Here is a 113,057-nt window from a genome sequence, read left to right as displayed (position 1 = left end):
TCAGACCCCTTCGCTTGAGGGGTTAATACACATCGCGGCGGTAGCGGCCATCTTCTGCCAGCTGCTCCAGCTGCGCGCGGCCGATGATGTCGGCCAGCGCTGCATCCACCCCGCCCGCCATGCCCTGCAAGCTGCCGCAGACGAAGATCACCGCACCATCGGCGATCCACTGGCGCAGCGTATCGGCGCGCTCTTGCAGGCAATCCTGCACATAGCCGCCGCCGGTAACGTCACGTGAATACATCAGATCCAGCTCCGGCAGGAAGCCCTGCGCGCGCCAGCCTTTGATCTCGTCCGCGCAAATGGCGTCATGCGCCTGTTGACGCTCGCCGAAAATCAGCCAGTTGCGCTGCGCGCCTTCCAGCACCCGCGCGCGCAGATGCGAACGCAGGCCGGCAATGCCCGAGCCATTGCCGATGTAGATCGCCGGCGCCGGCTGCGGATACGCGTCAAACGACGGATTCGCGATCAGGCGCACACGCACTTCGTCGCCGATTGCCGCCTGGTCGGTCAGCCAGCCAGAGGCCAGGCCCAGTCCGCGCTCGCACTGCACCTGGCGCACCACCAGCTGCAAGCTGCCATCCTGGGGCACTGACGCCAGCGAGTAGCGGCGCGGCGCCGCATCCACGCCATAATGTCCCGGCCAGATATCCACCAGTGCACCGGGATGCCAGCCAGCTCCGATGTGGCCGCCCAGCGTGATCTCGTACAGCGGAAAACCGATGCTGCCCGGATTGAGCAGCACGCGCTTTTCCAGACGCCAGCTCACATATTCTCCGTCGTCGGCGGCAGCGCTCAGCGTCACCTCCGCCGCATCGGCCGCGCCCTCGCCCATCAAGCCGCGCAGCGCATTGCCCCAGCGCGCCAGCGCGCCGGCGTCGCCGTTATCCATTTCAATCATCGGATGCAGCGGCTGCGCACCCATAAAGCTCAGGCGCTGATCCAGCGTGCGGCCAAAGCCGCAGAACTGCGCGTAATTGCGGTCGCCCAGCGCCAGCACGGCGTACTGCACATGCTGGAGTTCTTCCTTGGCCGCATGCAGCAGACGGCTGAAGCGACGCGCGCTATCCGGCGCTTCGCCTTCGCCAAAGCTGCTGGCGACGAACAGCGCGCGGCGGTATTTGCCCAACTGCGGCGGCGTCAGTTTTTCCAGCGACTGCACATGCACCGCCACGCCGGCCTTTTGCAGCGCGGCCGCGCTTTGCAGCGCCAGACGCTCGGCCTGGCCGGTCTGGCTGGCATAGGCCATCAGCACCGGATCATCCTGCGCCACGCCAGCCGGCGCCAAAGCGGCAAACTGCGCGCGCTCGGCACGGGCGATGCGTTTCTGCTTGCGGCGATTCAGATACAGCATCCAGCCGGTGATGCCAAAGCCAGGCAGCGCCAGCGCGGCGATGAACACGATCAGCTGGCCGACCACGCCGAAATATGTGCCGAGGTGCAGCGGATAGATGGTCGACTGCAGACGCGCGCCTACCGGCTTGTCCGCATACAGCTCATTCTTCAGCAGCGCGCCGGTTTGCATATTGATCGACATGCTGCTGCGCGCACGCACATGCGGCGCATCCTTGGCCACCCACAGGATCTGCAGCGGCGCGTTGGCGCGCTCCGGCGGACGCAGGAAAGCCATCTGCCAGTTCGGCGCGGTCTGCTGGAAGGTGGCCCAGCTTGGCGTCAGGTCGGCCGGTTCGGCCTTCGGCGGCTTGGCCGGCTTGGGCTTGGGCGTAGCCGCTTCGCGCGGCGGACGTATGGTGCCCATCCAGCCGTCCGCCATGTCGCGGATCGGATCGAAGGCCCAGTACACGCCGGACACGGTGAACACCATGAACACCAACAGCACCCACGTGCCCACCACCGAGTGCAAGCCCCACAGGAAGGAACGGCCCTTCATGCGCGGATCGAAGGTCAGCCAGGTGCGCCAGTCCCATACGCGACGCGGCCAGCGCAGATACAGGCCGCTCAGCGCAAGCCCCATCAGGCAGAAGGCCAGCACGCCGCTGACCATCTTGCCCGGATCGCGCGGCAGCAGCAGGAAGCGGTGCAGCTGTTCGGTCCACTCGAAGAAACCGTCGTACTTCAGCTCCGGCAGCAGCGCGGCGGTGTACGGATTGAGATAAATCGTTTCGCCTTTGCGCGCGCCCGGCGCTGGCGCCAGGCCGATGCGGGCGCTGGCCCCCGGCGTGTCGTACAGGATGATGCTGGTGACACGTTCGTGCGGCTTCAACGCGCGCGCGGCCAGCGCGAACTGCTGCGGCGCCAGCACCGGCGCGCTTTGCACGGCCACCGCGCGCACGCCGGGATTGAGCGCATCCAGGATCTGCTCGCGGAAGGCGAGGACGGCGCCGCTCAGGCCGATCACCATCAGGACCGTACCGGCGCTGATGCCGACGAACCAATGCAGCTGGAACCAGAGCTTTTTCACAGGCCCACCTGCGCGTTCAGTTTAACGGCAGGCAGCACGAGGGACGGAGGCAGATGGCACATGGCATTGATCGGTAAGAAGAATGCCGTCGATTTTACACGTAATGAGAATGATTATCAATTAATGAGAATCAGAACGCTTCCCAGTCGTCGCTGGCGTGTGTCGCCTTTTTGACCGCTTTGGCGGCGACCGGACGGGCAGTGCTCAACTGACGCGGCGCCGGCGCCTTGCGTTCGAACACCGGCGCGGCCTTGGCCGGGGCGTTGATCTTGAACACGCCGACCGCTTCGGCCAGGCGGGTCGCCTGCTCCTGCAGCGAACCGGCAGCAGCGGCCGCCTCTTCCACCAGCGCGGCATTCTGCTGGGTGGCTTGGTCCATCTGGCCGATGGCGCCGTTGACCTGCTCGATGCCGCCGGTCTGCTCCTGGCTGGCACTGGTGATCTCGGCCATGATGTCGGTGACGCGACGGATGCTGCTGACCACTTGTTCCATGGTCACGCCGGCGGTGTCCACCAGCTTGGCGCCGGCATCCACATTACTTACCGAGGCGGTGATCAGTTCCTTGATTTCCTTGGCGGCGGCGGCCGAGCGCTGCGCCAGCGTGCGCACCTCGCTGGCGACCACGGCGAAGCCACGGCCCTGCTCGCCGGCGCGGGCGGCTTCCACGGCGGCGTTCAGCGCCAGGATATTGGTCTGGAAGGCGATGCCGTCGATGACCGAGATGATGTCGACGATTTTCTTCGACGATTCGTTGATCGCACTCATGGTGGTCACCACTTCGCTGACCACGGCGCCGCCCTGGGTCGCCACTTCCGATGCGGCGATGGCCAGCTGGTTGGCCTGGCGCGCGTTGTCGGCATTCTGGCGCACGGTGGTGGTCAATTCTTCCATCGAGGCGGCGGTTTCTTCCAGTGCGCTGGCCTGCTGCTCGGTGCGCGACGACAGGTCCAGGTTGCCGGCGCTGATTTCATGCGATGCGGTGGCAATCGTGTCGGTGCCGACGCGTACTTCGCTGACGATGCCCACCAGGCTGTCATTCATATTGCGCAGCGCACGCAGCAGCTTGCCGGTCTCGTCATTGGTGCGCGCGTCGATCACGTGCGTCAGGTCGCCGGCGGCCACCGTTTCGGCCACGGTAACGGCGTCCTGGATCGGCCGCACGATGCCATGCGTCAGCAGCCAGGACAGCACGGCGCCGACCGCCACCGCGATCACGCTCAGCACCACGATCAGCATGCGGCTCTCGCCAGTATTGGCGTCGATGGCGCGCGCCGTGGCGTCGATGCTGTCGCGCTGCATGGTCACCAGTTGTTGCAGCAGATCCTGGTACAGCTGCGCGGCCGGGGTGAACTTCTGGTCCAGGATGCGCGCAGCTTCCTCGGCGTTGCCTTCCCCCTTGGCCTTGACGGCGCCGTCACGCGAGGCGCTATAGGCCTTGCGCTGTTCCAGGATGCGGGCAAACAGCTCGTGCTCCGGACCGGTTTCCGCGATCAGCGGCTCGATACCTTTGAGCAGCTCAGCCGCCTTCTTGACCGACTCGGCCGCATCGGCCTTGAAATAGGCGCCCAGCGACGGATCTTCGCTCTTGACGATGGCGGCGGTGCGGCGGATCGAGGCGAAATTGAGGCTATACCAGTCGGTAATCATGCGCTCCTTGGTGAGCGGCGCGGCCATCATGGTGCGGGTCGAATCGCCGACCTCGGCCAGGCGCCACACGCCGACCACCGCGATCAGCACCGTCATCGCCAGAATGAGGAAAAAGCCCAGTCCCAGGCGCTTTCCGATATTGAAATTTGAGAGAAACCCCATGCTTATCGTCCTTTTGCATATGCTTAACTGAATATGCAAGATTTTACGCCAACCAATTCTCCAAAGAAACAATAAATTCATTTATGTAACATTTGCTTGTAAAATGTATCGCGTTCTTCCTCAACCCTGAAGCGAGTTCCCATGAAATCTCCCCGTTTGTTCCGCCGCACGCTACTGGCTGCCTGCCTGATCGCCGCCGCCGCCAGCCAGGCCGCATCGCTGCCCGCTCCGTTGGCGGCCCAGCTGACCACCGATTACCCCAAACTGGCCAGCTTCTATCAGGATCTGCACGCGCACCCCGAACTGAGCTTCAACGAACACGAAACCGCCGCCAAGCTGGCCGAGCGCGCCAAGGCACTGGGCTTTGACGTCACTACGGGCGTGGGCGGCACCGGCGTTGTCGCCATCCTGCGCAACGGCCCCGGCCCGACCGTCATGCTGCGGACCGAGATGGACGCGCTGCCGGTGCTGGAAAAAACCGGCCTGTCGTTTGCCAGCGCGGTCACCACCAAGAACGCCGCCGGCGACACCGTGCCGGTGGCCCATGCCTGCGGCCACGACCTGCACATGTCGGCCTGGTATGGCACGGCGAAACTGTTGTCGGAAAATCGCAAGGCCTGGAGCGGCACGCTGATGCTGGTCGGCCAGCCGTCGGAAGAACCGCTGAACGGCGCCGCCGCCATGCTGAAGGACGGCCTGTTCACGCGCTTCCCGAAACCGGACTACGCGCTGTCCATGCATGACGACGCCAGCATGGCGTCCGGCACCATCATGTGGCACGCCGGCGCCTTCCGCGCATCGGCCGACACCGTCACCATCACCATGTTTGGCCAGGGCGGCCACGGCGCCGTGCCGCATGAAACCCGCGATCCGGTGGTGATGGCGGCGCGCCTGGTGCTGGCGTTGCAGACGCTGGTGTCGCGCGAGAACAATCCGCTGGACCCGGTGGTCATCACGGTCGGCAGCATCCAGGGCGGCACCCAGGCCAACATCGTGCCGGACCAGGTCAAACTGGCGCTGACGGTGCGCACCTTCCGCCCGGAAGTACGCCAGCGCGTGCTGGCCAGCATCGCCCGCGAAGCGCGCGGCGAAGCCATCGCGGCCGGTGCGCCGAAGGAACCGCTGGTGGATATCAAGCCAGGCACGGATTCGGTCTACAACGACCCGGAACTGATGGCGCGCGCCATCAAGGCGGTGGAAAAAGCTGTCGGTCCGGAATTTGTGAAAGAGATGCCGCCGAAGATGACGTCGGAAGACTTCGCCATGTACGGCCAGCAGCCAGGCGTGAAAGCGCTGCTGATCCACGTCGGCGCGGTCGATGCCGACCGTCTGGCGGCCGCGAAGAAAGCCGGCCAGCCACTGCCAGGCACCCACTCGCCACAGTGGGCGCCGGACCTGCAGCCGACCTTGATGAACACCATCAAGGCCGAAACCGCGATCCTGCTCGAACTGATGCCGCCGAAGCGCTAAGCAAACCGAGGTCTGGGACCGCGCTCCGGACCTCAACTTTAGCGCGACGGCGATTGCCGTATCTGCTCATTTGGCTTAATCTGTCTGCTCAAGCGAACATCTTGAGCATGGAGGTTTAACGTGAGCAAATTCGCGGTAAAGCGGCTCTTTACGGGAACCGGAGCGGCGAAGATTCGTGATTTTCGTTCGCTTTACCTGTCCTCGCCAGAGGATCGTATCCAGATCATCCGTGCAGGTGTTGGCGCCACCGAAACCAAGGCTTTTGCTGTCGACCTTGGTATTCCACAAGACCGATTTTTCCGCATGTTCGGCATCGCCCAAGCGACGGTCACGCGGAAAGCATCGAAGCAGCAAACGCTGTCGACCGAGGAAAGCGAAAAGATCGTGGGTATGGCAAAGCTGGTTGGACAGGCCCAGACCATCCTCGAACAGTCAGGCGACCCCGAGCTGACGAAAGATTTCGATGCGCCGAAGTGGCTGGCGAAATGGATAGAGGAACCGGTTCCTGCCTTGGGCGGGAAACGCCCCGCCGACTACATGGACACCATCGAGGGCCAGGAAATGGTATCGCGCCTGCTCTCGATGATGCAGACGGGAGCTTATGCGTGATCGTCTGGCGAATCGCTACCGATACCCCTGATTACACAGCGGACGATATGTCGGGTGTCGGCGCCAAGGTTTCCGGAGGGCGCTGGAACCGCCCCGGCAATGCCATGCTCTACTGTGGAGCCAATATCGCCTTGGTGGCTCTCGAAACCTTTGTCCACCTCAAGGCTGGCGGCCTGCCGCTCAATCGCTATCTGGTTCAAATCGATGTGCCGGATGACGTCTGGAACAAGGCGCATGACATGCGCCATCCTCCAGTGGGATGGGATGCGATCCCTGCAGCAGCAGTCAGCCTCGACGCTGGAGATAGCTGGGTCAAGGCGCAGAGCAGTACGCTGATGATCGTACCCTCCGTTATCGTCCCCGAAGAGTACAACGTACTGATCAATCCACTACATTCCGACGCCTCCAAGCTCCGCGCAAAGAAGGTGCGCAAGTGGCTCTATGACTCACGCTTAGCAAAGCCTTGACCATATTGATACGCTTACTGCGCCGCCATCGCGGAGGCGAATTCGCGATAGGCGTGCAAGGGGCGGCCGAGCAGCGTGGTCAGTCGCTCCTGGTCGCCCGCTTCCGGCAGCAGGCCATCGCTGACAAAGCGTTCGGCCATCAGGCGCATCTCATACGCCATCCACTTCGGCATGAAGGTGGCCAGGTTCTGCTCGAAGCCGCTCGGGTCATCGCCGCCATAGACGACCGGGCGTCCCAGCACCTCGGTCCAGATTGCCGCTAACGCCGAACCGGTCAGCGTGTCCGGGCCGACCAGGTTGATGATCTGGTTGGGCAGTTTGCCGGGCGCCTGGTCGCGGCGGATCAGTTCGATCGCTGCCACCTCGGCGATGTCACGCACGTCGATCATCGCAATCCCCTTGCCGCCAATCGGCATCGGATACACGCCATGGTTAACGATGACATCCTTAACCATGTGGTCATTGTCGATGAAGTACGCCGGCCGCAGTATCGTCGCGCTGAAACCCATCTGTTCGATCATGCGCTCGGCGCCCAGCTTCACCGCGAAGTGCGGCACGTTGGCGAAGCGGTCGCTGTGCAGCACCGACAGGTACACCACGCGCTCGACGCCGCAAGTGCGCGCCATGTTCAGGGTAATCAGCGCCTGGGTGAACTCGTCGCCCGCAACGGCGTTGAGCAGAAACAGCGTGTTGACGCCTTCAAACGCGGCGCGCAGGGCATCGAGATCGAGCAGGTCGCCTTGCACCACCTCCATGCCGGCGGGAAGCGCAGCTTTGGACGGATCGCGCACCAGCACGCGCACTGCTGCGCCGCGCTTAACGAGTTGCGGAACGACTTGGCTGCCGACGCGACCGGTGGGGCCTGTAACGAGGATGGTCATGGTATTTCTCCTTGAGGTACGGTTGAAAGATGAATCCATGTTAGCCGTCTCGTCGTCGATCCAAAAGACGGTATATTGAGACACTTCGTCTCGCTGGCGGAACACATTCCAGCAAGCCTTCCTCTGGGCGCACCGGCAAACCGGCGGCTTGATGCATAATCCGTTAAAAAATAGTCGTGAACTAGCTCTGGGGCTTAAGCTTTCTCAAGTGATAGCCCCAGATCGGCTAATGTCGAAGACAGTTGTGTCATAGAGACATAAAAACTGCAAAATCTTTGAAAAATAGTCATGAACTAAGGTGTCTTGTATTGCCATAACGGCAATTACGCTGACACCTTCACTGCAAAATTAAATTACACGTGCATCCTCCTGACCAAGCGAAAGGTAATGAGCTAAATGCTGGTAGTGCAAGCGGTTGATTGAAAAAGGTTCGCTCGAAACCGGCGGAAGTTGACAGGTTAACGCCCCAGAACCCCGTCCCCACTGTCTCCTTGTAATGGCCGCCGGCAATCTTCCACTTCTGGCTCGTCCTATTGAAGATCGTCAGTTCCCTCTTGAACTCGGACAGGCTTTCCAGCTTCACGCTCAATTGCTTCAAGCAGGCCTCGTTGTCGATCCACAACGTAGACCTCAACCAAGGAAATCAAATTTTGAAGTTCATAAAGGCGATCGAATGGAAAGGATAATTTGTATTCAAGATGAAGCACTAACTCTTCGGTCGTGTTCTCCTCAAAAATAGAAGCAAACTCGAATTGATTCTCGTCACTGTGAGCAACGTACTTGTGCCGCAGGTCCATGATTACTTGGTGCTGCGCTATGCTCTCCTCGCTTGATCGAAAGATGGACGATGCGTCAAGCTTTACTCGACCTGCACCGGTGCTTACAAAGCATTTGGCATATGCATTGAGTGCACTCTTGAAGTGCGCAATAAAATCGAGAATCTTGGCATAGGATGTCCATAGATGTGGATGACCTAGTTCAGCACTTCGTCCAATGTAATATTAGGCTTCGTGTATCTGGTGCATTAAGAATATCCATTGCTTGTATCTTTTGAGAGCTCTCATGTAGTCGCAGGAAAATATTTAAGTAATCGTGATGAACCTAAGGTCTGCACGGCCGTTCTCATCTCCAGTGCGGGATAGTCCTTCCAGATACGCACCGAGATCGACAATGGCCGCCTCTTGAAATGCCTGCGCGACCCGCTGGGATCGACGCTCGTTTTTTGGCAGTAGGATCGCGCGGGCTTTGTGGTAAGGCCGAGGGAGGTGCGTCCACAGCCATGTCGCTTCGAAGCTGCGCATGGCCTCGTTGAAGGCTACGGAGATCGCTGGTTTATCTGAGATCATGAAAATATCAAAGTCGCGACGCAGCGATGCGATGGCGTCAGGATTGAGCGCATATGAATGCAGACGGCCTGCCAGTGGTACCGGCGCACCGATGCGCAAAGCGATGTACTTAGCAGCAGCAAAGTGGTGTGAACCACCGCTATTGATCAGAAATAGTCGTCCATCCCAACGGTGATATTTGAAGCAGTCATCCGTATTTGGCCGCATGATGCGAATCTCATTATGGGCGAGGTTTTTTGCCAAGCCTTGAGGCGAGATATCAGTGATCATCTCTCTGGAATTACACTCCACCATCTCGTCCATCGAGCTGAATTTTGTCAGTTCCGATTTGGAGGCTGAGAAGCCATGTACTTCTTGGATCTCGCACTGCCAACGTTCGATGACTATTTTGGTGACCAGTTGCTCGAACTCCGGCCGGTGAAGATAGAAGCTATTGTAGTACCCGCCTCCTTTCTTTCGCCATCCAAGCAACTTTCCTTGCTTTCGCCGGCTTAAAAGTATGTCAGTTGAAACTCCAAACTCGTGCCAACGGACCACTTTCTCGCTGGCGATGCTTTTGTCCGTCTCGACAAGTGGTACCCGAATATCGGACTGCTCGGTAAGCAATCGAAGTAGTTTTGCCGGACGCCCAAAGCTTTCGGCGAATCCGTCCATCACAAACTGTTTGAAACTCATATGCACTTCCATGTGATTGATGTGTGGCAATATTACCGCGACATCTTCCCCGCGCAAGTGTCAAACTTTACAGTGTCCGATTTGTCGAGCCATTCGCCTGAGGGGAAATGCGTTGGGGATAGCTGCGGCGTCGGATGATTGGCAGCTTATTCTCGAAGCGGTCGATCGACGTTAGGCCTTCCATTCCACCTGATCCAAATTAACCGTTGAGTTCAAGTCCCCTCATTCGCAACCGGACCGTAGTGAGACAGTATCGGTAGGACCTTCGATGGCTACTTTGCCGATTGGATCAGGGTGAAATCCAGTGGTATCTCATGAAGGTATGATCGCGCCAGCCAGCCGTTTCTGTCTTTGAACTTCTTATGTTCAAGGTAGTGGCGTAGCTCTTTGATCATCGGATTCACCTCTCGTAGCAACCACCGTAGTTGTGTAGGCTCAGCGATATCGGTTTCGCCGATAAGCTTCTCGACCTGATCAGGGAAATCGTCAATCTGGCCTTCCCAGAGCTCATTCGCTTGTCGAATAAACTCTGTGTTCCGATCGAAACGGCGTGAGTCCTCACTGGGGTCTGCAAGAGGAGTAGTTCGATCTCTAGCTTCTTGCGCTAGTACTTGATTCTGATACTGCTGAAACTTATTCAGTGCACCGAGAATAGACTGTGCCATGTCGCGCGTATTCGCCTGATGCCACGGTTCAAGCTTGCGTTGGATAGCTTCGTCGGGTTCGCCCAGTGCTACCAACAACTGTTCGAAATTTTCTACAATCTTGATCATTTCTGGCTTCGGAATTTCGGCGTCCCATCGGCCCATATTGCCAATTATCTGAAATGATGTATCGGCCATCAGACCGACCATGTTTCGCATATGCGCCAGAAGGCTATCTGCTTCAGACAGCTTATCGTTCAAAGCAACCATCTTCGCTTCGACGCCTAGCGCTTTAATCGATTCGAAACGGGAGAGGCTGGAAAAGGCAATCAGAATTAGGCCGGCGGTGAACAGCAATGTCCCAGCCTGCAGCTTGTCGGTAATCGTGGAATAGATCGCGATTCCTAAACATGTTATACCCATCGTGCCCAGCAGGAAATCGCGGAACTGTCCTGACCAGTTGACGAACTTGTACGAAGGAGTGTCGCGCATAATTGATTACTTCTTTCTAGGGCTGATCTGGTATGGCAGTTAGACCGCAAAGCCAGCGATGCTTGTGACGTCACCGGCGACTAGGAGCTGCTTCATGCCATGCTCCTGCGCGCTAAAGCTTATGAGGCATCCTAACGCGGGACTGTCCTCGTAAGCGTTTCCCCCTTCTCATAGTCGACAACGTTTTTCGGCCGCAGTTTCGGGCCTGCAGTGACGTTTTGAACTTCACCACGTTCGATCAGCCCCCTCAAGGCCAGTTGAAGCTCCGATGGGAAGCAATTGCTCTGACATATGAGGTTTGCGAATACGGGTTCCGTGACCAGTAAATTCTGATCGCCAATGCGCGCAAGCCAAAGCTGCTGGAGCTCATGGATACGTGCGTTCGATTCGTTCCAACTCGGTTCCATCTGACCGGCGTCGATTCCAAAAAGGTCGCCTGTTTTATCTGCTTGGGTTTGTTTATTGTATTTGGCGGCATTGCGCACGGCGCTTTGCACCCCAGCCAGCTTTTCCGATTGCTTCATGAATTCGATAATCCCTTTGGGATGCCGAGTCAGGTAGATGAGATGGTACTTTGTTCGGTCCACAGTAGGATCGAGTATGGTGACATATCCAGACAAAGCTTTAGCGTTTGCGGTGCTCACGCGGTCTGCCAGCGCACTACGATATCGTTCCAGTAAAAACTGCTCGCGCTGAGCTGGGTTGCTTGGTATTTTTTCCGCATCAAGTTGGCCACCAAGGAGCGCTGCGATATCGTCACGCAGAGCATTCATTGAGGCCGCGCGGTTGATGAAGTCGTACATGAAATTGATCAGGAACTCGCTGCGCGGGCGTTCTAGCAACGGTTGAAGAATGTCAGGTTTCACCGCCATCCACCCCTTCGGGTCAATGAAAAAGAATGCGAAGCTTTTGGGCGGGCAACGTGCCAGGATGTCTGGAATGCTCCGCGTGAAATCCCCGTGAATTGCTGCGGTTTTTACGTTCGCAGGCGAATGACTTGCTAAGAACTGACTTAGCCGGCCGAAGGCACCATCGTCCTTTTCTACATATACAGCTCGGAACTTCACTGACTTGTCGACCTTCTCAAGGGCGTATTGGACCATCGAGAGCAGGTTCATAGAAATTGCGATCGATGTCGATGCCAGGTCATCGCTCTCGTCCTTCCAGGGCCCTGCAAAGCAATCGACAAAGATGATCTCTTCGTGACCGAGTTTGCTGGCGCTCCAGCCGACAATGTAGAGTAGTCGTTCGAGATACCCATCCAGTAGCAGATGCTTTATGTATGCCTGCTCGCGGCCGACGTAGGGCGACGGAATAATTTCGTGTGGATCAAATTTCATCACAGGTGCCCCAAGAAGATCGATCGTTGACGGTGCGGAATCAATATGTCGGTGCCGTGGATGGAACTGCCTTTCGCACGCAACCCGCCACCCTCGATGACTGCTTGCACTTCCTTGGATGCCACGCCGACATGGAGCGATTCTTTGACGATTTTTTCCGTGGCTGTGGTCTGATTGGCGATCTGCGACATGAGGTCGTTGAACAGAAGGCCCTTTGGATTGCTATAGATCATGCGAGGAAGCAGATCCTGAAGCGTCTCCACGCTTTTCGAGCGGAGCGTGTCATCGAAAGCGCGCGTTTCCGTAAAATTCATCTCGGACTGAGACGTGACATCAATGTCTTTGTTTGCCTCGTAGCCGATTTCGAAGAAGCCACCGTCAAGGCTGTGCCCAAAGCTATTGCCATGTTCCCAGTGCACTGTCTTCATTACGTCATTCGCGCGGTACGCATTGGACAAATGTACGAGCCAATATGACCAGGGGCGGTTCCCTTTTGGCGTAACGAAGAAAAGAGTCATAAAGCGGGCACCGCTGGCCTTCCAGATACCGTGCGAGATTTGACGCTGGATCATCTGGCGCCAGTGGGAGCCGGCCTTCAGGCGCGCGATATCCTGCCAATTGATGTAATGCTCCAATCCGATTTTTTGCGTGATCGAGTGGAACTGCTTGCTATCTGTCAGGAACGTCAGCAGCGAGTCGACGTTGAACGTTAAGATGACTTCGGCACCTTTAAGGTTCTGGAAAATATTGCGCACCGTGGGCATCGCAATATCATTGTATGCGTACTGATCGAGAAGAAAAATCGCGCGCTGTCCGCCTTGGTGTGAAACGCCGGCCGCAGTGATGTCGGCGCAGACCGACTCGAATTTATTCTTGTACAGCCGGATGTCGTTATCGATGAGGTGGCCGTAATTCTCGGCCTTGAGGGTGTGCGTGAGGTACTCAAACGAACTCGGATTGGGCTCGACGAAATGGTACTGAGCTTCTACCGCACGACGGGTCTGCGTGCGTGTGGCGTTCAGATAGGCCTCAGCCTCCTTCACGGTCTGAAGCATGATCAGCGGGGATCCTGGTGCAATACCATTGCCGTCGGTGTACAGCCCTCCGCCGGCAAAACCATCGACCAGCGTGAGCTTAAGCCGCGGGATCTTCTCGTTGGCCATCAAGACGCCAATGTACTTGTAGAGATAATCCCTAACTAGCTGATGTTTTACTTTTGAGTGTGGATCAAGTGGAGGAGGTGCATCTCCAATTATCCATTGCCATTTATCGCCAGTTTTAGTCAATTATTCGTCCCGTTATCGTGCAAGCCCTCCGTCTAGCAAAGGTACTTGGTCCCACGTCGTTCCACCTAATTCCCGTCCACCCTTTGATTTACCAACCTTGACCAACCGAATAATTGCCCCATCGCGGCCCACGACGTCGATACGTTGCGCTCTGGCCGATATGCCCTCTGCAATCAGTTCTTCGGGCGCCCAATGCCCCCACTGCTTAAAGTGGAAGGGTACATTGGCTTCGTTGCACTGGTCGCGCAGGTCTTCCGGCCACGCGGGATTCATGGACCGCGAATCTGGTCCACTCTCACCGCCTGCAATCACCCAATTGATTCCCGGAACACTTGACCCTGGTGCTTGTAACCAAGGTCGCAAATTCAGAGGACCCAAAAGTGGCTCTGCTGAAACGAAGCGTACCACTACATTGTGCTGAAGCAAATGGTCTACTCTTTTTTCTAACCAATTTTGATTTTCGGTGCTGGTGCCCAGCCAAATGTTCTCGGGCCACTTTCCAGACCAAGGAGCCAGTTTTTTAACGTGGCGTATCCTTTTCGTCAGCAGCAGCCAATCGAGATTTGGCGTCGCTTCAATCAGCGCCCAAAGCCTTTCCCGAGTTTCGTTCAAATCTGCCCGATCTTCAAACACATCCGCCATCGATGCGCAAAATACTCGTCTGCGTTCGCCCGCAGCGGCGGCATCTCTGTCCCATTTAAGTGGTTCGCGCCAGTGAGCATCAGTAAAGAAACGCCTAGGCGCTTCTTTTCCCCAGAGATCATTCATACCTACACGCTTCGCCCAAGTCTCAGCGTAGCAGTGTTTGCATGCAGGCGAGATGCGTAGGCACCCCCACCAGGGATTAAATGTGTGATGGGTCCACTCAATCTTACTGTTGACGCCCATGATGCTCTCCAAAAATGTAAGACAACTGTATGTTAATACAGTTGTAAATTCGTCGCACTACGCAATAAATAGTTAGTCAAACCGCACCTCATTTTTACCTAAGGCTTTCATACATTGCATAAAAAATGCGAACGTGAAGCGGCCGCGCGTAATTTTAGTAGCGACACCCTTATAGGTGTCCTCTACGCCAATTTGGGCCAAGCGTGTGACTAACTCACCGTAGCCCACTCCCGACAGCCGCAATTCGGCCTTCAGTTTGTTGGCGGCCTTTTCAGACCATTCATCGGAATACACGTCGGCAATTGAGTTAAATTTGATTGAGACATTGTTCCTCATATACGGGGATAAATCAATGTATATGAGATATTATCCTTATATGCGAGGAGGTTTTGTTTATGAAAGCAAGTTCTCAACAAAATTGCAAAAGATGCTTAGAAACATCATTTATTCATTAAATGATGCATCTAAGCGACATTGACGATAGCGTGAGAACCATCAGTCTTAGAACTATCAATCATGCGACACGATCAAAACTTTAATTCCATTGCTGTCCAGAGTGCTGCTCAGCGTCTTGGTGAGCGTATTCGCACCTCTAGAAAAGCACAGAAGCGCTCGTTGGTCGATTTGGAAAGCGCGTGCCGCGTGCACCGGCAAACACTCGCACGCCTCGAACGCGGCGATCCAGGTGTTTCCATCGGTGTCTTTTTGAGTGTGCTTGAGGCGTTGCGAGAACTGTCCAGTGTCGAATTGCTCGTCAACCAGCCAGATACGCCTACGCATTTGCGCTCGGGCGTCGATGTGTAGAGGCTTTCACCGGGCAACCAGTCCAGCAGCAGGCCTGGTATTGGCTTCAGACGCAAGATCGGGGTGACAATTTTTTGATTTGACATGTGTTCACGACTATTTTTCATTGTTCATGACTATTTTTCGATGTTCACAACTATTTTTCGGCGGATTAGATGCATCCGATTAAAAATCGCTGTTACAAACCGATACAAATATAGCTTGCTATTAAATCGCGTGCTATGTATAGTGTGGTCATGGGCGCTGCAAACAGCGCGAGTTGTAGTAGATTAGCAAGCTGTACTCCCAGATGGTAGATAGCAAGCGATTGAATAGCCAACTAAACTTAACGGTATCACTCACTGAAAGGAAATATCATGTCGCTCGAAAAAGTCCTCTACACTGCACACGCTAAAACCACCGGCGGCCGCGAAGGCCAATCGGCTTCGTCGGATGGTCACCTGTCCGTCAAACTGAGCACCCCGAAAGAACTCGGCGGCGGCGGCGGTGAAGGTACCAATCCAGAACAACTGTTCGCTTCCGGCTACGCTGCCTGCTTCATCGGCGCCATGAAATTCGTCGGCGGCCGTGACAAGATCGCCATTCCAGCCGACCTGTCGGTGGAAACCGCCGTCGGCATCGGCCCACTGCCTACCGGCTTCGGTATTCAAGTTGAGCACAAAATTTCGCTGCCAGGCATGGACCGCGAAACCGCGCAGAAACTGGTCGACGCAGCGCACATCGTTTGCCCTTACTCGAACGCCACCCGTGGCAACATCGACGTGACCCTGACCATCGTTTAAGCGATTCAGCGCCACACGCGGCGAAGGCCGGCCCCTCTTCGGAGGCGCCGGCCTTTTTCACATACAATCAACGCTTTGACCCTGGACGAGACGCGCAATGATTGAGTGGCACTGGCTGGCTTTTGACGACATTCCCCGCAACGACTGGTATGAGGTGCTGCGCCAGCGGCAGGCTGTCTTCATCCTCGAACAAACCTGTTTGTATCCCGATATCGACGGCTGCGATCCGGTCTGCCATCACCTGATGGGCTGGCGCGAGATCGACGGCCAGCGTACGCTGGTGGCCTATCTGCGCTGCGTGCCGCCGGGCGTGAAGTTTGACGAGATGTCGCTGGGCCGCGTGCTGACCACGCAGGCCGGCCGTGGCACGGGCGTGGGCCGCGAGCTGCTGGCCAAGGCGATTCCGCTGTCCGAGAAGCTGCATCCGGGCTATCGCTTCCGCATCGGCGCGCAGGCGCACCTGGAAAAATTCTACGGCAGCTTTGGCTTCCAGACGGTGACCGCGCCGTACGATGAAGACGGCATCATGCACGTGGATATGGTGCGCTGATTCTGGTGCGTTAAAACGTCAGGATGAAGCGCGCGCCGGCGCCGACCGAACGCGCGTGGCGCACCGTGCCACCGTTTGCGTGCACCAGGTGACGCACCATCGCCAGGCCGATGCCCCTGCCCTGTTTTTTGGTCGAGAAGAATGGCGTGAAAATGTGGGCAGCCAACGCTTCCGGCACGCCGGGACCATTGTCCGCGACTTCGATGCGCAGCCGCCCACCGCGACTGAGGCGCGCGCGCACTTGCGCCTGCGTGCCGGCTTCCGCTGCGTTCTTCAGCAGATTGATCAGGGCTTGCTCCAGCTGCCCCGCATCGATCATCACCTCCAGCGACGCCGGTTCGACCGAGAACGTCAGCTTGCCCTGCCACTGCGGCTCCAGCAACGCCTTCAGCCGCTCGAACAATTCTTCCAGCAGCACGCGCTGCGCCTGCGCTTGCGGCACGGTAGACAGGCTGCGGTAGCTGCCGACAAAATCGACCAGGCTGGCGGCGCGGCGGGCGATGGCGTCCAATGCGGTGCCCAGGTCGGCGTGGATGTCGGGCGGCAGGCTGGCCTGTGCTTCGTCCAGCAGGCCGCAGGCGGTACGCGACAGCGAGGCCACCGGCGTCAGGGAGTTCATGATTTCGTGCGTGAGCACTTGCACCAGTTCGCGCCAGGCGTTGAGGGCTTCGGCTTCCAGTTCGCTTTCCACCGGCATCAGGGCCGCGAGACGTTGCGATGCGCCTTGCAGTGCCAATGCGGAGACGGCGACCAGTGCGCGCTCGGCGCCGCGTTCGGTGTCGAAGCTGACCAGCTGGCGGTGGCCGACCGCTTGTGCGGCCAGCAGTTGATGCAGGTCTTGCGGGGCGCTGGCGCGGCCTGGGGCCAGCAGCCGGCGGGCGGCGGCGTTCAGCGGTGACACCGCGCCGGCGCCCGCCGCGTGCTCGATGCGGAATAGCGCGATGGGTGCGTGTTCAAGACGGGCTTCCAGCGCAAGCATGGTGTCGGTCGGCGATGGCGGATGTGCGGCACTGCTGCGGCCAGCGTGCTGGTGTGGCTGCAATTGCGCGGGCTGCAGTGCTAACACGGTGGTGGCGATATTACCGTCGTCGCCGGTGCTGCCGCCGAGCGGCTGCGGGATGTCGTCGCCGGTCATGCGGTGGTACGCATTCTCCATGCGCGGCACGCGCGGGGCGAGGCGGCGCAGGCATTGCCACACCAGACTGGCCGGCGCCACGGCCAGCAAGCCGCACAACACGATGCGGCGTGGCTCCGGTGCTGACGACAGCAGGTCGGCGGCGATGGACAGCGCCATCAGCCCCGCCGCGCCGGCCGCCACGCCCAGCTTCAGCGCGCGTTCAGATGCCATGCTTGCCCAGCTTGCGGTACAGCGCTGCGCGGCTGATGCCAAGCGACTTCGCTGCGTGACTGATGTTACCGTTGAATTGCGCCAGCGTCGCCGCAATCGCCGCACGCTCGATCGCGTCCAGCGTGGTGTCGCCAGAGGACGCACTTGGCGGCACATCGGCCAACGCTGGCGCGACAGCAGTGTCGGCGACGGCGTGCAATGCACCGGCTGCTGCGGCCGGTGCACTGGATTGGACCAAGCTGGGAAGGCCGAAGTCGGCGACGCCGTATTCCGCGCCCTGGCCAAGAATCACGGCGCGCTCACAGGCATGCCGCAAGGCCCGCACATTACCGAGCCAGTCGTGCCGCACCAGCGTATCCAGCGCGGCAGCGGCCACATTGCGCACCGGCCGCTGGTACTGCGTCTCATACATTTTCAGGTAATGCGCTAGCAGCAGCGGCACATCCTCGCGCCGCTCGCGCAACGGCGGCACGCGGATCACGATCGTATTCAGCCTGAATAACAAGTCGGCCCGAAACACCGACGGATCGAACAGCCGCGCTTCATCCAGATTGGTGGCGCTGATGATGCGCACATCGATCGCCTCCGGCTTGTCGGCGCCGATCGGCGTCACTTCGCGCCGCTCCAGCGCCGTCAGCAGCTTGGCCTGCGCCGCCAGCGGCATGTTGCCGATTTCATCCAAAAACAGCGAACCGCCGCGCGCCGCCTGGAAGCGCCCCGCCCTGTCCGCCTTGGCATCGGTGAACGAGCCTTTGCGATGGCCAAACAGCTCACTCTCAAACGTCGATTCCGGCAACGCCCCCATATCCACCGCCAGCAGCGTGCCGCCAGCGCGGCGCGATGCCGCATGAATCGCCCGTGCCACCAACTCCTTGCCGACGCCATTCTCACCCAGCACCATCACATTCGCCTCGGTCGGCGCCACGCTGGCGATCAAGGCCTTCAACTCGCGCATGGCGCGCGACTCGCCCATCAACTCCGGCGAACCGGCCGACGCGCCACGCCCCGCCTCGCGCCGCGCCAGCGCCTGATCCACCGCCGCGATCAGGCGCGCGTTATCCCAGGGCTTGGTGATGAAATCTCCCGCGCCGCGCTTGAGCGCCTCCACGGCCAGCGGCACATCGGCATACGCCGTCATCGCGATCACCGCCGGCGGATTTGCCTGCGCGCGCAGCACGTCGAGCAGCGCCAGGCCTTCCGCACCGTTGATGCGGCCCGGCGTGAAGTTCAGGTCCAGCAACACCACGTCCGGCACGCCGCGCGCCAGCAAGGCCGGCAAGCTGGCCGGATCGCACAGCGTGGCCACTTGGCCGTAGCGCCGCCGCAGCAGCATCTGGGCGGCAGTAGCGACATCGGCATCGTCATCAAGGATCAGGATATAGGCGGACATGCAAGCATTCTAGCAGCCACCCGGATGCTGTAAACGCCCACTTCCGGCGGCTGTCCAGTTGCGAACAGCGGGCACTGTCCGGAAATGAACACTTGCGCGCCGCATTCGGCTAAAAGCGGCATTTTCGGCATGGCACAGCGTTTGCTGTATGACCGCTATGCACATCAAAAAAAAATTTGACGCCGCCCCTCACCTCCCCGCCAGCGGCGTGGCCATGGACGCCGTGGTGCCGCGCCGGCGCGGCAAGCGCATCGCCATCATCATCGCCAGCATGGTGGCGACAGCAGCAGCCGCTTACGTGTTGTGGTCGTGGATGCCGCGCGGCCTGCAAATCGACGGCGCCGACCTGCGCATCGGCCAGGCCACGCGCGGCGTCTTCATCGACGACATCATCGTGCGCGCGAATGCCGAGCCGCTCAACTCCGTGATCCTCGATGCGGTGGAATCTGGCCGGGTGGAGGAAGTGTTTGCCGTCGACGGCGCGCTGGTGAAAAAAGGCCAGCTGCTGTTCCGCATCTCCAACCCGCAGCGCAACCTGGAACTGCTGGCGCGCCAGTACGAACATTCGGTCAGCGTCTTCAATCTGTCCAACCTGCGCGTGGCGCAGGAGGCCAGCGCCAGCGACCACCAGCGCCGGCTGGACGACCTGCAGTTCGCGCTCGACCAGGCGCGCAAGCAGCATGCGCGCAATGTGAAACTGGCGGCGCAAGGCTTCATCTCCGGTGTGGTGCTGGAAGAGTCGGAAGACAAGCTCGCGCAACAGGAACGCGCGCTGAAACAGGAACAGAAAGCCAACGTGGCCGAATCGCGTGTGCGGCAAAGCGCGGACCAGCAGATGGAAAGCTCGATCCAGGGCTTGAACTCGGGCCTGAAACTGGTCTCCGCCACGGTGGATGCGCTGGCGGTGCGCGCCCCGGTCGAAGGCCGGCTGACCAACTTCCGCCTGCAAGTGGGCGAGTCCATCGCCACCGGCAAGAACATCGGCCGCATCGACGATCCGACGCGCTTCAAGCTGTCGGCCAGCGTGGACGAGTATTACCTGAACCGCATGGCGGTCGGCCGCCACGGCAACGTGCAGCAGGATGGCCGCAGCTACGCCGCCGACATCAGCACCATCTACCCGCAGATCAAGGACGGCCGCTTCACGGTGGAGATGGTGTTCACCAACGGCCAGCCGCCGGTGCTCAATCCCGGCCAGAGCCTGGACGCGCGCATCACCCTTGGCGAGCCGGCGCCGGCGCTGCTGCTGCCCAACGGCGCCTTCATCAACGATAGCGGCGGCGCCTGGGTCTATGTGCTGGACGCCACCGGCCACGGCGCCCAGCGGCGCGCAGTGCGCACCGGTCGCCGCAACAACAGCCAGATCGAAGTGCTGGAAGGCCTGAGCGTCGGTGACAAGGTGATCCTGTCCAGCTACGCCGCTTACGGAAATTCACCAAGGCTGCAAATTCCGCAGTAATCTCTCTTTACCTCACCATAAGGCACATCCAATGCTCAAACTCGTCGGCGTCAGCAAAGTTCATCAAGCGGGAGAAATCCAGACCACGGCCCTGGACCGCATCGACCTGGAAATCGAAGCCGGCGAATACGTCGCCATCACCGGGCCTTCCGGCTGCGGCAAGTCGACCATGCTCGGCATCCTCGGCCTGCTTGACGTGCCGACCCGCGGCGAATACTGGTTTGAAGGCCAGAACATCGCCGGCTGGAGCGAAGCACAGCTGAACAAGCTGCGGCGCGGCCGCATCGGCTTCATCTTCCAGAGCTTTAACCTGATCGAAGAACTGACGGTGTTCGAGAACGTGGAACTGGCGCTGGAGTACAACGGCACGCCGGCACGCGAACGACGCGAGCGCGTCACCGCGATGCTGAACAAGCTGGGCGTCGGCCACCGCGCTGGCCACCGGCCGTCGCAGCTGTCCGGCGGCCAGCAGCAGCGCGTGGCGATTGCGCGCGCGCTGGTGTCCGGACCCGCCGTCCTGCTGGCCGATGAACCTACCGGTAACCTGGACAGCGCCCACGGCGATGAAGTCATGCGCCTGCTGCGCGACATCAATGCTGAAGGCACAACGGTGGTGATGGTGACCCACTCGCCCGACCACGCGGCGCAAGCCTCGCGCACCCTGAACCTGCTGGACGGCCGCATCATGGTCGATGCGCTGCAAGCAGCATGATGCTGCGCGATTTCCGCATCGGCTGGCGGCTGTTGTTGCAGCAGCCAGCCTACTCGGTAGTGGTGATCGGCGGCCTGGCAATCGGTTTTGCCGCCTGCTTCCTGCTGTTCGGCTACGTGGCCTTCTGCCTCAACTTCAACAGCAGCATCCCGGATAATGAGCGCGTGCTGACGATCAAACAGCGCGTCAACGTGTTTCCGCGTCCCGATTGGCAGCTGCGCGCGCCCCTGCCGCTGCGCGATGTCGCCATCAACAGCGGCGCAGTCAGCGAAGCAGCTTTCGTCAAGAGCATCGACACGCCGCTGCGTGCCGGCACCGAGTTGCGCGCCTTGCAGCTGTATGCGGTGGACCCGGCATTCCGCAGCATCTTCGGCTTGCAGGCGCAGACTGGCGATGTGCAGGCCGCGCTCACCCAGCCGGATGGCCTGGCGCTGACGCAAAGCGCCGCCGCCAAGCTATTCGGCACAGAATCGGCGCTGGGCCGCACCGTGCGGCTTGAGGACACCACCTTGCAAGTGCGCGCCGTGCTGCCCGATCCACCGGCCAACAGCACCCAGCAATACGAAGCGCTGATCGGCACCGGCAGCAGCGCCTGGCCCGAGCGCAACCGCGCACCTGATACATGGGTCAATGGCATGGTCTACCTGAAGATCAAGCCCGGCGCCGCGATTGACGCCCTGACCGCGCAACTGCAGACGGCGATTGAAAAGTCACCGCTAAACCAGCGCGTACGCAACGGCGCCATGGGCAAAGGCCTGAATGGCCGTAACGTCTCGGACATCCGCCTGCAATCGCTCAGCGATGCCTACTTCGACGCCGACATGGCCGCCAGTCGCAGTGGCGACGCCTACGGCAGCACCAGCGGCGTATTCGGCCTGGCCGCCGGCGGCTTGCTGATCCTGCTGCTGGCGGCGATCAACTACGTCAACCTGGCCACCGTGCGCACACTGCGCCGCCAGCGCGAAATCGGCTTGCGCAAGCTGCTGGGCGCCAGCACCGGCCAACTGCTGCGGCAGTTCCTGAGCGAGTCGGTGCTGACCGCCATGCTGGCCGCCGTCGCCGGCATCATGCTCGCATGGCTGCTGCTGCCGACCTTCTCGGACCTGGTGAACCGCCGTCTGGAAGGCATGATGACACCGTTGGCCTGCCTGATCGCGCTGGGCTTCAGTGTCATCATCGGTCTTGCGGCCGGCGCGTACCCGGCGTGGCTGGCGCAGCATGCGCGTCCCGCCAGTGCGCTGGCAGGACGCGGCAACAGCGAAACCGTCTCCGGCCTGTGGCTGCGCCGCGTGCTCACCGTGCTGCAATTCAGCAGCGCCATGGCACTCAGCGCAGGCACGCTGGCGGTAGCCTGGCAGACCTGGTACGCCAGCCACGCGTCGCCCGGCTTCGATCCGGCGCACCTGCTGATACTGGACCTGCCCCGCGAGAGTGAAGGCAAGCCATCCGCCGACGCCATGCTCGAACAGCTACGCCGGCTACCCGGCGTGCAAGGTGTCGCCACCATTTCGGAAGCCGTAGGACGCGACGGCATGAAGTTGATGAACCTGGTGACCACGCGCGATGGCGGCGAAATCCCGCTGGAGGCAAAATTCGTCAGCCCTAACTGGTTTGAAGTGAACCGCCTGACGCCCGTCTTCGGCCAGAGCTTCAATCCGGCGCTCGATCCGCACGATGAGCGGGACAGCGGCGGCGTGATGCTGAACGCTGCCGCTGCGGCGGCGCTGGGATTCGCGACGCCGCAGGAGGCGGTGGGCGTGAGCATGCCGCAGGGCTTCCGCATCATCGGCATCGCGCCGGACTTGCGCTTCCAGGGTCTGCACGCGCCATCCAAGGCGTTGATCTACCGCGTGCGTCCAGGCAGCGTGGCGATGATACGCACCAGCGCTACGGTGGACCAGGCATACGACATGATCGAACCGCTATGGCACCGCAACTTCCCCAACGCGATCATGGCGCTGACCACGCAGGAAACGGTGCTGGCCGACCGCTACGCCGCCGATGCGCGGCTGATGCGCATCCTCGCCATCAGCAGCATTACGGCGATTGCACTGGCGGCGTTTGGCATCTATGTACTGTCGGCCTACAGCGTGCAGCGCAACCGGCGCCAGATCGTGCTACGCAAGCTGCACGGCGCCGGCAGCAAGGACATCGCGCTGATGCTGGGGCGCGAGTTCTCGGTGCTGGTGGGCGCCGGCGCCATCATCGGCCTGCCGCTGGCGGCGGTGGCCACGCAACGCTACCTGGCCGGCTACACCGAGCATGCGCCGGTTGGCGTCTGGACGCCGGCGGCAGCGCTGCTGCTGGCGATTGTGGTTGCGCTACTGGCCACTACCCGCCACACGCTGACGGCGATGCGCATGCCGCCGCTGCTGGCACTCAAGGATTAAGCGATGAAAAATTTTCGTCTCGGCTTGCGCCTGCTGCTCCGCCAGCCTTTCAATACCGCCGTCGAACTGTTCGGCCTCGCCGCCGGTTTCGCGGTATGCTTTCTGCTGACGGCTTTTGTGTACTATTCCTTCAGCTACGACCGCGATGTGCCGCAGCGCGAGCGCGTGTTCGTCATCAAGCACCGGCTGAACTTTATCCCGCAGCCGCAGTGGATGGAGTACACGCCATTCGCGCTGCGCGAGGTGGCGCTGCGCAGCGGCCTGCCGCTGCAGGCGAGCGTCTGGTGGCCCAGCAAGGCGCTGCTGAACCAGAATGGCGAGCTGCGCGAGATTGACATCACCGCTGTTGATCCGGCATTCGAGCAGATCGCCGGGCTGCATGCGCTGCAAGGCGATCTGCGGCAGGCGCTGGCCACGCCCGACGGCCTGGCGCTGACGCGGCAGGCGGCACTGCAATTGCTGGGCACCAGCCAGGCGCTCGGCCGCACCGTCGTCGTCAACCAGCAAGTGCTTCAGGTACGCGCCATCCTGCCGGACCGGCCGTCCGCCAGTACCATGCAGTTCGGCGCACTGGTCGGCATCGGCAGCACGCTCTGGTCTGAAAAGGAGCGCCAGCAGGTGTTGTCCAACTGGATGGGCATCGCCGGCCGCATTTACGTAAAAACCGACGCCAACCCGCAGGCGCTGCAAAAGGCGCTGCAGGACGTCATCGACAAGGCGCCATGGGATAACCTGGCGACACCTGAAATGAAGGCGACGCTGGCCGCGCGCAAGATGGTGGATATCGGGCTTGGACCGTTGAGCGAGGCTTATTTCGACCGCAGCGTCGCCAACACCATGGGCGCCGGCCCGCGCGGCGACATGCGCATGGTGCTGGCGCTTGGCCTGGCCGGTTTGCTGATCCTGCTGCTGGCGGTGGTCAACCACATCAATCTGGCGACGGTGCGCACCTTCGGCCGCCAGCGCGAGATCGCCATGCGCCGCGTACTTGGAGCCAGCACGCGCCAGCTGCTGGTGCAGTTCATGGCCGAGGCCATGCTGCTGTCGACCACCGCCGCCGCACTGGGCCTGCTGCTGGCGTGGCTGCTGCTGCCGCTGGCGTCGGAACTGCTGCAACGTCCTCTGGATGGCGTGTTCACGCCGTTGGCGGCCGGCGCCGGGCTACTGTTAGGCGCGATCGTAGGGGCGTTGTCGGGCTGGTATCCCGGCTGGCTGGCGCATGGCGTGGACATGCGCACTACGCTGGCGCAGCGCGGCGGCGAAACGTCCGGCGGCGCGTGGTTGCGGCGTGCACTGACCGCGCTGCAGTTTGCCGCCGCCATCGGCATGGGAAGCATTGCGCTGGCGATCCTGTGGCAAACCCAGTTTGCCACCTCCGCTTCTCCTGGCTTCGATCCGGCGCCGCTGCTGACGGCGGAACTGCCGGTCGACGTCAACGACCCCGCTGGTCGCGCCTTCCGCGATGCGCTGGCGCAGCTGCCCGGCGTCACCGGCGTGGCCGACAGCAGCGACCTGCCGGGCCGCGACGACCATACCGGTACCCGCGGCAGCATGACCGTCAAGCGCAACGACGGCAGCGACGTCGGCATCTCGGTGCATTGGATAGGCGCCTCGTTCTTCCAGGTGTACGGCCTGCAGCCGCTGGCCGGACGCTTGTTCGACCCGCGCATCGAGCAGGCGGCAAGCAAGGGCGAGGAAAGCGTGATACTCAACCAGGCGGCGGTGCGCGCATTGGGCTGGGCCTCGGCGCGCGAGGCGGTGGGGCAGCGTATCTACGGCACCCAGACGCGGATCGTCGGCGTGGCGCCAGATCTGCGCTGGGAAACCTTGCGCGACCCGGTGCAGCCGATCATGTATTCGCTGTCGACCAACAGCCGGCTGCTGACGGTGCGCGTGCAAGGCCCAACCGACGCGGTGGAGCAGGCCATGCTGAACACGTGGCAGCGCTACTTTCCCACCCGTCCGCCGGTGGTACGACATGCGGCCAGCTACTACGCGCAAGCGTATGCGGACGATGTGCGGCTGGCGCACCTGCTGGCCTGTGCGACGGCGGTGGTGCTGGTGCTGGCGGCGTTTGGCATCTATGTGCTGGCGGCGCACAGCGTGCAACGGCGCGCGCGCGAAATCGTGCTGCGCAAGCTGCATGGCGCCGGCCGCGCGGCGATTGCGGCGCTGGTGGGCCGCGAATTTGCGCTGCTGACGGCGGTGGCGGCGCTGATCGCGCTGCCGCCGGCCTGGCTGACGATTGCGCGCTATCTGGCGCCGTTTGCCGAGCACTCGCCGCTGGGTGGATGGGCGCCGCTGGTGGCGCTGGTGCTGGTGCTGCTGGTGGTGGCGGCAGCCACCGCGCGCCATACCTGGTCGGCGATGCGCATCGCGCCCGCGCAGGCGCTGCGCCAATAAAAAAAGGGCAGCCACTGGCTGCCCTTTTTTACATGTGTAATACGCTTATGGCGACGAAACCAGCGTGACGTCGAATACCAGCGCCGAATTGGCCGGAATCGCCACGCCGTAGCGTGCATTTCCGGCTTTCGCGGTAGCGCCGTAGGCCAGGTTGGCCGGGATGATGATAGTACGCGTGCCGTTCAGTTGCATGCCGATCACACCAGTGCTGAAGCCGGAGATGACGCCGGTGCCGCCGGTGACGAATTGCAGCAAGGTGTCCCCGGTAGCAGTGTTGTCGTCGAACTTGGCGCCTTTGAATGTGCTGCGGGTGCCGTCATACAGCCAGCCGGTGTAGCGCACGCTCACGGTCTGGCCGCTGACCACCGCAGTGCCGGTGCCGGTGGTGACGTCAATGGTTTTCAGGTCGGTCGCCGGCACGTTAGGAATGACGACCTGCGGGCTGACGTTGACCATCACGAAGTCGTACACCAGCGGTGCATTGGCCGTGATAGCGGCGTACTTGATGTTGTTGACCGTTTGCGCATCCCGGGTGTTGGCGCCATAGGCCAGGTTGGCCGGCATGATCGCGGTGCGCTTGCCGCCCGCCTGCATGCCGATCAGCGTCTGGTCCCAGCCGGTCAGCATCAAGCCCACGCCAACGGTGGCGGTGAAGGTGGTGCCGATATCGACCGAGCTTTCGATTTTTTCGCCCTTGAAGTCGGACTTGGTGGAGTCATACAGGTAACCGACATAGGTGAAGGTGACCAGATCACCCGCCACGGCCGCGCGGCCGGTGCCGACCGCGGTTTCAGTCATCTTGTAGGCCGGCTGGACAACCACTACCGGCTTCGGCGTCTTATCCCCACCGCCACCGCAAGCGGCCAGCACCGCTGCGCACACCGCAACGGCGAATAATTTCAACATCGCTTTCATATTTACCTTTGATCGAATTCGTATAGTCGGTAGGTCCCGGCGCAGAAGTTTATCAGACGTCGGCACTTACACTCCCGGCACTACATTCAGTTACATTATTTTGTATTCAAATTTCCACTTGCGTGCCAAGTTCAATCACGCGGTTGGGAGGAATCTGGTAGTAGTCGGCGGCGCCGCGCGCATTGCGCGACATCGCCACAAACAGGTGCTCGCGCCAGGTCGCCATGCCGGAGCCCGGCGTCGAAATCACCGTCTGGCGGGCGATGAAGAACGATGTCTCCATCATCTCGAACGGCAGGCCAAGGCATTCGCACAGCGCCAGCACCTTCGGAATATCCGGTTCGTCCTTGAAGCCGTAGTAGACGTTCAACTGGTAGCACTGGTGGCCCAGGTCCGTCACCTTGACCTGTTCATCCTCGGGCACCCACGGCTCTTCCACCACGTGCACGGTGAAGAACACCACCCGTTCATGCAGCACCTTGTTGTGCGACAGGTTGTGCAGCAGCGCGTGCGGCACGCCGTCGCTCTCGCCGCGCAGGAAGATGGCGGTGCCGTAGACGCGGGTCGGCGGCGCCACAAACAGCGAGGACAGGAAGTCTTCCAGCGGAATCGCGTGCTTCTGCAGATTCTCGAACACCAGTTCGCGGCCGCGCTTCCAGGTCAGCATCACGGTGAACAGGATGGAACCCAGCAGCAGCGGGAACCAGCCGCCGTGGAACAGCTTCAGCGTGCTGGCCGAGAACAGCGCGATGTCGATCGCGATGAAGAAGCCGGTGGCAGCGAAGCACAGCGCCAGCGGCAAATGCCAGCGGTAGCGGATCACGAAGAAGGTCAGGAAGGTGGTGGCCAGCATGGTGGCGGTGACCGCGATGCCGTAGGCGCCGGCCAGCTTGTCCGACGAGCCGAAGCCCACCACCGCCAGCAGCACCACCGCCAGTTGCAGCCAGTTGACGGCCGGGATGTAGATCTGGCCGATCTCGCTGGCCGAGGTGTGCAGGATGCGCATGCGCGGCAGCAGGCCGAGGGCGATGGCCTGCTTGGTCATCGAGAAGGTGCCGGAGATGGTGGCCTGCGAGGCGATCACCGCCGCCAGCGTCGACAGCACCACCAGCGGGTACACGCTCCACTCGCCCAGCTGGTGGAAGAAGGGATTCGATACCGCGTCGGGACGGGTCAGCAGCAGCGCGCCCTGGCCCAGGTAGTTCAGCGCCAGCGCCGGGAACACGATCAGGAACCAGGCGGCGCGGATCGGCTTCTTGCCGAAGTGGCCCATGTCCGCATACAGCGCCTCGGCGCCGGTCAGCGACAGCACCACCGCGCCCAGCGCGACGAAGGCGATCATGCGGTTTTCGTACATGAAGCGCAGCGCATGATAGGGATTGAGCGCGTACAGGATCTGCGGCGCTTCGACGATGTTGACCAGGCCCATGACGGCCAGCGCGGCAAACCACACCACCATGATCGGGCCGAAGAAGCGGCCGATGCCGGCGGTGCCGTGGCGCTGCATGGCGTACAGCGTGATCAGCACGATGATGGTCAGCGGCACGATGTACTGTTCCAGTCCGGTCGCCGCCACTTCCAGGCCCTCGATCGCGCCCAGCACCGAAATCGCCGGGGTGATCACCGAGTCGCCGTAGAACATGGTGGCGCCGAAGACGCCCAGCAGCATCAGCGGATAGTGCCAGCGCGGCGCCGCCTTGGTGACCGAATTGAGCGCCAATGCCATCAGCGCCATGATGCCGCCTTCGCCGCGGTTATCGGCGCGCAGCACCAGCGTCACGTATTTCAGCGACACGATCAGCGTCAGGCCCCAGAAAATCAGCGAAATGATGCCCAGCAGATTGCCTTCGCTCAGCGCCAGGCCGTGCTCGGGATCGAAGATGGTTTTGAGGGTGTAGAGGGGACTGGTACCGATGTCGCCATAAACGATGCCGACAGCCGCCAGCGTGAGTGCCGCGAGACTGCTTTTCTTGTGTTGCTCGGTCAAGATTGCACCTGTTGTTGTTTTGGTGCATTGCACAATAGGTCAAGACTTTGCAAAAGGCAAGGAGATTTTGGCATAAGAAATCGTTCAAAACGGTCAATACCGTGAGTGTACGCCGCCACGGACGCGAGCGCGAGTGCGGCCGCCAGCGGAGCGGACACAGATGGGAGATAATGTCAGACTGTCCACACCTTTTAGCCGATCCGCCCCATGAACTTAGGTATTCTGTACGCCACGCTCGCGTTCTTTTGCTGGGGCCTGTTCCCGTTGTATTTCCATGCCCTCGACGAGGTGCCGCCGCAGGAAATCCTCGCCCATCGCATGCTGTGGTCGCTGTTGTTCCTGGCGATCGTGCTGACCGTGCGCCAGCAATGGAAATGGCTGCCCAAGGTGTTGCGCCAGCCGCGCATCCTGGCCAGCTTTGTCGCCAGCGCGCTGCTGCTGACCGCCAACTGGTTCATCTATATCTGGTCGGTCAACAACGGCCACGTCATCGACGCCAGCCTCGGCTATTTCATCAATCCGCTGATCAACGTGCTGCTGGGGCTGGTGGTGCTGAAGGAGAAATTGCGCCGCGGCCAGTGGATCGCCATGGCGGTGGCCGCCAGCGGCGTGGCCTGGCTGACCTGGCAGGCCGGCGAACTGCCGTGGATTGCCTTGATTTTAGGCCTCACCTTCGGCGGCTACGGCCTGCTGCGCAAGACCGCCGCGCTGGCGGCGCTGGAAGGCTTGTCGCTGGAAACCATGATTCTGTTCCCGCTGGCGCTGGTGTATGTGCTGTGGCTCAGCTGGCACGGCCACAACGCCTTCCTGAATACGCCGCACGACAGCACCCGCTGGCTGCTGGCCGCCGCCGGGCCGATCACGGCGATTCCGCTGCTGCTGTTTGCCGCCGGCGCGCGCAAGATTCCGATGGCGGTGCTGGGGCTGATCCAGTATCTGTCGCCGACCATGCAGGCGCTGCTGGGCGTGTGGGTGTTCCACGAAGCCTTCCCTGCCGCCCGGCTGGCCGGCTTCCTGGTCATCTGGACAGCCTTGATCCTGTACGTGCTGGAGGGGCTGTGGGTCAGCCGGCGAAATCGCGCGCCCGCCTGACGCCAATGCAGGCTGTCTGGTCTACAATTGAACGACTTTCCACACAGTACTTAAAGGGCCTGCGGCATGCGTAATCATCTTCTCCCCCTCCTCCTCACCACGGCACTGGCCGCCAACGCGGCGCTGGCGCAGACGCCGGACGCGTCCATGATCCAGCTCGGCAGCGATATCCCGGCCAAATGGAAAGCCCCGGAGGAAGCCTACAACTACGTGCGGCGCGAGGTGATGATACCGATGCGCGACGGCGTCAAGCTGCATACCGTGATCATGGTGCCGAACGGCGCGCGCGAGCTGCCGATGCTGCTGGAACGCACCCCGTACGATGCCGAGGGCTTTGCGCAGAAAGGCCCGCTGAATTTGCGCGACGCGGTGCGCTCGGCCAACCGCGAATGGGCCGACGACGGCTATATCCTGGTGTACCAGGACATCCGCGGCAAGTACGGCTCGGAAGGCAAGTATGTGATGACGCGCCCGCCGATCGGCCCGCTCAACACCACCAAGACCGATGACACCACCGACGCCTGGGACACCATCGAGTGGCTGACGAAGAACGTCAAGGAAAGCAATCAGCGGGTCGGCATGATCGGCTCGTCCTACGACGGCTGGACCGTCACCATGGCGCTGCGCGACCCGCACCCGGCGCTGAAGGTGGCGGCGCCGGAAAGCCCGATGGTCGACGGCTGGATGGGCGACGACTGGTTCCACTACGGCGCCTTCCGTCAGGTCAACCTCGATTATTTCTCCGGCCAGACCAGCAAGACCGGCAAGGGCAGCACTGTGCCGCGTCCCGGCGCCGACGATTACCAGACCTTCCTCGACGCCGGTACCGCCGGCAACTGGGCCAGGCAGCACGGTTTCGACCAGCTGGGCTTCTGGAACCGCCTGGCGGCCCATCCGTCGTACGACGCCTTCTGGCAGTTACAGGCAGTGGACAAGATGATGACCGCCAAGCCGTCCAGCGTGCCGACCATGTGGCTGCAAGGCCTGTGGGACCAGGAAGACATGTACGGCGCCATCACCGCCTGGGAAGCGCTGAAGGCCAAGGGCAAGGCCGGCAATAACCACCTGGTGATGGGGCCGTGGTATCACAGCCAGATCAACCGCGCCGCCGAGCGCCTGGGTCCGCTCAAGTGGAATGGCGACACCGCCGCCGATTTCCGCCGCGACGTGCTGATCCCGTTCTTCAACACCTATCTGAAGGACCGCAAGCCGGCCGAACCGCTGGCGCCGGTGATGATCTTCAACGCCGCCAACAAGCAATGGGACAAGTTCGCCGACTGGCCGGGCACCACCCAGCTGACGCCGCTGTACCTGCAAGCCGACAGCGGCCTGGCGTTCCAGGCGGCGCCGGCCGGCGAGGACAGCTATGTTTCCGATCCGGCCAAGCCGGTGCCGTTCCTGGCGCCGCCGGTCAGCTTTGCCGACCACGACCGCTGGACCACCTGGCTGCTGCAGGACCAGCGCGCGGTGGCCACCCGCACCGATGTGCTGTCGTACCAGACGCCGGTGCTGACCGCGCCGGTCACGCTGCAAGGCGCGCCGATGGCCGATATCTTCGCCAAGACCACCGGCACCGACGGCGACTTCGTCGTCAAGCTGATCGACGTGTTCCCGCCGTTTGTGGCCGAGCAGCCGGAAATGGGCGGCTACCAGCTGGCGATCAGCCAGGACATCTTCCGCGGCCGCTACCGCCAGAGCTTTGAGCATCCGACGGCGATTCCGGCCGGCGTGGTGCAGGAATACAAATTCCGCCTGCCAACCGTGAATTACGTGTTCAAGCCGGGCCACCGCATCATGGTGCAGATCCAGTCGTCGCAGTTCCCGCTGTATGACCGCAATCCGCAGACTTTCGTGCCGAATATCTTCTTCGCCAAACCGCAAGATTTCCAGAAAGCGACGATCTCGGTGCAGCGCGGCGCGGCCGGCGCCAGCTCGGTCCTGCTGCCGGTGGTGCCGGCCAGCACCGCGCTGAAATAAAGCGCTGCGGCGATGGCGCACGCGTGCCGCCTGGCCGGCGGCGCGCCTATAATGCACGCCATCGCCTGTACAATCAGCATTGTTTATTTTTTTAGAAAGCCTCAGTAATGGCCAATTACGTCTACACCATGAATCGCGTGGGCAAAATCGTCCCGCCCAAACGCCAGATCCTGAAAGATATCTCGCTGTCCTTCTTCCCGGGCGCCAAGATCGGCGTACTGGGCCTGAACGGCTCGGGCAAGTCCACCCTGCTGAAAATCATGGCAGGCATCGACACCGACATTCAGGGCGAAGCGCGCCCGATGCCGGGCCTGAACATCGGCTACCTGCCGCAGGAACCGCAGCTGGACCCGGAAAAAACCGTGCGCCAGGAAGTGGAATCCGGCCTGGGCGAAGCCTTTGAAGCGCAAGCCAAGCTGGACGCCGTGTACGCCGCCTACGCCGACGAAGACGCCGACTTCGACGCGCTGGCCGCCGAGCAGGCGCGCCTGGAAGCGATCATCTCGTCGTCCGACGGCGGCAACCTGAATCTGCAGCTGGAAATGGCCGCCGACGCGCTGCGCCTGCCGCCATGGGACGCCAAGGTCGGCATCCTGTCCGGTGGTGAAAAGCGCCGCGTGGCGCTGTGCAAGCTGCTGCTGTCCAAGCCGGACATGCTGCTGCTCGACGAACCAACCAATCACCTGGATGCGGAATCGGTCGAATGGCTGGAGCAGTTCCTGCTGCGCTTCCCGGGCACCGTGGTCGGCATCACCCACGATCGCTACTTCCTCGACAACGCCGCCGAGTGGATTCTGGAACTGGACCGTGGCCATGGCATTCCATGGAAAGGCAACTACTCGTCGTGGCTGGATCAGAAGCAGGACCGCCTGAAGCAGGAAGAAGCCACCGAATCGGCGCGCCAGCGCGCGCTGCAAAAAGAACTGGAATGGTCGCGTCAGAATCCGAAGGCGCGCCAGGCCAAATCGAAAGCCCGTCTGGCCCGCTTCAACGAGCTGAGCGAGTACGAATACCAGAAGCGCAACGAGACCCAGGAGATTTTCATCCCTGTGGCCGAGCGTCTGGGCAATGAAGTGATCGAATTCAAGAACGTGTCGAAAGGCTTCGGCGACCGCCTGCTGCTGGACAATGTGTCGTTCACCATTCCGCCGGGCGCCATCGTCGGCATCATCGGCCCGAACGGCGCCGGTAAATCGACGCTGTTCAAGATGATCGCCGGCCTGGATCAGCCGGACAGCGGTGAAGTGGTGATCGGCCAGACCGCGCGCGTGTCGCTGGTCGACCAGAATCGCGACAAGCTGCAAGATGCCAAGACCGTGTTTGAAGACGTCTCCGGCGGCGCCGACATCCTCAGCGTGGGCCGCTTCGAAATGCCGTCGCGCGCCTACCTGGGCCGCTTCAACTTCAAGGGCGGCGACCAGCAGAAGATCGTTGGCAACCTGTCCGGTGGTGAGCGCGGCCGCCTGCATCTGGCCAAGACGCTGCTCAAGGGCGGCAACGTCCTGCTGCTGGATGAACCGTCAAACGATCTGGACATCGAAACCCTGCGTGCGCTGGAAGATGCGCTGCTGGAATTCGCCGGTTCCGTGATGGTGATTTCGCACGATCGCTGGTTCCTGGACCGTATCGCCACCCACATCCTGGCATTCGAAGGCAACTCGCAAGTCACCTTCTTCGACGGCAACTACCAGGAGTACGAAGCCGACAAGAAGAAACGCCTGGGTGAAGAAGGCGCCAAGCCAAAACGCATCCGCTACAAGCCGCTGACCAACTAATCAGCCTGGCTGAGGTCTGCTGCACAGCAAAAAGCCGGACCTGCGTGAGCAGGCCCGGCTTTTTTACACTGCGGTGCGCTTAGAAGTTGTAGCGCAGGCCGGCGGTAACGGCGCCGGCTTTACGGCCGGTGTCGATGTCGCTCTTGCCGTAGTTCTCATATTCCAGCGAGACTTTGACGTTCTTGTTGATGGCGTACTCGCCACCAACCGAAGCGTACAGCGCGGTTTTGTTGTCGCTGCCGTTCACCGAGGCGATGCCCGAGGTGGTCACTTCGTTGTGGTTGCGGGCCACACCCAGCTTGCCGAATACGGCGAAGTCACGGGCCACTGGCCAGGTGCCTTTACCCGCCACATAGTACGAGTGCGCGTCGGTGTTCAGGCCGCCGGCGGCGCCGTTCTGCGTGTAGTTGTAGCTGCGTTTACCGAAGTCGGTGTAACCGGCTTCCACTGCCCAGGTGTTGTCGATGTTATAGCCACCATAGATCTTGCCAGCTGCCTTGGTACCGCTGTGGTTGTCGCCACTGACGGCGCCGGCGCCGACGGAATCGCCGAAGTCATAACGGCTACCAACCACGCCTGCACCGATGTAACCGGTGCCGGCTGCATCCTGGGTATTGGATTGGGCGAAAGCTGCGGAACCACTCAAAGCGGCGGCGGAAGCGACTAAAGCAAAGATAATTTTTTTCATGATTTTGATCTTTCAGCAAAATGGTTGAAGCGGGACTTGCTTGGGATCGCAGTTGCTATTGAATTGCGATGTATCCAAGATAGCACTCCCGCCAACCAACGTCACGGCCGAATTAGTAAGAAGTGTGACGAGATGTAAGCCAAATGATCATTGGGAAATTTCAAGATGCGCCAAACTTAAGGATAGCTTAAAATTCCTCCCAATCGCTTGCCGATTCTTTAACAACAGACTTGGCGGGCGCCGGCCGGGCCAGTTTGGGCGCCGGTTTGGCCGCCACCCGCACCGGCGGACGCGGACTGAGACGCGGCGCCGCCGGCGCGGCCGTGCCTGAACGGCCTGGCGCTACGCGGAACACGCTGACCAGTTCGGCCAGCTTGCGGGCCTGATCCTGCATCGCCTCCGACGCCGCCGCCGATTCCTCGACCAGCGCGGCGTTCTGCTGCGTGACCTGGTCCATCTGTACGATGGCCTGGTTGATCTGCTCGATGCCGGTGGTCTGTTCGCCGCTGGCGGCCTGGATGTCGGCCATGATGTCGGTCACGCGCTGGATGCTGGCGACGATTTCGCGCATCGTCACGCCGGCCTCGTCCACCTGACGCGCGCCGTCACCGACCTTGCTCACCGACTCGTCGATCAGCTGCTTGATTTCCTTGGCGGCGGTGGCCGAGCGTTGCGCCAGCGTGCGCACTTCCGACGCCACCACTGCGAAGCCGCGGCCCTGTTCGCCCGCGCGGGCTGCCTCCACCGCCGCGTTCAACGCCAGGATGTTGGTCTGGAACGCGATGCCATCGATGACGCCGATGATGTCGGCGATCTTGCCGGACGACGCGTTGATCGCGCTCATGGTGCCGATCACCTCGTTGACCACGGCGCCGCCCTTCTGCGCCACGCTCGAGGCCGACCGCGCCAGTTCGTTGGCCTGGCGCGCATGGTCGGCGTTGGCGCGCACGGTGGAGGTGAGTTCCTCCATCGACGAGGCGGTCTCTTCCAGCGCGCCGGCCTGCTCCTCGGTGCGGGACGACAGGTCCTGCGTGCCGCTGGCAATCTGCGCCGAGGCGGTGGCGATGGTGTCGGTGCCGCTGCGCACCTGGCCGACGATGCCGCCCAGGCTGTCGCGCATGTGCTTCATGGCGAACAGCACACTGCTTTGGTCGTTCTGGCCGAGGGCGACGTCCACCGTCAGGTCGCCGCCGGCAATCTTGCCGGCCACTTCGGCGGCGTACGACGGTTCGCCGCCGAGCTGGCGGGTCAGGCTGCGCGTGATCAGCACACCAAGGCCGACGCCCAGCACCAGGCTGCCGATCACCAGGCAGGCCATCAGCATCTCGCTGGAGCGGAACAGCGCCTTGGTTTCAGCGGCCTTGTCGCTGGCGCGCTTCTCCTTGATCTTGGTCATGGCGGTCAGCATGTCGTCCAGCACGTTGGCCTGGCTGCGTGCGTTGGTGAGCAGTTGGGTCAGCTCCGGACTGCGTTGCTGCAAGGGCTCCGCCTCGGCGCGATCCAGCGCCGTGCCCAGCAGCTGCCGGTACTGCTGGGTTTCGCGGGCATAATCGGCCAGCAATTTCTTCGCCTCCGGCGTCACAAACAACGGCGCGGCCCGGGCCAGGTAATCGTCGATCACCTTCAGATAATTCGTGATGTCCTTGCGGTGGCCCGCACGCTCGGCTTCCGTCGTGGCCAGCAGAAAATTGCCACGCGAGCGGCCCACGTAAATCAGGTTGATGTTGGCTTCCTTGATGTATGACAGGCCCAGCAGGTCATCGGTGTACATCGTCTCGGCCATGTCATTGATGCGGCCCATACTGACGATGCCGATGCCGGCCACCAACGCGCCCAGCACTGCGACACAGATAAACCCTGCTATCAGTTTGGAACTGACTTTCATACTCTTCAACATAGATGCTCCTCGGCGATAAGCTGCAATCAGCAGGTTGGTCCAACATACCAGCTAGGACGGCGCTTGTGTCGACGCCGCGCGGCATGCCCGCCGCTTCAACCTGCGCCATGGCCGCCATCGTTCTGAACAAAGGTGCCGGGTGGCATTACCGCAGTGGTGTGTGCGCCGTTTGTTCAGAACAAACGCGGCAGGCGCCGAAACATCTTTTTTTGGGCAATTTCGATGACTGTCAGTTCGGCCCAACAAAACCATGCGCGCGCCCACTGCCCGGGGCGCGCAGTACACTGGTGCAAACAGGAGCGCGCATGACCACCTTGATGCCCATCGGCGATGTCGAACGTCACACTGGCATTCCGCAAGCCACGCTGCGCATGTGGGAGCGCCGCTACGGCTTTCCCCGCCCGCTACGCGACGAGTTCGGTCACCGCGTCTATCCCCCCCACCAGGTCGAGCGGCTGTTGAACATTCGCCGCCTGATGGCGCAGGGCCATCGCGCCGGCAAACTGCTCAGCGGCGGCGGCGCCGACCTGGCGGCGCTGACCGACCAGCAAGGCGCGCAGGAGCGCCCGCGCCATGTGGCCATCCAGCTGCTGCGCCAGTACCGCTTTGACGAATTCCGCAACCTGCTGCAGCTGCGCCTGATGTCGCTCGGCTTGCGCCGCTTCGTCATCGACATCCTGGCGCCGCTCAACGTCGAGGTCGGTGAGGCGTGGCAGCACGGCTGGCTGCCGGTGCGGTGCGAACATGCGTACAGCGTGCAGGTGGCGATGCTGATCCAGAACGCGCTGGCCACGCTGCGCACCGCCAGCGGCCGGCCATTGGTCATGCTGGCCACGCCGCATGGCGAACATCACGCCCTGGGCAACCTGATGGTGCAGGCGATATTGGCCAGCATGGCCGCGCCCTGCATCCAGCTCGGCACCGAACTGCCCATGCATGAGATCGAGGAAGGCGCGCGGGAATGCGGCGCCGACATCGTGGCGCTATCGTTCAGCTCCTTTAGCGCCCGCAAGCATGTGGCGCATACCCTGGGCAGCCTGCGCGCCGCGCTGCCGCCATCGGTGGAGGTATGGGCTGGCGGCAGCGGCGTGCCGGCCGACCTGCCGGCGCCGGCCGGCGTACGCGTATTCAACGCGCTGGAGCCGGTCGAGCAGGCGGTGGCCGACTGGCGCCGGCGGCATGGCGCGGAAGCGCCACCGCTCAGGCAATCAGCCGAAAGGTCAGGTTGATGCGCGGCCCGCGCGGCGTGCGTTCCTTGTTGATGCCGTGCAGCCAGTGTTGTTGCAGCGTTCCCGCCATCAGCAGCAGGCAGCCGTCGCCCAGCGCCAGCTTGATGGTCTTCGGCAGCGTGCGGTGCTTGAGGATGAAGGTGCGCGGCGCGCCAAAGCTGACCGAGGCGACCGCCGGATCGGGGCCCAGTTCGCGCTCGTCGTCGGCGTGGAAGCCCATGCTGTCGCGCTCGTCGCGGTAGTAGTTGAGCAGCACGCTGTTGAAGCGCCGGCCGGTGACCTGCTCGACCACCTGCTTGATGTGCAGCTGGAGCGGCGTAAACGGCAGCGGATGGAAGGTCTTGCCCGAATAGCGGTAGCTGGCCTCGCCATGCCAGGCCGACAGCCGCGGCTGCATGTGCAGCTTGCCCCACACCTGGATCTGCTCTGCGCGCCAGTCGGTTTCGGCCAACAGGCGGCGCATCACCTCGTCCGGCGCCAGGTCCAGCGCCAGGCGCTGCTGGAACCACAGTTCGCCATCGTCGATGGGGATGGGCGTGAAGGCGGAGTCGTCGGCAAATAAGTCCATGCGCGGTATGATACCGGACCACGCAATCAAGGAGTTTTCGCATGCACAAACGCCAGTTTCTGGGCACCGCCGCGCTGGCCGGCGTGTCCGCCACCCTCAGCTTGCCGGCGCGCGCCGCCGCCGACAACGGCCCCACCCTGCTGACCGTGACGGGCGCGATCAGCAAGCCCAACCGAGGCAAGCTCGATCCGGTGCGCGATCAGATGATGTACAAGCAAAAGCTCAGCTTCGAGCGCGCGCATGGCTTCGACTACGCGGCGCTGAACGCGCTGCCGGCCATCGCCATCAAGCCGACGCTGGAATACGACGCCAAACCGCACGGCCTGAGCGGCCCGCTGCTGGTGGACGTGATGAAGGCGGCCGGCGCCACTCTGCATGGCACGACCAGGCTGGTGCTGCGCGCGGTGGATGGTTTTGCGGTGACGGTAACGGTGGCCCAGGCCACGGCGCAGCGCTACATCGTCGCCACCCATCTGGATGGCGCGCCGATGGCGTTAGGCGGGCTGGGACCACTGTGGGCGGTGTACGATGCGGACAAGGTGGCCGAGATGGCCGCCAAACCGCTAGCGGAGCGGTTTGGCTTGTGCCCGTGGGGCTTGTATCACATCGATGTGCAGGCCTAAACGCAGCCTTTAGGCGTAGGCTTCGGCCAGGCTCATGACGCGTGGCGCGATGGTGATGCCGATGCCGCCGAACAGCGCGGTAATGGCGGCCATATTGGCTTCCAGTTCATCGGCCTTCCAGCCTTCGAACAGATCGGTGCCGGCTTTCTGGAAATGCAGGTCCAATACCTTGCCGCGGTCCTTGTGGGTATAGCCGCCGCTATACGTTTGCTTGAAGCCGAGCGCGGCCAACTGGGCCAGCACCTCGGCAGGAGGATTGTCCGGATCGGTGGCCAGGAACACGCCGAAGGTCTTGCCAGGCGGTTTGGCGGCAATGTCTACATCGTAGATGCCAGGCGCTTTTGTGACGGTTGTACTTTTCAGAAATAACATGTTCTTACCCCTACTATCCAAATTGGCGCCGGTTAGCTTGCAGATTGATTCTTATAGAAAACATTCTAAGAAACAAGCTTATTGCTAATCGCGGCATTTGTCGACTGATCCCGGTACTTATTTGTGAATTCGTGTCATTACAACTGCAACCAGCTTGTCCCGGACAACAAGGCTAACTAGTTGAAATATAGTTGTTAAGTAGTAATTTGCAAGAAGATACGCGAGGAAGCCCTATTTCTGCCGCTTTCTGGCGGCCAATGCTGTGGTCGGACCGACAAGAGCCTGATACAACGCTCCGGTGTCGGCGTCCCACTGGCTGACAGCCTGCTGCTGGCGGGCCACGGTCGCCAGGTCGCCACGCGCGATCGGTCCGCTCAATGCCGCCGCCGCGCCGAGCCGGAACACATTCGCCATCGATTCACTGGCCAGCGGCTGCGCCAGCTGCCGCGCCACCGGTTCCGGAATGCCGGCCGCCTGGTAGGCGCGCAGCGCCGCGTCCAGCACCGTCACCAGGTAATTACTGGCAAACACCGCCGCCGCGTGGTACACGGTTTTGGCCGACGCGTCGATCGGCACCGGCTGCGCGCCGATCGCCTGCAAGGCCGGGGTCAGCACCACCAACGCGCCGGGGTCGCCCTCGATGCCGCAGAAAGTGCCTGAAAATTGGGCAGCCACCGCCCCCGGATCGGCAAAGCTGCGGATCGGGTGCACGCTGGCCACCAGTGCGCCGGCGTCGCGCGCCGCGCCCAACTGGTCGGACGCCAGCGCGCCGCTGCAATGGAATACGATGCTGTCCTTGAGCGGCACGGCGCGCGCCAGCGCCGCACTGGCGGCGACGATCTGGTCGTCGCCGACTGCCAGCACATGCACCGCCGCCGGCTGCAGCTGCGCGTAAGCCGTCGCCACGCTGCCGGCGCCGATGAAGTCGACCGCCTGCTGCGCCGACGCCGCAGAGCGCGTCAGCACCTGCTGGATGCGAAAGCCGCCCTGTTGCGCCCACAACCGTCCGAACACGCGGCCCACATGGCCGGCGCCGATCAGATTCAATGCAGGCGCCATCAGAACCCCGATCCAGGCTGCTTGAGAAACTCCAGTTCGGACAGCGTCGATTCGCGCTGCAAAATCTCGTTACGATGCGGGAAGCGGCCAAAGCGGCGGATCACCCGCTCGTGGCGCACCGCGTAATCCAGCATGCCGGCAATGCCCTGATTGCCTGGTTGCGCCTCGGCCAGGCGCGTAAACAGCGCGACGGCCTGTTGCTGCATGGCGATATCCTCGGCATGCTCCAGCGGCAGGTAGACGAAGGCGCGCTCGAACGGCGCCAGCGCCTGGTCCTCGCCGGCGTCGATCATGTCCAGCGCCGCCTGCAACGCCTGGTGGTCGCCTGCGAACGCCAGCGGCGTGCCGCGATACACATTGCGGCAGAACTGGTCCAGCACCAGAATGCGCGCCAGCGCCGCCTGCGGTCCTTCGGCGTCCCAGTGATGCAGGCCGCCTTCCAGCGCCTGTTCGATCTCGGCGCCGAAGCGCTGGGCGATCTCGCGGTCGAAGGCGTCGTCCTTTTGAAACCACGCCTTGCGCGGCAGTTCGCCGGCAAACCAGAAATCGAATATTGCCTGTGCTTGTGCGTTCATATCAGTTGCGCGCGTGCGTCAGTTGATAGCTATGGATGCCTTCGAATTCGGCCAGCTCCGCCGACAGCACCGCCATCGGCGCGCCACTGCGCTTGCTGAAGGCGATGGCGACGAAGCGCCACTCCTGCATGCCGCCGTCATTGCCGATCATCAGCGAGCCGCCGGCGATCTCGTAGCCGCGCTGCCCGGCCATGGCCCTGAGCGCCGGCTCCTGCGGCTTGTAGCCGGCCTTGAAGCGCATGGTGATGGCGATGGCGTGACGCGACGGCAGCCACGCCTCCAGCCGCGTCAGGAAGATCATCGAACCGGCGCACAGCACGGCCAGGCCCATGGCGCCGGCATAAAAGCCCACCCCCACCATCACGCCGATCACCGACGAGGCCCAGATCGACGCCGCCGTAGTCAGGCCGCTGATGTTGAAGCCTTCGCGCATGATCACGCCGGCGCCAAGGAAGCCGATGCCGGTGACGATGCCCTGAACGATACGGGTCGGATCGGAACTGATCAGGTACTGCGACACATGGCCGCCGAACCAGTGCGCCGGATAGCCGCCGATGACGGTCAGGCCGGCCGACGCCATGCACACCAGGCCATAGGTGCGCATGCCGGCGGCGCGGCCGTGGTACGAGCGTTCGTAGCCCACCATCAGTCCCAGTGCCAACGCGCCCAGCAAATTCAGCAGAATCACCGCATTGGTGGCCAGTTCGGAATGCGACCAATAAGCGGACAGAAAATCGAATGCGGGCATGGGAAGCCTTATTTTATTTTGACGTTATTTTTTAACCAGCTGCTTTTCGAAGGCGATATCCAGTTTGCTCATGCGCTTGGGCGCTTCCGGGGCGATGGTCTTGACGAAGGCGACGAACTCGTCGAGCTCCATCGGTGGGCACAGCGGCGGATTGCCGGCGCCGTCGGACAGGAAGAAGTGGCCGCTGCCGGTCACCGACATCGAATATTTTTCATTGCCGGTGCGGCGTTTCAGGCGGTCGACCGCCGTGGTGGCGCGGGTGGCGCGTGCGCTCATAATGTCTCCGTTCGTTGTACAAGCCATGCCAGCGCGTCGCCGGACAGCAAGGGCGACAGGCGCTTGCGCACCGTCGCGTGGTAATCGTTCAGCCAGCGCTTTTCGTCATCGCGCAGCAGCGTGGGTTCAATGCAGCGGGTATCGATCGGGCACAGGGTCAGCGTCTCAAAATTGAGAAACTCGCCGAACTCGGTGTGGCCGGCGCTGCGGTTCAGCACCAGGTTCTCGATGCGGATGCCCCAGCGGCCCGGCCGGTACAAGCCCGGTTCAATCGACGTGATCATACCCGGCTCCATCGCGGTCTGGGGCTCCGGCATGGCCGATGGTGAAATCGATTGTGGCCCTTCGTGCACATTCAGGAAGTAGCCGACGCCGTGACCGGTGCCGTGGCCGTAGTCCAGGCCTTCGGCCCACAGCGGTGCGCGGGCGATGGCGTCCAGCATCGGCGACCTGGTGCCGCGCGGGAAGCGGGTGGCCGACAAGGCGATCATCGCCTTCAGCACCAGCGTGACATCGCGACGGTGCTCGTCGCCGATGCGGCCGACCGCCACCACGCGGGTGATGTCGGTGGTGCCGCCCAAATACTGGCCGCCGGAATCAATCAGCAGCAGGCCGTTGCCTTCAATGGTGGCGTGGCGGGCGGCGGTGGCGCGGTAATGCATGATCGCGCCGTTGGCGCCAAAGCCGGCGATGGTGGCAAAACTGGGGCTGACGAAGCCGGGACGGCGCGCGCGGGCGGCGGTGATCTGCTGGTCGATATCGACTTCGGTCAGCGGCGCGCGGTCCGGGTTGGCCAGCGTCTGATCCAGCCAGGTGAAGAATTCGCACAGCGCGGCGCCGTCCTGCTCCATGGCGGCGCGCACGTGGATGGCGTCCTGTTCGCTCTTGCGCGACTTGGCCAGCGTGGTCGGGTTGATCGCCTCGATCACTTTGACCTTGGCCGGAATCCACTGGCGCGTGCCGTGGGTGACGCGGCGCGGGTCGAGCAGCAGCGTGCTGTCGGCCGGCAGCGCGGCCAGGGCTGCGGCGGCCGAGTCGTATGGCGCGACGTCGATGCCTTCATCGGCCAGCGCTGCGCGCAGCTCGGGCGAGACTTTGCCGTCGGCGACGTACAGCGTGGCGCGGGTGGGCGTCACCAGCGCGTGCGACAGGAAAATCGGATTGAAGTTGACGTCGGCGCCGCGCAAGTTGAACAAATAGGCAATATCGTCCAGCGTCGAGATCAGGTGGCGGTTGGCGCCGGCCTGCTGCAGGGCGCCGCGCAAATCGGCCAATTTGCCGCTGCGGCTTTTCGACGCGTACGGCGGCAGGTGCTCGAACACCGGCGCCGTCGGCAGCGCGGGGCGGTCCTGCCACACCTGTTGCAGCAAATCGAGGTCGGTGCGCAGCGTGACGTCTTTGGCGTCCAGCGCGGTTTGCAGCAGACGGGCGATGGCCAGGCCGAGCACGGCGCCGTCGACCGCCAGCGTCTGGCCGGATTTCAGGTGGCTTGCCAGCCAGTCAACATATTGCACGCTGGCGCCGGAGGTCAGCTTCATCAGCTGGATGCCGGTTTCGGCCAGTTGCTGTTCGGCCTGGGTCCAGTAGCGGGCATCGGTCCACAGGCCGGCGAATTCCGGCGTGACGATGAGGGTGCCGACCGAGCCGGTAAATCCGGAGGCCCATTCGCGGCCCTGCCAGCGCTCGGGCAGGTATTCGGACAGGTGCGGATCGGCGGACGGGATCATCAGCGCATCGATATGCGCCTGACGCATCGCCGCCCGTAACAGCGCCAGGCGCTCGGCGACTTGGGAGGGGTCTGGAGTATTCATGGGGAAAGACCTAAATAGTTGGTCCCATGATACCGCGATTACATGATCTGTCGCTAAACGACTGGGGTAGCGGAATGTTTAAATGGCTCAGCTTGTTGTGTTAACAACGCGGGTCTATATTGATCATGATCGTCTCATTCCGCCACAAGGGATTACGCAAGTTTTATGAGACCGGCACATTGGCTGGGAAAGCCAAGCAAAACTAGCGCTCGAAAATTTGCTTCGCAATTAGGTGTGTCGCCGTCCACTATCAATCGAATTTTAAATGGTCAATCCAGAATCACGCCTGCGATGGCTGAGCGTATTTCGAAATTAGTGAATCTATCACCGGCAAGCTTACTGACCCTTCAGGAGATGCAGGACCGCTGGCAGGAGCGGCTGCGCAATGCGGCTTGACGGAGCTGTCGTGCCTGGATTTGGCGAGTACATGCCAATAATTGGCATAAGCTCGGCAAAAAAAATGCCGCTAAGCCTCATAACGCCGTAGTCCCTCCAGATCCAGAATACGGATGCCGCCATAATCCAGGCTGAGCAATCCCTGCTTCTCCAACAGCTGCAAAGCCTGATTCGCGCGCTGACGCGAGGCGCCGGATAATAATCCCAACTCCTCCTGCGATATATGTACGATCTTATCCAGGCTCGGATATAAATGCGCATGATATAAAGACGCCAGACAGCGCGCCACCCGCGTATCCGGATTCAATAACCGGTCATTTTCCACCGTGCCGATAAACTGGCCCAGCCGTTCATTTAACTGCATCAGCAAGAACCGGCTAAATGGCAGGCTATTATTCAGCAGCCACATAAACGTCGCCGCCGGCATGCGCGCAATGCGGCTATCGCGCAACGCCATCGCATCATATTTAAGCACTTCGTTTTTTAACACCGTGCCCTCGCCAAACCAGCCACCCGGCGGCACGCCGGTAAACGTCACGCTTTTACCAGTGGAAGAGAAATTATTCATCTTGACCAGGCCGTCGATAATCCCCAGCCAATTCTCGACCATTTCCCCTTTGCGGCAGACATAACCGCCTTTCGGCACAAACGTTTCAAACGTATCAGCCTCCACGCGCGCCATTTGTTCCGGCGTCAAGTCTTTAGCCCAGATCGCTGAACGCAACGCTGCCTGCAAAGTCATTTGATCTCGATCAGACATTTTTGCGATGCACCATAGAAAAGTCTGTGAATTGTCGTCGAAAAGACAACTGGCCACCCCGTGGCAAGTTAATATCATCACACAAAAAAACAAAACAGCAACAGGAGACACTGGTGCAAAAAGAACACGAGACCTTCCCTCGGCGCCTGCTCGCGCACGGCCAGGAGCGGCCGGGGAAACCCGCGTTTCGCGAAAAGCATCTGGGCATCTGGCAGAGCTGGAACTGGGCCCAGGTCAACGACGAAGTACGCGCGCTCGCCTGCGGTCTCGCCGCGCTGGGCTTCCAGCGCGGCATGAACCTGGCCATCGTCGGCGACAACCGGCCGCGCTTATATTGGGCGATGCTGGCCGCCCAATGCCTGGGCGGCGTGCCGGTGCCGCTGTACCAGGATGCGCCCGCCGCGGACATGGCCTACGTGCTGGACAACGCCGACATCCACTACGCCATCGTCGAAGACCAGGAACAGGTCGATAAATTACTGGAATTGCAATCCCTGTACCCGCACATCCGCCACATCGCCTACGACGACGAACGCGGCATGCGCCACTATCGCCAGGCCGGCCTGCTGTCCTGCGCCCGCCTGCAGGAGATGGGCCGCGCCTGGGATCTGGCCCATCCGGGCTTTTTTGACGCCCAGGTGGCCGAAGGCCGCGGCAGCGACAACGCCATCATCCTGTACACCTCCGGCACCACCGGCAAGCCGAAAGGCGTGTGTCAGACCCACGCCGCGCTGACGGCGGCCGGCACCGGCGGCGTCGGTTTCGAAAAGCTGACCGACGCCGAAGACATCCTGTCCTACCTGCCGATGGCGTGGGTGGGCGACTGTTTATTCTCGTTCGCCCAGGCGATGAGCGCCGGCTTCACCGTCAACTGCCCGGAATCCGGCGAAACCGTGATGACCGACATGCGCGAGATCGGCCCGACCTATTACTTTGCCCCGCCGCGCGTGTTCGAGAACATGCTGACCACCGTGATGATACGCATGGAGGACGCCGGCGCCGTCAAACGCCGCATGTTCCACTACTTTATGGCGGTGGCGCGGCGCTGCGGTGCTCAAATATTAGACAACAAGCCGGTACCGCTGGCCGACCGCCTGCGCTACGCCGCCGGCAAGCTGCTGGTCTACGGCCCGCTGAAAAATGTGTTGGGCATGTCGCGCATCCGCGTCGCCTACACTGCCGGCGCGGCGATCGGGCCGGATTTGTTCCGCTTCTACCGCTCCATCGGCGTCAATCTGAAGCAGTTCTACGGCTCCACCGAAACCTGCGCCTACATTTGTCTGCAGCCGGACGGCCAGATTAAATTCGACAGCGTCGGCCTGCCGGCGCCGGGTGTCGAGGTCAAGCTGGCCGACAACGGCGAAGTGCTGGTCAAGTCGCCAACCTTGATGGACTGTTACTACAAGCGCCCCGACGCCACCAGCGAAGCGATCGACGCCCAGGGCTACTTTCACACCGGCGACGCCGGCCTGTTCGACGCCGACGGCCACCTGAAGATCATCGATCGCGCCGCCGACGTAGGTCGCATGAACAGCGGCGCCATCTTCGCCCCTAACTACGTCGAGAACAAACTCAAGTTCTTCCCGTTTATCAAAGAGGCGGTGGTGTTCGGCCACCAGCGCGACGAGGTCTGCGCCTTCATCAACATCGATATCGAGGCTGTGGGTAACTGGGCGGAACGCCGCAGCATCGCCTATTCCGGCTACACCGACCTGGCCGCACATCCCGCCGTATATGGGCTGGTGCGCGACTGCATTGAGCAGGTCAACGCCGACCTGGCCGCCGAGCCGGCGATGAGCGACACGCAAATCCACCGCTACCTGGTGCTGCACAAGGAGCTCGATCCCGACGACGACGAACTGACGCGCACACGCAAGGTGCGCCGCAAGTTCATCGCCGAAAAGTACGCGGTGCTGATCGAGGCGCTCTACAGCGGCCAGACCTCGCAGTACATCGAGACGCAAGTGAAGTTTGAAGATGGCCGCACCGGCCTGGTGGCGGCGGACCTGAAGATCGAAGCGTGCAAGACCTACCCTGCCATACAGGCAGCGGCATGACGGAGGCCCAGATGCAAATGAACGAGCCAGAGGCACACTTCGGCGCAGGCGCAGTTACAGCAAGACGGGAGACCGGGCCGGTGATCCTCGACCTGAACAACATCTCGTTGTCCTTCGGCGGCGTGCGCGCGCTGACTGACATTTCCTTCGACGTGCGCCAGCACGAAATCCGCGCCATCATCGGCCCGAACGGCGCCGGCAAAAGCTCGATGCTCAACGTGATCAACGGCGTGTATCGCCCGCAGCAAGGACAGATCACCTATCGCGGCGAAGTACGCAAGAATATGGACTGCCACGCCGCCGCCAAATCCGGCATCGCCCGCACCTTCCAGAATATCGCGCTGTTCAAGGGCATGACGGTGTTGGACAACATCATGACCGGCCGTAATCTCAAGATGAAATCCAATTTTCTGATGCAGGCGCTGTACTGGGGACCGGCGCGGCGCGAAGAAATCGCCCACCGCATCAAGGCCGAAGAGATCATCGATTTTCTGGAGATTCAAGCCATCCGCAAGACGCCGGTGGGCCGCCTGCCTTACGGCCTGCAAAAGCGCGTGGAACTGGGCCGCGCACTGGCCGCCGAGCCGGAAATCCTGCTGCTGGACGAACCGATGGCCGGCATGAACGTCGAAGAAAAACAGGATATGTGCCGCTTCATCCTCGACGTCAACGACCAATTCGGCACCACCATCGTGCTGATCGAGCATGATATGGGCGTGGTGATGGATATCTCCGACCGCGTGGTGGTGCTCGACTACGGCAAGAAAATCGGCGACGGCACGCCGGACGAAGTGCGCTGCAACCAGGACGTGATCAACGCTTACCTCGGAGTGGCCTGTTCATGAATTTCTTCTTCGAGGTGCTGATTGGTGGCCTGCTATCCGGCGTGATGTACGCGCTGGTGGCGATTGGCTTTGTGCTGATCTACAAAGCTTCCGGCGTGTTCAATTTTGCGCAGGGTGCGATGGTGTACTTCGCCGCACTGACCTGCGTTGGCGTGATGGACAAGCTGGGCGTGTCGCTGTGGATCGCATTGCCGATCACGGTGGCGGTGATGATCGTGCTCGGACTGGCGATAGAACGCGTGGTGCTGCGGCCACTGGTCAACCAGCCGGAAATCACGCTGTTCATGGCGACCATCGGCCTGGCCTTCTTCATTGAAGGGCTGGCGCAGTTGATGTTCGGCGCGCAGGTGCGCAAGCTGGAGCTGCCGATCGAGGACGTGCCGTCGCAGTACCTGATGGACCACTACAACATCCTCGTCTCGCAATTCGACATCATGGCCGCTGCGGTGTGCGGCCTGCTGGTGACGACGCTGGCCCTGCTGTTCTCGAAAACCAAAGTGGGCCGCGCACTGCGCGCGGTGGCGGACGATCACCAGGCCGCGCTGGCGGTCGGCATTCCGTTGCAGCGCATCTGGGCCGTGCTGTGGGCAGTGGCCGGCATCGTGGCGCTGGTGGCGGGCCTGCTGTGGGGCGCGCGCAATGGCGTGCAGTTCGCGCTGACGTTTGTGGCGCTGAAGGCGCTGCCGGTGCTGATCCTCGGCGGCTTTACCTCCATGCCCGGGGCGATCGTCGGCGGCCTGCTGATCGGCGCTTCCGAAAAACTGGCCGAGGTGTACATCGGCCCGATGGTCGGCGGCGGCATCGAGGGCTGGTTCCCTTACGTGCTGGCCCTGTTGTTCCTGCTGGTGCGGCCGGAAGGGCTGTTCGGCGAAAAAATCATCCGGAGGATCTGAGCGATGCTTTACCGCGAAGCAGGACAGTTCAAGACCAGCTATCAGGCCGATGGCCAGATCTTCCCCATCATGCAGGACCGCATCGCGCTGCTGACACTGCTGGCTGTCGCCATCGTGTTTGTGCCGCTGCTGGCGTCACCGTATGTGCTGTCGGCGATATTGATACCGTTTCTGATTTTTGCGCTGGCCGCGATCGGCCTGAATATCCTGACCGGCTACGCGGGTCAGCTGTCGCTTGGCACGGCGGCCTTCATGGCGGTCGGCGCGTTCGCGTCGTATAACTTCATCCTGCGCATTCCCGGCTTACCGGTGCTGGTGGCGTTTGTGCTGGGTGGTTTGAGTGCGGCGCTGGTAGGCATCGCCTTCGGCCTGCCGTCGCTGCGCATCCGCGGCTTCTATCTGGCTGCCGCCACGCTGGCCACGCAGTTCTTCGTGGTCTGGTGCCTGACCAAGATTCCCTATCTGACCAACTACAGCACCTCCGGCGTGATCACTGCGCAGCCCATCGTCATCTTCGGCTACAACTTCGACACGCCGGACCGCAAATACCTGCTGGTGCTGGCGGTGGTGGCGGTGATGGCGCTGCTGGCCAAGAACATGATTCGCTCCAACGTCGGCCGCTCGTGGATGGCGGTGCGCGACATGGACGTGGCGGCCGAAGTGATAGGCTTCCGCCTGATGCGCACCAAGCTGCTGGCGTTTGCTGTCAGCTCGTTCTACTGCGGCGTGGCAGGCGCGCTGTATGCCTATGCCTACCTGGGCACGGTGGAGCCGGAAGCCTACAACCTCGATCTGTCTTTTCGCATCCTGTTCATGATCATCATCGGCGGCGTCGGTTCGGTGCTCGGTTCCTTCCTCGGCGCAGCGTTTATCGTGCTGCTGCCGGTGCTGCTGAATGTCATCGCACACAGTCTTGCGCTGCCGACCAGCGTGGCCTCAAATCTGGAGCTGATGGTGTTTGGTGCGCTGATTATTTTCTTCTTGATCGTCGAGCCGCACGGCTTGGCGCGTTTGTGGCAGATAGGTAAAGAGAAATTGCGTCTGTGGCCGTTCCCTCACTAAAAAAATACAGGAGACAAGTCTATGAAACGCTTTGCATCCATCATCGCCGTGGTTCTACTAGCCGCCAGCGGCGCGGCCATCGCGCAGCCTGCGGAACAGTACATCGCCCTGCCCTCCTACCGCGTAGGCCCCTATGCGGCGGGCGGTTCAGGATTTTATGGCGGCATTATCGACTACTTCAATCTGGTCAATCTGTCAGGCGGCGTGAATGGCGTGAAGATTTCGTGGGAAGAGTGCGAGACTGAATACAATCCGTCGCGCGGCGTGGAATGCTACGAGCGTTTGAAGACCAAGAACGGTGGCGCAACCCTGGTAGAGCCGCTATCCACCGGCGTCGCTTACGGCATACTTGACCGCCTGGCTGTGGATAAGATTCCGATGACGATGATCGGCTACGGCCGTTCGGACGCCGCCAACGGCAAAGTCTTCCCATACGTCTTCCCGCTGATTACCAGCTACTGGAACCAGGCCGCCGCCATGATCAAGTATCTCGGCGACAAGGAAGGCGGTATGGCCAGGCTGAAAGGCAAGAAGATCGTCCATCTGTACCACGACTCGGCATTCGGCAAGGAGCCCTTGCCGGTACTGGAAGCCTTGTCCAAGCAGTACGGCTTTGAGCTGATCAAGATTCCCGTCACGCCGCCTGGCAGCGAGCAGCAGTCGCAATGGCTGCAAATCCGCCAGGCCAAGCCGGACCATGTGATCCTGTGGGGCTGGGGCTCGATGAATGCAGTCGCCATCAAGACCGCGCAACGCAACGGCTTCCCACGCGAGAAAATCCTCGGCGTGTGGTGGGCCGGCTCGGAAGAAGATACCGTGCCGACAGGCGATGCGGCCAAAGGCTACAGCGCCATGACCTTCAACACGCCGGGCAATTACCCGGTGATGGACGAGATCCGCAAAAAACTCTACGACGCCGGCAAAGGCAACATGGCCGATCCCGCCCGCATCGGCAGCGTGTACCACATGCGCGGCGTCAGCGCGGCGATCCTGTGGGTGGAGGCGATGCGCACCGCGCAGGAAAAATTCGGCAAGGGCAAGCGCATCACCGGCGAGCAAATGCGCTGGGGCCTGGAGAACCTGAACGTGGACGAGGCGCGCCAGAAAGCCATCGGCGCCTTCGGCATGCTGCCGGTGGTGAAGACCAGTTGCGACGATCATGAAGGTTCGGGCGCGGTGAAAGTGCAGCAATGGGATGGCAAGAAGTGGAACGCCATCACGCCAAACTGGATCGTCGGCGACAAGGCGCTGACCCGCAAGCTGCTGGAAGAAAGCTCCGCAGCCTACGCGGCCGAGAAGAAAATCACACCAGCATGCATCAAGTAACCCCCGTCATTCCCGCGCAGGCGGGAATCCATGCTGACTAAGCAAACAACCGTTCTATGGATTCCCGCGTGCGCGGGAATGACGACTAATATGACTCCTTATCTGTCTGTGAATAACGTCGAAGTTATCTACGACCACGTCATCCTGGTGCTGAAAGGCGTATCGCTGCAAGTCCCTCAGGGGAAAATCGTCGCCCTGCTGGGCGCCAACGGCGCCGGCAAGTCCACCACGCTGAAGACCATCTCCACCCTGCTGCGCGGCGAGCGTGGTGACGTCACCAAAGGCGAAGTCCAGTTCAAGGGCGAACGCATCGACCAGCTGACGCCCAATGAACTGGTACGGCGCGGCCTGTCGCAAGTGATGGAAGGCCGCCACTGCTTCGGCCACCTGACCATCGAAGAAAACCTGCTGACCGGCGCCTACACGCGCAGTACCTCCCGTTCAGAACTGAAGGCATCGCTGGAAAAGGTCTATTACTACTTCCCACGCTTGCGCGAGCGCCGCAGCAGCCAGGCCGGCTACACCTCCGGCGGCGAACAGCAGATGTGCGCCATCGGCCGCGCGCTGATGGCCAAGCCCTCCATGATTTTGCTCGACGAGCCATCGATGGGCATCGCGCCGCAAATCGTCGAAGAGATCTTCGGCATCGTCAGGGATTTGAACAGCAAGGAAAACGTCTCCTTCCTGCTGGCCGAACAAAACACCAGCATCGCCTTGCGCTACGCGGACTTTGGCTACATCCTGGAAAACGGCCGCGTGGTGATGGAAGGCGCGGCTGCCGACCTGGCCTGCAATGAAGACGTAAAAGAGTTCTATCTCGGCGTCTCCGGCGCCGGCCGCAAGAGCTTCCGCGACATGAAATTTTACCGGCGCCGCAAGCGCTGGCTGGCATAAGGATGGTTATGACCGATACCCTCGACAGCCTGGAAGCACGCCCACCCGAACAGCGCGAACGCGATCTGATGGCGCGCCTGCCGCAACTGGTCGCGCGCGCCAAAGCGGCGGCGGGATGGTCGCGCATCCTGCAGAACGTCAACGCCGTGGACATCAACAGCCGCGCGGCGCTGGCCACGCTGCCGGTCACGCGCAAGTCCGAGCTGCACGAGCTGCAAACGCAGCACGCGCCGTTTGGCGGCTTGAATACTACACCGGTCGGCCAGCTGGCGCGCGTGTACATCTCGCCCGGCCCCATCTTCGATCCGGAGGGACGCGGCCAGGACTGGTGGCGTTTCGCACGGCCGATGTACGCGGCGGGCGTGCGCGCCGGCGGCCTGCTGCAGAACTGCTTCGCCTATCACTTCACGCCTGCGGCCTTCATGGTTGAAGGCGGCGCTGCGCGGCTTGGCTGCGCGGTGATCCCCGCCGGCAGCGGCCAGACCGAGATGCAGGTGCAAGCCATCCACGCGCTGCGGCCGGACACCTATGTCGGCACGCCATCCTTCCTGAAGATCATCATCGAGAAAGCGCACGAGATGGGCGTGGACATCAGCAGTATCAAGCAGGCGCTGGTCAGCGCCGAGGCGCTGCCCGAATCTCTGCGCACCTGGTTTGGCGAGCATGGCGTGCCGGGCGTACTGCAGCTCTATGCGTCCGCCGACATCGGCAGCATCGCCTACGAAACGTGCAGCGGCGGCATACGCGATCCCGGCATGGTGCTGGACGAAGACCTGATCATGGAAATCGTTCGTCCTGGCAGCGGCGATCCCGTACCTGCTGGCGAAGTGGGCGAGGTAGTGGTCACCGTATTCAATCCGGACTACCCGCTGATCCGCTTCGCCACCGGCGACCTGTCGGCCATCCTGACCAATGCGCCGCCGTCGCCGTGCGGCCGCACCAACACCCGCATCAAGGGCTGGCTGGGACGCGCCGACCAGACCACCAAGATCCGAGGCATGTTCGTGCATCCGTCGCAGGTGCATGACATCGCGCGCCACCATCCGGAGATTGTAAAGGCGCGGCTGGTGGTCTCCGGCCACATTGCGCAGGAGGCGATGACGCTGCATTGCGAGGTGGCCGATCCCGCCAGCGCTAACAGCACCACCTGCGCCGCCATCATCGAATCGATCCGCAAGCTGACCAAACTGCGTGGCGAGGTGCGGTTTGTCGCCATCGGCAGCCTGCCCAATGACGGCAAGGTAATCGCAGACGTCCGCGATTACCAGTAAAATATCGTCCTTCACACGTTTGTTTAATATAAAGACCATGCAAGACTTCCACCACAACCGCGCCCGTGCCCTGATGGAGAGCGCCGAAGAACTGTACTCCAAGCACGACGTCGACACCGCCGTCACCGCGATGGCCGATACGCTCAACGCCCGCTACGACCGTCCGGACAGCGAAGAATTCCCGCTGGTGCTGGGCGTGATGGGCGGCGCCGTGGTCTTCACCGGCAACCTGCTGCCGCAGCTGACCTTCCCGCTCGAATTCGACTACATCCACGTCAGCCGCTACGGCGACGAAGACAAGGGCGGCGAAGTGGTCTGGAAAGTGGTGCCGCGCTCGAACGTCAGCGGCCGCACCGTGATCGTGCTGGATGATATTCTGGACGAAGGCGAAACGCTGGCTCACGTCAAACAGCGCCTGCTGGACATGGGCGCCAAGGAAGTGATCCTGGCGGTGTTTGCCGATAAAGCCATCGGCAAGGCCAAGCCGGTGCAGGCCGATATCGTCGGCATCACCATCCCCAACCGCTTCGTGGTCGGCTTCGGCATGGACGCTTACGGCTACTGGCGCAATCTGCCCGGCCTGTGGGCGATCAATAACGAAGGCTAAGGACGCAGCGCGTAGGTATTGACGAATTTGCGGATGCCGTTCGGGTTGGCTTTTTTCCACGCTTCGAATTCAGCGCGCCAGGACTCCCGGTACTGCAACAGCATCAGCCCCGTTTCCAGCTGATTGGCCTTGGCCAGCATGCGGATATTCAGCAGCGCGGGATCCTGGATATCCTGGCCGCCGCTGGCCACCACTTCGTCAATCACCTGCAGCGCCGCGCGCCACGACGCCACTTCAATCGCAAACGGCTGGTCGGCGACTTTGTCCTGCAGGTTCTTCTGACGCGCATTTACTTCAAAGGTGGCGTACGCCAGCCACATCGCGCCATCGGCCACCATCTTGCCGCTGTTGCCACTGAATTCGGAATCCAGGTTGATGACGAACTTGCCGTTGGCATCCAGCTTCACGCTGGCCTTGCGCTGGAGGTGTAACGCGGTCATCGGGTAACCCACCTTGCTGCGCAATGCTGCCAGCTTGTCCCAGGTCGGCAACTGGTTCGGTTGCGCCGCGATGCCGCTGAACAGCGCCGCCTCCGCTGCGCTCAACTTGCCCTGCCACAGCAACGCATCCGACAGAAAGCGCCAGGCCTGGCCATTCAGCGGCTCGATCTCGGTCGCTTTGCGGAAATGCTCCTCCGCTTCCGGCCATTTTTTCTGCGCAAAGAAACTATCGCCGGCGTTCACCTCGGCGGTGGAATATAAGGGATCCAGCCGCGCCGATTCCTCATATTTGACCAGCGCTTCCGCCGGTTTGCCGGCCTGGAACAACACCTCGCCTTCCTGCATGGCCTTCCATGCGGCGGGGGTCGGCACGTGCAGCGGCGCTGGTTTATCGTCCAACAAGATGCGCAGCACTTCCTGCGCCAGCGGATCATCCGGGCCCAGCGTCAGCGCCTGGCGCGCCACCGATTCGGACTGCTGGCGCAGCCGGATCTTGGCGTCACCCTGTGCCTGCGATGCCGCCGCCATCAGTACATTGGCAATGCCGGACAACGGTTCCGATGCGCCAGGGTCCGCCTTGGCCGCCTCCTGGTACTTGGCGATGGCGTCCTTGTATTTGCCCTGCGCAAACAACGACGTCCCTTCCTGCTGCAACGGTGCCGCAGCAGCATTTGGTTTTACAGACGCCTGGCTGGCGGCGCACACCAGCGCTAACAACAGAGATGCTGCACGTACAGTTTTCATCGTTATCCTCCGCAATATTGAGTGAATTGTAATTGCTTTGGATTGCTAAAAATGTCAGGATTTGTATCATGGTGAATACAATTGCTTCCTGGCTGTTCCTGGCCGCTATTGCCCAGGCGGTTTTTCTCAGCATCGCGCTGCTCAATCCGCGCCAGCCCGAAATGCGCACGGCGAACCGGCTGCTGTCGGCGCTGCTGCTGATTTTTTCAGCCATCATCGGCCATGCGTGGCTCGGGCTGAATCATCTGTATCGCGTCTATCCGCACAGCGCGCTGGCCATCGTCACGCTGGGGCTGGCGGTGGGGCCGCTGCTGTATCTTTACCTGCACGCCATGCTGTCCGACCAGCCGCTGGGCCGCCGCGCCTGGCTGCATTTCGTCCCGTTTGCGGTCGCCACGCTCGGCATGCTGCCCTTCTACTTGCGGTCGGCTGACGAAAAACTGGCATGGATGCGCCAATGGCATGGCTGGCCATGGTATCTGCGGCTGGCGGCGGTGGCAAAGCTGTTGATCCTGCTCTTCTACCTGCGCGCCAGCGTGCGCCTGGTGCGTCGTGTGCCGGCCGATTCAGAACTGGTGGGCGGCCTGCGCCGACTGATGCGCCTGTGGCTGGTGAGCGGGGCGCTGAGCGTCGTCGCGGTGGCAATGGCCGCGCTCGATATCGACTCGCCGCTGTCGGTAGAAATGGTGGACGGTGGCGCCTTGATCGTGTTCGTCTTCGCCACCGCCTACACGGCGATGCGTCTGCCGCTTGGCTACCGGCCGCGCACGTTGCCGCCAGCGCCGGTTGCTGCGGCCAAGCCGCGCTACGCCGACAAACAGTTATCCACAGCCGACCGCGACGCCTTCCTGGCCCGCCTGCAAGCCTGCATGGAACAGGATCAGCCCTATCGCAATGGCGAACTGAAGCTGGAGGACCTGGCCGCGCAGGTCGCCATGACACCGCACGAACTTTCCCAGCTGATCAATGAACATTGCGGCGCCAATTTCGCCGATTACCTCAACCGCTACCGCGTGGATGCCCTCAAAACCACGCTGCGCGACCCGCAACTGGCCGGCACCAGTATACTTGACCTGTCGCTGATCGCCGGATTTAACAGCAAAAGCGCGATGAACCGCACATTTAAAAAATTCACCGGCGTCACGCCGGGCGAGTACCGCGACCAGGCCAGAACACCCGCCTAGCGCGTGCCAAATCATCATTTGCGACGCAAACCGGGGCGTGGCACGGCAGACTGGGGCATCACAACAAGGAGCCCAGCATGAAATTGCCTCACCTGATAGCCAGCCTGATGATTTGCGCACCGGCCATGGCCGGTCAAACCTGGATCACCAACGTCAAACTGATCTCGCCGGAAAAACTCGACCGCATCGAAAGCGGCAGTGTGCTGATCGATAACGACCGCATCGTCCGGGTCGAGCGTGGCACCGGCGGCAAAACACCGCCAGGCGCCGCCCGCATCGACGGCAAGGGCTACTACCTGACGCCTGGCCTGATCGATTCCCACGTCCACCTGTTTGCCGTGCCCGGCATGAGCTTCGAGCAGGCCGACCACATGCAGACCATGGCCAAGGAGTATTTCGCGCAGATGCCGCGCTCCTACCTCTACTACGGCTATACCACCGTGATCGATCTGGCGGCTGGCAGCCGCGAATTCATCGACCGCGTCAAAGCCATGCCGCGCCATCCGGACATCTATGACTGCGGCCCGCCGCTGGTGTTCGCCAACGGCTATCCATCATCGTACGCACCTATCGAACATCGCTTTGAGACGTTTTCCAATTTCATTTACGACCCGGCCCAGGCCGACAAGATTCCCGCCCGCTATAAACCGGAAGACTACACCCCGGCCAAAGGCGTGGCGCGCGCCAAGGCGGATGGCGCCATCTGCGTCAAGACCCACTACGAACACGGTTTTGGAGCCCAGCACAACCTGCCCGTGATGAGTCCGGCCGTCTACGGCGAGGTGCGCGCGGCGGCCACCAAGGATGGCCTGACGCTGGTGACGCACGGGAATTCATTCGAGGCGCAAACCTTCGCGGTCAACGGTGGCGTCGACGTGCTGGCCCATGGCATGTGGCACTGGGGTGCACTGAACAATTCGCCGGAGTTACCAGACGAAATCAAGCAATTGCTGGATAAAATCGTCGAACGCAATATTGGCTACCAACCGACCATGCAAGTGCTGTACGGCCTGCGCGCGTATGTCGATCCGGAATATCTGAACACGCCGGTGCTGTCCAAGCTGCTGCCGCCTGCCATGCTGGCGTGGCTGAAGACGCCCGAAGGCAACTGGTTCAAGGAAGAAGTAGCCGAAGAAGGCGAAACCGACGAAACCGTCCGCAAGAATATGGAGGCGCCGTTGCGCCGCCAGCGCCAGGTGGTTGCCTATTTGGCGAGCAAGAATGCGAATTTCCTGTTTGCCACCGACACGCCGTCCTCGCCCACCTACGGCAATATTCCGGGACTGAACGGCTATCTGGAGATGCAGGATCTGCGCAACGCCGGCCTGTCGCTGGCGCAGCTTTTCAAGGCCGCCACCATCAACAATGCCCGCGCCTTCCATCTTGAACAAGACCTGGGCAGCATCGAGCCGGGCAAAGTGGCCAATCTGGTGCTGATGAAGGAGTCGCCGCTGCAAGACGTCCGTGCCTACGATACGGTGGACACCGTCTGGGTGCGCGGCAAGCCGATGGCGCGCGAAAGCCTCGCCGTCGGCCTGTAATTACAACGCCAGACGGGCGCGGGCGGCGTCGTACTCGCGCTTCAGGCGTTCGACCATTTCGGCCGTCGATGGAATGTCGTCCATCAGGCCCACGCCCTGGCCGGCGCCCCAGATGTCGCGCCAGGCTTTGGCGCTGCTGGAACCGAAGTTCATGGCGGTCTTGTCGGCGGTTGGCAGCGCATCCGGATCGAGGCCGGCGGCGACGATGGATTTTTTCAGGTAATTACCGTGAACGCCGGTGAACAGGTTCGAATAGATGATATCCGCCGCCGTCGATTCAACAATCGCCTCGCGGTAGCCGTCGCTGACATTGGATTCCTTGGTCGCCAGCCAGCGCGAGCCGATGTAGGCAAAGTCGGCGCCCATGGCCTGCGCCGCCAAGATGGCGTCGCCGGTAGCGATCGAGCCAGACAGTGCAATCGGACCTTTAAAGAACTTGCGCACTTCGCCCACCAGCGCAAACGGCGACAGCGTGCCAGCATGGCCGCCGGCGCCGCTGGCCACCAGGATCAGGCCGTCGACGCCCGCTTCCAGCGCTTTTTCAGCGTGGCGGATCGAGACGATGTCGTGCAGCACGATGCCACCATAGCTGTGAATCGCGTCCAGCATCTCTTTCGGCGGCGCGCGCAGCGACGAGATGATGATTGGAATCTGGTGCTTCACGCATACTTCGACGTCATGCGCCAGACGGTCGTTGGACTGATGGACGATCTGGTTGACGGCGATCGGGCCGACGCGCTTGTCCGGATTGGCAGCCTGAAACTCGGCCAGCTCTTTTTGCAGATCGGTCAGCCACACATCCAGCATCTCGGCCGGACGCGCGTTCAGCGCCGGGAACGAGCCAACGATGCCGGCCTTGCACTGGGCCGCCACCAGCGCCGGTCCACTGGCGATGAACATCGGGGAGGCGATGACGGGAAGGGTGAGGTTTTGCAGGACTGCAGGCAAGGTCATGGCGTACTCGCTGACGTGAGTTAATCGGTGCCGATGATTATAGATCGGAAATAGTACGATCGTGCCGAAACTAGATCCACCCCTCTACATTTATTCGTTAAGTAAGTACTCACCATCGATGCGCGCCGCTACGCTGCGTACCAGTTGGCTCACGGCCCAGCGGCCAAGGTCTTCCGGCGTCTGCTTGAGGAAGTTGTTGTTGGCGGCGGCAAACACCGGCATCGAGGTCAGCAGCACGGGTACATCAGCCAGCGCAATCCGCTGACGCTCCAGCAGCAGGAACTTGAGCAGTACCTTCAGCGCGTTCTGCGCATTGCGTACCGGATCGGCGGCCAGGTACTCCAGCCGGGACCGCGCGCGCGCCAGTGCGCCGGCCACGTCGGTGAATGGCGCGCCGTGGCCGGGGATGACGGTCCGCACGTCCAGGCCGGCGATCAGGTCCAGCGTGGCGCGCTCTTCGGCAAAGCCGGGCTCGCCTTCCAGCTCGGGGAAGATGACGCCGAAGCCGTTTTCCCACAGCGCGTCGGCGGACACCAGCACCTTTTCCTGCGGACAGTAAAAAATCAGCGAATGCGGGTCGTGGCCGGGGGCGCCCAGCGCCTGCCACTCCATGTCGGCCAGCGTCAGCACGTCGCCGGGGGCGATGGTGGCGTCGAAGGTGAAGCGGTCGCAACGCTGGCCGGTGGCCTTGAAACTCAGCGCCTCCACGTCCCAGTGCCGCACCTTGTCGGCCTCCGCCACGGGAATCGACGTCTGGCAGCCGAAGTGGGCTTGCAGGATGGCGTTGCCGCCGCAGTGGTCGGAATGCAGGTGGGTGTTGAGAATCTGGTCCAGATGGCGGCCGCGCAGCACGTGGCGCACCAGTTCCAGCGTCTGCGGCGCGTGGCTGACGTAGCCGGTATCGATGATGGCCGTATCGTGGCGGCCCAGCAACATGATGTTGTTGGACGACAGCCAGCCCCGTTCCAGCACCTGTATCGAATCCGGCAGCGCGCTCATAGCTCCTCGTCGTCGAAACGGAGGGTTTGGCGCCGCAGCGGCAATTCCGTCCACACGGCGCGTTTGTAATCGTCGTCGGCCTTGCCCCAGGCGATGATTTCGTCAATGGTCCGCAGGCAGCCCATGCAATATTGGCGCTCCATGTCCATCTTGCACAAACTGACACAAGGGGATGGCACCGGCGCGGGGATTAAGTTAGTTGCATCACTCATGGCCCCATTATGCCGCGAAGCCGCTTGACTTGGGGGCGCATCGGCGTAGACTTACCATCCATATAGATGGTAATCAGATGGAGACACTGTGGCCAAGCAAGAAATCAAGCTGAAGACTGCCGAATCAGAAAAAATCACCATCAATCTGGGCCCGATCGACTTGGGACAGATTGACCTGCTGGTACAGGAAGGGTTTTACTCAAACCGTACCGATCTGATACGCACGGCAATCCGCAATCAGCTGAACCAGCACGCCGAGGTGGTCAAGCAGACCGTGGCGCGCAAGAGCCTGGTCCTGGGCATGCAGCATTACTCGCGCGCCGACCTGGAAGCAATCCAGGCGGCCGGGCAACGGCTGCAAATCCAGGTCCTGGGCCTGGCCAGCATCGCCAGCGACGTTTCGGTCGAACTGGCGCTGGCGACAATCGAATCCATTTTTGTACTCGGCTCGCTGCATGCCAGCACGGTTCTCAAGACTGCACTGGCGACGCGCATCCATTAAGGAGTGCCATGAAACTCAATTTTTTAACGCAAATGCGCGAAGCTGCGCAACAGATACTCAACAAGGGCGTCCACCTGCATCGTCCGGCCGCCAAGCCGACCATGCGCGATATTAACCCGCCGCCGCCAAACGCAGCGCCGTCCACGCCGGAGCCGGAAGCGGCGCCGGCACGCGGCCAGGCGCCGAATCCGGCCACGCATCCGGCCGAGTACGCGCAGGACATGCTCAACCGCATGGGCATCAAGCTCGATTTGCAGGCCAACCTGGACCGCGCCATCGATCTCGGTTCGCTGCATTCGCCCACTTCGGCGCCGATGCCGGAAGGGGCGCAATTTATCCGCAGCAGCTACAGCAACCACGCCGGCATGCGCAACTACAAGCTGTACATTCCGTCGAGCTATCACGGCCAGGCCATGCCGCTGCTGGTAATGCTGCACGGCTGCACGCAGAATCCCGACGACTTCGCGGCCGGCACGCAGATGAATCAGGTGGCGGAGGAAATGGGCTTTTTCGTGGCCTATCCTGAACAACCGGCCAACGCCAACCACTCCAAGTGCTGGAACTGGTTCAACGCCATCGACCAGCAGCGCGGACAGGGCGAGCCATCCATCATCGCCGGCATTGCGCGGCAGGTCATCGACGAGTATCCGGTTAATGAACGCCAGGTGTATGTGGCGGGCCTGTCGGCCGGGGGCGCCATGGCGGTAATCGTCGGCACGCTGTATCCGGAATTGTTTGCGGCAGTGGGCGTGCATTCGGGATTGCCGTTTGCATCGGCGCAGGATTTGCCGTCGGCGCTGTCGGCCATGAAGCGCGGCGCCAAGAGTGCGGGCAAGGCCGGCGACGGGTCGCAGCCGATTATCGTGTTTCATGGCGATAGCGACACCACCGTTAATCCGCGCAATGGCGAGCAGGTGATTGAGCAGCGGCTGCATCACCATCGGGGCGCGCGGCCGTCGGTGCAGTCGGGCGCGGTGCCGAATGGCTACCGCTACACGCAAACCACGCACACCAAGCCGGACGGCACGCCGCTGGGCGAACACTGGGTAGTCCACGGCGCCGGCCACGCCTGGTCGGGCGGCAGCGCCTCCGGCAGCTACACCGACGCCAAAGGCCCCGACGCCAGCCGCGAAATGCTGCGCTTCTTCAGCACGGTGGCCTGATCAGATAGCGCCGGCAACCCGCAAAATCAGGCCCACGACCGTGACCACGTTAGTAATCATCAGCCCGGCCATCCAGAACACCAGCCTGTCGATTCGGTTGCTCAGATGGTCGATCCGATTGCTCAGTTGGTCGAATCGATTATTCTGATGCTCGATTCGCTGGTCCTGGCGATCTATCGAGTGTTCGAGTTGTTCCGCCGTAGTTGCCAGCAAACGCTCAAACCTTTCCGCTGTCGTTGCTGCGGATTGATCGATGCGGGCCATTGTTTCTTTTCGGACGTCATCGATCCTGTCGCGCAGAGAGGCAAACTCAGCCATCATGGCCTGATGCTGTGTTTCCTGTGCGCGCTGCAAGGACAGTAGCGCGCTGGTGACGTTGTCCATTTGGGTCTCCAGCCGCACGATGCGGGCGATGTGGCCATCGTCTGCCGCGCCACCTAGGTTGTCAAGCGAGGTCTGGTTCATGTCAGCGCTCCCGGTGAGGGTTATGCGCTATTGTCTGGGGCTGCTGCCGGGGGCGTTTGAGGGTGATCAATGATGTGCTGGCGCAGGCAGTCCGGGCACCAGCAACTGGCGCCGGCGGCCGTCGGCACCGGCAGCGCGGCCGGCAAATAGGTGCACCAGCATGGTGGCGCGGGCACGGCGGGATCGGCGTCCTGCATGGCGCAGGAGAACTGCGCGCCGCAGCGGGAACAGGTACTCATGGCTTCAGCGTATCGGAGCTTCCAGGAAATTACAACCGGATGGCCCTATAATGCGTGCTTGAGTGCAGCCCGAGGCTGTAAAATTGCGCCCAAATTCTTCTTACCGGAATCGCCATGACCCAACTGACCAATCTGAACCTAGGCAATGACGCCGACGACCTGACCGCTGTTGAACCACGGATCAAGGCGCAAATTCTGGCTGAAGCGCTCCCCTACATCCGTAATTACCACGGTAAAACCATCGTCATCAAATACGGCGGCAACGCCATGACCGACGAACGCCTGAAACACGGCTTCGCCCGCGATGTCATTTTGCTCAAACTGGTCGGCATGAATCCGGTCGTGGTGCACGGCGGCGGTCCGCAGATCGACAACGCGCTGAAAAAAATCGGCAAGCAAGGCACCTTCGTGCAAGGCATGCGCATCACCGACGAAGAAACCATGGAAGTGGTGGAGTGGGTGCTGGGCGGCGAAGTCCAGCAGGACATCGTGATGTTGATTAATCACTATGGCGGCCAGGCAGTCGGCCTGACCGGCAAGGATGGCGGCCTGATCCGCGCCCGCAAGATGGCCATGCCGGATAAAGAAAACCCGGGCCAGACGCTGGACATCGGCTTCGTCGGCGAAATCGAAGCGATCAACCCGGCAGTCGTCAAAGCGCTGCAGGACGACGCCTTCATCCCGATCATCTCGCCGATCGGCTTCGGCCAGGACGGCCAGGCCTACAACATCAATGCCGACGTCGTCGCAGGCAAGATCGCGGAAATCCTGAAAGCCGAAAAGCTGATCATGATGACCAACATCGCCGGCGTGCAGGACAAGCAGGGCAACCTGGTGACCGACCTGTCGGCGCGCGAGATCGACGAAATGTTCGCCGATGGCACGATTTCCGGCGGCATGCTGCCTAAAATTTCATCAGCCCTGGATGCGGCCAAGTCCGGCGTCAATACCGTGCACATCATTGATGGACGAATTGAGCACTCTTTGTTGCTCGAAGTCTTGACCGAACAAGCATTTGGCACTATGATCCGGTCTCACTGAAAAAAAGGCGGTCTCGCCGGCAGTCGGTGAAACCGCCACATTTGTATGCCCTTTTAGCTCAGTGGTAGAGCACTCCCTTGGTAAGGGAGAGGCCACGTGTTCAATCCACGTAAAGGGCACCACTTCTCGCAGCACCCTTCCCTGCAGTTAGCTCCCTCCTAGTACAACCGTTCCACGCTCAATCCGCGTTTGCGCAGCAATTCCGGCACGCTTCCTTTGCCGATCAGGTGCAACACGCCAATCGCCGCCACACTGTTGTTTTCACGCGCCATCAATTTGACCATGCCGTCGGCCAGCGCTGGATTGCGACCGTCCAGCAGTTCCTTCTGCACAAAGCGGCCGGAGAAGGTATCGTCCTGTTCCGCCTTCAGCGCCAGCGCATCGAGCGCTTTCACATCGGCATGACGCCACGCCTCGGCGATCTCGCGCGCCTGGTCGGCCTGCTCCTTGTCCTCGATGCCGGCGATGGCCTCCTGCAGGAACACCAGCTGCTCAGCCGCCGTCATCTTGTCGAACAATGACATCTGGCTGTCCACCGATTCCAGCTCGACCACTTTCTGGCCCGCCTCGTGCGCCTGCTGCGACAGGTGCGCATCCACCGCCAGCGCCGCGTCATAACCCTGCGCCGCAAACTCGCTCACCGTCAGCACGCTGGCCAGCAACCACGGCTTCATCGACGCCACCGCTTCCGGCGCGATGTTGTACTGCTTGAGCAGCCTGGCCAGGCGCGCGCGCCATTCCGGCGTCAGGCCCGAACTGCCTTTAGCGCTCATGCCGTACTGCTGCACCGCGCGCGCCAGTTTTTGCTGATCGGCCAGCGGATCGATTTCCAGCGCCAGCACCGGCGCTTTTTTCAGCAGGCCGGCCAGACGCGGCTCCAGCGGATAAAAATCCCTGGCGCCGACGTGGATGGTGCCGAACAAATACAGCGTGTGGCCATTCTGCTGCACCTTGAACAGCGCGCCGCGGTTGGGCGTGCCGTTTGGCGTCGCGCCCTGCTCGGCCGCCACCGCCGGACCGAGGGCAAACAAGAACAAACTACAGAACAACACTATAATCTGGCGGCGCATTCGTGACCTTTACTGATAGAGATGACGTGAATATTACTCGCTCCACACCCGTCTGGCTGTTTGATCTTGATAACACCCTGCACAACGCCTCGCACGCCATCTTCCCGGCCATCATGTCGGGCATGAACGCGTATCTGGCGCGGCTGCTGGGCGACGGCGTCACACCCGCCAGCGACGAGCTGGTGAACGCCACCCGCACCCGCTACTGGCAGCGCTACGGCGCCACCACGCTGGGCGTGGTCAAGCACCACGGTGTCAAGGCCGCGCACTTTCTGGAAGAAACCCACCGCTTCGATGACCTCAACGCGATGATCCGCGCCGAGCGCGGACTGCGCCAGCTGCTGCGCCGCCTGCCCGGCCGCAAAATTTTGCTGACCAATGCGCCGCACCGCTATTCGTCGCAAGTGCTGCGCCATCTGGGCTTGCAGCGCCAGTTCCAGCACCACATCGCGGTGGAAGCGATGACGGTGCACCGCCACATGCGGCCCAAGCCGTCGAAGCTGATGCTGCAACGGCTGATGCGCCGCCATCAGCTCACGCCGGGCCGCTGCATCCTGGTGGAAGACACGCTGGCCAACCTGCGCAGCGCGCACCAGCTGGGCATGCGTACCGCGTGGATCACGCAATACCTGACCATCGGCGACACCGCCGGCCTGGCCCATCCACAAAAACGACTGATTCGCCCCGCTTATGTCGATGTCAAAGTAAAATCTGTCAGGAACCTGCCGTCACGCCTGCACCAGTTGCGCTGACCCTCCCTTTTATTTAACCCGCGAGATCATATGGCAAGCACACCGCCGGGCCAGCGCCGTTTGCAAATTCTCCAGGCGCTGGCGGGAATGCTGGAACAACCCAAGGGCGACAAGATCACCACCGCTGCGCTGGCGCGCAAGCTGGCGTTTTCCGAAGCCGCCCTGTACCGGCATTTCGCCAGCAAGGCGCAGATGTTCGAGGGACTGATCGAGTTCATCGAATCGAGCGTGTTCGGCCTGATCAACCAGATCGCCGAGCGCCAGCAAGACGGCATGGCGCAGGCGCGCGACATCGTCGCCATGCTGCTCAACTTCGCCAGCCAGAATCCCGGCATGACGCGGGTGCTGATCGGCGAGGCGCTGGTCAACGAAGACGAGCGCCTGCAACTGCGCATGAACCAGTTCTATGACCGGGTGGAGCTGGCGTTGAAGCAGGCCCTGCGCGTCGCCGCCAGCGAAGGCCAGGCGCACGAAGCCGACGCCACCGCGCGCGCGGCGATGCTGACCAGCTTCGTCATCGGCCGCTGGCACCGTTACGCCAAGAGCGGTTTCAAAAACAATCCGTCGCAGGATGCGGCGCTGCACATCACACTGTTGTTATCGTAAGTATGAACACCGAAGTATTCGCCCTGCTGGATGACGCCAGCCCGGAAGCCATCCAGGCCGGCGGCCGTTCGCGCCTGTACACCGGCCACCGCGCCACGCTGCGCTGCGACGACATCGGCCAGTGGCCGCAGCTGCTGGCGCAAATGCAGCAAGCGCTGGCGCGCGGCGAATACGCAGTCACCGTGTGCAGCTACGAATTGGGCGAAGAACTGCTGGCCTTGCACATGGACGATGCGCCGGCGCGCGCCGCGCGTGGCGCACCGCTGGCACAGATCCTGTTGTTCACCGACTGCGCGCTGCTGTCGTCCGCGCAGGTCGGCGACTGGCTGGCGGCGCGCTCGTTCCCGATCGAGCGGCCGGCCGGCATCGCCCACATCCAGCCGAACATCGATCAGCAGGCGTTCAGCGCGGCGCTGGCGCGCATTCACGACTATATTGCGGCCGGCGACACCTACCAGGTCAATTACACGTACAGGCTGCGTTTTGACGCGTTTGGCGGCATCCACGCGCTGTACGCACGCCTGCGCGGCCGCCAGCCCGTCCCTTACGGGGCCTTGATCGCGCTGGACGACGGCAGCGCCGTGTTGTCGCTGTCGCCTGAACTGTTCGTGCGCCACAGCAGCGGCGTGCTGACCGCGCGGCCGATGAAAGGCACGGCGCCGGCCGCACCGGCGGCGCAGCAAGCGGAAAACATCCTGCGCGCCACCCACCTCGCCGCCGATCCCAAGAACCGCGCCGAGAACCTGATGATCGTCGACCTGCTGCGCAACGACATCGCGCGCGTGGCCGTCACCGGCAGCGTGGAGGTGCCGGCACTGTTTGAAGTGCAGCGCTACACCAGCGTGCTGCAGATGACCTCCACCATCACTGCGCAGTTGCGGGACGACGCTACGCTGCCCGAAATTTTTGATGCGCTGTATCCCTGCGGCTCGATCACCGGCGCGCCCAAGCGCCGCACCATGGAAATCATCCGCGAACTGGAGCCGGACCCGCGCGGCATCTACACCGGCGCCATCGGCTGGTTCGATCCGCGCAAGGATGGCGACGGCGGCAAGGTCGGCGACTTCTGCATGTCGGTACCGATCCGCACGCTGACCTTGCAGCCGCAAGGCACGGACGGCGTGCGCCACGGCGAAATGGGCGTCGGCGCCGGCATCGTCTTCGACAGCGACGCCGCCGACGAATACGCCGAGTGCCAGCTCAAGGCACGCTTCCTGACCGGCCTGCAAAACGATTTCGAGATGTTTGAAACCATGCGCGCGACGCCAGCCGGCGGCGTGCGCCATCGCGAACGTCATCTGCAACGGCTGGCCGCATCGGCCGCCTACTTCGGTTTCCCATGGGATGCCAAGGCGGCGGATGCCTATCTGGACACCGCCTGCGCCATGCTGGAGCCGCAGCACGCAGCCTATCGCTTGCGACTTGCGCTCAGCCCGTCCGGCGCCTTCTCCGTGCAGCATGCGCCGCTGTCGCCGCTGGCCGAACCGGTGCGTGTGCTGCTGGCAGAAGACAATACCAGCAGCAACGACCTGTTCCTGCGCCACAAAACCAGCATCCGCCAGCGCTACGACGCCGCCTGGCGCGACGCCGAAGCCCACGGCGCGTTCGATACCCTGTTCTTCAACGAACGCGGCGAACTGACCGAGGGCGGCCGCAGCAACGTCTTCGTCCGCATCGACGGCCGCTGGCTGACGCCGCCGCTGAGCGCCGGCGTGCTGCCAGGCGTAATGCGCGGCGTGCTGCTGGATGATCCCGACTGGAACGCCGGCGAAGCGCCGATCACACGTGCCATGCTGGACGCCGCCGACGACATCATCCTTTGCAACGCCCTGCGCGGCGTGCTGCGGGTCGCACGCTAAAGATCGATCATCATCTCGAAGCCGCCGTAGATCATGCGCTTGGCGTCGAACGGCATGTTGGCCGGGTCCATGTAGGCGGCCACACGCGGATCTTTCATCACCCTGTCGTTGATCTCGTCGCGTTTGGCGCGCGATTCGTAAACGATCCACGAGAACACCACGCGTTCGCCTTCTTCCAGCATCACGCTTTGCGGGAAGGAGGTCAGCTTGCCGGGTGGCGCATCGTCGGCCACCGTTTCGCGGAATTCCAGCGCGCCGAATTCCTTCCACACGGCGCCGCATTCGCGCGACATTTTCTTGTACGCCTCAAGTTTTTCCTCAGGCACCGGAATCACAAAACCGTCTACGTAGGCCATGACTGTCTCCCAGAAAGTGAGATGGCTAGCGTAGCACGAAGCGTTTGCGGTAAGCGCCCGGTGTCGTCGCGGCAAGACGGCGGAAGTGATGGCGCAGCGATGCCTCCGAGCCGAAACCGGCGCGCTCGGCGATCTGCGTCAGCGGCACTTCCGGGTCTTCCAGCATCTCCTTGACGATGGCCACGCGTTCACGGATCAGCCATTCCAGCGGGCCGAAGCCGGTAGCCTGCTGGAACTGGCGCTGCAAGGTGCGCGGACTCATGGCGGCGCGTTCCGCCATGCTGGCCACCGTGTGCGGCTGCGCCGGATGGCTGCGCAACCAGTCCAGCAACTTCGACAGGCGTCCCTGCTCCCCCTGCGCCATGGGACGCGGCAGGAACTGCGCCTGCCCGCCTTCACGATGCGGCGCCACCACCAGCCGCTGCGCCACCAGATTGCCGACCTTGGCGCCATGGTCGCGCCGCACCAGATGCAGCAGCATGTCCAGCCCGGCGGCCGAGCCGGCGGCGGTGATCACCTGGCCGTTATCCACATACAGATGATCGGGCTGTACTTCGATCAGTGGATAACGTTGCGCCAGCCGCTCGGCATAGCGCCAGTGGGTGGTGGCGCGCTGGCCGTCCAGCAGACCGGCGGCGGCCAGCACGAATACGCCCGAGCAGATCGAACACAAACGCGCGCCGCGCGCGTGGGCGGCGCGCAGCCAGTCCAGTAATTGCGGCGGCGGCAATTCGCCGGCATCGCGCCAGCCGGGAATGATGACGGTGTCCGCCAGGGCCAGCAATTCCGGCGCGTACGGCGCCTGCACCGTGATGCCGCCGGCCGCGCGGATCGGTCCCTGCTCGACGGCGCAGACGGCAAAGTCGTACCAGTCCACGTCCAGTTCCGGACGCTCCAGCGCAAACAGTTCGACCGTGCAGCCGAATTCAAATGTACACAGGCGATCGTACGCCAGCGCCACCACCAGATGTTTTTTCATGGCGTAATCTTAGCGGATAATGGCATGTGCGCCACTTCTGGCCGCAGCGGTGCGTCCGCACAATGAAGGCTCATCTACACAGGAGAGTCCGATGTCCCACGTTACCGCCATTCCCGCCGCCGACAGCGCCGCCGCGCTGGCCCACTTTGAGGCCAGCTTCCGCTACGAAACCGATTGCTGGGACGTGCACGATGCCATGTCCGGCGGCCAGCCGGATTTCGTGCTGCTGGATGTACGGGGAACGGAGAAGTACGCGGCCGGCCACGTGCCCGGCGCGCTGGATCTGGCGCATCGCAAGATCATCGGATCGAAGCTCGCCGAATTCCCGGCCGACACGCTGTTCGTGGTCTATTGCGCCGGCCCGCACTGCAACGGCGCCGCCCGCGCCGCCGTGCGGCTGGCGCAGCTGGGCCGCCCGGTCAAGCTGATGGCTGGCGGCATCACCGGCTGGCTGGACGAAGGTTTCGCCCTGGCCAGCATTTAGTCAAGACCCAAGCGTCAGGTGCCGAGGGCCTTTTCGACAGCGCTGACCAGCTGCTTGTCGGTCGGCGTGACCTTGCTGCCGAAGTTGGCGACCACATTGCCGTTGCGGTCGATCAGGTATTTGTGGAAGTTCCAGGCCGGCGCCTTGCCCGTCGCTTTGATCAGGTTAGCGAACAGCGGATTCGGCTCCTTGCCGGACACCACCGACTTGGCAAACATCGGGAATTTCACGCCGTAGGTGTTGTAGCAGAAATCGGCGATTTCCTTGCTGCTGCCGGGTTCCTGCTGGCCGAAGTCGTTCGACGGGAAGCCCAGCACCACCAGGCCTTTGCTGCCATATTTGGCGTACAGGCCTTCCAGACCTTCGTACTGGTTGGTGAAGCCGCAGTAGCTGGCGGTGTTGACCACCAGGATCACCTTGCCGGAGTACTGGCACAGGTCCTGCGGCGAGTCGTCCTGCAGGCGCTTGAAGGACTGCTTGAGGATGGCCGGGCAGCTGGCGGGAGCAGTCGCCGCCGGGGCTGCCGGCGCAGCGGCAGGCGCTTGCGCAAACGCGGAGGCGCTGGCCAGCATGGTCAGCGAGGAAACGAGGCACAGTTGGGCGAAAGTCTTGGACATGGTGTCGGCCGGGAAAGGATAGTAAAAAAACCATTCTAGTCCAAATTAGTGCCCGTCGCACGATTGATCCAGATTAAGCAAAACGCCGCCCACCGCGCTAACGTCATTCCCGCGCAGGCGGGAATCCATAGGCCGCGTGCAGGCCGCTTCAGCATGGATTCCCGCGTGCGCGGGAATGACATGCATGCGATGGAGGCGGCTATGCGTATCTTGTTGTGGTGTTTGCTATGGCTGGTCAGTGTCGCCCAGGCGCAGGTGATGTCGCTACCGGCGCTGAACGCCGGCCAGGTCAGCGTCTCCGGCCTGTCGTCAGGCGCGTTTATGGCGGTGCAGTTCGAGGTGGCGTTCTCGCGTACCGTGATCGGCGCCGGGGTGATTGCTGGCGGCCCGTATTTCTGCGCCCAGGGCAGCGTCTACGCCGCCACCACCACCTGCAGCTGCACCAACGAATTCTTCTCCTGCCGCGTGCGTCCCCGCGGCACCCGCGTGCCGGACCTGATCACCCTCACCGACTGGTTCGCCGCCTCGCAAAGCATCGATCCCACCAGCGCGCTGGCCAGCCACCGGGTCTGGATGCTGTCTGGCACCCTCGATTCCGTGGTCCCGCAGGCTGTGATGAACGATCTGCTCACCTACTACCGCCACTACATCGACGCCAACCGCATCACCTACAGGCGCAACCTGATGGCCGAACACGCGATGCCGACCGACAGCTACGGCAACACCTGCGCCACGCTCGGCTCGCCCTACATCAACAACTGCAACGATGACGCCGCCGGCGAGCTGCTCAACTGGATCTACGGACCGCTGGCCGCGCGCAATACCGGCACGCTGAGCGGCCGCTTCATCGCCTTCGACCAGTCGGAATTCATCGCCCTGCCCACCTGGCACGGCATGGCCGACACCGGCTACCTGTACGTGCCGGCATCATGCGAAAGCGGCGGCTGCCGGCTGCATGTGGCGTTCCACGGCTGCCAGCAGAATCAGGACAGCATCGGCACGCTATTCATCCGTCACGCCGGCTACAACGCCTGGGCCGACACCAACCGCATGCTGGTGCTGTATCCACAAACCCTTGCCACCTTCGCCAATCCCAACAGCTGCTGGGACTGGTGGGCCTATGACGACACCCGCTACGCGCAAAAAAATGGCCGCCAGATGGCGGCCGTCAAACGCATGGTGGACCGGCTGGCTGGCGCCACCATTGCGCTTATATGCCGCCGAGGCAGATGTACTTGACCACCAGGTAGTCTTCAATGCCGAGGTGCGAGCCTTCGCGTCCCAGGCCCGATTGCTTGACGCCGCCAAACGGCGCCGCTTCGGTGGAAATCAGACCGGTGTTGACGCCCACCATGCCGCTCTCCAGTCCTTCCGCCACACGCCAGATGCGACCGACGTCGCGCGAGTAGAAATAGCTGGCCAGGCCAAACTCGGTATCGTTGGCCAGCGCGATGGCTTCGTCATCGGTCTTGAAGCGGAACAGCGGCGCCAGCGGGCCGAAGGTTTCTTCCTTGGCCACCAGCATGTCGGCGTTGATATCGGCGATCACGGTCGGCTGGAAGAAGCTGTGTCCCAGTTCGTGCCGTTTGCCGCCCAACAGCAGACGGCCGCCTTTGGCCAGCGCATCGGCCACATGCTGCTCGACCTTCTGCACCGCCTTCTCATCAATCAATGGGCCCTGCGTCACGCCCTCGTCCACGCCGTTGCCGACCTTGAGTTTTTCCACCGCCGCCACCAGCTTTTGCGCAAACGCGTCATACACGCCGTCCTGCACGTAGATGCGGTTGGCGCACACGCAGGTCTGGCCGGCGTTGCGGTACTTGGAGGCGATGGCGCCTTCCACTGCCGCGTCCAGGTCGGCGTCGTCAAACACAATGAACGGCGCGTTGCCGCCCAACTCCAGCGACAGTTTCTTGATGGTCGGCGCGCTCTGCTCCATCAGCAGCCGGCCCACCTGCGTGGAACCGGTAAAGGTCAGCTTGCGCACCAGCGGATTGGCGGTCATCTCGCCACCGATGTCCTTCGATTTGCCGGTCAGCACGCTGAATACGCCCGCCGGCACGCCGGCCCGTTCCGCCAATACCGCCAGCGCCAGTGCGCTGTACGGCGTCGATTCAGCCGGCTTGAGCACCATCGGGCAGCCGGCCGCCAGCGCCGGTCCGGCCTTACGGGTGATCATCGCAATCGGAAAATTCCACGGCGTGATGGCGGCGCACACGCCGATCGGCTCCTTGGTCACGAGGATGCGCCGATCCTGCCACGGCGACGCCAGCGTCTCGCCGGCCACGCGCTTGGCCTGTTCGCCAAACCACTCGATGAACGAAGCGCCATACGCCACCTCGCCGCGCGACTCGGACAGCGGCTTGCCCTGCTCCGCCGTCATCAGCAGCGCCAGGTCGTCGGTGTTTTCCAGGATCAGGTCATTCCACTTGCGCAGGATGCGCGCCCGTTCCACGGCGGGCTTCTTGCGCCACGCCGGCCAGGCGGCGTTGGCGGCGTCGATGGCGCGTTTGGTTTCGGCCGCACCCATCACCGGCACGGTGCCGATTTGTTCGCCGGTGGCGGGATTGGTGACGGCCAGCGTCGCGCCGCCGTCAGCGTCGGTCCATTCGCCGTTAATGTAGGCCTGCTGGCGCAGCAGGCTGGGATCTTTCAGTTGCAGCATAAGTCATCTCCTTACTCCACGGTGAAAGACGACAGGTCAGGATGCGGCGGCGGGTAGCTCAGGTCCATGCCTTCCAGCGTTTCCAGCAGCAGGCTGGCGATCACCAGGTTGCGATGGGTCTTGGAGTTGGCCGGCACCACATACCATGGCGCGTGCGGGGCATCCGTTTCGCGGATCGCCTTTTCGTACGCGCGCTGATAGTCGTCCCATTTTTCACGTTGCTTGATGTCTTCCGGATTGAATTTCCACTGCTTGTCCGGATCGTCCAGGCGCTCCTGCAAACGCTCGCGCTGTTCTTCCTTCGAGATGTGCAGGAACACCTTGATGATCACCGTGCCCGTTTCCGCCAGCATGCGTTCGAAGTCGCGAATCTGCGCGTAGCGGCGCTTGCACTCGTCGTCATCGATCCAGCCCTGCACCTTGGTGATCAGCACATCTTCGTAATGACTGCGGTTGAAGATGGCGATCTCGCCGTTGGCCGGCACGTACTGGTGCACGCGCCACAGGTAGTCGTGCGCCAGTTCGGCGTCGGTCGGCCCTTTGAAGGCCACGGCGCGCAAGCCCATCGGGCTGATGCCCTTGAACAGCGCGCGCACGGTGCCGTCCTTGCCGCCGGTGTCGGTGCCTTGCAGGACCAGCAGCACTTTCTGCTTGTGCTGCGCGTACAGCTTGTCCTGCAACGCGGCGATGCGGTCGATCAGCGCGGCGGTGCGATCCAGGTCAAGCGCCTTGGCCTTGGACTTGCGCAGCTTGGGATTGGCGGCACGGCTGGAGAAGACGTCATCGTCGGCGTCTTCGTCGCGAAGCTTGAATTTGGGCGGTGCGCGAAAGCGCTGGCGGGCATTGTGTGTCATGGGATTGAGCTTATCATTTAGCGGCGAGCTGCGCCGCGCGGTATCCCCACCAGGCAGCTTCCTCAAAGACGGAAAAGCCTGACAGGTCGGCATGGGCAAATAAAATCGGCCCATCTGCTTCACGCAATGCTCGCATGCCGGCGTTGTTGCGGAAACCGGGCCAAGGCACAGCCATCGCATGCCCCCTCAGGGTAATGTCGACCCGCTCCACACAGGAGGCGAATTGCGCGCCGTAGGCGGTTTTGAGATCGGCGCTGGCCAGTGCCAGCAGCTCTTCCGGCTTGGCCGACGCCATCCAGTGGCGCGCCGTGCTGGCCTTGCGGTCGGATAGCGCGACATAGGAACTGAACACGGTCTTTTCCGGCGGCTGCACGCGGATATCCTGGTGAGTGGACACCACGAAGCCCAGCCCCGGTTCGCTGTACACCACGTTATCCCACGATAGCGGTTGATTCGGAAGCTCCTCGGGGAAACGCTTGAGCAGGAAGTTCGCCACCATCCACGGCGCGTATTCCGGCACATGCCTAGATGCGTCGAAACCGTATTCGCCGATGTTATCCACAACCCGCGCCGCCACATAGGTCGGCATGGCGCAGATGGCTTTGCGCGCGCGCACCAGATAACTGGTGGCCTGGCCGTTTTCCAGCTTGAAGCACAGGGCTTCGACGCCATCGGCGGTCTTCTTCAGCGATATCGCCGTCCCCGCCATGCGCTTGACCTCCGCTGCGCGCTCGATGCCCGATACCAGCGGCTGCAATCCGCCCGGCCATGTCAGCCACGCGCCGTTGCCGGCATTGGTGGCCTGGCCCCAGCGGCTGCAGTAGTAATGCAGGCCGGCCCATGCCGAGACCTTGTCGTAGCGGGTGCCGTAATCGTCGCGGCAGCAGTAGTTCAGATACCAGTGGAGCGTCGGCGACTTGTAGCCGTTCTGCTCCATCCACTGCTTGAGCGAGATGCGGTCCAGCGCCTGCCACTCGGGATCTTCCGACGACATCACGGTCGGGAACACGAACACGCGGCGGCCATCTGCGCCATGCAGCTGGCGCAGCCGATGCACCTCATCGAAGAAGCGCTTGTGCTCATCCAGCTCCCACTTCGGCACGCCGTCGGTGGGAATGAAGCCGTCCTGCCAGTGGCCGTTGAACAGCAAGCGCTCTTCCGGCGCGTGCAGGATGAAGCGCTCGTCGTAGTAAGGCTTCTCCGCAAAGGCGTCCTTCTGGATGATGCCGAGATCAGCCAGGATTTCGCGCACGTGCGTGGATTCCGGCGACGGCAGCGGCAGATAGTGCGCGCCAGTCGGATATTCGTATTCGCCGAACGCGCCGCCGGCCGCATTACCGTAGGGCTGCGGCCCGTCGATCATCAGCACATCGGTCTTGCCGAGCTTTTTCAGTTTCCACGCGGCGGTCAGGCCGGACACGCCCGAGCCGAGTATCACCACATCGGTGTGGATAACTTGCGAGGGCGGCGGAATGGCGCGGCGGTCGCGCAGAAAGTGGCCTTCATCGCGGCCGACGTAATGCACGGCCGGCGTAATCTCCTGCCAGCGCTGGAACGCCAGCCCACTGCCGGTGACGGCCAAGCCGGAAGCGCCAACCCATACGAGAAAAGAACGACGCTGCATCAGCGGATCACCCGGCGCCAGTCCTGCTCGAATTCGTGCACGAGCGACTGGGTGTTGAGACGATTCGGCTCCATCGGCAGCGGCTTCATATCCGGCGGGAAGATGAACATCTCGCGCGTGGTGTCGGCGTTCAGGTAGCGCATCGGCAGGCGATAGCTGGTGGGCGGTGTGTAGTTGGCCTGTGGCGTCGCCAGGATGAAGCCCCATTCGCCGAACGACGGCACGTAGGCGTGATACGGATAGGTTTTCAGGCCCACTTCGCGCAGCGTCGAATCGATGGTCCAGTAAGCGTGCGGCGCGAAGAACGGAGACGTCGATTGCACCACCATCAGCCCATTGGCCGCCAGATGCTTGCGCACCATGCCGTAGAACGGCACCGAATACAGCTTGCCCAGCGCGAAGCTGGAGGGATCGGGGAAGTCGACGATCACGGCGTCGAACATATCGTCGTTATGCTGTAGCCAGATGGCCGCATCGGCATTCACCACCTTCACCCGCTTGTCGCTAAAGGAGCCGTGATTGAGCTTGACCAGTTCCTCGCGGTGCGTAAAGGCGCCGGTCATGGCCGGGTCGAGGTCGACCAGCGTTACGTGTTCGATATTCTGATAGCGCAGGATTTCGCGCAGCGCCAGGCCGTCGCCGCCGCCCAGCACCAGCACGCGCCGAGCCCACGGCAGCGGTTGCAGCACCGGATGCACCAGCGCTTCGTGATACCGGTATTCGTCACGCGAGGAGAACTGCAAATTGCCGTTGATGTACAGGCGCGTATCGTCCTTCCACTTGGTGATCACCAAGCGCTGGTACGGCGTGGTGGTGGCAAACACGATTTCGTCGCCGAACAGGCCATGCTCGCCCCAGTAGGTCATCTTGTCGGCGAAGGCAAAGCCGAACACCAAAGCGCACAACACCGCGCTGGCGCGCAGCAAACGGCCCGTGACGTTTTTCAGCTCTGTGGAAAACGCCTTGATTGTCCACAGGGCCACGCCGACATTGAGCATGCCGAACAAGAAACCGGTGCGCACCAGGCCCAGATACGGCGCCAGCACCAGCGGGAACAGCAGCGACACCGCCAGCGCGCCGAGATAATCGAAAGTCAGCACGCGGCTGACCAGTTCATTGAATTCCGTCTGCCGCGCATTCAGCGCGCGCATCACCAGCGGCACCTCCATGCCGACAAAGGCGCCGACCAGGAACACCATGGTGTACAACAGCGTGCGGAACGGCGCCGCCATCCACGAGAAAGTCAGGAACAGCACCGCCGCCGACACGCCGCCGATCAGGCCCACCGCCAGCTCGATATCGACAAAACGCGCCAGCACATCCTCGTCCTTGACGTACTTGGAGAAATGCGCGCCGACGCCCATCGCAAACAGGTAGCATCCAATAATCGTCGAGAACTGGAGTACCGAATCGCCCAGCAGATAACTGGACAGCGCCCCGGCAATCAGCTCATACGCCAGTCCACAGGACGCCACGACGAAGACGGACAAAATCAGAATCTTTTTGGTCATTTCTGCTCATTTGCATTATTATCAAGTAATACTTTACCTGAAGGTGTGCCGTGCCCGCCATCCTAAACTACCTGATTCACCTGTTGCTGGCCGCTTTGCTGCTGGCCGTGTTCTTCAAGGCCTACACCTGGTCGACGCCGTTCGACGAGGTGAAGCTGATCCGCGCGGGCAACCAGGCGGCGGCGCTATCGCTGGGCGGAGCGTTGATCGGTTTTTCCATCACCATCGGTTCGGCCCTGATGCATACGCTCGACTACCAGCAGTTTTTCGCCTGGGCCCTCGGCGCAATGCTGATCCAGATGCTGGCGTACGCCATCACCACGCGGGTGCTGAATATGTCTAAGGACCAGATTGAGGCGAACAACACGGCGTTCGGCGGCCTGCTCGGCGCGATTTCCATTTCCATCGGCGTGATCAACGGCGCCGGCATTTCCTAATTTCGAAGCGAGGACCATCATGGGTATCGGCAGCTTTATCAAGAAGCAGTTTATCGATGTACTGCAATGGAACGAGGACACCGAAGGCGTGCTGGCGTGGCGCTATCCGATGGCCGACCAGGAGATCCAGAACGGCGGCCAGCTGGTGGTGCGCGAATCACAGGTGGCGGTGTTCGTCAACGAGGGCCAGGTGGCCGACGTCTTCGGTCCCGGCACCCACACGCTGACCACGCGCACGCTGCCGGTGCTGACCAACCTGAAAAACTGGGACAAGCTGTTTGACTCGCCGTTCAAATCGGACGTGTACTTCTTCAGCACCCGCGTGCAGACCGGCCGCAAATGGGGCACGCCGCAGCCGATCACCATCCGCGACAAGGATTTCGACATGGTGCGCGTGCGCGCCTTCGGCATGTATTCGTACCGCGTGACCAACGCGCGCACCTTCTTCTCGGAGATCAGCGGCACGCGCGAGGTGTACACCCGCGACGAGGTGGAGGACCAGCTGCGCGGCATCCTGATGGCGACCATGGCCAGTTCGCTCGGCGCGTCGCAAGTGCCGTTCCTCGACATGGCGGCCAACCAGGCGCTGATGGCGCAGCAGGTCAAGGGCGACCTGACCACGGCGTTTGCCCGCTACGGCATCGCGCTGGATGAATTCAACGTGGCCAGCGTCAGCCTGCCGGAAGAACTGCAGGCGGCGCTGGACGAGCGCATCTCGGCCGGCATGAAGGGCGGCATGAGCGCCGACAAGCTGGCCGGCTTCACCAAGTATCAGGTGGCCAGCTCGATCCCGCTGGCGGCCGGCAACGAGGGCGGCCTGGCCGGCATCGGTGCGGGTCTCGGCGCCGGCCTGTCGGTGGGCCAGGTAATCGGCCAGACCATGGGCCGCACGCTGGCGCCGCAAGCGGCGGCAGCTGTACCTGCGGCTCCGCCAGCTACGTCCGAGGAATCGATCGAAGACCGTCTGGGGAAACTCAAGGGCCTGCTCGACAAAGGCCTGATCTCGGCCGCCGACTACGACAGCACCAAGGCTGAACTGCTGAAAAAACTGATCGGCTAATACTGCATGCAAATCGTTTCCTGTCCCAGCTGCGGCGCGGAAGTCAAATTCCACTCGCACGCCTCGGTCATGGCGGTCTGCGAGTATTGCAGCACGCGGGTGCTCAAGGACGCCGACGCCGTCAAAGACCTGGGCAAGATGTCGTCCGTGCTGGAGGACTACTCGCCGATCCAGATCGGCACCGCTGGCGTACTCGGTGGCCGGCCGTTCACGGTGGTCGGCCGCATCCAGCTGCGCTATTCGGCCGGCATGTGGAACGAGTGGTATCTGCTGTTCGACGACGGTAAAACCTCCTGGCTGGGCGATTCGTCCGGCATGTACACCATCACCGCCGAATATGACGGCGCCAAACCGCCGCAGGCTTTCGAGGAGCTGGTGCCCGGCCGTACCTACGGCATCGGCGGCGGCTTGTATACGGCAGCCGAAGTGCGCGTGGCCGATTGCATTGGCGGCCAGGGCGAGCTGCCGTTCAAGGTAGGCGATGGCTACCAGGCCAAAGTGGCCGACTTCCGCCGCGGCCAGGAATTCATCACCCTCGATTATTCCGACGGACCGCAGCCGGTGGTCTACACCGGCCTCGCCGTCACGCTGGACAGCCTGCAATGCCAGCTGCTGCGCGACGACGACACCATCCAGCGTGCGGCCGGCCGTTATCGCGGCAAGCTGTCGGCGCTGGACTGCCCGTCGTGCGGCACGCCGATCAAATACCTGCCCGGCATTACCGCCAACCTGGTGTGCCCGGCCTGCGCCACGCAGATCGACGCCGCCAGTCCCAAGGCGCAAGTGGTGGCCGCCGGCGAACGGGTGGAAGCCGTGCCGCTGATGCTGGAGCTGGGCGCCACCGCCAAAATCAACAACCAGGACTTCACCATCATCGGCATGATGCGGCGCGCCGACGATGAAGCCAATGAGTGGGACGAATACCTGATGTACGGCCCGCGCGCCGGCTTCTCGTGGCTGGTGCTGACGGAAGACGGCTGGTCCGGCGCCAATGTGCTGTCGTCGTGGCCGATGTCGTACATGCCCGGCGCCGGCAGTGTGGCGGTGGACAAGGTGCAGTTTTCCGCCTTGTACAGCTACGAGGCGGAGGTGACTTATGCGGTGGGCGCCTTCAACTGGCGCGTGTCGGTCGGCGACAAGGCGCAGGTGGCGGAGTTCCAGGCCGGCCAGTTGCGGCTGGCCGCCGAAACCACCGACAGCGAGATGACGTGGTCGCGCTCCTCGCCGGTGTCGGCCGACCAGCTGGCGGTGTGGTTCGGCACCGGCTTCAAGGGCAAGGTGAAAGCGCCGTCGAAGGCCAAGCCGTTCGGCAACAACCGCTATCGCACCACCGCCAAGTACATCATCTGGTTCATGCTGGTGGTGAATGCGGTGCCGCTGCTGTTCAACTTCTCCGGCACCTGGTTCATGACCGCGATCGCCGCGATCGCCATTTATCTGCCTGCCGTCTTCCTCGACGATAACGAAAAAACATGAGCAAATTTTTTATCTACGCGATCGTCGTCGTACTGTTTAGCGCCGGCAGCAGCTGGACGCGCATGGTGAGCGGCGGCTCGGGCCGCAGCGCCGGCGGCAGTTCGTGGAGTTCGCACACCGGCGGTGGCGGCGGCAGCTGGGGTGGCGGTTCAGGCGGTGGAGGCCACAAGTGAAGCGCGAAGCGCTACCGGCGGCAACGCATGTGGCGTCCGGCACCCATGTGCTGGCCGACCTGAGCGGCATCGCCGCCGACAAACTGAGCGACTGCGCCGGGCTGGAAACGCTGTTGCGCCAGGCCGCCGAAGCGGCCGGCGCACACATCCTGTTCAGTCACTTCCACGCCTTCGGCGACGGTCAGGGCGTGACCGGCGTGGTGCTGCTGGCCGAATCCCACATCACCATTCACACCTGGCCGGAATGCGGCTTTGCCGCCGCCGACCTCTTCATGTGCGGCAGCGCGCAGCCGGAGTTAGCGCTTGCTATCATCACCGCAGCGCTGCAGCCCTGTACCTCCCATCACCGCATTCACCTGCTTGCCCGCTCTGCGGCGCCCACACAGGCCGCCGATAGCGATTAGATACTGACGAAGTTGTGCGTCGACAGCGGACCAAAAGGCAAGGAGGCGAGCGGGCCGCCAACCTCCAGCGGGCCGAGGTCGATCGGGAGGAACCCGGCCGCCTCCATGATGGCGCGCACTTCGGCTTTAGCCGCCACGTCATCGCCGGAATAAAACAGCACGCGTTTGCCACCGGCCGTGTGCGGCTCCTTCAGCACGTTGACATCGTTGTGGTTAAAAGCCTTGACCAGGCGCGCGCCCGGCACCAATTGCGCGATGATCTGACTCGAATGCTTGCCGCCCAAGTCGACCGGCTTGATGCCGTAAGCGGCCAGCGGGTTGGTGGGATCGTTCGCCTCCGGCGAGGTGGCGGGATCGAAGAATTCCACCGGGTTGGTGCCATCGATTACGATGCGCCCCTGCCACGCCGGCAAACTGCCCAGCACCTTCGCCGCATCCACCCAGCGCACCGCCACCAGGACAATGTCAGCACTTGCCGCTTGCGCTACCGTGCCGGCCTGGATCGATGGGCCCAGTTCCTGCACCAGTTCCGCCAGCGAGGCCGGTCCACGGCTGTTGGAGATGACGGCGGAAAGTCCTGCCTTGGCCACCAGGCGCGCGAAACTGGCGCCCAGCGCGCCCGAACCAATGATGCCGATACTCATGATATTTCCTTTGAAGTGATTATTTGATGAGTTGAATCTTAGGCCGGCAGCGCTGATGACGTTAGTGGGGTTGGCCTATAATCAGTTTCAATCAACACTTGAAGGCAAGCCCATGGAAACCCTCGCCAATCTGGAATCCTTCGTCCGCAGCGCCGAGAGCGGCAGCTTCTCGGCAGCGGCGCGCCGGCTCGGCTTGACGCCGGCGGCGGTCAGCCGCAACGTGGCGCAACTGGAGCGCAATCTGGGGGTCCGGCTATTCGCCCGCAGCACGCGAGGCCTGGCGCTGAGCGAAGCCGGCGAGCGTTTCCGGCGTTCGGTTGCAGGGGGACTGGACAGCATCCAGGAAGCCATCGCCGACATCAAGGTCAATGCCGGGCAGCCGGCCGGCGTGCTGAAGCTGAGCGCCGCGCCGGGATTCGGCATGGATTTCCTGCTGCCGCTGATGCCAGCGTTTCTCGAAAAATATCCTGGCGTGACGCCCGACTGGGTGTTCGACAGCCGTCCGCTGGACTTGATTGCCGGCGGTTTCGATGCAGCCATCGGCGCCGGCTTTGAACTGCCCCCCGGCATGGTGGCGCGCGAACTGGCGCGCATCCATCTGATCGCGGTGGCGGCGCCGGCGCTGGTGCAGGGCAAGCGAGCGCCCGCCGACCCGTCCGAGCTAGCCGGCTGGCCCAATATTGTCATGCGTTCACCAATGACCGGCCGCGTGCGAACCCAGGTCATGCGGACCCAGGCCGGCGAGGAAGTCACGGCAAAGCAGCAGGCGGTAATGCTGGTCAGCGATCCGGACGCACTCAGCCGAGCGGTAATGCTCGGCCTCGGGGTTGGATTGATACCGGTTCCCCACGCCGCGCCACATCTGGCCAGCGGCGCGCTGGTGCGCCTGCTGCCCGACTGGTATGGCGATGTGGGAGCGGTTTCGCTCTATTTCACCAGCCAGAAACTGCTGCCGGCGAAGACGCGCGCTTTTGTCGACTTTGTCGTCGACGCGTTTCGGGCACAGCGGCTGCCGGACGCCCTCTCCAGCATGTAACGCTCATGCCACCGCTTGCTCGGCGACCAGTTCCGCGTCTTTCTCACGCGCGGCCAATGCGGCCGGACGCTGGCTCACCCGTGCAATGTACTGCTCGATGACGGGCAGCTTGGGCACCAGCCCGAACATCACCATCCAGCCGAAAGCCGTGCCCCACAGCACGTCCAGCGCGCTGAATTGTTCGCCCAGCAGGTATGGGCCTTTGGACAGTTGTTCGATTAGCGTGTTGAACATGGTGTCGAAGTCGCCGTAGTGGCAGGCTTGCTTGTCGGCCGGCTTGTTCTTTAGCCACTGGTCGACAATCGCCGGCTCGAAGCAGCTGCCGTAGAAGGCCATCCAGCGCAGGTAGGGACCGCGCAGCGGATCGCCGAGCGGCGGCGCCAGTTTGGCGTCCGGGAACAAGTCGGCCAGATAGAGGTAGATCGCCACCTGTTCGGTGATGATGGCGTCGCCATGGCGTATTGCTGGCACTTTGCCCATGGGATTGACAGCCAGATAGGCCGCTTCGCGGTTCTCGCCCTTTTTCATGTTCATCACATGCAGTTCGTACGGAGCGTGCAGTTCTTCCAGCAAAGTCAGCACGCCGGTCGAGCGTGATTGCGGGCAGTGGTACAGAGTCAGTTGCGGTGCCATGATTTTCTCCTTCGGTTGGGTGAAAACTCACGATAACTCTTGCTAAGATGGAGGTCTTGTAAAAACGCGAACGCAATATGACAACACTGCAAAGTGTACCGCGTCCGACCCGCGGTGTGGTGAATCCGGCGGCTGGCGAAAAAGTTTTTCGGCTTGCGCAATACCTGCCGGATGCCGATCTGGCGCCGTTCGTCGAACACTTCTGGCTGGTGGCGTGGACGCTGCCGGACGGCGTGGTGCATGTGCAGCGCACCCTGCCCCGCCACGCCATCCACCTGGTGTTTGACGCGGGCCGCACGGCGATCTTCGGCGTGATGACGGGATCGTTTGAATACACGCTGCAAGGCAGCGGCCGGGTGCTGGGCATCAGCTTCCGGCCCGGCGCCTTTCGCGCCTTCCTGCAGGCGGAGGTGCAGTCGATCACCGATCGCCAGCTGCCGCTGTCCGCCGTGTTTGCCTGCGACGACGCGCAGACCGAGCGCAGCGTGCTGGATGCGGCCGACGATGCCGGCATGGTCGCCGCCGCCAGCGCCTTCCTGCGCCGCGCGCTGCCGGCGCCGGACCCGGCGGTGGAGCGCATCGCCGCCATCCTGCAGGTAATCGACGGCCATGCCGACATCACGCAAGTGCAGCAGCTGGCCGATCATACCGGGCTCAGCGTGCGCAAGTTGCAGCTGGTGTTCAAGGACTACATCGGCGCCAGCCCGAAGTGGATCATCCGCCGCAAGCGCCTGCTGGACGCCGCCGACCTGCTGGCCAAGGGCAGCGCCATCAGCCTGGCCGAACTGGCCCAGCAACTGGGCTACTACGACCAGGCGCATTTCACCATGGATTTCGAAAAACTCGTCGGCAAGCCCCCTTCCGACTACCGCGTCAGCTGCAACGCTAGCTAACGGCGAGACACCCGTCAGCGGGGGACTCTCAACATCCTCTGATGCAATAAAAAAAAGGCAGCCGAGGCTGTAATGCCGTTAAGTTAAGCGCCGTCGTTCCCGCGCAAGCGGGAACCCATGCCGCGTTTGCCCGGCAAACGTCCTATGGATTCCCGCTTGCGCGGGAATGACGATGTGAAATTCCAGCTTAACTTAACTGCATTAAAGCCGAGGCTGCCTTTTTTGCTGTGCTACCGGGTTGCGTTGCTTAGTGCTTCGCGCGCAGTTTGGCGATGGCTGCCAGCTGGCCGATGGCCGCTGCCAGTTCGGCTTGCGCTTTCGCGTAGTCGATGCCGGAGCTGTTGTTGGCCAGCGTTTCTTCGGCGCGTTTCTTGGCGGCCGATGCTTTGGCTTCGTCCAGATCCTTGCCGCGAATCGCGGTATCCGCCAGCACCGTCACCGCGCCAGGCTGCACTTCCAGCAGGCCGCCGGCGACGAAGACGAATTCTTCTTCAGCCTGGCCTGGAACCTGGATGCGCACCGCGCCCGGACGGATGCGGGTGATCAGCGGCGTGTGCTTCGGGTAGATACCCAGCTCGCCCTGCTCACCCGGCAACGCGACGAATTCGGCTTCGCCAGAGTAGATCAACTCCTCTGCCGAAACCACGTCAACGTGAATAGTGTTTGCCATGTGTGTCCTATCGGGTAGAACGCCCCCGCTTTACAGCGGAGGCGAACAACTCAAACAATTAGTTGAGTTTCTTGGCTTTTTCGATGGCTTCTTCGATCGTGCCGACCATGTAGAACGCTTGCTCTGGCAGGTGATCGAGTTCGCCCGACGCGATCATTTTGAAGCCCTTGATCGTGTCTTTCAGCGAAACGTATTTACCCGGCGCGCCGGTAAATACTTCAGCAACGTGGAACGGCTGCGACAGGAAACGCTGCATCTTACGTGCGCGCGAGACCAGCAGTTTGTCTTCCGGCGCCAGTTCGTCCATACCCAGAATCGCGATGATGTCACGCAGTTCTTTGTAGCGCTGCAGGGTACCCTGCACGGCGCGGGCGGTGTCGTAGTGGTCCTGGCCCACCACCAGCGGGTCCAGCTGACGCGAGGTCGAATCCAGCGGGTCCACCGCAGGGTAGATACCCAGCGAGGCGATGTCGCGCGACAGCACAACGGTCGAATCCAGGTGACCGAAGGTGGTCGCTGGCGACGGGTCGGTCAAGTCATCCGCTGGCACGTACACGGCCTGGATCGAGGTGATCGAACCGGTTTTGGTCGAGGTGATGCGCTCTTGCAGACGGCCCATCTCTTCGGCCAGGGTCGGCTGGTAACCCACGGCGGAAGGCATACGGCCCAGCAGTGCGGAAACTTCGGTACCGGCCAGCGTGAAGCGGTAGATGTTGTCGACGAAGAACAGAACGTCTTTGCCTTCATCACGGAACGCTTCGGCCATGGTCAGACCGGTCAGCGCGACGCGCAGACGGTTGCCTGGTGGTTCATTCATCTGACCGTAGACCATCGCCACTTTGGAGTTTTCCGGGGTTTCCAGATCGACCACTTTGGCATCGGCCATCTCGTGGTAGAAGTCGTTACCTTCGCGGGTACGCTCGCCCACGCCGGCAAACACGGACAGACCCGAGTGTGCTTTGGCGATGTTGTTGATCAGTTCCATCATGTTCACGGTCTTGCCGACGCCGGCGCCACCGAACAGACCGACCTTACCGCCTTTGGCGAACGGGCAGACCAGGTCAATCACCTTGATGCCGGTTTCCAGCAGGTCCTGCGATGGCGACAGTTCGTCGTAGGCAGGAGGAGCGCGGTGGATCGAGGCGATCTGGTCGTGCGCGACCGGGCCGCATTCGTCGATCGGGTTACCCAGCACGTCCATGATGCGACCCAGGGTTGCCTTACCGACTGGCACCATGATCGGCTTGCCGGTGTTCTGGATCATCATGCCGCGACGCAGACCATCCGACGTACCCAGTGCAATGGTACGCACGATGCCGTCACCCAGTTGTTGTTGTACTTCCAGCGTCAGCTCGGAGCCTTCCATCTTCAAGGCATCAAATACCTTGGGCATTGCGTTGCGTGGAAACTCAACGTCAACCACCGCGCCGATACACTGAACGATTTTGCCATCAGCCATGTTCGTTCCTTCAAATATAGTTAAATTCGTTTAAACCGCTGCCGCACCGGCGACGATTTCGGAGAGTTCTTTGGTAATTGCCGCCTGGCGGGTCTTGTTGTAGATCAGCTTCAATTCGCCGATCACACTACCCGCGTTGTCGCTGGCCGCCTTCATCGCCACCATCCGCGCCGATTGCTCGGACGCCAGGTTTTCCGCCACCGACTGGTACACCAGCGCTTCTACATAGCGCTCCAGCAGTTCGTCGATGACAGTGGCTGCATCCGGCTCGTAGATGTAATCCCAGTTGTGATTACCTGCGTCAGCCTGCTTGGTTGCAGCCGGCAGCGGCAGCAATTGCTGGACCACCGGTTCCTGTTTCATCGTGTTGATGAACTTGGTGTAGCACAGGTACACCGCATCGACCTCGCCATTCTGGAACTTCTCCAGCATGACTTTTACCGGGCCGATCAGTTTTTCCAGGTGCGGGGTGTCGCCGATCTGGGTGACTTGCGCCACCACCGGCACGCCGACGCGATTCAGGAAACCCAAACCTTTATTACCAATCGCCACTGCAGCAATCTTGTTGCCAGCGGCTTCCAGCTCACGCGATTTGTTCGTCACCAGACGCAGGATATTGGTGTTCATGCCGCCGCACAGACCCTTGTCGGTCGTGACCACGATGAAACCAATCGCCTTCGCCGTTTCCTTGGCCTCATCGGCCAGGAACGGGTGCGTGTACTCTGGGTTTGCGTTGGCCAGATTTGCAGCGATGTTACGAACTTTCTCACTGTAGGGACGGGCGGCGCGCATACGATCCTGCGCTTTGCGCATTTTCGATGCGGCAACCATTTCCATCGCCTTGGTGATCTTCTTCGTATTTTCTACGCTTTTGATCTTGCCACGTATCTCTTTGCCTACTGCCATGAGTCCTTACTCCTTCTGCGCTGACGGCGCTCCAGGGTGAACTGAAGCGCCAAGCACCTTAAAATGCGCCGGATTTCTTGAAGTCGGCAATGGCGGCCGACAGCGTTGCTTCGCCGTCTTTGTCCAGTTGCTTCGACGCTTCAATCTTCGACAGCAGGTCAGCTTGTTTGGTCTTCAGGTACGCATGCAGGCCGGCTTCGAACGACAGCACTTTCTTGACTTCGACATCATCCAGGTAGCCCTTGTTCACTGCGAACAGCGAAGCGGCCATCAGGGAGATCGACAGTGGCGAGTACTGTTTCTGTTTCAGCAGTTCGGTCACGCGGGCGCCGCGGTCCAGCTGCTTGCGGGTCGACTCGTCCAGGTCCGAAGCGAACTGCGCGAACGCAGCCAGTTCACGGTACTGGGCCAGATCGGTACGGATACCGCCCGACAGGTTTTTGATGACCTTGGTCTGAGCAGCACCACCCACGCGCGACACCGAGATACCGGCGTTGATCGCAGGACGGATACCGGCGTTGAACAGCGAGGTTTCCAGGAAGATCTGGCCGTCGGTAATCGAAATCACGTTGGTCGGCACGAAGGCCGACACGTCACCCGCCTGGGTTTCGATGATCGGCAGCGCGGTCAGCGAACCGGTCTTGCCTTTGACTTCACCCTTGGTGAAGGCTTCGACGTAGTCGGCGTTGACGCGGGCTGCGCGTTCCAGCAGACGGCTGTGCAGGTAGAACACGTCGCCTGGATACGCTTCGCGGCCTGGTGGACGGCGCAGCAGCAGCGAGATCTGACGGTAAGCAACAGCTTGCTTCGACAGGTCATCGTAGACGATCAGCGCATCTTCACCGCGGTCGCGGAAGTATTCGCCCATGGTGCAACCCGAGTAGGCCGAAATGTACTGCATGGCAGCCGATTCCGATGCCGAGGCGGCCACCACGATGGTGTACTCCAGCGCGCCGTGCTCTTCCAGCGAGCGCACGATGTTCTTGATGGTCGAGGCTTTTTGACCGATGGCGACGTAGATACACGTCATACCCTGGCCTTTTTGGTTGATGATCGCATCAACGGCCACGGCCGATTTACCGGTCTGGCGGTCGCCAATGATCAGCTCGCGCTGGCCACGGCCGATCGGAACCATCGCGTCGATCGATTTCAGGCCGGTCTGCATCGGCTGCGAGACGGACTCACGGGCGATCACGCCTGGGGCGATCTTTTCGATTGGCGAGGTCAGCTGGGTAGCGACTGCGCCTTTGCCGTCGATCGGCTGGCCCAGCGCGTTGACCACGCGGCCTTTCAGTTCCGGACCGACTGGCACTTCCAGGATGCGGCCGGTGGTTTTGACGGTGTCGCCTTCCGAGATGTGCTCGTAAGCACCCAGGATCACGGCGCCGACCGAGTCGCGCTCCAGATTCATGGCCAGGCCAAAGGTGTTGCCTGGGAATTCCAGCATCTCGCCTTGCATCACGTCCGACAGGCCGTGAATACGGACGATACCATCGGCGACGGAAATCACCGTGCCTTGGTTACGTACTTCAGCGCCACCATCAAGGCCTTCGATACGGCTCTTGATCAGCTCGCTGATTTCAGATGGGTTGAGTTGCATACTAACTCCTAAAAGTGTTTCTCTCAGCTTGCGCGAGATGAAGAATCTGTTCTAAGCCGGTCGCCGAGGGTAAGCTCAAGCGACCAGTGCAACACGCATTTGCTGCAGCTTGGCGCGCACCGAAGTGTCCAGCACTTCGTCGCCGACCACCACGCGTACACCACCGATCAGGGCTGGGTCCACGGTCACGACCGGGTTCAGCTTGCGGCTGAATTTCTTTTCCAGCGTTGCGATCAGCGTGCTCACTTGCGCGGCGTCGAGCTCGAAGGCGCTGGTGATCTCGGCGTCTGCGGCGCCTTCCGCGGCGTTTTTCAACGCCAGGAATTGCGTGCCGATTTCCGGCAGCAGACTGACACGGCCATTTTCCACCAGCATCGTCAGGAAGTTCGTGGCTTCCGTGCTGACCGGGGTTTTCACCAGGGCCTTGAAGGCGGCGACGATATCGCTGTCCGACGCTTTCGGGTTGCGGGCGAATGCTTGCACCTCGGGGTGGGATGCGATCTGGGCCAGTTCGGCCACCAGTTCGGCCCACGCCGCGAGGTTGAACGATTCCTTACCTGCTTGGGCTACGCGGAACAAAGCTTCCGCGTAGGGACGGGCGACGGTTGCGTTTTCTGCCATGATTACAGCTCGACAGCCAGGCGCGACAACAGATCGGCGTGCGCCGAGGCGTTGACTTCGCGCTTGAGGATTTGCTCGGCGCCCTTCACAGCCAGGTCAGCCACCTGAGCGCGCAGCGCTTCGCGCGCCTTGGCCAGTTGCTGCTCGGCTTCAGCCTTGGCTTGCGCAATGATGCGGTCCGCTTCAGCTTGTGCATTCGCTTTGATTTCTTCGGCTACCAGTTGCGCGCGCTTTTCAGCGTCGGCAACGCGTTGCGAAGCTTCTTCGCGTGCACCGGACAGCGCTTCGGCGGCGCGTTTTTCCGCGACCACCATTGCTTGCTGACCTTGGTCGGCAGCGGCCAGACCATCAGCGATACGCTTGGCACGCTCATCCAACGCTGCATTCAGCGATGGAAATACGAACTTCATCGACACCCAGACCAGCACCGCGAAGGTGATCATCTGACCGATGAGAGACATATTGATGTCCATACCTTTGCTCCTAACTAAAAGTTTCTCCTAGGGTGGAGCAGATTACTGAGCGACGGTTTGCAGAGCGGCCAGGAATGGGTTGCTGAAGGTGTACAGCAGAGCAACACCAACGCCGATCATCGAGATCGCATCCAGCAGACCAGCGATCACGAACAGCTTGGTTTGCAGTTGTGGCATCAGTTCTGGTTGACGGGCCGACGCTTCCAGGAATTTACCGCCCAGAATGGCGAAACCCAGCGCGGTACCGATAGCGGCCAGGCCGATGATGATAGCGGCTGCCAGAACGGTCATGCTTTGTACTTGTGCGATCAGAGCTTGCATTGAAATTTCTCCTAAGATTTAAAAAAGACTACAGATACTAAAAAGTTAAAAACGAAAATTTAGTGCTTCTCAACCGCAATGGCCAGATACACAACCGTCAGCGCCATGAACACAAACGCTTGCAGGGTCACCACCAGAATGTGGAAGATCACCCACGGACCACCGAGCAGCCACTGTGCCCACCATGGCAGCAGAGCGATCAGAATGAACAGCAGTTCGCCGGCATACATATTGCCGAACAAACGCAGCGACAGCGACAGTGGCTTGGCCAGCAACTCGATCAGCTGGAAGGCCAGGTTGACCGGCGCCAGCACGATGGCCATGAAGCCATGCGCGTGGAACGGCGCGGTCAGCAGCTCTTTACCCCAGCCGCCCAGACCCTTGGCTTTGATCGAGAAACCAATAATGCACAGCATGACGCCGAACGACATGCCGAAAGTGTGGTTGACGTCGGCGGTTGGCACGACGCGCAGCTTGTGGACGCCGACGAACGACAGCAGCTTAGGCAGCAGGTCGACCGGCAGGAAGTCCATGGCGTTCATCAGCCAAACCCAGCAGAAAATGGTGATCGCCAGCGGGGCGATGACCTTGCTCTTGGCGTGGAAGGCCGAATTGACCACTTCGTTGACCAGTTCCATCACGGCTTCGACGAAGTTTTGCAGCTTGCCCGGCACGCCGGCGGTGGCGCGGCGGCTGGCCATGTAGAACACCCCCAGGAACACCAGGCCCAGAATGGCCGAAACCCAGAACGTGTCCAGGTTAAAGGCGCCGTCGGCCGATTTCAGGTGGCTCAAGTGGTGCTGAATGTACTCGATATTGGTGGGCGCTTCGTGCCCTACGTGTTCAGTGGTCATAAAAATATAAGATTTTGGTGATTAAATTGCGAGCAATGCCAGCCAGTAAGCGAAAGTTGACACCGCGAAACCCAAGATCAGCCATAACCATGAGGCCGACTGAAACAACGCTAGTGCGACGATAAACAGCACTACCGTGATAAATATTTTTGTCACCTCGGCGCGCACATGCGCGCGGAAGGCTTTTTTGGCGTCATTTGTTCCGCCCGCAACAATCATCGCGTACATCAGACTCCCGATGACTGCGATTGCTCCGCCATAGGCGGCCGACCAAGCTTTGATTACGCCACCTATATTCCAGGTGAGCAAGGCGAACCCAGTGGCGATGGCCAGCTGGAGGGCGACGACTCGGAACACCGGCTTGGAAATGCTCGTCGAATTACTCACTGCGAGCCTCCTTAAAAACCGATTAAACCCCAAAGACGCGTGATTATATGTGTCTTTCATGTATCGCGTCAAACATGCTGCACCGCAGCAGAGCATTTAGTGCACGAATGAGACGCTTTTAGAAACATTTCCGCTGTCATTGCACCAAGTTAGAACTTCGGGTTTAGGCGCGCAGGCGGGCGAGGACTCCGTCGAGGATGTCGAGATCGGCAAAGTCGATGATCATCTGACCGCGGCCTTTGGCGCCCATCTTGAACACCACCGGCGTGGCCAGCTTGTCGGACAGCTCTTCTTCCAGGCGCGCGATGTCGCCGGATTTTTCTTTCGCGCGTGCTTCTTTTGGCGAGGCTTGCAGTTCTTCCAAGGTTTTGGTGACCAGCTTCTCGGTTTCGCGCACCGATAATCTTTTGGCAACCACCATGTTGGCGAGGTTGATCTGGGTGGCGGCGTCGACCGACAGCAGCGCGCGCGCGTGGCCCATGTCGATATCGCCGGCCATCAGCATGGTTTGCACCGGCGACGCCAGGTTCATCAGGCGCAGCAGGTTGGACACCGCGCTGCGCGAGCGGCCGACTGCCGTGGCCGCCTGCTCGTGGGTGAAGCTGAAGTCGGTGATCAGGCGGTGGATGCCCTGCGCCTCTTCCAGCGGATTCAGGTCCTCGCGCTGCATGTTCTCGATCAGCGCCATGGCGGCGGCGGCCTGGTCGTCGACATCGCGCACCAGCACCGGCAGCGTGTCCAGTCCGGCCAGCTGGGCGGCGCGGAAGCGGCGTTCGCCGGCGATGATCTCGTATTTGTCCTTGCCCACCGGACGCACGAGGATAGGCTGCATGATGCCCTGGGTTTTGATCGAGGCGGCCAGCTCCTGCAGGCCACCTTCGTCCATGCGGGTGCGCGGCTGATATTTACCAGCCTGCATTTTGCTCACCGGCAGTTCGGACGGCGTGTTGGCGTCCGCCGTGGTCAAGTCGCTATCGCCGCCGAGCAGCGCGTCCAGGCCGCGACCCAGGCCTTTGAATTTTTTAGTTGCCATGTATGTGCCTGCCTATGCCTTACATTTTCTTGATGCGTTTGACCATCTCGGCGCCGAAGGCGATATACGCCTGCGCGCCCTTGGAGGCCGGATCGAAGGTGACGCCCGGTACGCCGTACGACGGCGCTTCCGCCAGGCGCACGTTGCGCGGGATGATGGTCTTGAAGACTTTGTCGCCGAAGTGCTGCTCCAGCTGCGCCGACACCTGCTGCGACAGCGTCATGCGCGGATCGAACATCACGCGCAGCAGGCCGATGATCTTCAGGTCCGGGTTCAGGTTGGCGTGCACCTTCTTGATGGTGTTGACCAGGTCGGACAAGCCTTCCAGCGCATAGTACTCGCACTGCATCGGGATGATCACGCCGTGTGCAGCGCACAGGCCGTTCAGCGTCAGCATCGACAGCGCCGGCGGGCAGTCGATCAGAATGAAATCGTACTCCTTGTCCACAGCCGCCAGCGCTTCCTTCAGGCGGCGTTCGCGGTTGTCCAGTTCCACCATCTCGACTTCGGCGCCGGCCAGCTCGCGGTTGGACGGCAGCACGTCGAAGTGGCCCGGCTCCGAACGCTGGCGCGCGGTGGCCACGTCGGCGGTGCCAAGCAACACTTCATACGTCGATGAAGGCAGGCCCGCCTTGTTGATGCCGGCGCCCATGGTGGCATTGCCCTGCGGGTCGAGATCGACCAGCAATACGCGCTGATCCAGTTTGGCCAGACCGGCGGCCAGGTTGACTGTGGTAGTGGTCTTGCCTACGCCGCCCTTTTGATTTGCTACGCAAAAAATTTTTGCCATGTAATTCTTATGTGTGTTGATGCTTTTGATTTATACGGTATAAACGATATAAACGATTTATACTATTCATATGATATAAACCATTTATATCGTATAAACCGTTTATACTATTTCTGCGTTTTCATCAGCCTGGATGAATACCAGGTGGCGTTCTGCGTCCAGCCCCGGCACCGCCAAAGGCTCCAGTTTCTGCACTTTCCATGGTGCCGGAAGTCGCTCTCGCTCCTCTGCCGGGGCCGTGCCTTTCAAGGCGATAAACTGCCCGCCGTCCGCCAACAGGTGCCCGGACCAGGTGACGAAGTCCGACAAGTCTGCGAAGGCCCTCGAGGTGATGACGTCGAACTTGGTCTTCACTTCCAGTTCCTGCACCTTCCTGGTGTACACCGTTACATTGCCCAGTTCCAGCTCCGCCTTCACCTGGTTGAGGAAGGCTGTCTTCTTGTGCACCGTGTCGATCATCGACACTTTCATGTCCGGCCGGCTGATCGCCAGCACCATGCCCGGCAAGCCGCCCCCTGCCCCAACGTCCAGCACATTGGCCGCGCCCGCGAACGCCGGCACTGCCGCCAGCGAGTCCAGCAGGTGCAGCTTGACCATTTCCATGGGGTCGCGCACCGAGGTCAGGTTGTACACCGAATTCCACTTGTTCAGCAGGGCCAGGTAGTCCAGCAGCTTTTCTACCTGTTCCTCGCGCAGCTGCAAGGGCAGCTGCTTGATGCCTTGTTTCAAAACATCCGCTACTACACTGCGGTCAAACACCTTCATTAAGCTGCCTCTTCTTTATTCAAAAAACCGCCGAAACCGGCCTTCTTCAGGTGCACCAGCAGCAGCGAAATCGCCGCCGGCGTCACACCGGAAATACGCGATGCCTGGCCCAGCGTTTCCGGACGCTGCGCGTGCAGTTTCTGGCGCACTTCTACCGACAATGCGGTGATGTCCAGGTAGCTGAAACCTTCGGGCAATTTCAGGTTTTCGTAGTGCTCATGGCGCTCGACTTCCTTGGTCTGACGGTCGATATAGCCCGAATATTTGAGCTGAATTTCGATCTGTTCCTTGACCGCTTCGTCGGTCTCGCCCGGACCTGCCAGCTCGCGGCCGTCAGTACCTTTGAGCGTCATCAGCGTGTCGTAGGCAACGCCCGGGCGGCGCAGCAGGTCGGCCAGCGAATACTCGCGCTCGATAGCCTGGCCAATCACGCGTTCGGATTCGGCCGCTTCCAGGATGCGCGGGTTCACCCACGTGGAGCGCAGCCGCTCCAGTTCGCGGCCAACCGACTCGCGCTTGCGGTCGAAGGCTTCCCACTGCGCATCGCCGATCACGCCCAGCTTGCGGCCGATTTCGGTCAGGCGCATGTCGGCGTTGTCTTCGCGCAGGCTCAGGCGGTACTCCGCGCGGCTGGTGAACATGCGGTACGGCTCCATCACGCCTTGCGTAACCAGGTCGTCCACCATCACGCCCAGATAGGCCTCAGAACGGGCTGGGGTCCAGGCTTCGCGGCCCTGGGTTTGCAGCGCGGCGTTGACGCCGGCCAGCAAGCCCTGCGCCGCCGCCTCTTCGTAACCCGTGGTGCCGTTGATCTGGCCGGCGAAGAACAGGCCGTTGATGGCCTTGGTTTCCAGCGAGGCTTTCAGGCCGCGCGGGTCGAAATAGTCGTATTCAATCGCATAGCCTGGACGCAGGATGTGGGCGTTTTCCAGGCCTTTCATCGAGCGCACCAGCGCGATCTGCACGTCGAACGGCAAGCTGGTGGAAATGCCGTTTGGATAGAATTCGTGCGTGGTCAGGCCTTCCGGTTCCAGGAAAATCTGGTGCGATTCCTTGGACGCGAAGCGGTGGATTTTGTCTTCGATCGACGGGCAATAACGCGGGCCGACGCCTTCGATCACCCCAGTGTACATCGGGCTACGGTCCAGGCCGCCACGAATGATGTCGTGGGTTTGCTGGTTGGTGTGGGTGATCCAGCACGGCATTTGCTCAGGGTGCATGGCGGCATTGCCCATCACCGAGAACACCGGCACCGGGTTGAGGTCGCCCGGCTGCTCCGTCATTTGCGTGAAGTCGATGCTGCGGCCGTCGATGCGCGGCGGCGTGCCGGTCTTCAGGCGGCCTTGCGGCAGCTTCAGTTCTTTCAGGCGCGCGGACAGCGACACGGCAGGCGGATCGCCGGCGCGGCCACCGGAGTAGCTGTTCAGGCCGACGTGGATCTTACCGTCGAGGAAGGTGCCGGCAGTCAGCACCACGGCTGGCGCCAGGAACTTCAGGCCGATCTGGGTGACGGCGCCGACCACGCGGTCGCCCTCCACGATCAGGTCGTCCACTGCCTGCTGGAACAGCCACAGATTAGGCTGGTTTTCCAGGCGCTCACGGATGGCGGCCTTGTACAGGATACGGTCGGCCTGCGCGCGCGTGGCACGCACGGCCGGACCTTTGGAGGAATTCAAGATGCGGAACTGGATACCCGATTCATCGGTAGCGATCGCCATGGCGCCGCCCAGCGCATCGACTTCTTTGACCAGATGGCCTTTGCCGATACCGCCGATGGAGGGATTGCACGACATCTGACCCAGCGTCTCAATGTTGTGGGTGAGCAGCAGCGTCTTCTGGCCCATGCGGGCAGAAGCGAGTGCAGCTTCGGTACCGGCATGACCACCGCCGACAACGATGACGTCGAATTTCGTAGGAAATAGCATGGTGGAGAATTTAAAGCGAAGGGGATCAAGGTCAGATTATAGAGTTTTTTTGGTGCTGCGACTTTTTTAGGCAAAAATATTGTTGGCTGTGTTCCACGTGAAACAATGAAAAAAGGGCACTTGGTGAGTTGCCAAGTGCCCTTTTTCTATTGTTTCACGTGGAACAGTGTCACCAGGTTATCACCACCGCAGCCATGCGTCGTAGCCAGTTTTGACGATCAGTACCGACACCACCACCAGGAACAGCTTGCGGACGAAGCCGCTGCCATGCTTCATCGCCATGCGCGAGCCGATCAACGAGCCGGCGATCTGGCACACAGCCATGGTCAAGCCCAGCTGCCAGATCAGGTGTCCGGCGTAGCCGAACCACACCAGGCCGGCGAAGTTGCACGCCACGTTGACCACCTTGGCCACCGCCGACGCGCCCAGGAAGTCGAACCCGAACACACGTACGAACAGGAACACCAGGAAGCTACCGGTACCCGGACCGAAAAAGCCGTCATAGAAACCGATGGCGGCACCGACCACCAGCGCCAGCGACTGTTCCTTGGCGCCCGAGTGGACCGGCGCATGCACGCTACCGAAGTCCTTCTTGGCGAAGGTGTAGATAGCCACCAGCACCAGCACCACCGGCAGCGCGGTGCGCATGAAGTCGGCCGAGACGTGGGTAACGGTGTAGGCACCGAAGAAGGCAAATACCAGCGCCGCCAGTGCAGCGGGCGTCGCCACCGACCAGGCAATCGCCACCCGGCGCGCATAGCTGACCGCCGCAACGCTGGTGCCGAAGATGCTGGCCAGCTTGTTGGTGCCGATTAGCGTGGCTGGCGCCATGTTGGGGAACACCGTGAACATGGTCGGGAGCTGGATCAGCCCGCCTCCCCCAACCACCGCATCGACCAGCCCTGCGCCGAACGCAGCAATTCCTAACACCCAGAAGTCCACCATCATTCCCGCCACCTGTAACGTGCAAAGGCTCTATTGTACGGAAGAAATCTGCGCCAGCTTATGCGCATGCAGCATGGCTTGGGGTAAGCTAGACGACGAACTCACTACTGAACGGACGCCGTCATGACTGACTTCCCTGCCTTTTCTTTCAGCACCGTGGCCCATATCGTTTCCGAGTTGGGCGCTGCTGCGCGCCTCGGCGAGCACATCGCCCAGCGCTTTCCCGATGCCCGGCGCGCTCTGTTGGTCACCGATCCAGGCTTCCTGAAGACCGGGCTAGTCGATGCACCGGCGGCCAGCCTGCGGGCTGCGGGACTGGCAGTGGAGGTGTATTCCAAGGTGGTGGCGGACCCGCCGGAGGTGGTGGTACTGGAGGCGGTTGGCGCGGCGCGGGCGTTCCGGGCTGACATCGTCATTGGCTTGGGTGGTGGCAGTTCAATGGATGTGGCCAAGCTGATTGCGGTGCTGACCGACAGCGAGCAGCCCATCGAGGCGATCTACGGGATCGGCAATGTGAAGGGAACGCGGCTGCCGCTGGTGCAGATTCCCACCACCGCCGGCACCGGTTCGGAGGTGACCAATATCGCGATTGTGACGACTGGGGCTACCACAAAGATGGGCGTGGTCGCGCCGCAACTCTATGCCGATCTGGCATTGCTGGATGCAGAGCTGACGCTCGGACTGCCGCCGCAGGTAACTGCGGCCACCGGGATTGATGCAATGGTGCATGCCATCGAAGCCTACACTACCCGACATAAAAAGAATCCGCTGTCCGATGTGCTGGCTCGCAAGGCGCTGGGGCTGCTGTCGGCCAACCTGATTACGGCCTGTGAGGACGGCAAGAACCTGGCGGCGCGGCAGGCCATGCTTCTGGGAGCAATGCTGGCGGGACAGGCATTTTCCAATGCGCCGGTGGCAGCGGTGCATGCGCTGGCGTATCCAATCGGCGGTATTTTTCACGTGCCACATGGGCTGTCGAATTCGCTGGTGTTGCCGCATGTGCTGCGCTTCAATGCGCCGGAAGCGGCCGGGCTTTATGCGGAGCTGGCGGAGATTGTAGTGCCGGCAGCCAGCGGCTCGGCCGAGGCGAGGGCGGAGGCATTGGCTGTTGCGATGCAACAAATCGCTACCGTAACGGGCATTGAGCGGACGTTGCAGCAGGTCGGAATCAAGGAGACGGATCTGGATCGGCTGGCGGATGACGCCATGCTTCAGACCCGGTTACTCGGCAATAACCCGCGCCTCGTGACGCGGGAGGATGCGCGCGCTATCTATGCATCGGCGCTGTAAGTTTTACCCCGCACGGCGAGTCGCAGGGGTCAGACCCCGTACGGGTCTGACCCCGACCTACCGGGGTCGGCTGCGCCGCTCAATCAGGCACTGTAATTGTCGTGCCACTGATAGCGATCGAGTTCGCCGGCGTTGGGGTTGCGGCGAACGGCGGCACATTGGCGACGGTAATCGCGGTGGTGTTATCCGCCCGCGTCACCGTCCGCACCACCTGCGATGGCGGCAAGGCGGTCGCGCTGCTGCGCAGGTTGGCCAGCATCGCATCCAGCGCGCGGAACAGGTACACATGCAGCGGCACGATATTCGCCGGCAGCGCATTGGCAAACGAGTCGAAGTGATTGGCATTGGTCACCTCGATATAACGCAGCTTGCTCGCACTGCCCTCTACCGACGCATTCAAGCCCACATACGCACGCGAAGCAAAATTCACCGGTATCAGCGTATCGCTGCGTCCCTGCACGATGATGGCCGGCTTGCCCTTCAGATTGCCACTGGCCGCCACCTCTGCCACACCAGCGCGCACGCGCGTGCTCTGCGCCGCCAACGTTCCGGTCAGCGGCGCGCCAGTCACCGCATCCGTCCCCGTTGCCAGCGAGCGCAGACACAGAAAACCATCCAGCGACTGATCCGCAATCCCGCTCACCGGCGACACGCCGAAGTTATACGCCCTCGCCCCGCCCACCGAATCCTCATACACCACGTTGCCGATAATGCCGTTCTGCGTGGCAAAGCTGCTGGCTTTCTGCGCGGCGGTAAAGGACACCGGCACGCCGCTCGCATCGGTCGGCGCAAATGTGAAACCGCAGACTTTATCCGTCACAGAAAATTTGCCGTAGGCGTAAGCGTAGGTCACCGCCACCAGGATGTTGGTGCCCGCATGCGCCGCCTGCAGCACATCGGAATCCGGCAGCCAGCCGTACGCTTTCAGCCGGGCCTTGGCGTCGGTCTGCTGCGCCGTCAGATCGGCGCCGCTCAGCAGGCCGCGCGACACCAGCGCCGTGCAGCGGCCTGGCGCCGCCGCTGTGGAGGCGATGCAGGGCTGGTACAACGCGGCATAGGTCGAGTAATCGAACAGCGCCTTGCCCTGCCCCGTCACCGCCGCCGCGCCCTGCCGCACCGTGTAGCCGCCACTGGACTTGGGCTGGATCTGCGGCTCGCTGGCGGCCACGCCGGAGATCAATCCCTTGCTGTCCTGCTCCGCCGCCAGCAACGCCGAGCCTGCCCCATTGGAAATGCTGGAGGCGATCGTGATCGTATTCTTCGGCGTCAGCATGACGATGTGGCTGGTGTTATCCCGCGCCAGCGCGCCGTACTTTTCGTTGAGCACGTAGAAGGCAAACTCCACCGCCTGCAAGGTGACTTTGCCCCAGTCCTTTTCCGGATTCTGCTGCGAGTGGGCGTGCTTGAACGCTACGCGTCCCGGATAAGCCGCCGCAAACGCCGCTCGCTCGGCATCGGTCAGCACCGGCGCGAAGCTGGCGTTCTTGCCCGCCGCAATGCGCGTGGCGCGCACCCCGTTCTGCAAGTTCACGCCATCGTCGTCGAAGGTATAGAGGCCGGTGCCGCTGCCCTTATCGGCGTAGGCCACGGCGCAGTTGTTCTTCAGTCCCCACTCCCCAGAGCTGCCGATGGCGCCGTAAATCCCGCGCGAGCCGCTCGACGTACCGGTAACGATGCAGGGATTCTTTATGTCGAAGCCCGCCGGCACCTGCACCATCAAGGTCACGTTCTGGTTGCCGCTGCCATCATCGGCATAGGCGATGTATTCGACGCCAGCGACCTTGCCCTCGCCGCTGCCCACCACACCCTTGGCATCGACGTTGGGGCCGTACAGCGTGCCGTAGCCGCTATTGGCGGCGATATCCAGCACCGCCCGGTAATTGGCGTAGATGGCGTTACGGCGCAGTTCCGGGGCGGTGGGATTGTTGGGGTCGGCATAGGCCGGCGTGGCGCCGGCCAGTCCTGTCTTGCCGAGGCCGGCGGTCAGCAGATCGTCGCTGACGCCGTCGTAGCTGATGCTGCTGATGGCGCCGAGATAACTCGGCTTGGTGTTCAGGTCTTCGCGCTCATCGTGATGATGGTGCGAACCGCAGGCGGTGACTGCGATGCTGGCCAGCGCCAGCACAATCGTTTTGCTTTGCATGGTTTCCTCACACTGGTTTCTTCTTCCCGGCCAGCGCAATGAACTCACCAATAATCCCGCGCCGGAACAACAGCACACAAATAATGAAGATCAGGCCAACCACCATGTTGACCGCTTCGCCGATGGTGTTAAACCACTCGATGCCGGTGACGTTGGCCAACAGCGTACCCCAGTCGCCCAGTTTGTTTTCCAGCATGACGATGATGATCGCGCCGAGCATCGGACCGGCCAGCGTTCCCATGCCGCCAACCAGCGTCATCAGGATAACCAGACCGGACATCGTCCAATGGACATCGGTCAAGGTTTCGAAACCCAGCACCACGGTCTTGGTGGCGCCCGCCAGGCCGGCCAGCGCGGCCGACAGCACGAAGGCCAGCAGCTTGTACTTGTCGACGTCGTAGCCGAGCGAGATGGCGCGCGGTTCATTTTCCTTGATCGCCTTCAGTACCTGGCCGAACGGCGAATGCACGGTGCGCAGGATCAGCGCAAACGCCAGCACGCTGATGCCGAGCACGACGAAGTACAGGTTGGTGTCATCGCCGAGGTCGAGCACGCCGAGGAATCGTCCACGTGGAACACCCTGCAGACCATCTTCGCCGCCGGTGAACTGCCCTGCCCGCAGCGCGCCGAAATACACCATCTGCGCCAGCGCCAGCGTAATCATCGAGAAGTAGATGCCCTGGCGGCGGATCGCCAGCGCGCCCATCACCAGCCCGATTAGCGCAGCGGCCGCGACGCCGGCCAGCACGCCCAGTTCAAACGGCAAGCCCCAGTTCTTCAGCGCATTGCCGGCGACGTAGCCCGCAGCGCCGAAGAAAGCCGCGTGGCCGAACGACAGCAAGCCGGTAAAACCGATCAGCAGGTTGAAGGCGCAGGCAAACAGCGCAAAGCACAGCAGCTTGGACAGGAATACCGGGTAGCCGATAAACGGCGCCGCCACGGCGATTGCAAAGGCGATCAGGTAGCCGATTTTCTTGTTCATCATTTTTCCTTCCCGAACAAGCCGGCTGGACGCAGCAGCAGCACCACCACCATCACCAGGAACACCACGGTGGATGAAAACTCCGGATAGAACACTTTGGTCAGCCCTTCGATGACGCCCAAGCCGAGCCCGGTCAGGATCGAGCCCATGATCGACCCCATGCCGCCGATCACGACAACGGCGAATACGACGATAATCAGGTTCTGACCCATCAGGGGCTGCACCTGGATGATTGGAGCCGCCAGAACGCCTGCAAAGCCCGCCAAAGCGACGCCGAAGCCATAGGTCAGCGTCACCATCAGCGGCACGTTGATGCCGAACGCTTCCACCAGCTTGGGATTCTCGGTACCGGCGCGCAGATAAGCGCCCAGTTTGGTCTTTTCGATCACGAACCAGGTCGACAGGCACACCACCAGCGAGGCCACCACCACCCAGGCGCGGTAATTCGGCATCAGCATAAAGCCGAGGTCGGTGGAGCCGGCCAACGCCTCGGGCGTCTGAAATGGCTGGCCGGAGACGCCATAAAAGGAGCGAAACACGCCTTCCACCAGCAGCGTGATGCCGAAGGTCAGCAGCAGTCCATACAGGTGGTCCAGCTTGTACAGATGGCGTAGCATGGTCTTCTCGATGACGATGCCGAACACGCCCACCAGCAGCGGCGCCAGCACCAGCATCGCCCAGTAGTTGAGTCCGCAATATTCAATGCCCATCCACGCCAGGAACGCACCCATCATGTACAACGCGCCGTGGGCAAAGTTAATCACATTGAGCAGGCCGAAGATGACCGCCAGGCCGAGCGACAACATCGCATAGAACGAGCCGTTGCCCAGACCTAGTAGCAGCTGGCTCATAATCACGGGCAAGGGATAGCCGAAAATTTCCATGGGAATCCGTAATTCAGGTGGTTGAGGAGCCGTCATTCCCGCGTCTGCGGGAATCCATGCTGACTATGGGCTCCCGCAGACGCGGGAGCGACCGTGATTTATTTCCACAGGCTGCACTTGGTCTCCGCCTTGGTGGCGTACGCCTGGTCGCCCGGAATGGTGGCCACGACCTTGTAGTAGTCCCATGGGTACTTTGATTCCGCCGGCTTCTTCACTTCCATCAGGTACATATCGTGCACCATGCGGCCGTCCGGACGGATCACGCCGTTCTTGGTGAACATGTCGTTGATCTTGTTCGCCTTCAGGTAAGCCATCACCTTGTCGGAATCGTCGGTGCCGACCGCCTTCACCGCTTTCAGGTAGTTGCCGGCGGCCGAGTAATCGGCGGCCTGCAGCATCGACGGCTCCTTCTTCATTTTTGCGAAGTAACGCTTCGACCAGGCGCGCGTGTCGTCGTTGGCATCCCAGTACCAGCCGTCGGTCAGGTACATACCCTGCGTCAGGTTCAGACCCAGCGAGTGCACGTCGTTAATGAAGATCAGCAGACCGGCCAGCTTCATCTTCTTGGTAATGCCAAACTCGTTGGCCGCCTTGATCGAGTTGATCGCGTCGCCGCCGGCATTGGCCAGGCCGAGGATCTGCGCGCCCGACGATTGCGCCTGCAACAGGAAGGACGAGAAGTCCGAGGCCGACAGCGGATGTTTGACCGAGCCCAGCACCTTGCCGCCGGCCGCCTTCACCACCTCGGACGTATCTTTTTCCAGCGACTGGCCGAAGGCATAGTCGGCGGTCATGAAATACCAGCTCTTGCCGCCCTGCTTGACGATGGCGCCGCCAGTGCCGCGCGCCAGCGCGATGGTGTCGTAGGCGTAGTGCACCGTGTACGGCGAGCACTCTTCGTTGGTCAAGCGGGCCGAGCCGGCGCCGATCGAGATGAAGACTTTTTTCTTCTCGGCCGCCACCTTTGCCATGGCGAGATTGGCGCCGGAGTTGGTGCCGCCGATCAGCATATCGACGCCCTGCTGGTCGAACCACTCGCGCGCCTTGGAGGCGGCGATGTCGGCCTTGTTCTGGTGGTCGGCAGAAATGAATTCGATCTTCTTGCCGTTGATACTGCCGCCCGCATCGGCAATCGCCATCTTGATGGCTTCGGCGCCGCCGGCGCCGTCGATGTCGGTGTACAGGCCGGACATGTCGGTGATCAGGCCGATCTTGATGGTGTCATTGGAAATCTGCGCCTGGGCGGAGAAGCATGCAATGGACGATACGCACGCGGCGGCTGCAAGGGTGATGGCTTTGATTTTCATTGTTCGTCTCCTACCGTGGTTGTTATTTTTAAACACCGAGAAGCTCGTTCAACACCGGCATCTTGGCGTTCAACTCCGATGCAACAAAGGTCTCCACAATCTGCCCATGTTCCATCACATAAAACCGGTCTGCCAGCGGTGCGGCAAACCGGAAATTCTGTTCCACCATCACAATCGTGTAGCCCTTGGATTTGAGCGTGGTAATCATCCGCGCCAGCCCCTGCACGATCACCGGCGCCAGGCCTTCCGAGATTTCATCCAGCAGCAGCAGGCGCGCGCCGGTGCGCAGGATGCGCGCGACGGCCAGCATCTGCTGCTCGCCGCCGGACAGCCGCGTGCCCTGACTATGTCTGCGTTCCTCCAGATTGGGAAACATGGCGTAGATTTCCGCCACCGACATGCCCTTGTCCGCGCCGTTCAACTGCGGCGGCAGCATCAGGTTTTCCTCGGTCGACAGCGACGAAAAAATGCCGCGCTCTTCCGGGCAATAGCCGATGCCGAGGTGGGCGATCTTATGCGTCTGCAGGCCGATCGCTTCCGCGCCGTTCACCTTGATCGAGCCCTTGCGCGCGCCGGTCAGGCCCATGATCGCGCGCAGCGTGGTGGTGCGACCGGCGCCGTTGCGGCCAAGCAGCGTCACCACTTCGCCCGGCTGCACCGACATGTTGACGTTGTGCAGGATGTGCGATTCGCCGTACCACGCCTGCAGGTTGGAGATTTCCAGCGCGGCCGTCATCAGTGCGCTCCTTCCAGCACTGCCGCTTCCGTGCCCATGTAAGCTTCCATCACCTGCGGGTTGCTGGACACCGCGGCATACGAGCCTTCGGCTAGCATCGCGCCGCGCTGCAACACCGAAATCTTGTCGCAGATGCCGGACACCACTTTCATATTGTGTTCGACCATCAAAATCGTGCGGCCGGCCGAGACTTTTTTGATCAACTCGGTGACGCGGTGAACGTCTTCATGGCCCATGCCCTGCGTCGGCTCATCCAGCAGCATCAGCTCCGGCTCCATCGCCAGCGTGGTGGCGATTTCCAGCGCGCGCTTGCGGCCGTATGGCATATCGACGGTGATGGTGTCGGCGAACTCGGTCAGATCGACTTCCGCCAGCAGCTGCATGGCGCGCTCGTTGAGCCGGTCCAGCGCCCGTTCGCTTTGCCAGAAAAAGAAGCTGGTGCCGAGCTGGCGCTGCAAGCCTATGCGGACATTCTGCAACACCGTAAGGTGCGGAAACACAGCGGAAATCTGGAACGAACGGATCACGCCCATGCGCGCGATCTGGGCCGGCCGGGCGGCCGTAATGTCATTGCCGTTGAACAGGATCTGGCCCGAGGTCGGCACCAGGAACTTGGTCAGCAAATTGAAGCATGTGGTTTTGCCTGCCCCGTTGGGGCCAATCAGCGCGTGGATGTGGCCGCGCTGGACCTTCAGATTGACGTCATTGACCGCAGTAAAACCCTTGAATTCCTTGGTCAAATGCTTTGTTTCCAAGATAACGTCGGACATCCTGTCTCCCTGTTATTCTTTTCAAAGTACCAATTTTTTCTAGATCATACACAGTAACAAATTAGCTAACAATACAGTATAAATACGATGAATTTTTGATCTAGATTCAGGCGGCGCGGATTAGCTGGGCAGCTTTTTCCGCAATCATGATCGTTGGGGAATTGGTGTTTCCGGAAGTGATGAAAGGCATGACGGATGCATCCACCACCCGCAATCCGCTCACGCCTTTTACCCGCAATTGACTGTCGACCACCGCTGTCGGATCGTCGGCGCGGCCCATCTTGCAGCTGCCGACCGGATGGAAAATTGTGGTGCCGATGAGACTAGCGGCTTCTGCCAGTTCCTCCTCGGTGCGGTAATGGATACCGGGCTTGTACTCTTCCGGCGCGTACTGTTTCAGCGCCGGCGCGGCGACGATTTTGCGGGTCAGCGTAAGCGCCTCCGCCGCCACCTTGCGGTCTTCCGGCGTGCTCAGATACAGCGGCGAAATCTTTGGGGGCGCATACGGATCGGCGCTGGCGATGCGCACATGGCCGCGCGACGTTGGCCGCAGATTGCAGACGCTGGCCGTGAAAGCGGGGAAAGTGTGCAACGGGTCGCCGAACTTTTCCAGCGACAGCGGCTGCACGTGATATTGCAAATTCGGCGTCGCTTCGCTGGCGCTGGAGCGCGCAAACGCCCCCAGCTGCGACGGTGCCATCGACATCGGCCCGCTCTGGAACATCGCATATTCGAGACCGATGCGCATCTTGCCGAACCAGTTGGAGGCCATGGTATTCAAGGTGCGCGCGCTGCCGCCCAGCTTGTAAATCATGCGCAGTTGCAGATGGTCCTGCAGGTTTTCACCGACGCCTGGCAGGTCGACCACCGGCGTGATGCCGAGCTCATGTAAGCGCGCCGCCGGACCGATGCCGGAGCATTGCAAAATTTGCGGACTGCCAACGGCGCCTGCTGCCAGCAGGGTTTCCTTGCGCGCGCCTGCAGTGAACTGCGTACCCCCGCCGGTGAAAACCACGCCGGTGCATGCGCCGTTTTCGATCTGCAAACGTTCCACGTGACACCCGGTCATGATGGTCAGATTGGGACGCCGCGCCGCCGGCCTCAAGAAGGCCTTGGCCGTGTTCCAGCGGATGCCACGTTTTTGATTGACGTCGAAATAGCCGCAGCCGGCGTTGTCGCCGCGGTTGAAATCATCAACTTTCTGGATACCGGTCTGCTCTGCGGCGTCACGGAACGCATCCAGTATCTGCCAGGACAGACGCTGTTTTTCCACTCGCCACAAACCGCCCTTGCCATGGAAGTCCGACGCGCCACCGTGGTAATCCTCGCTCTTCTTGAACAGCGGCAGCACAGACTGCCAGCGCCAGCTGTCATCGCCGGTGAGATCTGCCCAGCGGTCATAGTCGTTCGCCTGGCCGCGCATGTAGATCATGCCGTTGATCGAGGAACTGCCGCCGAGCACTTTGCCGCGCGGGTACAGCAGGCTGCGCCCGCCCAGGCCGGGATCGGCTTCGGTACGGAATTTCCAGTCGGTGCGGGGATTGTCGATGCAGTGCAAATAGCCGACCGGAATGTGGATCCACACATAATCGTCACGGCCGCCCGCTTCGATCAGCAGGACTTCGGTGTCTTTGTCGGCGCTGAGCCGGTTGGCCAGAACGCAGCCAGCCGAACCAGCGCCGATGATGATGTAATCGTAGCTGCCTGCTGATTCCAAAAACGGTCTCCTTGTTTATTGCGCGCTGATCTCCGCCAGCAAAGTCGCCACCAGTTTCGCCGCCGGCATGGCCCGCGCGCGGGAGACGCCGGTGCCGCACCAGAGCGACATCAGTTCGGTCTCGCCACGCTTGGCCGCTTCGGCTCTTATTGGTGACGTTAATGCATTTTGAATAGGATATAGCGGTAGTAACCGTTCGTTGGCAGTCATTTGCTGCATGAAGCGGTTTTCCAGTCCGCGTGCATAGCGGCCGGAAAAAGTCCGCGTCAATCTGGTGGGGTGGTCGCCGGCCGTCAGCAAGCGCTGCTTGTAGGCCGCGCCGATCGCAGATTCGTCACAGACCAGGAACGCCGTTCCCATCTGCACCGCTTGCGCGCCAGCCGCCAGCGCGCGGCGGATATCGGCGCCGTCCATGATGCCGCCGGCGGCAATCACCGGAATATTCACGGCCGCCACCACGGCGGGCAGCAATTCAAACGTTCCCAGCGTGGCATTTTCCTGCGCGCCGATGAAGGTGCCGCGATGTCCACCCGCCTCCACGCCGGAAGCAATCACCGCATCGGCGCCCCGGCTTTCCCAGGCCAGCGCTTCATCGACGTGGGTCACGGTACCGATCACGAAGATGCCGGCCTCGTGCAAGCGCTGGATTTGCTCCACGCTCAGGATGCCGAAGGTAAAACTGGCCACCGCCGGCCGCAAGCCGATCAGCGTTTCAAATTGCGGCGCGAAATCCTCGCACCATTTGGCTGGCGTCGGCAACTCCGTCCAACCCAGAGAAGACCAGGCGGGTTTCAGCCATTCTTTGGCCCGTTCCACCTCTTGCGCAGACGGATTTGGCGTCTCCTGGACGAAAAAATTCAGGCAAAAAGGGCGGTCGGTGAGTGCGCGGATCTGCGCAGTTTGGTCGCGAATCGCGTCTGGCGACAACAAGGAACAGGCCAGCGAACCCAGTGCGCCGGCGTTGGAGACCGCAGCAATCTGCGCGGGCGTGTTGAAACCACCAGCGGTCGGTCCCTGGACGATGGGATGCGGAAAAACAGATGTTAATGACATCAATTCCCCTGTTTACGGCTGTGGATAAGCATATGGATATCCACAGGTGCCAAATGTGAGTAAACAAACGAATGTTCTGGACGACTTTTTTTATCCCAAAACAGTTCTTCGGTCATACAAGGTTTACGCGACTGTTTATAAAGCTCGTAAACGGCTGATTTTAATCCAAAATGAGCAGTTATCCACAGAAAAGTGTCGGTGTTAACAACTATCACTATTTTTATATTACATCTTTAGAGTAAACCATAAAACCTTCGATGTACTGGTCTTGCCAAACAAACAGCTTCAATCGGAGTTGTTTTGCTCACCTCCCCACACACAAACTCCGGGTCGCCTGGTATCTGCAATTTCGACGACGCCTGATCACTGTCCTGTTGGAGGACCTGCCATCGGAAAAATCAGCGAAAAACCCTGTTTTTGCTCTTGCCGTTGCTGATGATCAGTGCCGACCATTTTCAGTGCGCACCTTGAGGCGCCCGGAAGAACGCGAATTGCGTTACCGGAACATGCTGTATGGGGATGAGTTCACCGTGATTCTCAGTGAATTGCGCAAACCGGCCGACATCGAGCGCATTGCGCAGGGAATCCTGGATGCCGACGTTTGTTGAAAAGCGCCGACAAAGCGATGTATGGCGCCGAGCAAAAGGCCAAAATCGCTGCAATTATGCCAATTCCGGCTAAAAAACCGCCGAGACTGTGCATAAGTGATTGGATATCCACAGGACGAGATGTGGCTAAGCACCTGTTTTAACCACAGGCCACTATTTTATCCAAAAACTGTTCCTGAGCTGATACAGCGCTTATGCAGCAGGTTGTTTACGCTGTAAACAGATGATTTGTAAACGTATACATGACTTATCCACAGATATGTTCACGTTTACTACTACCACTATGTTTATATAAACCTTTTGTAAACAAATAAAAGCGTAACGTCGGAAAAGCCGCAGGCGGAATAGCGCGCCTGTTTGATGTTTGAAAGCCCTACAGACCGTAAGAAACGCCTTAAAATTCACTTTTTTTCGCTACGCGTTGTGGAAAAAGCCTAGGATCTCCACAGCGATAACTCAAAATCTGAAGGAAAAGCATGCGTTTAGGCATCATCAGTGCGTTGGCTGAGGAACAGCAGGGGCTGATAGAGGCCCTTCAGAGCCCCGCCAGGCACGTTCACGGCATGAGGGAGTACACGGCCGGGAAACTCTGGGAAATCGACGCTGTGTGCGTTTTATCGCGTATAGGCAAGGTTGCAGCGGCAATGACAGCTGCAATCCTTGTGGAGAAGTTCGGAGTTACGCACATCGTCTTCACCGGCGTCGCTGGCAGCGGGGATAAAAACGTGAAAGTCGGCGATATCGTGGTGGCCGATAGTTTGATTCAGCACGACTTTGATGCCAGCCCGCTGTTTCCAAAATTTGAAATTCCGCTGACCGGCTTGTCCAGCTTCGCCACCGACGTCGCTTTGACGGACAGATTGGCCGACGCTGCATCGACAATCACGCGTGTACATCGCGGATTGATCGCCAGTGGTGATCAGTTTATAGGCAAATTGGGGCAAATCCAGACGCTGAAAGCAGCGTTGCCTGATTTATTGGCAGTGGAAATGGAAGGCGCAGCGGTTGCTCAGGTGTGTTTTGAGCTGGGAATACCGTTTGCCTTGATCAGAACGATCTCAGACAACGCCAACGATGACGCTGCGGTGGATTTCATGCATTTCATCAAAACCGTCGCCTCGCGATACGCGTTTGATGTGATCCAGAACTTCTGCAAGGCGTAAAAAAAGCCGGGCGAACCCGGCTTTGAGTTGTTTCTGATCGAAATTACGCAGTTTCGAGCGTCATCAGGCTGGCATTGCCGCCGGCTGCCGTCGTATTCACGCACAGAGCGCGCTCAGCGAGCAAACGCCACAGAGGGATGCTGCTCTCCTCGTTCGTGCTGATCAGGCCCACCAGCGCCCCGCTACGGGCCGCCAAAGCGTTGTGCTGGCTCTTGGCCATCATCGATTCCACCAGCGCGATCTGGAAATCGCAGTTTTCCAGGTCGGCAACGGTCTGGATGCGGTCTTTGACGGCTACCGGCAAGTCGGCCGGCACCAGATGTGCGGTAGCGCCCGACACAACCGCAGTGTTGCCGGTTGCCAGCACTGCCGCCAGCTGGTTCAGCAAGCCTTCCAGCGTGCCGGCCATGCAGGCCACCGAGCCGCGGGACACCAGCGCCAGCGTGTTGCGCTCGCCGGTAGGGCCTGGCAGCGTGGTCTGGCTGCCCAGCATGGTCGAGCGGCTGTATTGCTCAGCCAGGCTGGCGGCGCGCTCGTAGCCGTGTTGCTTGGCCCAGCCTGCCAACGCATCCAGCGCCGGCGTGCCGACCCGGGCATGCACCGGCGTCGTGCTGGCGCCGCGTTGCAGGCGTTTCAGGTACAGCGGACCGCCGGCTTTCGGACCGGTGCCGGATTTGCCTTCGCCGCCGAACGGCTGCACGCCCACCACGGCGCCGACGATGTTGCGGTTGACGTAGATATTGCCGACATGCGCGCGGCTGGTGATGTAATCGATGGTTTCATCAATGCGCGAATGCACGCCCAAGGTCAGGCCGAAGCCGCTGGCATTGATTTGCTCCACCACTTTCGGCAAGTCCGACCGTTTGTAGCGGATCACGTGCATAACCGGGCCGAACACTTCCTGCGTCAGCTCGGCCAGCGAGCGGATTTCCAGCACGGTTGGCGGGACAAAGGTGCCGGCCGTGGTCACTTCCGACGGCAAGTCCAGCGAGTAGTAATCGACCGCCGTCGCCTTCAGCTTGTTGATGTGGGCCAGCAGGTTGTGCTGCGCTTCGGCATCGATCACCGGGCCGATGTCGGTCACCAGGCGGTCCGGCGAGCCGACTTTCAGCTCCTGCATCGCGCCTTTGAGCATTTTGATGGTCTTGTCGGCAATATCTTCCTGCAGGAACAGCACCCGCAGCGCCGAGCAACGCTGACCGGCGCTGTCGAAGGCCGACGAGATCGCATCCTGCACCACCTGCTCCGGCAGCGCCGACGAGTCGACGATCATGGCGTTCTGGCCGCCGGTTTCAGCGATCAGCGGAATGTCGGCGTTTTCCGCCGTGGCGCGCTTGGCCAGCGTACGGTTGATCAGCTGCGCAACTTCGGTCGAGCCGGTGAAGATCACGCCTTTGACGCGGCTGTCGGCAGTCAGTGCGGCGCCGACCACTTCGCCGCGGCCTGGCAGGAATTGCAGCGCGGCGCGCGGAATGCCCGCTTCGTGCAGCAGCTCGACCGCGCGGTGCGCGATCAGCGGCGTTTGCTCGGCCGGCTTGGCCAGCACCACGTTGCCGGCCGCCAGCGAGGCGGCCACCTGGCCGGTGAAGATCGCCAGCGGGAAGTTCCACGGACTGATGCAGGTGACCGGGCCCAGCGCCAGGGTGTTGGTCGCGCCGCTGACTTCGCCGGCGTAGTAGCGCAGGAAGTCGACCGCTTCGCGGATTTCGGCAATCGCGTTCGGCAGCGACTTGCCGGCTTCGCGGATGGCCAGCGTCATCAGTTCGACGGCATTGGCTTCGAACAGGTCGGCGGCGTTCAGCAGCGCGGCGGCGCGCGCGGCCGGTTCGGTGGTTTGCCAGTCCATGGCGAAGTTGCTGGCGCTGGTCAGCGCGACTTCCACGTCGGTGGCGCTGGCTTCCACCAGTTGGCCGACGATGTCGCTACGTTGCGCGGGATTGGTGATGTTTTGCACCGGCTGGCCGGCGCTGACGCCGCCCGCCAGCAACGGCGCGGCGTGCCAGTTGCGTGGTTCGGCCAGCGCGGCCGAGATATCGCGCAGCACGTTTTCATTGGCCAGGTCGAAACCTGCCGAGTTCTTGCGGTCGCCAAACATGTCCAGCGGCAGGGCGATGCCCGGATGCGGCAGGCCGCCCTGTTCGCGCGCGGCGGCGACCGGATCGCGCAGCAGCGACTCGATCGGAATCGCTTCGTCGACGATCTGGTTGACGAACGACGAGTTGGCGCCGTTTTCCAGCAGGCGGCGCACCAGGTATGCCAGCAGCGTTTCGTGGGTGCCGACCGGCGCGTAGATGCGGCACGCCTTGTCCAGGTTGTCCTTGCCCACCACCTGGTCGTACAGCGACTCGCCCATGCCGTGCAGGCACTGGAATTCGTAGTCATTCACACCGTCGCGCTTGGCCCAGGTGTAGATGGTCGACAAGGTTTGCGCGTTGTGGGTGGCAAATTGTGGATAGATCAGGCCTTGTGCACCGAGCAGTTTCTGCGCGCACACCAGGTAGGAGACGTCGGTGTAGACCTTGCGGGTGTAGACCGGATAGCCGCTCATGCCGTCCACCTGGGCCCGCTTGATTTCGGCATCCCAGTAAGCGCCCTTGACCAGGCGCACCATGAATTTGCGGCCGCTGCGCCTGGCCAGGTCGATCAGGTAGTCGATGACGAACGGGCAGCGCTTCTGGTAGGCCTGCACCACGAAGCCGATGCCTTCGAAACCGGCCAGGTCCGGATCGTGCGCCAGCGCTTCCATCAGGTCCAGCGACAGTTCCAGGCGATCGGCCTCTTCCGCATCGATGTTCAGGCCGATGTTGTATTGCTTGGCCAGCAGCACCAGCGCGCGCACGCGCGGCAGCAGTTCTTCCATCACGCGCTGGTGCTGGGCGCGGCTGTAGCGCGGGTGCAGCGCCGACAGTTTCACCGAAATGCCGGGACCGTTGCGGATGCCGCGGCCGTTCGAGGCCTTGCCGATCGCGTGGATCGCGGTTTCGTAGGAGGCGTAGTAATTCCTGGCGTCGGCTTCGGTCAGCGCGGCCTCGCCCAGCATGTCGTAGGAATAGCGGTAGCCGCGCGCCTCGTTGGCCTGGCCGTTCTTGATCGCCTCGTCGATGGTCTGGCCGGTCACGAACTGGTTGCCCAGCATGCGCATCGCCAAGTCCACGCCTTTGCGGATCAGCGGTTCGCCGCCCTTTGAAATCAGCTTGGTCAGCGCCGAGCCCAGGCCGGTTTCGCTATTGGTCGAGACCAGCTTGCCGGTGATCAGCAGACCCCAGGTGGCGGCGTTGACGAACAGCGACGGCGACTCGCCCAGGTGCTTGCGCCAGTCGCCCTTGCTGATTTTGTCGGCAATCAGGCGATCGGCGGTGGCATTGTCGGGAATACGCAACAGTGCTTCAGCCAGACACATCAGCGCTACACCCTCGTCCGACGACAGCGAAAACTCGTGCATCAGGGCGTCGACACCCGACGCGCGGGTGCGTTCCGCGCGCACCGAACTAACCAGTTTATGGGCCAGTTGCTGCGCCTGCTGAATGCTGACTTCATCGTGATTGCCGAGCTGGCTGATCAGCCATTGAACCGCGCTGATTTCGTCTTTTCTATAGGCGGCCGTCACTGCGGCGCGCAGGGGAATCGGGTCGCGCAGGATTTCGGCCTGAAGGGCGGCAAACGGGGTAAAACCGGTGGAAACTGCTGCTTGCATGGGGGTACTCTCAGAAGAAGAATCGGGAGCCGGTCCACGTACAAAAACACGCCCGTCAGCAAAGCCGGCGAGCGTGGTTTAATGTGAACTGCTTATGATTCGATTGTAGTTGTAATTCTTCTGGATTAATTCTGGTAATGCGGGGGACTAGCAATAGATTGTTTTTAGTGAGACAATTTAACCAAATAATATTTATTTGGGAGTTCCCGGAAATGTTAGACAAGATCAGCAAAAAAATCTTGATGGAATTGCAGAGCGACGGTCGCATCTCCAACGTGGAGCTGGCGGCGCGGGTGAATCTGTCACCCGCCGCTTGCCTGGAACGTGTGCGCAAGCTGCACGAGTCCGGGTATATCATGGGTTACACCGCCCAGTTGAACCCGCAACTGCTGGATGTCTCCCTGCTGGTCTTTATCGAGGTCGTGCTGGACCGCACCACACCCGAAGTCTTCGACGCCTTCAAACACAGCGTG

108 protein-coding genes and 1 tRNA gene (1 of these 109 only partly in view) are annotated in these 113,057 nt (G+C 61.6%); 46 read left to right on the top strand and 63 right to left on the bottom strand.

The annotated features are described in order from the left end of the window. Positions 1-22: 22 nt before the first annotated feature. On the bottom strand, positions 23-2,422 hold the full coding sequence (locus GTP55_RS01890; protein WP_161043284.1) for a PepSY domain-containing protein: 2,400 nt from the start codon (positions 2,420-2,422) through the stop codon (positions 23-25). A gap of 130 nt (positions 2,423-2,552) precedes the next feature. Then, entirely contained in the window at positions 2,553-4,232 is a 1,680-nt protein-coding gene (locus GTP55_RS01885) for a methyl-accepting chemotaxis protein (protein WP_161043283.1), read from the bottom strand. A 141-nt stretch (positions 4,233-4,373) separates the two neighbouring features. Between GTP55_RS01885 and GTP55_RS01880 the strand changes: the two genes are divergently transcribed. The 3 genes from GTP55_RS01880 (at position 4,374) to GTP55_RS01870 (ending at position 6,778) form a co-directional block, all read left to right on the top strand. Beyond that, positions 4,374-5,702 (top strand): amidohydrolase, encoded by a 1,329-nt coding sequence (locus GTP55_RS01880; protein WP_161043282.1) that lies wholly within the window; start codon positions 4,374-4,376, stop codon positions 5,700-5,702. Positions 5,703-5,822: 120 nt separating this feature from the next. Continuing rightward, positions 5,823-6,311: an Xre family toxin-antitoxin system antitoxin gene (locus GTP55_RS30180; RefSeq protein WP_161043281.1), complete on the top strand. Its 489-nt coding sequence runs from the start codon at positions 5,823-5,825 to the stop codon at positions 6,309-6,311. Then, positions 6,308-6,778 (top strand): RES family NAD+ phosphorylase, encoded by a 471-nt coding sequence (locus GTP55_RS01870; RefSeq protein WP_371868273.1) that lies wholly within the window; start codon positions 6,308-6,310, stop codon positions 6,776-6,778. Before GTP55_RS30180 ends, GTP55_RS01870 begins: the two co-directional genes overlap by 4 nt. Positions 6,779-6,792: 14 nt before the next feature. Here GTP55_RS01870 and GTP55_RS01865 read toward each other — a convergent pair whose 3' ends face one another. From GTP55_RS01865 to GTP55_RS29720, 8 genes are all read right to left on the bottom strand, one after another. Further along, positions 6,793-7,659: an SDR family oxidoreductase gene (locus tag GTP55_RS01865; protein WP_161043279.1), complete on the bottom strand. Its 867-nt coding sequence runs from the start codon at positions 7,657-7,659 to the stop codon at positions 6,793-6,795. Between the two features lie 530 nt (positions 7,660-8,189). Then, positions 8,190-8,456 carry a hypothetical protein gene (locus GTP55_RS01860; RefSeq protein ID WP_161043278.1) on the bottom strand — a complete coding sequence of 89 codons (267 nt, stop codon included), beginning with the start codon at positions 8,454-8,456 and terminating at the stop codon, positions 8,190-8,192. 285 nt (positions 8,457-8,741) lie between these two features. Then, positions 8,742-9,680, bottom strand: a complete 939-nt coding sequence (locus GTP55_RS01855; protein WP_202423449.1) for a DUF6685 family protein — start codon at positions 9,678-9,680, stop codon at positions 8,742-8,744. Between the two features lie 272 nt (positions 9,681-9,952). Next, complete coding sequence (locus GTP55_RS01850) at positions 9,953-10,816, bottom strand: hypothetical protein (protein WP_161043277.1); 864 nt, start codon at positions 10,814-10,816, stop codon at positions 9,953-9,955. 131 nt (positions 10,817-10,947) lie between these two features. Next, positions 10,948-12,156 (bottom strand): three-Cys-motif partner protein TcmP, encoded by a 1,209-nt coding sequence (gene tcmP, locus GTP55_RS01845; protein ID WP_161043276.1) that lies wholly within the window; start codon positions 12,154-12,156, stop codon positions 10,948-10,950. Continuing rightward, the gene (locus GTP55_RS01840) at positions 12,156-13,442 is read right to left on the bottom strand and encodes a three-Cys-motif partner protein TcmP (protein ID WP_161043275.1); all 1,287 of its coding nucleotides are present in this window, start codon (positions 13,440-13,442) and stop codon (positions 12,156-12,158) included. Before GTP55_RS01840 ends, tcmP begins: the two co-directional genes overlap by 1 nt. Positions 13,443-13,454: 12 nt before the next feature. Then, positions 13,455-14,330, bottom strand: coding sequence for a DUF5131 family protein (locus GTP55_RS01835; RefSeq protein ID WP_116994490.1), 876 nt, complete (start codon positions 14,328-14,330; stop codon positions 13,455-13,457). 72 nt (positions 14,331-14,402) lie between these two features. Further along, positions 14,403-14,666 carry a DUF6471 domain-containing protein gene (locus GTP55_RS29720; RefSeq protein ID WP_229257695.1) on the bottom strand — a complete coding sequence of 88 codons (264 nt, stop codon included), beginning with the start codon at positions 14,664-14,666 and terminating at the stop codon, positions 14,403-14,405. A gap of 180 nt (positions 14,667-14,846) precedes the next feature. Between GTP55_RS29720 and GTP55_RS01830 the strand changes: the two genes are divergently transcribed. From GTP55_RS01830 to GTP55_RS01820, 3 genes are all read left to right on the top strand, one after another. Continuing rightward, on the top strand, positions 14,847-15,134 hold the full coding sequence (locus GTP55_RS01830) for a helix-turn-helix domain-containing protein (protein ID WP_161043274.1): 288 nt from the start codon (positions 14,847-14,849) through the stop codon (positions 15,132-15,134). Between the two features lie 356 nt (positions 15,135-15,490). Further along, complete coding sequence (locus GTP55_RS01825) at positions 15,491-15,916, top strand: organic hydroperoxide resistance protein (protein ID WP_110846126.1); 426 nt, start codon at positions 15,491-15,493, stop codon at positions 15,914-15,916. 97 nt (positions 15,917-16,013) lie between these two features. Next, the gene (locus GTP55_RS01820; RefSeq protein ID WP_161043273.1) at positions 16,014-16,466 is read left to right on the top strand and encodes a GNAT family N-acetyltransferase; all 453 of its coding nucleotides are present in this window, start codon (positions 16,014-16,016) and stop codon (positions 16,464-16,466) included. 10 nt (positions 16,467-16,476) lie between these two features. Here the strand turns inward: GTP55_RS01820 and GTP55_RS01815 are convergent, their stop codons facing one another. Both GTP55_RS01815 and GTP55_RS01810 read right to left on the bottom strand, forming a co-directional pair. Then, positions 16,477-17,814, bottom strand: coding sequence for a sensor histidine kinase (locus tag GTP55_RS01815; protein ID WP_229257694.1), 1,338 nt, complete (start codon positions 17,812-17,814; stop codon positions 16,477-16,479). Continuing rightward, complete coding sequence (locus GTP55_RS01810; RefSeq protein ID WP_161043272.1) at positions 17,804-19,204, bottom strand: sigma-54-dependent transcriptional regulator; 1,401 nt, start codon at positions 19,202-19,204, stop codon at positions 17,804-17,806. The genes GTP55_RS01815 and GTP55_RS01810 overlap by 11 nt, the downstream gene beginning before the upstream one ends. A gap of 157 nt (positions 19,205-19,361) precedes the next feature. On the opposite strand from GTP55_RS01810, the gene GTP55_RS01805 reads away from it, so the two are divergent. From GTP55_RS01805 to GTP55_RS01790, 4 genes are read left to right on the top strand one after another with little or no spacing between them, the layout of a single operon-like run. Beyond that, positions 19,362-20,663: an efflux RND transporter periplasmic adaptor subunit gene (locus GTP55_RS01805; RefSeq protein WP_229257693.1), complete on the top strand. Its 1,302-nt coding sequence runs from the start codon at positions 19,362-19,364 to the stop codon at positions 20,661-20,663. A 31-nt stretch (positions 20,664-20,694) separates the two neighbouring features. After that, a complete protein-coding gene (locus tag GTP55_RS01800; protein ID WP_161043271.1) occupies positions 20,695-21,375 on the top strand; it encodes an ABC transporter ATP-binding protein in 681 nt (226 codons plus the stop codon). Continuing rightward, on the top strand, positions 21,372-23,765 hold the full coding sequence (locus GTP55_RS01795) for an ABC transporter permease (protein WP_161043270.1): 2,394 nt from the start codon (positions 21,372-21,374) through the stop codon (positions 23,763-23,765). Before GTP55_RS01800 ends, GTP55_RS01795 begins: the two co-directional genes overlap by 4 nt. A 3-nt stretch (positions 23,766-23,768) precedes the next feature. After that, on the top strand, positions 23,769-26,168 hold the full coding sequence (locus GTP55_RS01790; protein ID WP_161043269.1) for an ABC transporter permease: 2,400 nt from the start codon (positions 23,769-23,771) through the stop codon (positions 26,166-26,168). A 45-nt stretch (positions 26,169-26,213) separates the two neighbouring features. Here GTP55_RS01790 and GTP55_RS01785 read toward each other — a convergent pair whose 3' ends face one another. Then, on the bottom strand, positions 26,214-27,074 hold the full coding sequence (locus tag GTP55_RS01785; protein WP_229257692.1) for an FKBP-type peptidyl-prolyl cis-trans isomerase: 861 nt from the start codon (positions 27,072-27,074) through the stop codon (positions 26,214-26,216). Between the two features lie 115 nt (positions 27,075-27,189). Continuing rightward, positions 27,190-29,070, bottom strand: a complete 1,881-nt coding sequence (locus GTP55_RS01780) for a potassium transporter Kup (RefSeq protein ID WP_161043267.1) — start codon at positions 29,068-29,070, stop codon at positions 27,190-27,192. Positions 29,071-29,277: 207 nt separating this feature from the next. On the opposite strand from GTP55_RS01780, the gene rarD reads away from it, so the two are divergent. The 3 genes from rarD (at position 29,278) to ettA (ending at position 33,914) form a co-directional block, all read left to right on the top strand. Continuing rightward, positions 29,278-30,162 (top strand): EamA family transporter RarD, encoded by an 885-nt coding sequence (gene rarD, locus GTP55_RS01775; RefSeq protein WP_161043266.1) that lies wholly within the window; start codon positions 29,278-29,280, stop codon positions 30,160-30,162. A gap of 66 nt (positions 30,163-30,228) precedes the next feature. Beyond that, the gene (locus tag GTP55_RS01770; RefSeq protein ID WP_161043265.1) at positions 30,229-32,139 is read left to right on the top strand and encodes a CocE/NonD family hydrolase; all 1,911 of its coding nucleotides are present in this window, start codon (positions 30,229-30,231) and stop codon (positions 32,137-32,139) included. A 107-nt stretch (positions 32,140-32,246) separates the two neighbouring features. Next, positions 32,247-33,914, top strand: coding sequence for an energy-dependent translational throttle protein EttA (ettA, locus tag GTP55_RS01765; protein ID WP_110846114.1), 1,668 nt, complete (start codon positions 32,247-32,249; stop codon positions 33,912-33,914). A gap of 79 nt (positions 33,915-33,993) precedes the next feature. On the opposite strand, the gene GTP55_RS01760 is transcribed toward ettA, so the two are convergent. Continuing rightward, positions 33,994-34,602, bottom strand: a complete 609-nt coding sequence (locus GTP55_RS01760) for an outer membrane beta-barrel protein (protein ID WP_161043264.1) — start codon at positions 34,600-34,602, stop codon at positions 33,994-33,996. Positions 34,603-34,789: 187 nt separating this feature from the next. Continuing rightward, complete coding sequence (locus GTP55_RS30175) at positions 34,790-36,499, bottom strand: methyl-accepting chemotaxis protein (protein ID WP_161043263.1); 1,710 nt, start codon at positions 36,497-36,499, stop codon at positions 34,790-34,792. Positions 36,500-36,804: 305 nt separating this feature from the next. Between GTP55_RS30175 and GTP55_RS01750 the strand changes: the two genes are divergently transcribed. Next, positions 36,805-37,728: a MerR family transcriptional regulator gene (locus GTP55_RS01750; RefSeq protein WP_161043262.1), complete on the top strand. Its 924-nt coding sequence runs from the start codon at positions 36,805-36,807 to the stop codon at positions 37,726-37,728. Here GTP55_RS01750 and GTP55_RS01745 read toward each other — a convergent pair. Further along, the gene (locus tag GTP55_RS01745; protein ID WP_161043261.1) at positions 37,700-38,296 is read right to left on the bottom strand and encodes an alpha-ketoglutarate-dependent dioxygenase AlkB family protein; all 597 of its coding nucleotides are present in this window, start codon (positions 38,294-38,296) and stop codon (positions 37,700-37,702) included. The two genes, GTP55_RS01750 and GTP55_RS01745, sit on opposite strands and share 29 nt — an antisense overlap. 41 nt (positions 38,297-38,337) lie before the next feature. Here GTP55_RS01745 and GTP55_RS01740 point away from each other — a divergent pair, with 41 nt between their 5' ends. Then, positions 38,338-38,919 carry a putative pterin-binding protein gene (locus GTP55_RS01740; RefSeq protein ID WP_161043260.1) on the top strand — a complete coding sequence of 194 codons (582 nt, stop codon included), beginning with the start codon at positions 38,338-38,340 and terminating at the stop codon, positions 38,917-38,919. Between the two features lie 9 nt (positions 38,920-38,928). Here GTP55_RS01740 and GTP55_RS01735 read toward each other — a convergent pair whose 3' ends face one another. From GTP55_RS01735 to GTP55_RS01710, 6 genes are all read right to left on the bottom strand, one after another. Then, on the bottom strand, positions 38,929-39,291 hold the full coding sequence (locus tag GTP55_RS01735) for a hypothetical protein (protein ID WP_161043259.1): 363 nt from the start codon (positions 39,289-39,291) through the stop codon (positions 38,929-38,931). Between the two features lie 231 nt (positions 39,292-39,522). Further along, on the bottom strand, positions 39,523-40,350 hold the full coding sequence (locus GTP55_RS01730) for a Rossmann-like and DUF2520 domain-containing protein (RefSeq protein ID WP_161043258.1): 828 nt from the start codon (positions 40,348-40,350) through the stop codon (positions 39,523-39,525). Further along, positions 40,350-40,925 (bottom strand): DUF924 family protein, encoded by a 576-nt coding sequence (locus GTP55_RS01725; protein ID WP_161043257.1) that lies wholly within the window; start codon positions 40,923-40,925, stop codon positions 40,350-40,352. Before GTP55_RS01725 ends, GTP55_RS01730 begins: the two co-directional genes overlap by 1 nt. A gap of 1 nt (position 40,926) precedes the next feature. Beyond that, a complete protein-coding gene (locus tag GTP55_RS01720; protein WP_161043256.1) occupies positions 40,927-41,673 on the bottom strand; it encodes an MgtC/SapB family protein in 747 nt (248 codons plus the stop codon). A gap of 24 nt (positions 41,674-41,697) precedes the next feature. Then, a complete protein-coding gene (locus tag GTP55_RS01715) occupies positions 41,698-41,949 on the bottom strand; it encodes a hypothetical protein (protein WP_161043255.1) in 252 nt (83 codons plus the stop codon). Next, the gene (locus tag GTP55_RS01710; RefSeq protein ID WP_161043254.1) at positions 41,946-43,760 is read right to left on the bottom strand and encodes an aminopeptidase P family protein; all 1,815 of its coding nucleotides are present in this window, start codon (positions 43,758-43,760) and stop codon (positions 41,946-41,948) included. The genes GTP55_RS01715 and GTP55_RS01710 overlap by 4 nt, the downstream gene beginning before the upstream one ends. A gap of 165 nt (positions 43,761-43,925) precedes the next feature. Here GTP55_RS01710 and GTP55_RS30315 point away from each other — a divergent pair, with 165 nt between their 5' ends. Then, on the top strand, positions 43,926-44,156 hold the full coding sequence (locus GTP55_RS30315; RefSeq protein ID WP_161043253.1) for a HigA family addiction module antitoxin: 231 nt from the start codon (positions 43,926-43,928) through the stop codon (positions 44,154-44,156). A gap of 70 nt (positions 44,157-44,226) precedes the next feature. On the opposite strand, the gene GTP55_RS01700 is transcribed toward GTP55_RS30315, so the two are convergent. Then, entirely contained in the window at positions 44,227-44,898 is a 672-nt protein-coding gene (locus GTP55_RS01700; protein ID WP_371868272.1) for a Crp/Fnr family transcriptional regulator, read from the bottom strand. Between the two features lie 128 nt (positions 44,899-45,026). Here GTP55_RS01700 and GTP55_RS01695 point away from each other — a divergent pair, with 128 nt between their 5' ends. The 8 genes from GTP55_RS01695 (at position 45,027) to GTP55_RS01660 (ending at position 53,871) form a co-directional block, all read left to right on the top strand. Continuing rightward, positions 45,027-46,973 carry an AMP-dependent synthetase/ligase gene (locus GTP55_RS01695; RefSeq protein WP_202423476.1) on the top strand — a complete coding sequence of 649 codons (1,947 nt, stop codon included), beginning with the start codon at positions 45,027-45,029 and terminating at the stop codon, positions 46,971-46,973. An 11-nt stretch (positions 46,974-46,984) separates the two neighbouring features. Beyond that, positions 46,985-47,818, top strand: a complete 834-nt coding sequence (locus GTP55_RS01690; RefSeq protein ID WP_371868271.1) for an ABC transporter ATP-binding protein — start codon at positions 46,985-46,987, stop codon at positions 47,816-47,818. After that, positions 47,815-48,711, top strand: coding sequence for a branched-chain amino acid ABC transporter permease (locus GTP55_RS01685; protein ID WP_202423447.1), 897 nt, complete (start codon positions 47,815-47,817; stop codon positions 48,709-48,711). The genes GTP55_RS01690 and GTP55_RS01685 overlap by 4 nt, the downstream gene beginning before the upstream one ends. Positions 48,712-48,714: 3 nt before the next feature. Continuing rightward, a complete protein-coding gene (locus GTP55_RS01680) occupies positions 48,715-49,773 on the top strand; it encodes a branched-chain amino acid ABC transporter permease (protein ID WP_161043249.1) in 1,059 nt (352 codons plus the stop codon). A gap of 21 nt (positions 49,774-49,794) precedes the next feature. Further along, entirely contained in the window at positions 49,795-51,099 is a 1,305-nt protein-coding gene (locus GTP55_RS01675; protein WP_161043248.1) for an ABC transporter substrate-binding protein, read from the top strand. 90 nt (positions 51,100-51,189) lie between these two features. Further along, positions 51,190-51,993 carry an ABC transporter ATP-binding protein gene (locus GTP55_RS01670; RefSeq protein WP_161043247.1) on the top strand — a complete coding sequence of 268 codons (804 nt, stop codon included), beginning with the start codon at positions 51,190-51,192 and terminating at the stop codon, positions 51,991-51,993. An 8-nt stretch (positions 51,994-52,001) separates the two neighbouring features. Then, complete coding sequence (locus GTP55_RS01665; RefSeq protein ID WP_202423445.1) at positions 52,002-53,264, top strand: phenylacetate--CoA ligase family protein; 1,263 nt, start codon at positions 52,002-52,004, stop codon at positions 53,262-53,264. A gap of 37 nt (positions 53,265-53,301) precedes the next feature. Continuing rightward, positions 53,302-53,871 (top strand): hypoxanthine-guanine phosphoribosyltransferase, encoded by a 570-nt coding sequence (locus tag GTP55_RS01660; protein WP_161043246.1) that lies wholly within the window; start codon positions 53,302-53,304, stop codon positions 53,869-53,871. On the opposite strand, the gene GTP55_RS01655 is transcribed toward GTP55_RS01660, so the two are convergent. Beyond that, a complete protein-coding gene (locus GTP55_RS01655; protein WP_161043245.1) occupies positions 53,868-55,055 on the bottom strand; it encodes a tetratricopeptide repeat protein in 1,188 nt (395 codons plus the stop codon). The two genes, GTP55_RS01660 and GTP55_RS01655, sit on opposite strands and share 4 nt — an antisense overlap. 68 nt (positions 55,056-55,123) lie before the next feature. On the opposite strand from GTP55_RS01655, the gene GTP55_RS01650 reads away from it, so the two are divergent. Both GTP55_RS01650 and GTP55_RS01645 read left to right on the top strand, forming a co-directional pair. Then, positions 55,124-56,239, top strand: a complete 1,116-nt coding sequence (locus GTP55_RS01650) for a helix-turn-helix transcriptional regulator (protein WP_161043244.1) — start codon at positions 55,124-55,126, stop codon at positions 56,237-56,239. 77 nt (positions 56,240-56,316) lie between these two features. Beyond that, positions 56,317-57,780 carry an amidohydrolase family protein gene (locus GTP55_RS01645; protein WP_161043243.1) on the top strand — a complete coding sequence of 488 codons (1,464 nt, stop codon included), beginning with the start codon at positions 56,317-56,319 and terminating at the stop codon, positions 57,778-57,780. Here the strand turns inward: GTP55_RS01645 and GTP55_RS01640 are convergent, their stop codons facing one another. The 3 genes from GTP55_RS01640 to GTP55_RS01630 form a co-directional block, all read right to left on the bottom strand. Then, entirely contained in the window at positions 57,781-58,734 is a 954-nt protein-coding gene (locus GTP55_RS01640) for an NAD(P)H-dependent flavin oxidoreductase (protein WP_161043242.1), read from the bottom strand. Positions 58,735-58,824: 90 nt separating this feature from the next. Then, positions 58,825-59,733 (bottom strand): MBL fold metallo-hydrolase, encoded by a 909-nt coding sequence (locus tag GTP55_RS01635; protein WP_161043241.1) that lies wholly within the window; start codon positions 59,731-59,733, stop codon positions 58,825-58,827. Further along, positions 59,730-59,945 carry a DUF1289 domain-containing protein gene (locus GTP55_RS01630; RefSeq protein ID WP_161043240.1) on the bottom strand — a complete coding sequence of 72 codons (216 nt, stop codon included), beginning with the start codon at positions 59,943-59,945 and terminating at the stop codon, positions 59,730-59,732. Before GTP55_RS01630 ends, GTP55_RS01635 begins: the two co-directional genes overlap by 4 nt. 88 nt (positions 59,946-60,033) lie before the next feature. On the opposite strand from GTP55_RS01630, the gene GTP55_RS01625 reads away from it, so the two are divergent. Both GTP55_RS01625 and GTP55_RS01620 read left to right on the top strand, forming a co-directional pair. Next, positions 60,034-60,447: a ribbon-helix-helix domain-containing protein gene (locus tag GTP55_RS01625; RefSeq protein WP_161043239.1), complete on the top strand. Its 414-nt coding sequence runs from the start codon at positions 60,034-60,036 to the stop codon at positions 60,445-60,447. Positions 60,448-60,479: 32 nt separating this feature from the next. Continuing rightward, entirely contained in the window at positions 60,480-61,610 is a 1,131-nt protein-coding gene (locus GTP55_RS01620; RefSeq protein WP_161043404.1) for an extracellular catalytic domain type 1 short-chain-length polyhydroxyalkanoate depolymerase, read from the top strand. On the opposite strand, the gene GTP55_RS01615 is transcribed toward GTP55_RS01620, so the two are convergent. Together GTP55_RS01615 and GTP55_RS01610 are read right to left on the bottom strand one after the other, a co-directional pair. Next, positions 61,611-62,075, bottom strand: a complete 465-nt coding sequence (locus GTP55_RS01615) for a coiled-coil domain-containing protein (RefSeq protein WP_161043238.1) — start codon at positions 62,073-62,075, stop codon at positions 61,611-61,613. A gap of 20 nt (positions 62,076-62,095) precedes the next feature. Next, a complete protein-coding gene (locus tag GTP55_RS01610; protein ID WP_161043237.1) occupies positions 62,096-62,314 on the bottom strand; it encodes a cysteine-rich CWC family protein in 219 nt (72 codons plus the stop codon). Between the two features lie 114 nt (positions 62,315-62,428). On the opposite strand from GTP55_RS01610, the gene argB reads away from it, so the two are divergent. Both argB and GTP55_RS01600 read left to right on the top strand, forming a co-directional pair. Next, positions 62,429-63,355, top strand: a complete 927-nt coding sequence (argB, locus tag GTP55_RS01605; RefSeq protein ID WP_110846081.1) for an acetylglutamate kinase — start codon at positions 62,429-62,431, stop codon at positions 63,353-63,355. Between the two features lie 47 nt (positions 63,356-63,402). Beyond that, a tRNA-Thr gene (locus GTP55_RS01600) sits at positions 63,403-63,477 on the top strand. Positions 63,478-63,513: 36 nt separating this feature from the next. On the opposite strand, the gene GTP55_RS01595 is transcribed toward GTP55_RS01600, so the two are convergent. After that, positions 63,514-64,386, bottom strand: a complete 873-nt coding sequence (locus GTP55_RS01595; protein ID WP_229257691.1) for a TraB/GumN family protein — start codon at positions 64,384-64,386, stop codon at positions 63,514-63,516. A 65-nt stretch (positions 64,387-64,451) separates the two neighbouring features. Between GTP55_RS01595 and GTP55_RS01590 the strand changes: the two genes are divergently transcribed. From GTP55_RS01590 to pabB, 3 genes are read left to right on the top strand one after another with little or no spacing between them, the layout of a single operon-like run. Beyond that, the gene (locus GTP55_RS01590; RefSeq protein WP_161043235.1) at positions 64,452-65,177 is read left to right on the top strand and encodes an HAD-IA family hydrolase; all 726 of its coding nucleotides are present in this window, start codon (positions 64,452-64,454) and stop codon (positions 65,175-65,177) included. A 30-nt stretch (positions 65,178-65,207) separates the two neighbouring features. After that, positions 65,208-65,783 carry a nucleoid occlusion factor SlmA gene (slmA, locus tag GTP55_RS01585; RefSeq protein ID WP_161043234.1) on the top strand — a complete coding sequence of 192 codons (576 nt, stop codon included), beginning with the start codon at positions 65,208-65,210 and terminating at the stop codon, positions 65,781-65,783. Between the two features lie 2 nt (positions 65,784-65,785). Next, positions 65,786-67,642 (top strand): aminodeoxychorismate synthase component I, encoded by a 1,857-nt coding sequence (gene pabB, locus GTP55_RS01580; RefSeq protein ID WP_161043233.1) that lies wholly within the window; start codon positions 65,786-65,788, stop codon positions 67,640-67,642. Here the strand turns inward: pabB and GTP55_RS01575 are convergent. Together GTP55_RS01575 and ftrA are read right to left on the bottom strand one after the other, a co-directional pair. Next, positions 67,639-67,998 carry a DUF1428 domain-containing protein gene (locus GTP55_RS01575; protein WP_161043232.1) on the bottom strand — a complete coding sequence of 120 codons (360 nt, stop codon included), beginning with the start codon at positions 67,996-67,998 and terminating at the stop codon, positions 67,639-67,641. The genes pabB and GTP55_RS01575 overlap by 4 nt on opposite strands. A 25-nt stretch (positions 67,999-68,023) precedes the next feature. After that, positions 68,024-68,977: a transcriptional regulator FtrA gene (gene ftrA / locus GTP55_RS01570; protein ID WP_161043231.1), complete on the bottom strand. Its 954-nt coding sequence runs from the start codon at positions 68,975-68,977 to the stop codon at positions 68,024-68,026. Between the two features lie 91 nt (positions 68,978-69,068). On the opposite strand from ftrA, the gene GTP55_RS01565 reads away from it, so the two are divergent. After that, positions 69,069-69,461 carry a rhodanese-like domain-containing protein gene (locus GTP55_RS01565; protein WP_161043230.1) on the top strand — a complete coding sequence of 131 codons (393 nt, stop codon included), beginning with the start codon at positions 69,069-69,071 and terminating at the stop codon, positions 69,459-69,461. 14 nt (positions 69,462-69,475) lie between these two features. Here GTP55_RS01565 and GTP55_RS01560 read toward each other — a convergent pair whose 3' ends face one another. Beyond that, on the bottom strand, positions 69,476-70,078 hold the full coding sequence (locus GTP55_RS01560; protein WP_161043229.1) for a glutathione peroxidase: 603 nt from the start codon (positions 70,076-70,078) through the stop codon (positions 69,476-69,478). Positions 70,079-70,279: 201 nt separating this feature from the next. On the opposite strand from GTP55_RS01560, the gene GTP55_RS01555 reads away from it, so the two are divergent. Next, a complete protein-coding gene (locus GTP55_RS01555; RefSeq protein ID WP_229257690.1) occupies positions 70,280-71,317 on the top strand; it encodes an extracellular catalytic domain type 2 short-chain-length polyhydroxyalkanoate depolymerase in 1,038 nt (345 codons plus the stop codon). On the opposite strand, the gene GTP55_RS01550 is transcribed toward GTP55_RS01555, so the two are convergent. Genes GTP55_RS01550 through GTP55_RS01535 form a run of 4 tightly spaced genes read right to left on the bottom strand, consistent with a single transcriptional unit; the run spans position 71,289 to position 76,732 of the window. Next, positions 71,289-72,743 (bottom strand): NAD-dependent succinate-semialdehyde dehydrogenase, encoded by a 1,455-nt coding sequence (locus GTP55_RS01550; protein WP_161043228.1) that lies wholly within the window; start codon positions 72,741-72,743, stop codon positions 71,289-71,291. The two genes, GTP55_RS01555 and GTP55_RS01550, sit on opposite strands and share 29 nt — an antisense overlap. 11 nt (positions 72,744-72,754) lie before the next feature. Further along, the gene (locus tag GTP55_RS01545) at positions 72,755-73,597 is read right to left on the bottom strand and encodes a PPK2 family polyphosphate kinase (RefSeq protein ID WP_161043227.1); all 843 of its coding nucleotides are present in this window, start codon (positions 73,595-73,597) and stop codon (positions 72,755-72,757) included. Positions 73,598-73,610: 13 nt separating this feature from the next. After that, positions 73,611-75,221: an NAD(P)-binding protein gene (locus GTP55_RS01540; protein WP_161043226.1), complete on the bottom strand. Its 1,611-nt coding sequence runs from the start codon at positions 75,219-75,221 to the stop codon at positions 73,611-73,613. Then, the gene (locus GTP55_RS01535; protein WP_161043225.1) at positions 75,221-76,732 is read right to left on the bottom strand and encodes a polyamine aminopropyltransferase; all 1,512 of its coding nucleotides are present in this window, start codon (positions 76,730-76,732) and stop codon (positions 75,221-75,223) included. Before GTP55_RS01535 ends, GTP55_RS01540 begins: the two co-directional genes overlap by 1 nt. A 50-nt stretch (positions 76,733-76,782) precedes the next feature. Between GTP55_RS01535 and GTP55_RS01530 the strand changes: the two genes are divergently transcribed. The 5 genes from GTP55_RS01530 to speD are packed head-to-tail and all read left to right on the top strand — an operon-like array spanning position 76,783 to position 80,282. Then, positions 76,783-77,169, top strand: coding sequence for a DUF350 domain-containing protein (locus tag GTP55_RS01530; protein WP_110846069.1), 387 nt, complete (start codon positions 76,783-76,785; stop codon positions 77,167-77,169). Positions 77,170-77,188: 19 nt separating this feature from the next. Beyond that, positions 77,189-78,229, top strand: a complete 1,041-nt coding sequence (locus GTP55_RS01525) for an SPFH domain-containing protein (RefSeq protein ID WP_161043224.1) — start codon at positions 77,189-77,191, stop codon at positions 78,227-78,229. Between the two features lie 6 nt (positions 78,230-78,235). Continuing rightward, complete coding sequence (locus tag GTP55_RS01520; protein WP_161043223.1) at positions 78,236-79,705, top strand: DUF4178 domain-containing protein; 1,470 nt, start codon at positions 78,236-78,238, stop codon at positions 79,703-79,705. Next, positions 79,702-79,878 (top strand): hypothetical protein, encoded by a 177-nt coding sequence (locus GTP55_RS29505; protein WP_169112324.1) that lies wholly within the window; start codon positions 79,702-79,704, stop codon positions 79,876-79,878. The genes GTP55_RS01520 and GTP55_RS29505 overlap by 4 nt, the downstream gene beginning before the upstream one ends. Then, positions 79,875-80,282 (top strand): adenosylmethionine decarboxylase, encoded by a 408-nt coding sequence (gene speD / locus GTP55_RS01515; protein WP_161043222.1) that lies wholly within the window; start codon positions 79,875-79,877, stop codon positions 80,280-80,282. The genes GTP55_RS29505 and speD overlap by 4 nt, the downstream gene beginning before the upstream one ends. Here the strand turns inward: speD and GTP55_RS01510 are convergent. Beyond that, positions 80,279-80,926, bottom strand: coding sequence for an NADPH-dependent F420 reductase (locus GTP55_RS01510; RefSeq protein ID WP_161043221.1), 648 nt, complete (start codon positions 80,924-80,926; stop codon positions 80,279-80,281). The genes speD and GTP55_RS01510 overlap by 4 nt on opposite strands. A 112-nt stretch (positions 80,927-81,038) precedes the next feature. Between GTP55_RS01510 and GTP55_RS01505 the strand changes: the two genes are divergently transcribed. After that, a complete protein-coding gene (locus GTP55_RS01505; protein ID WP_161043220.1) occupies positions 81,039-81,962 on the top strand; it encodes a LysR family transcriptional regulator in 924 nt (307 codons plus the stop codon). 3 nt (positions 81,963-81,965) lie between these two features. Here GTP55_RS01505 and GTP55_RS01500 read toward each other — a convergent pair whose 3' ends face one another. Then, the gene (locus tag GTP55_RS01500; RefSeq protein ID WP_161043219.1) at positions 81,966-82,595 is read right to left on the bottom strand and encodes a glutathione S-transferase family protein; all 630 of its coding nucleotides are present in this window, start codon (positions 82,593-82,595) and stop codon (positions 81,966-81,968) included. Positions 82,596-82,672: 77 nt separating this feature from the next. Here GTP55_RS01500 and GTP55_RS01495 point away from each other — a divergent pair, with 77 nt between their 5' ends. Further along, positions 82,673-83,488, top strand: coding sequence for an AraC family transcriptional regulator (locus GTP55_RS01495; protein ID WP_161043218.1), 816 nt, complete (start codon positions 82,673-82,675; stop codon positions 83,486-83,488). A 247-nt stretch (positions 83,489-83,735) separates the two neighbouring features. Here GTP55_RS01495 and GTP55_RS01490 read toward each other — a convergent pair whose 3' ends face one another. The 14 genes from GTP55_RS01490 to GTP55_RS01425 form a co-directional block, all read right to left on the bottom strand. Continuing rightward, positions 83,736-84,158 carry a F0F1 ATP synthase subunit epsilon gene (locus tag GTP55_RS01490; protein WP_110846061.1) on the bottom strand — a complete coding sequence of 141 codons (423 nt, stop codon included), beginning with the start codon at positions 84,156-84,158 and terminating at the stop codon, positions 83,736-83,738. Positions 84,159-84,216: 58 nt separating this feature from the next. Further along, positions 84,217-85,617, bottom strand: coding sequence for a F0F1 ATP synthase subunit beta (atpD, locus tag GTP55_RS01485; protein WP_110846060.1), 1,401 nt, complete (start codon positions 85,615-85,617; stop codon positions 84,217-84,219). Positions 85,618-85,647: 30 nt separating this feature from the next. Then, a complete protein-coding gene (gene atpG / locus GTP55_RS01480) occupies positions 85,648-86,523 on the bottom strand; it encodes a F0F1 ATP synthase subunit gamma (protein WP_110846059.1) in 876 nt (291 codons plus the stop codon). A 58-nt stretch (positions 86,524-86,581) separates the two neighbouring features. Continuing rightward, a complete protein-coding gene (gene atpA / locus GTP55_RS01475) occupies positions 86,582-88,123 on the bottom strand; it encodes a F0F1 ATP synthase subunit alpha (RefSeq protein WP_161043217.1) in 1,542 nt (513 codons plus the stop codon). Between the two features lie 75 nt (positions 88,124-88,198). Then, positions 88,199-88,744 (bottom strand): F0F1 ATP synthase subunit delta, encoded by a 546-nt coding sequence (locus tag GTP55_RS01470; RefSeq protein ID WP_161043216.1) that lies wholly within the window; start codon positions 88,742-88,744, stop codon positions 88,199-88,201. A gap of 2 nt (positions 88,745-88,746) precedes the next feature. After that, positions 88,747-89,217, bottom strand: coding sequence for a F0F1 ATP synthase subunit B (locus GTP55_RS01465; RefSeq protein WP_110846056.1), 471 nt, complete (start codon positions 89,215-89,217; stop codon positions 88,747-88,749). Between the two features lie 42 nt (positions 89,218-89,259). Beyond that, on the bottom strand, positions 89,260-89,538 hold the full coding sequence (atpE, locus tag GTP55_RS01460; protein ID WP_072782978.1) for a F0F1 ATP synthase subunit C: 279 nt from the start codon (positions 89,536-89,538) through the stop codon (positions 89,260-89,262). 59 nt (positions 89,539-89,597) lie between these two features. After that, the gene (gene atpB / locus GTP55_RS01455; protein ID WP_161043215.1) at positions 89,598-90,392 is read right to left on the bottom strand and encodes a F0F1 ATP synthase subunit A; all 795 of its coding nucleotides are present in this window, start codon (positions 90,390-90,392) and stop codon (positions 89,598-89,600) included. 21 nt (positions 90,393-90,413) lie between these two features. Then, on the bottom strand, positions 90,414-90,779 hold the full coding sequence (locus tag GTP55_RS01450; protein ID WP_371868270.1) for an ATP synthase subunit I: 366 nt from the start codon (positions 90,777-90,779) through the stop codon (positions 90,414-90,416). A gap of 163 nt (positions 90,780-90,942) precedes the next feature. Continuing rightward, positions 90,943-91,812, bottom strand: a complete 870-nt coding sequence (locus GTP55_RS01445) for a ParB/RepB/Spo0J family partition protein (protein WP_161043214.1) — start codon at positions 91,810-91,812, stop codon at positions 90,943-90,945. 19 nt (positions 91,813-91,831) lie between these two features. Further along, on the bottom strand, positions 91,832-92,602 hold the full coding sequence (locus GTP55_RS01440) for a ParA family protein (RefSeq protein WP_161043213.1): 771 nt from the start codon (positions 92,600-92,602) through the stop codon (positions 91,832-91,834). A gap of 102 nt (positions 92,603-92,704) precedes the next feature. Next, complete coding sequence (gene rsmG / locus GTP55_RS01435) at positions 92,705-93,367, bottom strand: 16S rRNA (guanine(527)-N(7))-methyltransferase RsmG (RefSeq protein ID WP_161043212.1); 663 nt, start codon at positions 93,365-93,367, stop codon at positions 92,705-92,707. Further along, positions 93,367-95,292 carry a tRNA uridine-5-carboxymethylaminomethyl(34) synthesis enzyme MnmG gene (mnmG, locus tag GTP55_RS01430; protein ID WP_161043211.1) on the bottom strand — a complete coding sequence of 642 codons (1,926 nt, stop codon included), beginning with the start codon at positions 95,290-95,292 and terminating at the stop codon, positions 93,367-93,369. The genes rsmG and mnmG overlap by 1 nt, the downstream gene beginning before the upstream one ends. Positions 95,293-95,472: 180 nt before the next feature. After that, positions 95,473-96,237 (bottom strand): sulfite exporter TauE/SafE family protein, encoded by a 765-nt coding sequence (locus GTP55_RS01425; RefSeq protein WP_161043401.1) that lies wholly within the window; start codon positions 96,235-96,237, stop codon positions 95,473-95,475. Positions 96,238-96,360: 123 nt separating this feature from the next. On the opposite strand from GTP55_RS01425, the gene GTP55_RS01420 reads away from it, so the two are divergent. Continuing rightward, the gene (locus tag GTP55_RS01420) at positions 96,361-97,527 is read left to right on the top strand and encodes an iron-containing alcohol dehydrogenase (RefSeq protein ID WP_161043210.1); all 1,167 of its coding nucleotides are present in this window, start codon (positions 96,361-96,363) and stop codon (positions 97,525-97,527) included. Between the two features lie 79 nt (positions 97,528-97,606). Here the strand turns inward: GTP55_RS01420 and GTP55_RS01415 are convergent, their stop codons facing one another. From GTP55_RS01415 to GTP55_RS01380, 8 genes are all read right to left on the bottom strand, one after another. Then, positions 97,607-99,670, bottom strand: a complete 2,064-nt coding sequence (locus tag GTP55_RS01415; RefSeq protein WP_161043209.1) for a 3-hydroxybutyrate oligomer hydrolase family protein — start codon at positions 99,668-99,670, stop codon at positions 97,607-97,609. A 7-nt stretch (positions 99,671-99,677) separates the two neighbouring features. Beyond that, positions 99,678-100,652, bottom strand: coding sequence for a branched-chain amino acid ABC transporter permease (locus tag GTP55_RS01410; protein ID WP_161043400.1), 975 nt, complete (start codon positions 100,650-100,652; stop codon positions 99,678-99,680). Further along, positions 100,652-101,536, bottom strand: coding sequence for a branched-chain amino acid ABC transporter permease (locus GTP55_RS01405; RefSeq protein WP_161043208.1), 885 nt, complete (start codon positions 101,534-101,536; stop codon positions 100,652-100,654). The genes GTP55_RS01410 and GTP55_RS01405 overlap by 1 nt, the downstream gene beginning before the upstream one ends. Positions 101,537-101,634: 98 nt before the next feature. Beyond that, on the bottom strand, positions 101,635-102,843 hold the full coding sequence (locus tag GTP55_RS01400; RefSeq protein ID WP_161043207.1) for an ABC transporter substrate-binding protein: 1,209 nt from the start codon (positions 102,841-102,843) through the stop codon (positions 101,635-101,637). Positions 102,844-102,871: 28 nt separating this feature from the next. After that, positions 102,872-103,579, bottom strand: a complete 708-nt coding sequence (locus GTP55_RS01395) for an ABC transporter ATP-binding protein (protein WP_161043206.1) — start codon at positions 103,577-103,579, stop codon at positions 102,872-102,874. Then, positions 103,579-104,349 carry an ABC transporter ATP-binding protein gene (locus tag GTP55_RS01390; protein ID WP_161043205.1) on the bottom strand — a complete coding sequence of 257 codons (771 nt, stop codon included), beginning with the start codon at positions 104,347-104,349 and terminating at the stop codon, positions 103,579-103,581. The genes GTP55_RS01395 and GTP55_RS01390 overlap by 1 nt, the downstream gene beginning before the upstream one ends. 106 nt (positions 104,350-104,455) lie before the next feature. Further along, the gene (locus GTP55_RS01385) at positions 104,456-106,066 is read right to left on the bottom strand and encodes a GMC family oxidoreductase (protein ID WP_161043204.1); all 1,611 of its coding nucleotides are present in this window, start codon (positions 106,064-106,066) and stop codon (positions 104,456-104,458) included. Positions 106,067-106,081: 15 nt separating this feature from the next. Next, positions 106,082-107,119, bottom strand: coding sequence for an NAD(P)H-dependent flavin oxidoreductase (locus tag GTP55_RS01380; protein WP_161043203.1), 1,038 nt, complete (start codon positions 107,117-107,119; stop codon positions 106,082-106,084). Between the two features lie 374 nt (positions 107,120-107,493). On the opposite strand from GTP55_RS01380, the gene GTP55_RS01375 reads away from it, so the two are divergent. After that, positions 107,494-107,727, top strand: a complete 234-nt coding sequence (locus GTP55_RS01375) for a hypothetical protein (RefSeq protein WP_161043202.1) — start codon at positions 107,494-107,496, stop codon at positions 107,725-107,727. Between the two features lie 476 nt (positions 107,728-108,203). After that, the gene (locus GTP55_RS01370) at positions 108,204-108,890 is read left to right on the top strand and encodes a 5'-methylthioadenosine/adenosylhomocysteine nucleosidase (protein ID WP_161043201.1); all 687 of its coding nucleotides are present in this window, start codon (positions 108,204-108,206) and stop codon (positions 108,888-108,890) included. Positions 108,891-108,933: 43 nt separating this feature from the next. On the opposite strand, the gene putA is transcribed toward GTP55_RS01370, so the two are convergent. Then, complete coding sequence (gene putA, locus GTP55_RS01365) at positions 108,934-112,584, bottom strand: trifunctional transcriptional regulator/proline dehydrogenase/L-glutamate gamma-semialdehyde dehydrogenase (protein ID WP_161043200.1); 3,651 nt, start codon at positions 112,582-112,584, stop codon at positions 108,934-108,936. A gap of 212 nt (positions 112,585-112,796) precedes the next feature. On the opposite strand from putA, the gene GTP55_RS01360 reads away from it, so the two are divergent. Further along, positions 112,797-113,057, top strand: partial view of an Lrp/AsnC ligand binding domain-containing protein gene (locus GTP55_RS01360; RefSeq protein WP_008443393.1) — the 5' portion only. It continues 195 nt past the right edge of the window; only the first 261 of its 456 coding nucleotides appear in the window; it begins with the start codon at positions 112,797-112,799; its stop codon lies off the right edge, out of view.

Origin of the sequence: Duganella margarita (assembly GCF_009857535.1) — a bacterium.
In the GTDB taxonomy this organism is placed as follows: Bacteria; Pseudomonadota; Gammaproteobacteria; order Burkholderiales; family Burkholderiaceae_D; genus Rugamonas; species Rugamonas margarita.
The sequence above is the reverse complement of the archived record's forward strand: the minus strand, read 5'-3'. Positions and strand labels throughout refer to the sequence as shown.

Bases quoted from the DNA above. Each gene is read 5' to 3' on its own strand.
- GTP55_RS01885 (WP_161043283.1), bottom strand. From the start codon at position 4,232: ATGGGGTTTCTCTCAAATTTCAATATCGGAAAGCGCCTGGGACTGGGC.
- GTP55_RS01880 (WP_161043282.1), top strand. From the start codon at position 4,374: ATGAAATCTCCCCGTTTGTTCCGCCGCACGCTACTGGCTGCCTGCCTG.
- GTP55_RS01865 (WP_161043279.1), bottom strand. From the start codon at position 7,659: ATGACCATCCTCGTTACAGGCCCCACCGGTCGCGTCGGCAGCCAAGTC.
- GTP55_RS01860 (WP_161043278.1), bottom strand. From the start codon at position 8,456: ATGGACCTGCGGCACAAGTACGTTGCTCACAGTGACGAGAATCAATTC.
- GTP55_RS01855 (WP_202423449.1), bottom strand. From the start codon at position 9,680: ATGAGTTTCAAACAGTTTGTGATGGACGGATTCGCCGAAAGCTTTGGG.
- GTP55_RS01850 (WP_161043277.1), bottom strand. From the start codon at position 10,816: ATGCGCGACACTCCTTCGTACAAGTTCGTCAACTGGTCAGGACAGTTC.
- tcmP (WP_161043276.1), bottom strand. From the start codon at position 12,156: ATGAAATTTGATCCACACGAAATTATTCCGTCGCCCTACGTCGGCCGC.
- GTP55_RS01835 (WP_116994490.1), bottom strand. From the start codon at position 14,330: ATGGGCGTCAACAGTAAGATTGAGTGGACCCATCACACATTTAATCCC.
- GTP55_RS29720 (WP_229257695.1), bottom strand. From the start codon at position 14,666: ATGAGGAACAATGTCTCAATCAAATTTAACTCAATTGCCGACGTGTAT.
- GTP55_RS01830 (WP_161043274.1), top strand. From the start codon at position 14,847: ATGCGACACGATCAAAACTTTAATTCCATTGCTGTCCAGAGTGCTGCT.
- GTP55_RS01825 (WP_110846126.1), top strand. From the start codon at position 15,491: ATGTCGCTCGAAAAAGTCCTCTACACTGCACACGCTAAAACCACCGGC.
- GTP55_RS01820 (WP_161043273.1), top strand. From the start codon at position 16,014: ATGATTGAGTGGCACTGGCTGGCTTTTGACGACATTCCCCGCAACGAC.
- GTP55_RS01815 (WP_229257694.1), bottom strand. From the start codon at position 17,814: ATGGCATCTGAACGCGCGCTGAAGCTGGGCGTGGCGGCCGGCGCGGCG.
- GTP55_RS01810 (WP_161043272.1), bottom strand. From the start codon at position 19,204: ATGTCCGCCTATATCCTGATCCTTGATGACGATGCCGATGTCGCTACT.
- GTP55_RS01805 (WP_229257693.1), top strand. From the start codon at position 19,362: ATGCACATCAAAAAAAAATTTGACGCCGCCCCTCACCTCCCCGCCAGC.
- GTP55_RS01800 (WP_161043271.1), top strand. From the start codon at position 20,695: ATGCTCAAACTCGTCGGCGTCAGCAAAGTTCATCAAGCGGGAGAAATC.
- GTP55_RS01795 (WP_161043270.1), top strand. From the start codon at position 21,372: ATGATGCTGCGCGATTTCCGCATCGGCTGGCGGCTGTTGTTGCAGCAG.
- GTP55_RS01790 (WP_161043269.1), top strand. From the start codon at position 23,769: ATGAAAAATTTTCGTCTCGGCTTGCGCCTGCTGCTCCGCCAGCCTTTC.
- GTP55_RS01785 (WP_229257692.1), bottom strand. From the start codon at position 27,074: ATGTTGAAATTATTCGCCGTTGCGGTGTGCGCAGCGGTGCTGGCCGCT.
- rarD (WP_161043266.1), top strand. From the start codon at position 29,278: ATGAACTTAGGTATTCTGTACGCCACGCTCGCGTTCTTTTGCTGGGGC.
- GTP55_RS01770 (WP_161043265.1), top strand. From the start codon at position 30,229: ATGCGTAATCATCTTCTCCCCCTCCTCCTCACCACGGCACTGGCCGCC.
- ettA (WP_110846114.1), top strand. From the start codon at position 32,247: ATGGCCAATTACGTCTACACCATGAATCGCGTGGGCAAAATCGTCCCG.
- GTP55_RS01760 (WP_161043264.1), bottom strand. From the start codon at position 34,602: ATGAAAAAAATTATCTTTGCTTTAGTCGCTTCCGCCGCCGCTTTGAGT.
- GTP55_RS30175 (WP_161043263.1), bottom strand. From the start codon at position 36,499: ATGTTGAAGAGTATGAAAGTCAGTTCCAAACTGATAGCAGGGTTTATC.
- GTP55_RS01750 (WP_161043262.1), top strand. From the start codon at position 36,805: ATGACCACCTTGATGCCCATCGGCGATGTCGAACGTCACACTGGCATT.
- GTP55_RS01745 (WP_161043261.1), bottom strand. From the start codon at position 38,296: ATGGACTTATTTGCCGACGACTCCGCCTTCACGCCCATCCCCATCGAC.
- GTP55_RS01740 (WP_161043260.1), top strand. From the start codon at position 38,338: ATGCACAAACGCCAGTTTCTGGGCACCGCCGCGCTGGCCGGCGTGTCC.
- GTP55_RS01735 (WP_161043259.1), bottom strand. From the start codon at position 39,291: ATGTTATTTCTGAAAAGTACAACCGTCACAAAAGCGCCTGGCATCTAC.
- GTP55_RS01730 (WP_161043258.1), bottom strand. From the start codon at position 40,350: ATGGCGCCTGCATTGAATCTGATCGGCGCCGGCCATGTGGGCCGCGTG.
- GTP55_RS01725 (WP_161043257.1), bottom strand. From the start codon at position 40,925: ATGAACGCACAAGCACAGGCAATATTCGATTTCTGGTTTGCCGGCGAA.
- GTP55_RS01720 (WP_161043256.1), bottom strand. From the start codon at position 41,673: ATGCCCGCATTCGATTTTCTGTCCGCTTATTGGTCGCATTCCGAACTG.
- GTP55_RS01715 (WP_161043255.1), bottom strand. From the start codon at position 41,949: ATGAGCGCACGCGCCACCCGCGCCACCACGGCGGTCGACCGCCTGAAA.
- GTP55_RS01710 (WP_161043254.1), bottom strand. From the start codon at position 43,760: ATGAATACTCCAGACCCCTCCCAAGTCGCCGAGCGCCTGGCGCTGTTA.
- GTP55_RS30315 (WP_161043253.1), top strand. From the start codon at position 43,926: ATGAGACCGGCACATTGGCTGGGAAAGCCAAGCAAAACTAGCGCTCGA.
- GTP55_RS01700 (WP_371868272.1), bottom strand. From the start codon at position 44,898: ATGACTTTGCAGGCAGCGTTGCGTTCAGCGATCTGGGCTAAAGACTTG.
- GTP55_RS01690 (WP_371868271.1), top strand. From the start codon at position 46,985: ATGCAAATGAACGAGCCAGAGGCACACTTCGGCGCAGGCGCAGTTACA.
- GTP55_RS01685 (WP_202423447.1), top strand. From the start codon at position 47,815: ATGAATTTCTTCTTCGAGGTGCTGATTGGTGGCCTGCTATCCGGCGTG.
- GTP55_RS01680 (WP_161043249.1), top strand. From the start codon at position 48,715: ATGCTTTACCGCGAAGCAGGACAGTTCAAGACCAGCTATCAGGCCGAT.
- GTP55_RS01675 (WP_161043248.1), top strand. From the start codon at position 49,795: ATGAAACGCTTTGCATCCATCATCGCCGTGGTTCTACTAGCCGCCAGC.
- GTP55_RS01670 (WP_161043247.1), top strand. From the start codon at position 51,190: ATGACTCCTTATCTGTCTGTGAATAACGTCGAAGTTATCTACGACCAC.
- GTP55_RS01665 (WP_202423445.1), top strand. From the start codon at position 52,002: ATGACCGATACCCTCGACAGCCTGGAAGCACGCCCACCCGAACAGCGC.
- GTP55_RS01660 (WP_161043246.1), top strand. From the start codon at position 53,302: ATGCAAGACTTCCACCACAACCGCGCCCGTGCCCTGATGGAGAGCGCC.
- GTP55_RS01655 (WP_161043245.1), bottom strand. From the start codon at position 55,055: ATGAAAACTGTACGTGCAGCATCTCTGTTGTTAGCGCTGGTGTGCGCC.
- GTP55_RS01650 (WP_161043244.1), top strand. From the start codon at position 55,124: ATGGTGAATACAATTGCTTCCTGGCTGTTCCTGGCCGCTATTGCCCAG.
- GTP55_RS01645 (WP_161043243.1), top strand. From the start codon at position 56,317: ATGAAATTGCCTCACCTGATAGCCAGCCTGATGATTTGCGCACCGGCC.
- GTP55_RS01640 (WP_161043242.1), bottom strand. From the start codon at position 58,734: ATGACCTTGCCTGCAGTCCTGCAAAACCTCACCCTTCCCGTCATCGCC.
- GTP55_RS01635 (WP_161043241.1), bottom strand. From the start codon at position 59,733: ATGAGCGCGCTGCCGGATTCGATACAGGTGCTGGAACGGGGCTGGCTG.
- GTP55_RS01630 (WP_161043240.1), bottom strand. From the start codon at position 59,945: ATGAGTGATGCAACTAACTTAATCCCCGCGCCGGTGCCATCCCCTTGT.
- GTP55_RS01620 (WP_161043404.1), top strand. From the start codon at position 60,480: ATGCGCGAAGCTGCGCAACAGATACTCAACAAGGGCGTCCACCTGCAT.
- GTP55_RS01615 (WP_161043238.1), bottom strand. From the start codon at position 62,075: ATGAACCAGACCTCGCTTGACAACCTAGGTGGCGCGGCAGACGATGGC.
- GTP55_RS01610 (WP_161043237.1), bottom strand. From the start codon at position 62,314: ATGAGTACCTGTTCCCGCTGCGGCGCGCAGTTCTCCTGCGCCATGCAG.
- argB (WP_110846081.1), top strand. From the start codon at position 62,429: ATGACCCAACTGACCAATCTGAACCTAGGCAATGACGCCGACGACCTG.
- slmA (WP_161043234.1), top strand. From the start codon at position 65,208: ATGGCAAGCACACCGCCGGGCCAGCGCCGTTTGCAAATTCTCCAGGCG.
- pabB (WP_161043233.1), top strand. From the start codon at position 65,786: ATGAACACCGAAGTATTCGCCCTGCTGGATGACGCCAGCCCGGAAGCC.
- GTP55_RS01575 (WP_161043232.1), bottom strand. From the start codon at position 67,998: ATGGCCTACGTAGACGGTTTTGTGATTCCGGTGCCTGAGGAAAAACTT.
- ftrA (WP_161043231.1), bottom strand. From the start codon at position 68,977: ATGAAAAAACATCTGGTGGTGGCGCTGGCGTACGATCGCCTGTGTACA.
- GTP55_RS01565 (WP_161043230.1), top strand. From the start codon at position 69,069: ATGTCCCACGTTACCGCCATTCCCGCCGCCGACAGCGCCGCCGCGCTG.
- GTP55_RS01560 (WP_161043229.1), bottom strand. From the start codon at position 70,078: ATGTCCAAGACTTTCGCCCAACTGTGCCTCGTTTCCTCGCTGACCATG.
- GTP55_RS01555 (WP_229257690.1), top strand. From the start codon at position 70,280: ATGCGTATCTTGTTGTGGTGTTTGCTATGGCTGGTCAGTGTCGCCCAG.
- GTP55_RS01550 (WP_161043228.1), bottom strand. From the start codon at position 72,743: ATGCTGCAACTGAAAGATCCCAGCCTGCTGCGCCAGCAGGCCTACATT.
- GTP55_RS01545 (WP_161043227.1), bottom strand. From the start codon at position 73,597: ATGACACACAATGCCCGCCAGCGCTTTCGCGCACCGCCCAAATTCAAG.
- GTP55_RS01540 (WP_161043226.1), bottom strand. From the start codon at position 75,221: ATGCAGCGTCGTTCTTTTCTCGTATGGGTTGGCGCTTCCGGCTTGGCC.
- GTP55_RS01535 (WP_161043225.1), bottom strand. From the start codon at position 76,732: ATGACCAAAAAGATTCTGATTTTGTCCGTCTTCGTCGTGGCGTCCTGT.
- GTP55_RS01525 (WP_161043224.1), top strand. From the start codon at position 77,189: ATGGGTATCGGCAGCTTTATCAAGAAGCAGTTTATCGATGTACTGCAA.
- GTP55_RS01520 (WP_161043223.1), top strand. From the start codon at position 78,236: ATGCAAATCGTTTCCTGTCCCAGCTGCGGCGCGGAAGTCAAATTCCAC.
- GTP55_RS29505 (WP_169112324.1), top strand. From the start codon at position 79,702: ATGAGCAAATTTTTTATCTACGCGATCGTCGTCGTACTGTTTAGCGCC.
- GTP55_RS01510 (WP_161043221.1), bottom strand. From the start codon at position 80,926: ATGAGTATCGGCATCATTGGTTCGGGCGCGCTGGGCGCCAGTTTCGCG.
- GTP55_RS01505 (WP_161043220.1), top strand. From the start codon at position 81,039: ATGGAAACCCTCGCCAATCTGGAATCCTTCGTCCGCAGCGCCGAGAGC.
- GTP55_RS01500 (WP_161043219.1), bottom strand. From the start codon at position 82,595: ATGGCACCGCAACTGACTCTGTACCACTGCCCGCAATCACGCTCGACC.
- GTP55_RS01495 (WP_161043218.1), top strand. From the start codon at position 82,673: ATGACAACACTGCAAAGTGTACCGCGTCCGACCCGCGGTGTGGTGAAT.
- GTP55_RS01490 (WP_110846061.1), bottom strand. From the start codon at position 84,158: ATGGCAAACACTATTCACGTTGACGTGGTTTCGGCAGAGGAGTTGATC.
- atpD (WP_110846060.1), bottom strand. From the start codon at position 85,617: ATGGCTGATGGCAAAATCGTTCAGTGTATCGGCGCGGTGGTTGACGTT.
- atpG (WP_110846059.1), bottom strand. From the start codon at position 86,523: ATGGCAGTAGGCAAAGAGATACGTGGCAAGATCAAAAGCGTAGAAAAT.
- atpA (WP_161043217.1), bottom strand. From the start codon at position 88,123: ATGCAACTCAACCCATCTGAAATCAGCGAGCTGATCAAGAGCCGTATC.
- GTP55_RS01470 (WP_161043216.1), bottom strand. From the start codon at position 88,744: ATGGCAGAAAACGCAACCGTCGCCCGTCCCTACGCGGAAGCTTTGTTC.
- GTP55_RS01465 (WP_110846056.1), bottom strand. From the start codon at position 89,217: ATGGACATCAATATGTCTCTCATCGGTCAGATGATCACCTTCGCGGTG.
- atpE (WP_072782978.1), bottom strand. From the start codon at position 89,538: ATGCAAGCTCTGATCGCACAAGTACAAAGCATGACCGTTCTGGCAGCC.
- atpB (WP_161043215.1), bottom strand. From the start codon at position 90,392: ATGACCACTGAACACGTAGGGCACGAAGCGCCCACCAATATCGAGTAC.
- GTP55_RS01445 (WP_161043214.1), bottom strand. From the start codon at position 91,812: ATGGCAACTAAAAAATTCAAAGGCCTGGGTCGCGGCCTGGACGCGCTG.
- GTP55_RS01440 (WP_161043213.1), bottom strand. From the start codon at position 92,602: ATGGCAAAAATTTTTTGCGTAGCAAATCAAAAGGGCGGCGTAGGCAAG.
- rsmG (WP_161043212.1), bottom strand. From the start codon at position 93,367: ATGAAGGTGTTTGACCGCAGTGTAGTAGCGGATGTTTTGAAACAAGGC.
- mnmG (WP_161043211.1), bottom strand. From the start codon at position 95,292: ATGCTATTTCCTACGAAATTCGACGTCATCGTTGTCGGCGGTGGTCAT.
- GTP55_RS01425 (WP_161043401.1), bottom strand. From the start codon at position 96,237: ATGGTGGACTTCTGGGTGTTAGGAATTGCTGCGTTCGGCGCAGGGCTG.
- GTP55_RS01420 (WP_161043210.1), top strand. From the start codon at position 96,361: ATGACTGACTTCCCTGCCTTTTCTTTCAGCACCGTGGCCCATATCGTT.
- GTP55_RS01415 (WP_161043209.1), bottom strand. From the start codon at position 99,670: ATGCAAAGCAAAACGATTGTGCTGGCGCTGGCCAGCATCGCAGTCACC.
- GTP55_RS01410 (WP_161043400.1), bottom strand. From the start codon at position 100,652: ATGAACAAGAAAATCGGCTACCTGATCGCCTTTGCAATCGCCGTGGCG.
- GTP55_RS01405 (WP_161043208.1), bottom strand. From the start codon at position 101,536: ATGGAAATTTTCGGCTATCCCTTGCCCGTGATTATGAGCCAGCTGCTA.
- GTP55_RS01400 (WP_161043207.1), bottom strand. From the start codon at position 102,843: ATGAAAATCAAAGCCATCACCCTTGCAGCCGCCGCGTGCGTATCGTCC.
- GTP55_RS01395 (WP_161043206.1), bottom strand. From the start codon at position 103,579: ATGACGGCCGCGCTGGAAATCTCCAACCTGCAGGCGTGGTACGGCGAA.
- GTP55_RS01390 (WP_161043205.1), bottom strand. From the start codon at position 104,349: ATGTCCGACGTTATCTTGGAAACAAAGCATTTGACCAAGGAATTCAAG.
- GTP55_RS01380 (WP_161043203.1), bottom strand. From the start codon at position 107,119: ATGTCATTAACATCTGTTTTTCCGCATCCCATCGTCCAGGGACCGACC.
- GTP55_RS01370 (WP_161043201.1), top strand. From the start codon at position 108,204: ATGCGTTTAGGCATCATCAGTGCGTTGGCTGAGGAACAGCAGGGGCTG.
- putA (WP_161043200.1), bottom strand. From the start codon at position 112,584: ATGCAAGCAGCAGTTTCCACCGGTTTTACCCCGTTTGCCGCCCTTCAG.